Source organism: Escherichia sp. MOD1-EC7003, from assembly GCF_002965065.1.
In the GTDB taxonomy this organism is placed as follows: Bacteria; Pseudomonadota; Gammaproteobacteria; order Enterobacterales; family Enterobacteriaceae; genus Escherichia.
On sequence record NZ_PTRE01000059.1, the window covers coordinates 1 to 101311 of the forward strand.

General features: G+C 49.8%; 85 protein-coding genes, 3 tRNA genes, 18 pseudogenes and 1 other annotated feature. Of the genes and pseudogenes, 51 read left to right on the forward strand and 55 right to left on the reverse strand.

Features of this window, described 5'->3' with window-relative positions; translation table 11 throughout:
* Positions 1 to 311, reverse strand: a pseudogene (locus tag A7090_RS11055) (hypothetical protein); the annotation flags it as partial.
* 610 nt (positions 312 to 921) lie between these two features.
* Between A7090_RS11055 and mokC the strand changes: the two are divergent.
* Positions 922 to 1074 (forward strand): type I toxin-antitoxin system toxin MokC, encoded by a 153-nt coding sequence (gene mokC, locus A7090_RS11060; RefSeq protein WP_198599581.1) that lies wholly within the window; start codon positions 922 to 924, stop codon positions 1072 to 1074.
* A 104-nt stretch (positions 1075 to 1178) separates the two neighbouring features.
* Here the strand turns inward: mokC and dnaJ are convergent, their stop codons facing one another.
* Both dnaJ and dnaK read right to left on the reverse strand, forming a co-directional pair.
* Positions 1179 to 2309 (reverse strand): molecular chaperone DnaJ, encoded by a 1131-nt coding sequence (gene dnaJ / locus A7090_RS11065; protein WP_105274053.1) that lies wholly within the window; start codon positions 2307 to 2309, stop codon positions 1179 to 1181.
* 88 nt (positions 2310 to 2397) lie between these two features.
* Positions 2398 to 4314: a molecular chaperone DnaK gene (gene dnaK / locus A7090_RS11070; protein ID WP_000516135.1), complete on the reverse strand. Its 1917-nt coding sequence runs from the start codon at positions 4312 to 4314 to the stop codon at positions 2398 to 2400.
* Positions 4315 to 4690: 376 nt separating this feature from the next.
* Here dnaK and A7090_RS11075 point away from each other — a divergent pair, with 376 nt between their 5' ends.
* The 3 genes from A7090_RS11075 to satP all read left to right on the forward strand — a co-directional run bounded on the left by A7090_RS11075 (position 4691) and on the right by satP (position 6548).
* The gene (locus A7090_RS11075) at positions 4691 to 5095 is read left to right on the forward strand and encodes a DUF2541 family protein (RefSeq protein ID WP_105274054.1); all 405 of its coding nucleotides are present in this window, start codon (positions 4691 to 4693) and stop codon (positions 5093 to 5095) included.
* Positions 5096 to 5120: 25 nt separating this feature from the next.
* Entirely contained in the window at positions 5121 to 5834 is a 714-nt protein-coding gene (gene msyB / locus A7090_RS11080) for an acidic protein MsyB (RefSeq protein WP_105274055.1), read from the forward strand.
* A gap of 147 nt (positions 5835 to 5981) precedes the next feature.
* Positions 5982 to 6548 (forward strand): acetate uptake transporter, encoded by a 567-nt coding sequence (gene satP / locus A7090_RS11085; protein ID WP_105274056.1) that lies wholly within the window; start codon positions 5982 to 5984, stop codon positions 6546 to 6548.
* Between the two features lie 514 nt (positions 6549 to 7062).
* Here satP and mog read toward each other — a convergent pair.
* Positions 7063 to 7650, reverse strand: a complete 588-nt coding sequence (mog, locus tag A7090_RS11095) for a molybdopterin adenylyltransferase (protein WP_105274058.1) — start codon at positions 7648 to 7650, stop codon at positions 7063 to 7065.
* 114 nt (positions 7651 to 7764) lie between these two features.
* Positions 7765 to 8718 carry a transaldolase gene (gene tal, locus A7090_RS11100; RefSeq protein ID WP_105274059.1) on the reverse strand — a complete coding sequence of 318 codons (954 nt, stop codon included), beginning with the start codon at positions 8716 to 8718 and terminating at the stop codon, positions 7765 to 7767.
* A gap of 278 nt (positions 8719 to 8996) precedes the next feature.
* On the opposite strand from tal, the pseudogene A7090_RS11105 reads away from it, so the two are divergent.
* Together A7090_RS11105 and yaaA are read left to right on the forward strand one after the other, a co-directional pair.
* A pseudogene (locus tag A7090_RS11105) lies at positions 8997 to 10427 on the forward strand (alanine/glycine:cation symporter family protein).
* A gap of 69 nt (positions 10428 to 10496) precedes the next feature.
* Complete coding sequence (gene yaaA / locus A7090_RS11110) at positions 10497 to 11273, forward strand: peroxide stress protein YaaA (RefSeq protein WP_105274060.1); 777 nt, start codon at positions 10497 to 10499, stop codon at positions 11271 to 11273.
* A gap of 152 nt (positions 11274 to 11425) precedes the next feature.
* Here the strand turns inward: yaaA and A7090_RS11115 are convergent, their stop codons facing one another.
* From A7090_RS11115 to yjjY, 7 genes are all read right to left on the reverse strand, one after another.
* The gene (locus tag A7090_RS11115; RefSeq protein WP_105274061.1) at positions 11426 to 11719 is read right to left on the reverse strand and encodes a DUF2502 domain-containing protein; all 294 of its coding nucleotides are present in this window, start codon (positions 11717 to 11719) and stop codon (positions 11426 to 11428) included.
* Between the two features lie 213 nt (positions 11720 to 11932).
* The gene (gene thrC / locus A7090_RS11120) at positions 11933 to 13219 is read right to left on the reverse strand and encodes a threonine synthase (RefSeq protein ID WP_105274062.1); all 1287 of its coding nucleotides are present in this window, start codon (positions 13217 to 13219) and stop codon (positions 11933 to 11935) included.
* Positions 13220 to 14152 (reverse strand): homoserine kinase, encoded by a 933-nt coding sequence (gene thrB / locus A7090_RS11125; protein ID WP_105274063.1) that lies wholly within the window; start codon positions 14150 to 14152, stop codon positions 13220 to 13222.
* Position 14153: 1 nt separating this feature from the next.
* A complete protein-coding gene (gene thrA / locus A7090_RS11130; protein ID WP_105274064.1) occupies positions 14154 to 16616 on the reverse strand; it encodes a bifunctional aspartate kinase/homoserine dehydrogenase I in 2463 nt (820 codons plus the stop codon).
* Between the two features lie 26 nt (positions 16617 to 16642).
* Positions 16643 to 16762: a sequence feature (Thr leader region), on the reverse strand.
* Positions 16698 to 16763: a thr operon leader peptide gene (gene thrL / locus A7090_RS11135; RefSeq protein ID WP_001386572.1), complete on the reverse strand. Its 66-nt coding sequence runs from the start codon at positions 16761 to 16763 to the stop codon at positions 16698 to 16700. (Overlaps the previous feature by 65 nt.)
* A gap of 213 nt (positions 16764 to 16976) precedes the next feature.
* Positions 16977 to 17663, reverse strand: a complete 687-nt coding sequence (locus A7090_RS11140; RefSeq protein ID WP_105274065.1) for a tRNA/rRNA methyltransferase — start codon at positions 17661 to 17663, stop codon at positions 16977 to 16979.
* Between the two features lie 399 nt (positions 17664 to 18062).
* Entirely contained in the window at positions 18063 to 18203 is a 141-nt protein-coding gene (gene yjjY, locus A7090_RS11145) for a YjjY family protein (RefSeq protein WP_001303782.1), read from the reverse strand.
* Positions 18204 to 18298: 95 nt separating this feature from the next.
* Between yjjY and arcA the strand changes: the two genes are divergently transcribed.
* Complete coding sequence (gene arcA / locus A7090_RS11150; protein WP_001194358.1) at positions 18299 to 19015, forward strand: two-component system response regulator ArcA; 717 nt, start codon at positions 18299 to 18301, stop codon at positions 19013 to 19015.
* 740 nt (positions 19016 to 19755) lie between these two features.
* On the opposite strand, the gene creD is transcribed toward arcA, so the two are convergent.
* The 4 genes from creD to creA are packed head-to-tail and all read right to left on the reverse strand — an operon-like array spanning position 19756 to position 23765.
* Positions 19756 to 21108, reverse strand: coding sequence for a cell envelope integrity protein CreD (gene creD, locus A7090_RS11155; RefSeq protein WP_105274066.1), 1353 nt, complete (start codon positions 21106 to 21108; stop codon positions 19756 to 19758).
* A 57-nt stretch (positions 21109 to 21165) separates the two neighbouring features.
* Entirely contained in the window at positions 21166 to 22590 is a 1425-nt protein-coding gene (gene creC, locus A7090_RS11160; protein ID WP_105274067.1) for a two-component system sensor histidine kinase CreC, read from the reverse strand.
* The gene (gene creB, locus A7090_RS11165; protein WP_105274068.1) at positions 22590 to 23279 is read right to left on the reverse strand and encodes a two-component system response regulator CreB; all 690 of its coding nucleotides are present in this window, start codon (positions 23277 to 23279) and stop codon (positions 22590 to 22592) included. The genes creC and creB overlap by 1 nt, the downstream gene beginning before the upstream one ends.
* Before the next feature lie 12 nt (positions 23280 to 23291).
* Positions 23292 to 23765 carry a protein CreA gene (creA, locus tag A7090_RS11170; protein WP_105274069.1) on the reverse strand — a complete coding sequence of 158 codons (474 nt, stop codon included), beginning with the start codon at positions 23763 to 23765 and terminating at the stop codon, positions 23292 to 23294.
* Positions 23766 to 23975: 210 nt separating this feature from the next.
* Here creA and robA point away from each other — a divergent pair, with 210 nt between their 5' ends.
* Positions 23976 to 24845 carry an MDR efflux pump AcrAB transcriptional activator RobA gene (robA, locus tag A7090_RS11175; RefSeq protein ID WP_053886919.1) on the forward strand — a complete coding sequence of 290 codons (870 nt, stop codon included), beginning with the start codon at positions 23976 to 23978 and terminating at the stop codon, positions 24843 to 24845.
* On the opposite strand, the pseudogene gpmB reads toward robA, so the two are convergent.
* A pseudogene (gene gpmB, locus A7090_RS11180) lies at positions 24842 to 25489 on the reverse strand (2,3-diphosphoglycerate-dependent phosphoglycerate mutase GpmB). The gene robA and the pseudogene gpmB sit on opposite strands and share 4 nt — an antisense overlap.
* 51 nt (positions 25490 to 25540) lie before the next feature.
* Here gpmB and yjjX point away from each other — a divergent pair.
* Positions 25541 to 26062, forward strand: a complete 522-nt coding sequence (gene yjjX, locus A7090_RS11185; protein ID WP_105274131.1) for an inosine/xanthosine triphosphatase — start codon at positions 25541 to 25543, stop codon at positions 26060 to 26062.
* A gap of 1642 nt (positions 26063 to 27704) precedes the next feature.
* Here the strand turns inward: yjjX and trpR are convergent.
* Positions 27705 to 28031, reverse strand: a complete 327-nt coding sequence (trpR, locus tag A7090_RS11190; RefSeq protein WP_000068677.1) for a trp operon repressor — start codon at positions 28029 to 28031, stop codon at positions 27705 to 27707.
* An 89-nt stretch (positions 28032 to 28120) separates the two neighbouring features.
* Positions 28121 to 30058 carry a murein transglycosylase gene (gene sltY, locus A7090_RS11195; protein ID WP_105274070.1) on the reverse strand — a complete coding sequence of 646 codons (1938 nt, stop codon included), beginning with the start codon at positions 30056 to 30058 and terminating at the stop codon, positions 28121 to 28123.
* A 278-nt stretch (positions 30059 to 30336) separates the two neighbouring features.
* Here sltY and ettA point away from each other — a divergent pair, with 278 nt between their 5' ends.
* Entirely contained in the window at positions 30337 to 32004 is a 1668-nt protein-coding gene (ettA, locus tag A7090_RS11205; RefSeq protein ID WP_105274071.1) for an energy-dependent translational throttle protein EttA, read from the forward strand.
* Positions 32005 to 32059: 55 nt separating this feature from the next.
* On the opposite strand, the gene nadS is transcribed toward ettA, so the two are convergent.
* From nadS to serB, 5 genes and pseudogenes are all read right to left on the reverse strand, one after another.
* On the reverse strand, positions 32060 to 32344 hold the full coding sequence (gene nadS, locus A7090_RS11210; protein ID WP_105274072.1) for a NadS family protein: 285 nt from the start codon (positions 32342 to 32344) through the stop codon (positions 32060 to 32062).
* Position 32345: 1 nt separating this feature from the next.
* Positions 32346 to 32435, reverse strand: a pseudogene (locus A7090_RS26545) (type II toxin-antitoxin system RelE/ParE family toxin); the annotation flags it as partial.
* Between the two features lie 11 nt (positions 32436 to 32446).
* Positions 32447 to 33679 carry a multifunctional transcriptional regulator/nicotinamide-nucleotide adenylyltransferase/ribosylnicotinamide kinase NadR gene (nadR, locus tag A7090_RS11220; RefSeq protein ID WP_105274073.1) on the reverse strand — a complete coding sequence of 411 codons (1233 nt, stop codon included), beginning with the start codon at positions 33677 to 33679 and terminating at the stop codon, positions 32447 to 32449.
* A gap of 20 nt (positions 33680 to 33699) precedes the next feature.
* Positions 33700 to 35082, reverse strand: a complete 1383-nt coding sequence (gene radA / locus A7090_RS11225; RefSeq protein ID WP_105274074.1) for a DNA repair protein RadA — start codon at positions 35080 to 35082, stop codon at positions 33700 to 33702.
* A 48-nt stretch (positions 35083 to 35130) separates the two neighbouring features.
* The gene (gene serB, locus A7090_RS11230) at positions 35131 to 36099 is read right to left on the reverse strand and encodes a phosphoserine phosphatase (RefSeq protein ID WP_105274075.1); all 969 of its coding nucleotides are present in this window, start codon (positions 36097 to 36099) and stop codon (positions 35131 to 35133) included.
* 105 nt (positions 36100 to 36204) lie between these two features.
* On the opposite strand from serB, the gene A7090_RS11235 reads away from it, so the two are divergent.
* Positions 36205 to 36849, forward strand: coding sequence for a YtjB family periplasmic protein (locus A7090_RS11235; protein ID WP_105274076.1), 645 nt, complete (start codon positions 36205 to 36207; stop codon positions 36847 to 36849).
* Between the two features lie 27 nt (positions 36850 to 36876).
* On the forward strand, positions 36877 to 37893 hold the full coding sequence (gene lplA / locus A7090_RS11240; RefSeq protein ID WP_105274077.1) for a lipoate--protein ligase LplA: 1017 nt from the start codon (positions 36877 to 36879) through the stop codon (positions 37891 to 37893).
* Between the two features lie 76 nt (positions 37894 to 37969).
* On the opposite strand, the gene deoD is transcribed toward lplA, so the two are convergent.
* The 4 genes from deoD to deoC form a co-directional block, all read right to left on the reverse strand.
* Positions 37970 to 38689 carry a purine-nucleoside phosphorylase gene (deoD, locus tag A7090_RS11245; RefSeq protein WP_105274078.1) on the reverse strand — a complete coding sequence of 240 codons (720 nt, stop codon included), beginning with the start codon at positions 38687 to 38689 and terminating at the stop codon, positions 37970 to 37972.
* A gap of 56 nt (positions 38690 to 38745) precedes the next feature.
* A complete protein-coding gene (deoB, locus tag A7090_RS11250) occupies positions 38746 to 39969 on the reverse strand; it encodes a phosphopentomutase (RefSeq protein ID WP_105274079.1) in 1224 nt (407 codons plus the stop codon).
* 51 nt (positions 39970 to 40020) lie between these two features.
* Positions 40021 to 41343, reverse strand: a complete 1323-nt coding sequence (deoA, locus tag A7090_RS11255; protein WP_105274080.1) for a thymidine phosphorylase — start codon at positions 41341 to 41343, stop codon at positions 40021 to 40023.
* A gap of 125 nt (positions 41344 to 41468) precedes the next feature.
* Positions 41469 to 42248, reverse strand: coding sequence for a deoxyribose-phosphate aldolase (deoC, locus tag A7090_RS11260; protein WP_105274081.1), 780 nt, complete (start codon positions 42246 to 42248; stop codon positions 41469 to 41471).
* A 257-nt stretch (positions 42249 to 42505) separates the two neighbouring features.
* On the opposite strand from deoC, the gene A7090_RS11265 reads away from it, so the two are divergent.
* Together A7090_RS11265 and A7090_RS11270 are read left to right on the forward strand one after the other, a co-directional pair.
* On the forward strand, positions 42506 to 44056 hold the full coding sequence (locus A7090_RS11265) for a YjjI family glycine radical enzyme (protein ID WP_105274082.1): 1551 nt from the start codon (positions 42506 to 42508) through the stop codon (positions 44054 to 44056).
* A complete protein-coding gene (locus A7090_RS11270) occupies positions 44028 to 44891 on the forward strand; it encodes a YjjW family glycine radical enzyme activase (RefSeq protein ID WP_105274083.1) in 864 nt (287 codons plus the stop codon). The genes A7090_RS11265 and A7090_RS11270 overlap by 29 nt, the downstream gene beginning before the upstream one ends.
* 1117 nt (positions 44892 to 46008) lie before the next feature.
* Here the strand turns inward: A7090_RS11270 and A7090_RS11285 are convergent.
* The 8 genes from A7090_RS11285 to holD all read right to left on the reverse strand — a co-directional run bounded on the left by A7090_RS11285 (position 46009) and on the right by holD (position 52466).
* Positions 46009 to 46788 (reverse strand): metal-dependent hydrolase, encoded by a 780-nt coding sequence (locus A7090_RS11285; protein ID WP_105274086.1) that lies wholly within the window; start codon positions 46786 to 46788, stop codon positions 46009 to 46011.
* On the reverse strand, positions 46785 to 47858 hold the full coding sequence (locus A7090_RS11290) for a patatin-like phospholipase family protein (RefSeq protein WP_105274087.1): 1074 nt from the start codon (positions 47856 to 47858) through the stop codon (positions 46785 to 46787). Before A7090_RS11290 ends, A7090_RS11285 begins: the two co-directional genes overlap by 4 nt.
* A gap of 121 nt (positions 47859 to 47979) precedes the next feature.
* Positions 47980 to 48141 carry a DUF1328 domain-containing protein gene (locus A7090_RS11295; protein WP_000490275.1) on the reverse strand — a complete coding sequence of 54 codons (162 nt, stop codon included), beginning with the start codon at positions 48139 to 48141 and terminating at the stop codon, positions 47980 to 47982.
* Between the two features lie 126 nt (positions 48142 to 48267).
* Positions 48268 to 48873 carry a molecular chaperone OsmY gene (gene osmY / locus A7090_RS11300; protein WP_105274088.1) on the reverse strand — a complete coding sequence of 202 codons (606 nt, stop codon included), beginning with the start codon at positions 48871 to 48873 and terminating at the stop codon, positions 48268 to 48270.
* Between the two features lie 392 nt (positions 48874 to 49265).
* Positions 49266 to 50855 (reverse strand): peptide chain release factor 3, encoded by a 1590-nt coding sequence (prfC, locus tag A7090_RS11305; RefSeq protein ID WP_105274089.1) that lies wholly within the window; start codon positions 50853 to 50855, stop codon positions 49266 to 49268.
* A gap of 90 nt (positions 50856 to 50945) precedes the next feature.
* Complete coding sequence (gene yjjG / locus A7090_RS11310) at positions 50946 to 51623, reverse strand: pyrimidine 5'-nucleotidase (protein WP_105274090.1); 678 nt, start codon at positions 51621 to 51623, stop codon at positions 50946 to 50948.
* A 14-nt stretch (positions 51624 to 51637) separates the two neighbouring features.
* Positions 51638 to 52084: a ribosomal protein S18-alanine N-acetyltransferase gene (gene rimI, locus A7090_RS11315; RefSeq protein WP_105274091.1), complete on the reverse strand. Its 447-nt coding sequence runs from the start codon at positions 52082 to 52084 to the stop codon at positions 51638 to 51640.
* On the reverse strand, positions 52053 to 52466 hold the full coding sequence (gene holD, locus A7090_RS11320) for a DNA polymerase III subunit psi (RefSeq protein WP_105274092.1): 414 nt from the start codon (positions 52464 to 52466) through the stop codon (positions 52053 to 52055). Before holD ends, rimI begins: the two co-directional genes overlap by 32 nt.
* Positions 52467 to 52568: 102 nt before the next feature.
* Here holD and rsmC point away from each other — a divergent pair, with 102 nt between their 5' ends.
* The 4 genes from rsmC to A7090_RS11340 all read left to right on the forward strand — a co-directional run bounded on the left by rsmC (position 52569) and on the right by A7090_RS11340 (position 54111).
* Positions 52569 to 53600 (forward strand): 16S rRNA (guanine(1207)-N(2))-methyltransferase RsmC, encoded by a 1032-nt coding sequence (gene rsmC / locus A7090_RS11325; RefSeq protein ID WP_105274093.1) that lies wholly within the window; start codon positions 52569 to 52571, stop codon positions 53598 to 53600.
* A 189-nt stretch (positions 53601 to 53789) separates the two neighbouring features.
* Positions 53790 to 53876: transfer RNA gene (locus tag A7090_RS11330), tRNA-Leu, on the forward strand.
* Between the two features lie 28 nt (positions 53877 to 53904).
* Positions 53905 to 53991: transfer RNA gene (locus tag A7090_RS11335), tRNA-Leu, on the forward strand.
* A 33-nt stretch (positions 53992 to 54024) separates the two neighbouring features.
* Positions 54025 to 54111, forward strand: a tRNA-Leu gene (locus A7090_RS11340).
* A gap of 39 nt (positions 54112 to 54150) precedes the next feature.
* Here A7090_RS11340 and A7090_RS11345 read toward each other — a convergent pair.
* The gene (locus A7090_RS11345; RefSeq protein ID WP_123056948.1) at positions 54151 to 54387 is read right to left on the reverse strand and encodes a DUF1435 domain-containing protein; all 237 of its coding nucleotides are present in this window, start codon (positions 54385 to 54387) and stop codon (positions 54151 to 54153) included.
* 140 nt (positions 54388 to 54527) lie between these two features.
* Here A7090_RS11345 and fhuF point away from each other — a divergent pair, with 140 nt between their 5' ends.
* Complete coding sequence (fhuF, locus tag A7090_RS11350) at positions 54528 to 55316, forward strand: siderophore-iron reductase FhuF (protein ID WP_105274095.1); 789 nt, start codon at positions 54528 to 54530, stop codon at positions 55314 to 55316.
* Positions 55317 to 55354: 38 nt separating this feature from the next.
* Here the strand turns inward: fhuF and bglJ are convergent, their stop codons facing one another.
* Together bglJ and A7090_RS11360 are read right to left on the reverse strand one after the other, a co-directional pair.
* Positions 55355 to 56032 (reverse strand): DNA-binding transcriptional activator BglJ, encoded by a 678-nt coding sequence (gene bglJ / locus A7090_RS11355; RefSeq protein WP_105274096.1) that lies wholly within the window; start codon positions 56030 to 56032, stop codon positions 55355 to 55357.
* On the reverse strand, positions 55990 to 56715 hold the full coding sequence (locus A7090_RS11360) for a helix-turn-helix domain-containing protein (RefSeq protein WP_105274097.1): 726 nt from the start codon (positions 56713 to 56715) through the stop codon (positions 55990 to 55992). Before A7090_RS11360 ends, bglJ begins: the two co-directional genes overlap by 43 nt.
* A 618-nt stretch (positions 56716 to 57333) precedes the next feature.
* Here A7090_RS11360 and A7090_RS11370 point away from each other — a divergent pair.
* From A7090_RS11370 to opgB, 6 genes are all read left to right on the forward strand, one after another.
* Positions 57334 to 58104 carry a threonine/serine ThrE exporter family protein gene (locus A7090_RS11370; RefSeq protein ID WP_105274133.1) on the forward strand — a complete coding sequence of 257 codons (771 nt, stop codon included), beginning with the start codon at positions 57334 to 57336 and terminating at the stop codon, positions 58102 to 58104.
* Positions 58095 to 58568 (forward strand): threonine/serine exporter, encoded by a 474-nt coding sequence (locus A7090_RS11375; protein WP_105274098.1) that lies wholly within the window; start codon positions 58095 to 58097, stop codon positions 58566 to 58568. Before A7090_RS11370 ends, A7090_RS11375 begins: the two co-directional genes overlap by 10 nt.
* A gap of 107 nt (positions 58569 to 58675) precedes the next feature.
* Positions 58676 to 59215 (forward strand): primosomal protein DnaT, encoded by a 540-nt coding sequence (gene dnaT, locus A7090_RS11380; RefSeq protein WP_105274099.1) that lies wholly within the window; start codon positions 58676 to 58678, stop codon positions 59213 to 59215.
* Positions 59216 to 59217: 2 nt separating this feature from the next.
* Complete coding sequence (dnaC, locus tag A7090_RS11385; protein WP_105274100.1) at positions 59218 to 59955, forward strand: DNA replication protein DnaC; 738 nt, start codon at positions 59218 to 59220, stop codon at positions 59953 to 59955.
* 48 nt (positions 59956 to 60003) lie between these two features.
* Positions 60004 to 60498, forward strand: a complete 495-nt coding sequence (gene yjjA, locus A7090_RS11390) for a DUF2501 domain-containing protein YjjA (RefSeq protein ID WP_105274134.1) — start codon at positions 60004 to 60006, stop codon at positions 60496 to 60498.
* Between the two features lie 253 nt (positions 60499 to 60751).
* Positions 60752 to 63043, forward strand: coding sequence for a phosphatidylglycerol--membrane-oligosaccharide glycerophosphotransferase (gene opgB / locus A7090_RS11395; protein ID WP_105274101.1), 2292 nt, complete (start codon positions 60752 to 60754; stop codon positions 63041 to 63043).
* A gap of 137 nt (positions 63044 to 63180) precedes the next feature.
* Here opgB and lgoD read toward each other — a convergent pair whose 3' ends face one another.
* Complete coding sequence (lgoD, locus tag A7090_RS11400) at positions 63181 to 64203, reverse strand: L-galactonate oxidoreductase (protein WP_105274102.1); 1023 nt, start codon at positions 64201 to 64203, stop codon at positions 63181 to 63183.
* 138 nt (positions 64204 to 64341) lie between these two features.
* On the opposite strand from lgoD, the pseudogene A7090_RS11405 reads away from it, so the two are divergent.
* The 13 genes and pseudogenes from A7090_RS11405 to A7090_RS11470 all read left to right on the forward strand — a co-directional run.
* Positions 64342 to 65255: pseudogene (locus A7090_RS11405) on the forward strand (GntR family transcriptional regulator).
* A 189-nt stretch (positions 65256 to 65444) separates the two neighbouring features.
* Positions 65445 to 66449, forward strand: a complete 1005-nt coding sequence (locus A7090_RS11410; protein ID WP_105274103.1) for a C4-dicarboxylate TRAP transporter substrate-binding protein — start codon at positions 65445 to 65447, stop codon at positions 66447 to 66449.
* Positions 66450 to 66520: 71 nt separating this feature from the next.
* Positions 66521 to 67006: a TRAP transporter small permease gene (locus A7090_RS11415; RefSeq protein WP_105274104.1), complete on the forward strand. Its 486-nt coding sequence runs from the start codon at positions 66521 to 66523 to the stop codon at positions 67004 to 67006.
* Positions 66991 to 68268 carry a TRAP transporter large permease gene (locus A7090_RS11420; protein WP_105274105.1) on the forward strand — a complete coding sequence of 426 codons (1278 nt, stop codon included), beginning with the start codon at positions 66991 to 66993 and terminating at the stop codon, positions 68266 to 68268. Before A7090_RS11415 ends, A7090_RS11420 begins: the two co-directional genes overlap by 16 nt.
* Before the next feature lie 211 nt (positions 68269 to 68479).
* A pseudogene (gene hpaC / locus A7090_RS26170) lies at positions 68480 to 68593 on the forward strand (4-hydroxyphenylacetate 3-monooxygenase); the annotation flags it as partial.
* 269 nt (positions 68594 to 68862) lie between these two features.
* Positions 68863 to 71013 (forward strand): pyruvate/proton symporter BtsT, encoded by a 2151-nt coding sequence (gene btsT / locus A7090_RS11435; RefSeq protein WP_105274107.1) that lies wholly within the window; start codon positions 68863 to 68865, stop codon positions 71011 to 71013.
* A 119-nt stretch (positions 71014 to 71132) separates the two neighbouring features.
* The gene (locus tag A7090_RS11440; protein ID WP_000467859.1) at positions 71133 to 71336 is read left to right on the forward strand and encodes a YbdD/YjiX family protein; all 204 of its coding nucleotides are present in this window, start codon (positions 71133 to 71135) and stop codon (positions 71334 to 71336) included.
* Between the two features lie 10 nt (positions 71337 to 71346).
* Positions 71347 to 72309: a GTPase gene (gene yjiA, locus A7090_RS11445; RefSeq protein ID WP_105274108.1), complete on the forward strand. Its 963-nt coding sequence runs from the start codon at positions 71347 to 71349 to the stop codon at positions 72307 to 72309.
* Between the two features lie 120 nt (positions 72310 to 72429).
* Positions 72430 to 72580, forward strand: a pseudogene (locus A7090_RS11450) (IS1-like element transposase); the annotation flags it as partial.
* Positions 72580 to 72654, forward strand: a pseudogene (locus A7090_RS11455) (IS1 family transposase); the annotation flags it as partial. The pseudogenes A7090_RS11450 and A7090_RS11455, both read left to right, overlap by 1 nt.
* A 339-nt stretch (positions 72655 to 72993) precedes the next feature.
* Positions 72994 to 73648 (forward strand): annotated as a pseudogene (locus tag A7090_RS11460) (IS630 family transposase); the annotation flags it as partial.
* 55 nt (positions 73649 to 73703) lie between these two features.
* A complete protein-coding gene (locus A7090_RS11465; RefSeq protein ID WP_105274109.1) occupies positions 73704 to 74174 on the forward strand; it encodes an SMI1/KNR4 family protein in 471 nt (156 codons plus the stop codon).
* A 120-nt stretch (positions 74175 to 74294) separates the two neighbouring features.
* A pseudogene (locus A7090_RS11470) lies at positions 74295 to 74522 on the forward strand (GTP-binding protein); the annotation flags it as partial.
* A gap of 195 nt (positions 74523 to 74717) precedes the next feature.
* On the opposite strand, the pseudogene A7090_RS25780 reads toward A7090_RS11470, so the two are convergent.
* Positions 74718 to 75264: pseudogene (locus A7090_RS25780) on the reverse strand (Rpn family recombination-promoting nuclease/putative transposase); the annotation flags it as partial.
* A 162-nt stretch (positions 75265 to 75426) separates the two neighbouring features.
* On the opposite strand from A7090_RS25780, the gene A7090_RS11485 reads away from it, so the two are divergent.
* From A7090_RS11485 to A7090_RS11495, 4 genes and pseudogenes are all read left to right on the forward strand, one after another.
* The gene (locus A7090_RS11485) at positions 75427 to 76707 is read left to right on the forward strand and encodes a DUF445 domain-containing protein (protein ID WP_105274110.1); all 1281 of its coding nucleotides are present in this window, start codon (positions 75427 to 75429) and stop codon (positions 76705 to 76707) included.
* A gap of 46 nt (positions 76708 to 76753) precedes the next feature.
* Positions 76754 to 76876: pseudogene (locus tag A7090_RS26550) on the forward strand (hypothetical protein); the annotation flags it as partial.
* Between the two features lie 147 nt (positions 76877 to 77023).
* On the forward strand, positions 77024 to 77884 hold the full coding sequence (locus tag A7090_RS11490) for an SdiA-regulated domain-containing protein (protein WP_105274111.1): 861 nt from the start codon (positions 77024 to 77026) through the stop codon (positions 77882 to 77884).
* Between the two features lie 14 nt (positions 77885 to 77898).
* Positions 77899 to 78009, forward strand: a pseudogene (locus tag A7090_RS11495) (hypothetical protein); the annotation flags it as partial.
* Between the two features lie 12 nt (positions 78010 to 78021).
* Here A7090_RS11495 and A7090_RS11500 read toward each other — a convergent pair.
* Positions 78022 to 78240, reverse strand: a pseudogene (locus A7090_RS11500) (RNA 2'-phosphotransferase); the annotation flags it as partial.
* Positions 78241 to 78426: 186 nt separating this feature from the next.
* Between A7090_RS11500 and A7090_RS11505 the strand changes: the two are divergent.
* The 4 genes from A7090_RS11505 to hypT all read left to right on the forward strand — a co-directional run bounded on the left by A7090_RS11505 (position 78427) and on the right by hypT (position 81729).
* Positions 78427 to 79110, forward strand: a complete 684-nt coding sequence (locus A7090_RS11505; protein WP_105274112.1) for a nucleoside recognition domain-containing protein — start codon at positions 78427 to 78429, stop codon at positions 79108 to 79110.
* On the forward strand, positions 79107 to 79568 hold the full coding sequence (locus tag A7090_RS11510; protein WP_105274113.1) for a YjiG family protein: 462 nt from the start codon (positions 79107 to 79109) through the stop codon (positions 79566 to 79568). The genes A7090_RS11505 and A7090_RS11510 overlap by 4 nt, the downstream gene beginning before the upstream one ends.
* A gap of 12 nt (positions 79569 to 79580) precedes the next feature.
* Positions 79581 to 80753 (forward strand): beta-aspartyl-peptidase, encoded by a 1173-nt coding sequence (iadA, locus tag A7090_RS11515; protein ID WP_105274114.1) that lies wholly within the window; start codon positions 79581 to 79583, stop codon positions 80751 to 80753.
* A gap of 64 nt (positions 80754 to 80817) precedes the next feature.
* Positions 80818 to 81729 carry a hypochlorite stress DNA-binding transcriptional regulator HypT gene (gene hypT, locus A7090_RS11520; RefSeq protein ID WP_105274115.1) on the forward strand — a complete coding sequence of 304 codons (912 nt, stop codon included), beginning with the start codon at positions 80818 to 80820 and terminating at the stop codon, positions 81727 to 81729.
* Here the strand turns inward: hypT and iraD are convergent.
* The 4 genes and pseudogenes from iraD to uxuA all read right to left on the reverse strand — a co-directional run.
* Positions 81722 to 81796 (reverse strand): annotated as a pseudogene (gene iraD / locus A7090_RS11525) (anti-adapter protein IraD); the annotation flags it as partial. The gene hypT and the pseudogene iraD overlap by 8 nt on opposite strands.
* A gap of 149 nt (positions 81797 to 81945) precedes the next feature.
* A complete protein-coding gene (uxuR, locus tag A7090_RS11530) occupies positions 81946 to 82719 on the reverse strand; it encodes a Uxu operon transcriptional regulator (protein ID WP_105274116.1) in 774 nt (257 codons plus the stop codon).
* A gap of 269 nt (positions 82720 to 82988) precedes the next feature.
* The gene (locus A7090_RS11535) at positions 82989 to 84449 is read right to left on the reverse strand and encodes a fructuronate reductase (RefSeq protein WP_105274117.1); all 1461 of its coding nucleotides are present in this window, start codon (positions 84447 to 84449) and stop codon (positions 82989 to 82991) included.
* An 80-nt stretch (positions 84450 to 84529) separates the two neighbouring features.
* Positions 84530 to 85714 (reverse strand): mannonate dehydratase, encoded by a 1185-nt coding sequence (gene uxuA / locus A7090_RS11540; protein ID WP_000438570.1) that lies wholly within the window; start codon positions 85712 to 85714, stop codon positions 84530 to 84532.
* A 339-nt stretch (positions 85715 to 86053) separates the two neighbouring features.
* On the opposite strand from uxuA, the gene gntP reads away from it, so the two are divergent.
* Complete coding sequence (gntP, locus tag A7090_RS11550) at positions 86054 to 87397, forward strand: gluconate permease GntP (protein ID WP_105274119.1); 1344 nt, start codon at positions 86054 to 86056, stop codon at positions 87395 to 87397.
* An 82-nt stretch (positions 87398 to 87479) separates the two neighbouring features.
* Here gntP and A7090_RS11555 read toward each other — a convergent pair.
* The 8 genes and pseudogenes from A7090_RS11555 to A7090_RS11585 form a co-directional block, all read right to left on the reverse strand.
* Positions 87480 to 87871 (reverse strand): annotated as a pseudogene (locus tag A7090_RS11555) (fimbrial protein); the annotation flags it as partial.
* Positions 87849 to 88004 (reverse strand): annotated as a pseudogene (locus tag A7090_RS26555) (IS5/IS1182 family transposase); the annotation flags it as partial. The pseudogenes A7090_RS11555 and A7090_RS26555, both read right to left, overlap by 23 nt.
* A 461-nt stretch (positions 88005 to 88465) precedes the next feature.
* On the reverse strand, positions 88466 to 89428 hold the full coding sequence (locus A7090_RS11560; protein WP_105274120.1) for a hypothetical protein: 963 nt from the start codon (positions 89426 to 89428) through the stop codon (positions 88466 to 88468).
* Positions 89429 to 89538: 110 nt separating this feature from the next.
* Positions 89539 to 91773, reverse strand: coding sequence for a right-handed parallel beta-helix repeat-containing protein (locus tag A7090_RS11565; protein WP_105274121.1), 2235 nt, complete (start codon positions 91771 to 91773; stop codon positions 89539 to 89541).
* A 1-nt stretch (position 91774) separates the two neighbouring features.
* Entirely contained in the window at positions 91775 to 93268 is a 1494-nt protein-coding gene (locus tag A7090_RS11570) for an MFS transporter (RefSeq protein WP_105274122.1), read from the reverse strand.
* Positions 93269 to 93652: 384 nt separating this feature from the next.
* The gene (locus A7090_RS11575) at positions 93653 to 93976 is read right to left on the reverse strand and encodes a cupin domain-containing protein (protein WP_105274123.1); all 324 of its coding nucleotides are present in this window, start codon (positions 93974 to 93976) and stop codon (positions 93653 to 93655) included.
* 54 nt (positions 93977 to 94030) lie between these two features.
* The gene (locus A7090_RS11580) at positions 94031 to 94831 is read right to left on the reverse strand and encodes a gluconate 5-dehydrogenase (protein WP_105274124.1); all 801 of its coding nucleotides are present in this window, start codon (positions 94829 to 94831) and stop codon (positions 94031 to 94033) included.
* A gap of 29 nt (positions 94832 to 94860) precedes the next feature.
* Positions 94861 to 96033, reverse strand: a complete 1173-nt coding sequence (locus A7090_RS11585) for an oligogalacturonate lyase family protein (protein WP_105274125.1) — start codon at positions 96031 to 96033, stop codon at positions 94861 to 94863.
* Positions 96034 to 96264: 231 nt separating this feature from the next.
* Between A7090_RS11585 and A7090_RS11590 the strand changes: the two genes are divergently transcribed.
* The gene (locus A7090_RS11590; RefSeq protein WP_105274126.1) at positions 96265 to 96903 is read left to right on the forward strand and encodes an RpiB/LacA/LacB family sugar-phosphate isomerase; all 639 of its coding nucleotides are present in this window, start codon (positions 96265 to 96267) and stop codon (positions 96901 to 96903) included.
* A 94-nt stretch (positions 96904 to 96997) separates the two neighbouring features.
* Here A7090_RS11590 and A7090_RS11595 read toward each other — a convergent pair.
* Positions 96998 to 97218 (reverse strand): annotated as a pseudogene (locus A7090_RS11595) (transposase); the annotation flags it as partial.
* A gap of 275 nt (positions 97219 to 97493) precedes the next feature.
* Here A7090_RS11595 and A7090_RS11600 point away from each other — a divergent pair.
* From A7090_RS11600 to A7090_RS11610, 3 genes are read left to right on the forward strand one after another with little or no spacing between them, the layout of a single operon-like run.
* Positions 97494 to 99569, forward strand: a complete 2076-nt coding sequence (locus A7090_RS11600; RefSeq protein WP_105274127.1) for an McrB family protein — start codon at positions 97494 to 97496, stop codon at positions 99567 to 99569.
* Complete coding sequence (locus A7090_RS11605) at positions 99562 to 100905, forward strand: McrC family protein (protein WP_105274128.1); 1344 nt, start codon at positions 99562 to 99564, stop codon at positions 100903 to 100905. The genes A7090_RS11600 and A7090_RS11605 overlap by 8 nt, the downstream gene beginning before the upstream one ends.
* A complete protein-coding gene (locus A7090_RS11610; protein WP_105274129.1) occupies positions 100902 to 101300 on the forward strand; it encodes a hypothetical protein in 399 nt (132 codons plus the stop codon). Before A7090_RS11605 ends, A7090_RS11610 begins: the two co-directional genes overlap by 4 nt.
* Positions 101301 to 101311: the final 11 nt, after the last annotated feature.

Here is a 101311-nt window from a genome sequence, read left to right on the forward strand (position 1 = left end):
CCAAAACCTACCAGAATATGGTGTTGGTTTATTAGCGCTGATTTATGGGGATCCCTCAGCGCTACGGCATGGTTAAGCACATTACTTTCATAAAATGAGTAAAACTCGGCTTCTTTAAAATTCACACCAAAGTCCGCAGTCACTTTCCATACTTCACCACGGTGAGTGTTGACGAAGCCACTATTCCAGTCAGCATAACCTGCATTTATTGAGCCAAAGGAACCTTTATATTCTAATGAAGAATATGCAGGAAGATGATAGATAATCGTTGTCAGGGTACACGCAATTAGAAGCCATCTTTTGGCAGACATATAATGTGCTCTCCATTCATTGTTTTTATGTTTCCATCGAAATCAATACATGAGACAATTATTTTTATTAAGAACGACACAAAAAGTATATTTAAAGGCGAGTGGCAAAGCGTGATGGAGATCGCAGATTACTTTTACCCTTGGGTATGGAGGTATCGTGTTTCAAAAAGTGTGTCTATTTTAAATATCACTCATTGATTTATAGACATTTTCCTCATGAAAAGAAAACTCAATGCTGTACAAGAATATTTTGTATCTTCTATTGCTTTCTCCCGTAATAACTCACCATTCAGGTATAACTTAAATCTATTTGTTCCTAATCTCAGTTTTTGTAAATGAAAAGGCACATAAGAGTTAAAATAAACAATGAACTAAAATTTAATTACGCAGAAATGCGAGACGTCTTCAGGATTAGAATCGATAAAACAGAATGGGTTAAAGAGAGAGGTATAATAGCGGCGGGTGCTTGAGGCTGTCTGTCTCAGGCATTAGCTAAACGGCAGATAGAGAAAAGCCCCGAGTGATATTTTACAATCAACCCGAGGCCCCCTATATGCAGAACACATGTAGAGTGCCTCTTACTGACCGTAAGGTCAAGGAGAAGAGAGCAATGAAGCAGCATAAGGCGATGATTGTCGCCCTGATCGTCATCTGTATCACCGCCGTAGTGGCGGCGCTGATAACGAGAAAAGACCTCTGTGAGGTTCACATCCGAACTGGCCAGACGGAGGTTGCTGTTTTCACGGCTTACGAATCCGAGTAAGAGCAACGGCGGGGAGCGATTCCCGCCACTTTACAGGTGCTCGCATATCTTCAACGCACCCTATTTTTTGCCCATGCCTGCCTACGGGCAGGCTTTTCAGAGCATTAGCGCGTCAAATCGTCAAAAAACTTCTTCACGCCGTCAAAGAAACTCTTCGAACGCGGACTATTGTGCTCGCCAGTTGGGCCACCGAAACTTTCTTGCAGCTCTTGCAGCAGCTGTTTCTGCTTCTCGTTCAGACCTACCGGTGTTTCGACGACAACGCGGCACAGCAAATCACCCTGTGCGCCGCCGCGGACAGACTTGACGCCTTTACCGCGCATACGGAACAATTTACCGGTCTGAGTTTCACCAGGCACTTTCAGTTTGACCCGGCCATCAAGGGTCGGTACTTCGATTTCGCCACCCAGTGCCGCCATAGCGAAGTTGATCGGCACTTCGCAATACAGGTTGTTGCCTTCACGCTCGAAAATCGGGTGCTGTTTAACCTGAACCTGAACGTACAAATCGCCTGCTGGTGCGCCGTGTTCGCCCGCTTCACCTTCGCCCGCAAGACGGATGCGGTCTCCAGTGTCCACCCCTGCCGGGATTTTAACGGACAGCGTTTTGCTGCGCTCAACACGACCATGGCCATGACATTTGTTGCACGGATCTTTGATCAACGTACCACGGCCCTGACAGTGCGGACAGGTCTGCTGTACAGCGAAGAAGCCCTGGCGCATCTGCACCTGACCAGAACCATGACAGGTCGGACAGGTCTGCGGCTGCGTGCCTGGTTTTGCGCCGCTACCGTGGCAAACATCACACTCTTCCAGAGTCGGAATGCGGATCTCTTTGGTCACGCCACGTACAGCTTCTTCGAGGGTGAGCTCCATGTTATAGCGTAAATCAGCGCCACGAGCCGCACGTTGACGACCACGTCCACCGCCAAAAATATCGCCGAAAACGTCACCAAAAATATCGCTGAAGTCTGCGCCGCCGCCAAAACCGCCGCCGCCCATACCGCCTTGCTCAAACGCCGCATGACCATATTGATCGTATGCCGCACGTTTTTGCGAGTCGGTCAGAACTTCATAAGCTTCCTTGATCTCTTTAAATTTCGCCTCGGCCTCTTTGTCACCCTGGTTACGGTCCGGGTGGTATTTCATGGCCAGGCGTTTGTAGGCCTTTTTGATTTCACGCTCTTCCGCTGTTTTGGAAACGCCTAAAATCTCGTAATAATCAAGCTTCGCCATCTTTTTTGATTTGCCCCTGGATGAATGCACGGGCGGAGAGGAAAATCCTCTTCGCCCGTGTCAGTATAATTACCCGTTTATAGGGCGATTATTTTTTGTCTTTGACTTCTTCAAATTCAGCGTCGACAACATCGTCATCTTTCGCGTTGTTTGCAGAAGCATCAGCACCGGCAGTCTGCTGCTGGGCATGTTGCTGTTGGGCGATTTCCATCAGTTTCTGGGAAACCTGTGCCAGTTCTTGCATTTTCGCTTCGATAGCGGCTTTGTCTTCACCTTTCAGAGCAGTTTCCAGTGCAGTCAGCGCAGACTCGATAGCAGTTTTGTCGTCAGCCGGCAGTTTGTCGCCTGCTTCTTCAACCTGCTTACGGGTGCTGTGCAGCAGATGGTCGCCCTGGTTGCGAGTCTGTACCAGCTCTTCAAACTTACGGTCAGCTTCGGCGTTCGCTTCTGCGTCGCGTACCATTTTCTGGATTTCATCTTCGTTCAGACCAGAAGAAGCCTTGATGGTGATCTTCTGCTCTTTACCGCTGTTTTTATCTTTCGCGGAAACGTGCAGGATACCGTCAGCATCGATATCGAAGGTCACTTCGATCTGCGGCATACCGCGCGGTGCCGGGTTGATACCATCCAGGTTGAACTGACCCAGAGATTTGTTATCAGCCGCACGTTTACGTTCACCCTGCAGCACGTGGATGGTTACCGCAGACTGGTTGTCTTCAGCGGTAGAGAACACCTGGCTGTGCTTGGTCGGGATAGTGGTGTTTTTCGCGATCAGCGTCGTCATCACACCGCCCATGGTTTCGATACCCAGAGACAGCGGGGTAACGTCAAGCAGCAGTACGTCTTTTACGTCACCAGTCAGAACACCACCCTGAACAGCAGCACCGATAGCCACAGCTTCGTCCGGGTTAACGTCTTTACGCGGCTCTTTACCAAAGAACTCAGCAACTTTCTTCTGAACCATTGGCATACGCGTCTGACCACCAACGAGGATAACGTCGTCGATATCAGATACGGACAGGCCAGCGTCCTGCAGTGCAACTTTCAGCGGCTCGATGGAACGGTTTACCAGATCTTCCACCAGGCTTTCCAGTTTCGCACGCGTCACTTTAATGTTCATGTGTTTCGGACCGGTCGCGTCTGCAGTGATGTACGGCAGGTTAACGTCGGTCTGCTGAGCGGAAGAAAGCTCGATTTTCGCTTTTTCTGCCGCTTCTTTCAGGCGCTGCATTGCCAGCGGATCGTTGCGCAGGTCAATGCCCTGATCTTTCTTGAACTCTTCAACCAGGTAGTTGATCAGACGGCTGTCGAAGTCTTCTCCACCCAGGTGGGTATCACCGTTGGTTGCCAGAACTTCGAAGGTTTTTTCGCCGTCAACTTCGTCGATTTCGATAATGGAAATATCGAAAGTACCACCACCCAGGTCATAAACCGCGATAGTACGGTTGCCAGTACCTTTGTCCAGACCGTAAGCCAGCGCAGCCGCGGTCGGCTCGTTGATGATACGTTTTACTTCCAGACCAGCGATACGGCCAGCGTCTTTGGTTGCCTGACGCTGAGCATCGTTAAAGTATGCCGGTACGGTGATAACAGCTTCAGTTACCGGTTCACCCAAGTAATCTTCAGCAGTTTTCTTCATTTTTTTCAGCACTTCAGCAGAGATCTGCGGCGGTGCCATTTTCTGGCCTTTAACTTCGACCCATGCGTCGCCGTTATCAGCAGCAATAATTTTGAACGGCATGATGGAAACATCACGCTGTACTTCTTCGTCCTGGAAGCGGCGGCCAATCAGGCGTTTAATCGCAAACAGGGTATTTTGCGGGTTCGTCACTGCCTGACGTTTAGCCGGCTGACCAACCAGAGTTTCACCATCCTGGGTATAGGCAATGATAGAAGGCGTGGTGCGATCGCCTTCGGCGTTCTCCAGTACACGCGGAGTTGTGCCATCCATAATCGCTACACAAGAGTTGGTAGTACCCAGGTCGATACCAATTATTTTACCCATCTAAACGTCTCCACTATATATTCGGTCATCATGTGGTTGTAAGTCTGTAATAGGGGCGAAACGTCTGGTTTCAACTGCCCAATTTCATTTTTTTGCAGACTCACTCACTGCGGTTGACTACTAAATGGGGTCGTAACCCACGTCATCAAGGGGGAGATGCAAAAATTTTTTGTGCTTTTGCGCAGAAATTTCGCAATATGCCAGAAGAAGCCATGAAACTGACAGTAATTTTATTCATATAAAGAATGAATCACCGCCAATACATTCATCAAAAAATTGTAATAAAAATAAAAGATTACAAACCTGAATCTTCTTTTTATCAGCAGTAAACTAGTGGGTATTCATCCCCCTACCTCTCCCCACTAAGAGAATCCTTATGAAATCCGTTTTGACGATTTCCTCTAGCCTGGCGATTAGCCTGATGCTGTGCTGCACGGCGCAGGCAAACGACCATAAAATCCTCGGCGTCATTGCGATGCCGCGTAACGAAACCAACGATCTGGCGCTAAAACTTCCTGTTTGTCGCATTGTTAAACGCATACAACTCTCTGCCGACCATGGCGATTTACAGTTAAGCGGTGCATCGATTTATTTCAAAGTCGCCCGTAGCGCCAGTCAGAACCTGAATGTTCCTTCAGAAATAAAAGAAGGGCAAACCACTGACTGGATCAACATTAATAGCGATAACGACAATAAACGCTGCGTCTCAAAAATCACCTTTTCCGGTCATACGGTGAACTCATCGGATATGGCCACGCTGAAAATTATCGGCGACGACTAACACCAGAATATAGAAGCCACAAAAAATGAATGTTAATTACCTGAATGATTCAGATCTGGATTTTCTCCAGCATTGCAGTGAGGAACAGCTGGCAAATTTCGCCCGATTGCTCACCCATAATGAAAAAGGCAAAACTCGCCTCTCCAGTGCACTGATGCGCAACGAACTGTTTAAATCGATGGAAGGACATCCTGAGCAACACCGCCGCAACTGGCAGCTGATTGCCGGAGAATTACAACATTTTGGCGGCGACAGTATCGCCAACAAACTGCGCGGACACGGTAAATTGTATCGGGCTATTTTGCTCGATGTTTCAAAACGATTGAAGCTGAAAGCCGACAAAGAGATGTCTACGTTTGAAATTGAGCAACAATTATTGGAACAATTTCTGCGTAATACCTGGAAGAAAATGGACGAGGGACATAAGAAGGAGTTTCTGCAAGCGATCGATGCCAGAGTGAATGAGCTGGAAGAATTACTGCCGCTGTTGATGAAAGACAAATCATTAGCAAAAGGCGTATCGCATTTGCTTTCCAGCCAATTGACCCGCATTTTACGCACCCACGCAGCAATGAGCGTTCTTGGGCATGGTTTGCTGCGCGGCGCGGGTCTGGGAGGCCCTGTAGGCGCAGCATTAAATGGGGTTAAAGCGGTCAGCGGCAGCGCCTATCGCGTGACGATCCCAGCAGTACTGCAAATTGCCTGCCTGCGCCGGATGCTTAGCGCCACTCAGGTCTGATAACGGATAGCGGGGAAAATTTTCATTTTCCCCTAAAAAGATCATAGACACTGCCCCACTGGCTGATTATTATGCCGCGCCCTGAAAACACTACAGTTATTCAGGGAAATTATTTCACCATTCATTCAATGATGATTTTGAGGAATTATGGGCAACACTAAGTTGGCTAATCCGGCACCGCTGGGCCTGATGGGCTTCGGCATGACCACCATTCTGCTTAACCTGCACAATGTGGGTTATTTCGCTCTGGACGGTATTATTCTTGCCATGGGCATTTTCTACGGCGGCATCGCGCAAATTTTTGCCGGTCTGCTGGAGTACAAAAAAGGCAATACTTTCGGTTTAACCGCATTCACCTCTTACGGTTCTTTTTGGCTGACGCTGGTTGCGATTCTGCTGATGCCGAAATTGGGTTTGACCGATGCGCCAAATGCACAGTTCCTTGGTGTCTACCTGGGTCTGTGGGGCGTATTTACGCTGTTTATGTTCTTCGGCACGCTGAAAGGCGCACGCGTTCTGCAATTCGTTTTCTTTAGCCTGACCGTGCTGTTTGCCCTGCTGGCGATAGGTAACATTGTTGGTAACGCCGCGATCATCCACTTTGCAGGCTGGGTTGGTCTGATCTGCGGTGCCAGCGCAATCTATCTGGCGATGGGGGAAGTGCTGAACGAGCAGTTCGGTCGCACCGTTCTGCCGATTGGTGAATCCCACTAATTGTCTGGGCTTCCCCGCACGGGGGATGCGCTTTATTCATGCCGGATGCGGCGTGAACGCCTTATCCGGCCTACATCGTCATGTAAATTCAATATATTGCAGATACCACGTAGGCCTGATAAGCGTAGCGCATCAGGCGCTTTTCGTTTGTTATCAGTCTCAGCTCCCCCGCACGGGGGTGTAAATAAAGTGCGCTTTATTCATGCCGGATGCGGCGTGAACGCCTTATCCGGCCTACATCGCCATGTAAATTTAATATATTGCAGATACCGCGTAGGCCTGATAAGCGTAGCGCATCAGGCGCTTTTCGTTTGTTATCAGTCTCAGCTCCCCCGCTCAGGGGTGTAAATAAAGTGCGCTTTATTCATGCCGGATGCGGCGTGAACGCCTTATCCGGCCTACATCGTCATGTAAATTTAATATATTGCAGATACCGCGTAGGCCTGATAAGCGTAGCGCATCAGGCACTTTTCGTTTGTTATCAGTCTCAGCTCCTCCGCACGGGGAGATTTTCTTATTCGCTAATTTCTCGTCTTGCACTCTTCGGCCTGAATGCGGCAACCACTTCCGGTGCCGTTTCAACGTATGGCCCTTCCAGCAACTGAATACAGTAAGGTACGCTGGCAAAAATACCGTGTACCACAACGTTATCCTCAGCGTCTTTCACGCCTTCCAGCGTCTCTTTAATAGACTTCGGCTGACCGGGTAAGTTAAGGATCAGTGCCTGTTTGCGAATCACGCCCACCTGGCGCGAAAGGATCGCAGTTGGTACAAAATGCAGGCTAATCTGGCGCATCTGTTCACCAAAGCCCGGCATATTGCGGTCCGCTACTGCCAGCGTCGCATCCGGCGTTACGTCACGACGCGCCGGGCCAGTTCCCCCCGTGGTGAGCACCAGATGGCAACTCATTTCATCCACCAGCTCACATAACGTTTGCTCAATAATCGCCCGCTCATCGGGGATTAAGCGGGTTTCCAGTTCAAACGGCGTGGTTAGCGCCGATGTCAGCCATTCTTCCAGCGCAGGGATGCCTTTATCCTGATAAACGCCACTGGATGCGCGATCAGAAATGGAAACTAAGCCAATACGTAAAGTATTCATCAATATTTTTCCGTTTAAACAGTCTCGTTAAACAGAATGATACACTGCGAAGAGAATGACAGACAGGCTTCAGAAGAGGTAGCATGACCGACTTCCCGGTCACGCTAAGAATGATTACAGCAGATCGCCAATCATTTTTTCCAGTTTTTCCTGGTCAACAGCAAACTTACGGATACCTTCTGCCAGTTTATCTACTGCCATTGGATCCTGGTTGTGCTGCCACAGGAACTCGGACTCGGTAATACGCGCAGGACGCGCTTTCACTTCGCCGGTGTAAGACAGTTTACGTTCGATAGCCCCTTCGCTCTCAGCCAACTCTTTCAGCAGTGCCGGTGCGATGGTCAAACGGTCGCAACCTGCCAGTTCCAGAATTTCGCCGATGTTACGGAAGCTTGCGCCCATAACCACGGTTTCATAACCGTGCTCTTTGTAGTACTGGTAAATTTCAGATACAGAAACCACGCCCGGATCTTCTGCCGGAGCGAACTCTTTCTTATCGGTATTCGCTTTGTACCAGTCAAGAATACGGCCAACAAATGGCGAGATCAGGAACACGCCCGCTTCCGCACAAGCACGTGCCTGAGCGAAAGAGAACAGCAGAGTCAGGTTACAGTTGATACCTTCTTTTTCCAGCTGTTCTGCAGCACGGATCCCCTGCCAGGTAGAAGCCAGTTTGATCAGAATACGATCGTTGCTAATACCGGCATCGTTGTAGAGCTTGATCAGGCGTTTTGCTTTCGCAATTGACGCTTCGGTGTCATAGGAAAGACGCGCATCAACTTCAGTTGAGATACGGCCCGGAACCAGTTTCAGGATTTCCAGACCAATATTTACTGCCAGTTTGTCGGTCGCGTCCACGATCTGCTGCGCGCGATCGTTGCTCTGCTGTTTCGCCCAGGCGACAGCATCATCAATCAACTTACGATATTCCGGAATCTGCGCTGCGTTAAGAATGAGAGAAGGGTTGGTTGTGGCATCCTGCGGTTGATACAGCTTCATTGCCGCGATGTCCCCAGTGTCGGCCACTACGGTGGTGTACTGACGAAGGGAAGTCAATTTGTCCGTCATGATAGTATTTCTCTTTAAACAGCTTGTTAGGGGGATGTAACCGGTCTGTCTTGATGATATCACGACGCAACGTCAGCGCAACCGCCGACAAGACGGTTATCGCCAGGCGAGACTGTTTCGGATTTCTGACACTGCGTTGATATCGCCCCCCATTTTTATACAAAACCTCATGTATGCTACGCAGAAGTTATCAAGTACCTCGTAACGTATATACTTCTTAAACAATTGGTAACGTTTACACAAGAAAGTCATCGCGACCGGCAATAAGAGGGATATGCATGCCAGATTTTTTCTCCTTCATTAACAGCGTCCTTTGGGGATCGGTCATGATTTACCTGCTCTTCGGCGCAGGTTGTTGGTTCACTTTTCGCACCGGATTTGTGCAATTCCGCTACATCCACCAGTTTGGCAAAAGTCTTAAAAACAGCATTCATCCACAGCCAGGCGGTTTAACCTCATTTCAGTCATTATGTACCAGTCTTGCGGCGCGCGTGGGTAGCGGCAACCTGGCCGGTGTTGCGCTGGCAATTACCGCCGGTGGACCCGGAGCCGTCTTCTGGATGTGGATTGCCGCGTTTATCGGTATGGCGACCTCGTTTGCCGAATGCTCCCTTGCTCAACTTTATAAAGAACGTGACGTCAATGGGCAGTTTCGCGGTGGACCAGCATGGTATATGGCGCGCGGGCTGGGAATGCGCTGGATGGGCGTTATGTTCGCCCTCTTTTTGCTCATCGCCTACGGCATAATTTTCAGTGGAGTTCAGGCAAACGCCGTTGCCCACGCCCTGAGTTTTTCTTGTGATTTTCCCCCGCTAGTGACAGGCATTATTCTCGCTGTCTTTGCTCTGCTGGCAATCACTCGTGGTCTTCATGGCGTCGCCCGGATCCTGCAGTGGTTTGTCCCGTTGACAGCGTTACTTTGGGTACTGACCAGCCTGGTGATTTGCGTAATGAATATCGGGCAACTTCCCTACGTCATTTGGTCTATTTTTGAGAGTGCTTTTGGCTGGCAGGAAGCGGCAGGCGGCGCGGCGGGATATACCTTAAGCCAGGCGATTACTAACGGTTTTCAGCGCAGTATGTTTTCCAATGAGGCGGGAATGGGGTCGACGCCAAACGCGGCAGCGGCAGCGGCGTCCTGGCCTCCGCATCCGGCAGCGCAAGGCATTGTCCAGATGATTGGCATTTTTATCGACACTCTGGTCATCTGTACGGCAAGCGCCATGTTAATACTACTGGCGGGTAACGGCACAACCTACATGCCGCTGGAAGGTATTCAGCTTATCCAGAAAGCGATGCGGGTGTTAATGGGTTCCTGGGGGGCAGAGTTTGTTACCCTTGTGGTTATTCTGTTTGCCTTCAGCTCCATCGTTGCCAACTATATTTATGCCGAAAACAATCTCTTCTTTTTACGCCTGAACACCCCTAAAGCAATCTGATGTCTGCGGATCTGCACCTTCGCAACGGTCATCGGCGGCGCCTTGCTTAGTCTTCCGCTGATGTGGCAACTGGCAGATATCATCATGGCCTGCATGGCTATTACCAATTTGACCGCCATTTTACTGCTCTCGCCTGTGGTTCATACCATTGCCAGTGATTATCTACGCCAGCGTAAACTCGGCGTACGCCCGGTGTTTGATCCGTTGCGTTATCCGGATATCAGCCACCAGCTTTCTCCGAACGCGTGGGATGATGTTTCGCAGGAGTAATCACAACTATCGATCAACTCATTCCCTTTTTTTGCTAAAGTCGGCATAAATTTCCTGCAAGGACTGGATATGCTGATTCTTATTTCACCTGCGAAAACGCTTGATTACCAAAGCCCGTTGACCACTACGCGCTATACGCTGCCGGAGCTGTTAGACAACTCCCAGCAGCTGATCCATGAAGCGCGGAAACTGACGCCCCCGCAGATTAGCACGCTGATGCGCATCAGCGACAAACTGGCGGGTATCAACGCCGCGCGCTTTCATGACTGGCAGCCAAATTTCACGCCGGAGAATGCCCGCCAGGCGATTCTGGCATTTAAAGGTGATGTCTACACCGGCTTGCAGGCCGAAACCTTCAGCGAAGACGATTTCGAGTTTGCCCAACAGCATTTGCGAATGCTTTCCGGCTTATATGGCGTACTGCGCCCGCTCGATTTAATGCAGCCTTATCGTCTGGAAATGGGGATCCGTCTTGAGAATGCCCGAGGGAAAGATCTGTATCAATTCTGGGGAGATATCATCACCAACAAGCTGAACGAGGCGCTCGCAGCACAAGGTGATAATGTGGTGATTAATCTGGCGTCAGATGAGTATTTCAAATCAGTGAAGCCGAAGAAATTGAACGCCGAGATTATCAAGCCAGTGTTCCTCGATAAGAAGAACGGCAAATTTAAGATCATCAGCTTCTACGCTAAGAAAGCACGGGGTCTGATGAGTCGTTTCATTATTGAAAATCGGCTGACCAAACCAGAGCAACTGACTGGCTTTAATAGCGAAGGTTACTTCTTTGATGAAGCTTCCTCCAGCAATGGTGAGCTGGTGTTTAAACGCGACGAATTACGTTAAGTTTGTAGTCAATGCCGGATGCGGCGTGAACGCCTTACCCGGCCTACAAAAGCATGCAAATTCAACATATTGCAGAATTCACGTAGGCCTGATAAGCCGCGCCAGCGTCGCATCAGGCGCTGAATGCCGGATTGTTAACCGGCATTTGTCATTTAGCGGTGATGTTTGCCTGGACCATGACCGCCGTGATGATCATGATGAGCTTTCTTATGGTGACGCGGCGGCGGCGGTCCGTGTGGCTGCCAGCGATTGCCTCGCCATTCATAATGTTGTTTCCACCAGCCGTGGTCGCGCCAGTGACCGCCATCCCAGTAATAGCCGCGATTATCACGATCGCCTATCTGTAATTTTATTGACGGGACTAACGTAATTTCCGCAGCCTGCGCTGCCATGGGAGCGACCAGAACCAGGGAAAGTGCGAGTACGATAGATTGCATCTTTTTCACAGGTTACTCCTTTTATCATTGCCCGCTATGGGTCGATATCCGGAGATTACGCGATGAGAACGGCGGTTGTTATTCTCCGCAATCCTAATCTCTAAGTTACCGCATTTATTGAGAATTTCTCCTTTTTCCTTGTCGATTTTCTCCATATTTTCTTCATAAAAAAGCCGGGCTGCATAAATTCAAACCCGGCCTGATTAAGATAATGAATAGACGTTACTGATGATTCATCATCAATTTACGCAACGCAGCAAAATCGGCGGGCAGATTATGCGAAAGCAAGGGTAAATCAGCACGTTCTGCCAGCTCTTTTGGCAGCTCCAACGTTTCACCAAGAATCGCTTCCACGCTTTCTTTAAATTTCGCCGGATGCGCGGTGCCGAGGAACAGGCCATATTCGCCTGGATTCAACTGGTCACGCAGCGCACGATAAGCTACGGCAGCGTGCGGCTCCGAGGTATAGCCCAGCGCTTTTAACTCACGCATTGTCTGTTGGGTGGTTTCATCATCCACCGCGGCATAACCCAGCTCTTTCAGTTGCCAGATTTTGCGACGGAACAACTCTTCCACACGCGGCCAGTTGTTCGGCTGACTCACGTCCATCGCGTTGGATAACGTCGCCTGAGTCGCTTTGGGGGACCACTGACCATCATGCAGGAAACGCGGCACTGTATCGTTCACGTTGGTCGCAGCAATAAAACGTTTCACCGGCAGACCGAGTGACTTCGCCAGCAGACCCGCCGTCAAATCACCGAAGTTTCCGCTTGGCACCGAGACAACCAGCTGGTTGCGCGCTTCCTGCGGCAGTTGCGCCACAGCTTCAAAGTAGTAGCAAATCTGCGCCAGCAAACGGCTGATGTTAATCGAGTTAGCCGAGTTTAACCCCAGCGCCACTTTCAGCTCTTCATCATCAAACGCCTGCTTCACCAGCGCCTGACAGGCATCGAAATCGCCGTCGATGGCAACAGTTTCGATATTACCACCCAACGTACAGAACAGTTTTTCTTGCAGTGGACTGATTTTGCCTCGTGGATAGAGGATAACCACTTTCACATTCGGTAAACCGTAGAAAGCATGAGCCACTGCCGCTCCGGTATCGCCGGAAGTTGCAGTCAGAATGGTCACTGGCTTATCGCCCGCAATATGGGTCAGCATTTGCGCCATAAAGCGACCGCCGAAATCTTTAAATGCCAGCGTTGGTCCGTGGAACAATTCCAGACAACCAACATCGCTTTCAACATTGGCGACCGGTGCCGGGAAGGCAAACGCCGCGCGCACGCGCTCTTCCAGTATTTCCTGCGGGATCTCATCACCAATAAACGCCGAGAGGATCTTTGCACTGCGGGTGACAAAATCCAGTTTCAGCATCTCATCTATTTCAGTCAGGCTCAATTCCGGCAGATCGTGCGGAAAAAACAGTCCCTGATTTTTGCCCAACCCCTGGGTTACGGCTTGCGCAAAGCTGACCTGCTCGTTGTGATCTTTCAAATTGTAGAGTTTCATTTAGTTTTCCAGTACTCGTGCGCCCGCCGTATCCAGCTGGCAAATATGAACAAAACCTTCCTGATTTTGCAGGTAATTCTTACCCAACCAGTCGGCAACGCGCTGGGCGGTATCCGGCTTGTCACACAGAGCGAACAAGGTCGGACCGGAGCCGGAGATACCGCTTGCTACCGCGCCGATTTCCGCGACCGCCTGCCGCGCCTGTCTGAAGCCTGGCAGTAAACGTTCCCGGTAAGGTTCAGCGATAACATCTTTCATCAGCTTCGCGGCAAGCTCAGGTTGACGGGAATAGCAGGCATGGATGAAGCCCGCCAGATGTCGTCCGTGCGCAATGCAATCCTGGCGGCGATACTGCGCCGGTAGAATAGCCCGGGCTTCTGCCGTCGAGACTTTAATTCCCGGATACGCCAGCACCCACAGCCACTCATCAAACCCCGGCACTTGCTGGCTGATAATGTCGTTTTCTTCGATCATCAACTGCATACCGCCAAGAAAACACGGTGCTACGTTGTCGTAATGAATGCTGCCGGAGATACGCCCTTCCAGCTCGCCCATCAAAGCCAACAAACGCGTGTCATTAAGCGGCTTGCCGCAGTGTTCATTCATTGCCATCAGCGCCGCGACCACCGAACAGGCGCTGGAGCCTAAGCCCGAACCGATCGGCATGTTCTTTTCCAGAGTCATCGCGACTGGAATTTGCTTGCCCAGCTCCTGACAAAAACGCTCCCAGCACTGATAAACGATATTTTCCCGTGGTGCTGACGGCAGCTTATCGGCAAAGCGTCCGAGGTTGTTAAGACTGAATGTCTCTGCCGCCTCAACCGTTACGACATCTCCGAGCAATGCACCATCAACAGGTGTCACCGCCGCCCCAAGCACATCAAACCCGACGCTCATATTGGCACTGGAAGCCGGGGCATAAACTTTAACCATGTCAGACTCCTAACTTCCATGAGAGGGTACGTAGCAGATCGGCAAAGACACCGGCAGCGGTAACGTCATTACCCGCGCCATATCCGCGCAGAACCAACGGCAGCGGCTGATAATAGTGGCTATAGAAGGCCAGGGCGTTTTCACCATTTTTCACTTTGAACAGCGGATCATTACCATCCACTTCGGCAATCTTCACGCGGCAGATGCCATCTTCATCAATATTGCCAACATAGCGCAAAACTTTTCCTTCATCACGGGCCTTCGCCACGCGCGCGGCAAAGAGAGCATCGAGCTGTGACAGATTCGCCATAAAAGCTGCAACATCACCCTCTGCGTTAAACGTTGCGGGCAGCACAGGTTCAATTTCAATATCTGCCAGCTCCAGTTCACGTCCGGTTTCACGGGCGAGAATCAACAATTTACGCGCCACATCCATACCAGAAAGATCATCTCGCGGGTCAGGTTCGGTATAACCCATTTCCCGCGCCAGCGTTGTCGCCTCAGAGAAGCTCATACCTTCGTCTAACTTGCCGAAGATATAAGAAAGCGAACCAGAAAGAATGCCGGAGAACTTCATCAATTCATCACCTGCATTGAGCAGATTTTGCAGGTTCTCAATAACCGGTAATCCTGCGCCAACGTTGGTGTCATAAAGGTATTTACGCCGCGATTTTTCCGCCGCATAACGCAACTGATGGTAGTAATCCATCGACGAGGTATTGGCCTTTTTATTCGGCGTGACAACGTGGAAACCTTCGCGCAGGAAGTCAGCATACTGATCTGCCACCGCCTGACTGGAAGTGCAGTCAACAATAACCGGGTTCAGCAAATGATATTCTTTCACCAGGCGAATTAAGCGCCCGAGGTTAAACGGCTCTTTGGCTTGCGCCAGTTCTTCCTGCCAGTTTTCCAGATTAAGGCCATGTACATTGGTGAGCAGAGCCTTCGAGTTGGCAACGCCGCAGACACGTAAGTCGATATGTTTATTCTTCAGCCAGCTTTGCTGGCGTTTCAGTTGCTCCAGCAGCGCACCGCCAACGCCACCGACGCCAATCACAAACACTTCAATAACCTGATCGGTATTGAACAGCATCTGGTGGGTAACCCGCACGCCAGTGGTCGCATCATCGTTATTTACCACGACAGAGATTGAACGTTCAGAAGATCCCTGAGCAATGGCGACAATGTTGATATTAGCGCGGGCCAGCGCGGCAAAGAATTTCGCCGAGATCCCACGCAAGGTGCGCATACCATCGCCTACCACTGAGATGATAGCCAGCCGTTCAGTGACCGCCAGTGGCTCCAGTAAGCCTTCTTTTAGTTCAAGATAGAACTCCTCCTGCATTGCCCGTTCAGCTCGCACACAGTCGCTTTGAGGAACGCAGAAACTGATACTGTATTCGGAAGATGATTGCGTAATCAGCACCACTGAAATGCGGGCGCGTGACATCGCAGCAAAGACGCGCGCCGCCATGCCGACCATCCCTTTCATCCCCGGACCAGAAACGCTGAACATTGCCATGTTATTTAGATTAGAAATCCCCTTAACCGGTAATTCGTCTTCATCACGGCTGGCGCCAATGAGCGTACCTGGCGCTTGCGGATTTCCGGTATTTTTAATCAGGCAAGGGATCTGGAACTGGGCGATGGGGGTAATGGTGCGGGGGTGAAGAACTTTAGCGCCGAAGTAGGAAAGCTCCATCGCTTCCTGATAGGACATCGACTTCAACAACCTCGCATCGGGCACCTGACGCGGGTCGCAGGTATAGACCCCGTCAACGTCCGTCCAGATCTCGCAACAATCGGCGCGTAAACAGGCAGCTAACACTGCAGCGGAGTAGTCGGAACCGTTACGTCCAAGCACCACCAGTTCACCTTTTTCATTACCGGCGGTGAAGCCTGCCATCAGCACCATGTGATCAGCCGGAATGCGGCTTGCCGCAATACGGCGGGTGGACTCAGCAATATCGACGGTAGATTCGAGGTAATGACCGACTGCCAGCAGCTTTTCGACCGGATCGATTACGGTAACGTTGTGACCACGCGCTTCTAAAACTCCGGCCATAATGGCGATCGACATTTTCTCGCCACGGCAAATCAGCGCCGCGTTGATGCTATCCGGGCACTGCTCCAACAAACTAATGCCATGCAGGACATGTTTAATTTGGGCAAATTCCTGGTCGACGAAAGTTTTCAGTTGCGCCAGCGGGAATCCCGGCTGGGCGGCGGCGAGTCCTGTCAGAAGTTCGGCAAAAATACGTTCGGCATCGCTGATATTGGGAAAAGCATCCTGGCCGCTAATGGTTTTTTCAATCATCGCTACCAGGTGGTTGGTGATTTTGGCGGGGGCAGAGAGGACGGTGGCCACCTGCCCCTGCCTGGCATTGCTTTCCAGAATATCGGCAACCCGCAGAAAACGTTCTGCATTTGCCACTGATGTACCGCCGAACTTCAACACTCGCATGGTTGTTACCTCGTTACCTTTGGTCGAAAAAAAAAGCCCGCACTGTCAGGTGCGGGCTTTTTTCTGTGTTTCCTGTACGCGTCAGCCCGCACCGTTACCTGTGGTAATGGTGATGGTGGTGGTAATGGTGGTGCTAATGCGTTTCATGGATGTTGTGTACTCTGTAATTTTTATCTGTCTGTGCGCTATGCCTATATTGGTTAAAGTATTTAGTGACCTAAGTCAATAAAATTTTAATTTACTCACGGCAGGTAACTCGTTCAGAAGCTGCTGTCAGACACTCTTTTTTTAATCCACACAGAGACATATTGCCCATTGCAGTCAGAATGAAAAGCTGAAAAATACTTACTAAGGCGTTTTTTATTTGGTGATATTTTTTTCAATATCATGCAGCAAACGGTGCAACATTGCCGTGTCTCGTTGCTCTAAAAGCCCCAGGCGTTGTTGTAACCAGTCGACCAGTTTTGTGTCATCTGCCACTGCCAGGGTCGTCAGCAATGACATGACTCGTTCGCGTAAAGCTTGCAGTTGATGTTGGTCTGCCGTTGTGTCACTTTTGGCTGGTTGTTGTATTAATGTTGCTAATTGATAGCAATAGACCATCACCGCCTGCCCCAGATTGAGCGAAGGATAATCTGCCACCATCGGCACACCAGTAAGAACGTCAGCCAACGCTAACTCTTCGTTAGTCAGCCCAGAATCTTCGCGACCAAACACCAGTGCAGCATGGCTCATCCATGAAGATTTTTCCTCTAACAGCGGCACCAGTTCCACTGGCGTGGCGTAGTAATGATATTTTGCCCGACTGCGTGCAGTAGTGGCGACAGTGAAATCGACATCGTGTAACGATTCAGCCAGCGTTGGAAAAACGTTAATATTATCAATAATATCACCAGATCCATGTGCGACCCAGCGGGTAGCTGGCTCCAGGTGTGCCTGGCTATCGACAATCCGCAGCTCACTAAACCCCATCGTTTTCATTGCCCGCGCCGCTGCCCCAATATTTTCTGCTCTGGCGGGTGCGACCAGAATAATCGTTATACGCATATTGCCACTCTTCTTGACCAAATAACCGCGAACAGGGTGAACACTGTCAACTTATTACGCGGGGAGAATTTACAAACCCTTAACGTAAATCGCAGAAAAAGCCCCTCAGCTAACTTAAAAAAGGCTAAACTATTTCCTGACAATACTAACGGTTGAATTGTTAAAAAATGCTACATATCCTTCTGTTTACTTAGGATAATTTTATCAAAGATAAATCTCGACAATTGGATTCACCACGTTTATTAGTTGTATGATGCAACTAGTTGGATTATTAAAATAATGTGATGAAAGCTAACATTTAGATACAATGATTTCATCAAACTGTTAACGTGCTACAATTGAACTTGATATATGTCAACGAAGCGTAGTTTTATTGGGTGTCCGGCCCCTCTTAGCCTGTTATGTTGCTGTTAAAATGGTTAGGATGACAGCCGTTTTTGACACTGTCGGGTCCTGAGGGAAAGTACCCACGACCAAGCTAATGATGTTGTTGACGTTGATGGAAAGTGCATCAAGAACGCAATTACGTACTTTAGTCATGTTACGCCGATCATGTTAATTTGCAGCATGCATCAGGCAGGTCAGGGACTTTTGTACTTCCTGTTTCGATTTAGTTGGCAATTTAGGTAGCAAACATGCAGACCCCGCACATTCTTATCGTTGAAGACGAGTTGGTAACACGCAACACGTTGAAAAGTATTTTCGAAGCGGAAGGCTATGATGTTTTCGAAGCGACAGATGGCGCGGAAATGCATCAGATCCTCTCTGAATATGACATCAACCTGGTGATCATGGATATCAATCTGCCGGGTAAGAACGGTCTTCTGTTAGCGCGCGAACTGCGCGAGCAGGCGAATGTTGCGTTGATGTTCCTGACTGGCCGTGACAACGAAGTCGATAAAATTCTCGGCCTCGAAATCGGTGCAGATGACTACATCACCAAACCGTTCAACCCGCGTGAACTGACTATTCGTGCACGCAACCTGCTGTCTCGTACCATGAATCTGGGTACTGTCAGCGAAGAACGTCGTAGCGTTGAAAGCTACAAGTTCAATGGTTGGGAACTGGACATCAACAGCCGTTCGTTGATCGGCCCTGATGGCGAGCAGTACAAGCTGCCGCGCAGCGAGTTCCGCGCCATGCTTCACTTCTGTGAAAACCCAGGCAAAATTCAGTCCCGTGCTGAACTGCTGAAGAAAATGACAGGCCGTGAGCTGAAACCGCACGACCGAACGGTAGACGTGACGATCCGCCGTATTCGTAAACATTTCGAATCTACGCCGGATACGCCGGAAATCATCGCCACCATTCACGGTGAAGGTTATCGTTTCTGCGGTGATCTGGAAGATTAATCGGCTTTACCACCGTCAGTAAAAACGGCGCTAAAAAGCGCCGTTTCAGATTGTTGGCAACGTGCGCTTTGTTCATGCCGGATGCGGCGTGAACGCCTTATCCGGCCTACAAAACATGCAATTCAATAGATTGCAGAAATTACGTAGGCCTGATAAGCGTAGCGCATCAGGCAATTTGGCGCTTGCCATCATTCTCAGACCGAACCCTGCCTCAGACTGTTGACAACGTGCGCTTTGTTCATGCCAGATGCGGCGTGAACGCCTTATCCGGCCTACAAAAACATGCAATTTCAATAGATTGCAGAGATTACGTAGGCCTGATAAGCGTAGCGCATCAGGCAATTTGGCGTTTGCCATCATTCTCAGACCGAACCCTGCCTCAGATTGTTGACAACGTGCGCTTTGTTCATGCCGGATGCGGCGTGAACGCCTTATCCGGCCTACAAAAATATGCAATTCAATAGATCGCAGAAATTACGTAGGCCTGATAAGCGTAGCGCATCAGGCAATTTGGCGTTTGTCATCATTCTCAGACCGAACCCTGCCTCAGATTGTTGACAACGTGCGCTTTGTTCATGCCGGATGCGGCGTGAACGCCTTATCCGACCTACAAAACATGCAGTTTCAATAGATTGCAGAGATTACGTAGGCCTGATAAGCGTAGCGCATCAGGCAATTTTGCGTTTGTCATCATTCTCAAACGGCGCTAAAAAGCGCCGTTTTTTATTGCTAAATTCTCTTCATTTCCAGATACGTAACTCATCGTCCGTTATAACTTCGCTACTGGCTTTCATTTTCGGCAGTGAAAACGCATACCAGTCGATATTACGGGTCACAAACATCATACCGGCCAGCGCCACCACCAGCACACTGGTTCCCAACAACAGTGCGCTATCGGCAGAGTTGAGCAGTCCCCACATCACACCATCCAGCAACAACAGCGCGAGGGTAAACAACATGCTGTTGCGCCAGCCTTTCAATACCGCCTGCAAGTAAATACCGTTCATTAACGCCCCAATCAAACTCGCGATTATCCATGCCACGGTAAAACCGGTATGTTCAGAAAGCGCCAGCAAGAGCAAATAGAACATCACCAATGAAAGCCCCACCAGCAAATATTGCATTGGGTGTAAACGTTGCGCGGTGAGCGTTTCAAAAACAAAGAAGGCCATAAAAGTCAGCGCAATCAGCAAAATAGCGTACTTAGTCGCCCGGTCCGTTAATTGGTATTGATCGGCTGGCGTCGTCACTGCAACACTAAACGCCGGGAAGTTTTCCCAGTCGGTATCATTACCTGAAGCAAAACGCTCACCGAGATTATTAGCAAACCAGCTGCTTTGCCATTGCGCCTGAAAACCTGACTCACTGACTTCCCGTTTAGCAGGCAGAAAATCACCTAAAAAACTGGGATGCGGCCAGTTGCTGGTTAAGGTCATTTCGCTATTACGCCCGGCAGGCACCATAGAAAGATCGCCGGTACCGCTTAAATTCAGCGCCATATTCAGCTTCAGGTTCTGCTTCTGCCAGTCCCCTTCGGGTAAAGGGATATGCACGCCTTGCCCGCCTTGCTCTAACCCGGTGCCGGGTTCAATGGCCAGCGCAGTTCCGTTAACTTCAGGTGCTTTCACCACACCAATACCACGCGCATCCCCGACGCTAATCACAATAAATGGTTTGCCTAAGGTGATATTTGGCGCGTTGAGTTCGCTAAGGCGCGAAACATCGAAATCGGCTTTTAGCGTTAAATCACTGTGCCAGACCTGACCGGTATAAATCCCGATCTTGCGTTCTTCCACGTTCTGACTGCCATCAACCATCAATGACTCAGGTAACCAAAAATGGATAAAACTTCGTTTCTGCTCCACGGTTTTATCCCCTTCCTGCACCGTATAAAGCTCGGTCACAGGAATAGCGATGAGCGGCCCAACGAGTTTTTGCGACCCGCTGGTACTTTGGCGAATCGCATCTTCCACATCGCTACGGTAATCGGCACGTTCGACAATCACCTGCCGAATCAGCATTATCGGAATCAACAACAGCAATACAGCACCAAACAGGGTGGTCATTTTCCAGAACAGGGGGGATTTCAACATAGTCTTCTCCTTTGCAATGGCAGCAAGATACGAAGGCTATGTGGGAAGAATTTGAAGCTATGTGAAGTGACGGTGAAGTCGAAACGAGGCCAGCACGCCGCCTTCCGGCATATTGCGCAGCGTGACTTCGCCATTAAACAAACGAGCAACCTCACTGACGAACGCCAACCCCAGACCACTGCTTTTTTGCCCATTTGCACGCGGCAAAGAGTAAAAACGTTCAAAAATACGCGACAGGGCGTAGTCAGGAATACCACAACCGGTATCCTGCACTTGAAACGTGACGTGTTCCTGATCCACTTCGGCGCTAAGCGTTATGCGACCGCTCTCGGGGGTAAAATCAATGGCGTTATCCAGTAAATTCCCCAGAGCCTGCTCCAGTAACACCGGTTCAGCAGCAACATTAACCTCGGTAGACATAACATGCAGAGTGATATTTTTTTCTGCCAACTGCACGGTGCGCGCTTCGCTGACGCGGCGAAATAATGCCGCCACATCAATAGCCGCCAGAACGACTTCCTGACGATTCTCCAGTCTTGCCTGGCGTAATAACGTTTCAACCAGTGTCTGCATACGCGCGTTTTGCGTCAGAATGTTGTCGGTAAAACGGGCCACCACTTCTGGCGGCGGGCCTTCGCGTAAAATTTCTGCCGCGCCACGGATTGCCGCCAGCGGACTTTTTAACTCATGGGTTAACGCGTAAACATACTGCTCAATATAATTTTTCCCCTCCAGCTTCACGCGCATACTTTCCAGCGCCTGCGCGAGTTTACGCAGCTCGCTACTGCCGAGATCGGGAAGAGGAACGGGCTTATTATCAGTGACGGAATCAGCATAGCGAGTGAGCCGGGCAATGGAACGATTAATCCACCAAACCATGCCTGCGCCAATCACCAGTGCAATCCCCAACAAAATGGCGCTGGCCCATAAAATTCGCCGCTCGCTGCGTTTAATGACCGGAGCCATCGCCGCGTTCGGTTTGCCTACGCTCAAAACGCCAATAAGCCGCGAGCCGTCCATAATCGGTGCGGCGACATACATCACAGAACTTTCGGGATCGGCAGGATCTTGCAACGTGCTGCGCGCACCATACTGACCACGCAACGTTAGCCAGACGTCATTCCAGCGCGAATAATCCTGTCCGACGGCTTTATTTGTCGAATCGAATAATACTTTGCCCTGCGCATCGGTCATATAAACATGATATTCATTGCGCACTTTGTTAATGCCACCGATATTGGCGCGAAACGGGCGATGTTGTAGCAGGTTAAATGCCTGTGCCAGTCGCCCATGCGTTGGGTCACCAGAGAGCAAATCGGGACGCGCCAGCTCTGCCAGCAACGTTGCGGTGTCGATCAACGTCCCCTCCGTTACTCTTCGTACGCCCGGTTTAACTTCTTTGACAAAAATAGCCAGTACGAACCAGGCCGCCACCGCCACCAGTAAAAAATAGCCCAGCAACAACCGCATGCCGATACGCATTACAGGCCCCTCAGGCTATATCCCATGCCGCGATGAGTATGAATCGGTGAAAGATCGGGGTTGATGGCGCGCAACTTGGCACGCAGCGTTTTAACGTGGGTATCGACGGTGCGATCATAGGTGTCCTGCGCATCTTCCCACACGCTATCCATCAGTTGCTGGCGGGACCAGACGCGGCCCGGCGACTTGAGTAACGTCTTCAGCAACAAAAACTCATACCGCGTCAGCGTTAATGGCGTGTCAAACCAGCTGATCTGCGCTTCGGGTTCATTCAATTCAAAATGACCAATACGGATGACGGGAGATGGCGTCGAGAACTTCTTCACCCGACGCAGTAAGGTGCGCACCCTGGCGCACACTTCGCGCGGTGAAAACGGTTTAGCCACGTAGTCGTCAGCGCCAATTTCCAGCCCAAGCAGGCGATCGACCTCTTCACTTCGGGCCGTCAGGAACAGTACAGGTAACGCTGGATGGAGCGCCAGTAACTGGCGGCACAATTCAAAGCCGCTGATATCAGGCAAACCAACATCGAGAATCATGACATCGGGAACCTGCTGGCGAGCTTTATCCAGCACCGGCAAGCCTCGCTCAAAGACCTCGACGGCAAAGCCCTCCTGCTGCAACATGTAGACCAGTGTGTCGGCTATCCCTTGCTCGTCTTCCACTAACCAGACCGTTTCCCGTTGCATAAATCGCCTCTGTTATTGCCGCCACGGCATGACAGGCACCGCGCTAATCGCGTTTTTCGGCGAACCGTCTACAACTTTGTCGGAGTAAGCCAGATAAGCGAGCGCGTTGCGTTTAGGGTCATAAAAGCGCACGACCTGTAACGACTTAAAGACCAGCGACGTGCGTTTTTTGAATACTACCTCGCCCTGGGCTTTACCATTTTTAATTCGATCCGACAGTTCAATCGGCCCGACTTGCTGACAAGAAATGGCCGCATCGGAGGTATCTTCTGCCAGGCCCACCCCCCCTTTAATACCACCTGTTTTCGCCCGGCTCACATAACAAGTGACATTTTTCACATCGGGATCGTCAAAGGCTTCTACGATAATTTTGTGATCCGGGCCGATCATTTTAAATACAGTGTCGACCGAACCAATCTCTTCTGCATGAGCCAACGGCCCCAGCATTACCAGGCTTAAAGACAGAATCAAATGCTTGTATTTCATATTGTTACCATTTTTATCTATTACACGAGCAATTAGTTCACCACGGTAAATAACATATTGATTAAAAACAAAATTTCAATACTTTTATTTCCGTCAAGACCTAAAACATACTCTACTAAGAAAAAAACACTGAATGCTAAAACAGCAAAAAATGCTATTATCCAGTTACCTGATGTCAGGTGCTCGTTGTTGAAAGGATGAGGATATTTTATGGATCAGGCCGGCATTATTCGCGACCTTTTAATCTGGCTGGAAGGTCATCTGGATCAGCCCTTGTCGCTCGACAATGTAGCGGCGAAAGCGGGTTATTCCAAGTGGCACTTACAGAGAATGTTTAAAGATGTCACTGGCCATGCTATTGGCGCATATATTCGTGCTCGTCGTTTGTCGAAATCGGCGGTCGCACTACGCCTGACTGCGCGTCCAATTCTGGATATCGCGCTGCAATATCGCTTCGACTCTCAACAGACATTTACCCGCGCATTCAAGAAGCAGTTTGCCCAGACTCCTGCGCTTTACCGCCGTTCTCCTGAATGGAGCGCCTTTGGTATTCGCCCGCCGCTACGTCTGGGTGAATTTACCATGCCAGAGCACAAATTTGTTACCCTGGAAGATACGCCGCTGATTGGTGTTACCCAGAGCTACTCCTGTTCGCTGGAGCAAATCTCTGATTTCCGCCATGAAATGCGTTATCAATTCTGGCACGATTTTCTCGGCAACGCACCAACCATTCCACCAGTGCTCTACGGCCTGAATGAAACGCGTCCGAGTCAGGATAAAGACGACGAACAAGAGGTGTTCTATACCACCGCGTTAGCCCAGGATCAGGCAGACGGCTATGTACTGACGGGGAATCCGGTGATGTTGCAGGGCGGTGAATATGTGATGTTTACCTATGAAGGTCTGGGAACCGGCGTGCAGGAGTTTATCCTGACGGTATATGGAACGTGCATGCCAATGCTCAACCTGACGCGCCGTAAAGGTCAGGATATTGAGCGATACTACCCGGCAGAAGATGCCAAAGCGGGAGATCGCCCAATTAATCTGCGCTGTGAACTACTGATTCCGATCCGTCGTTAACGCTGCAGCTCATCTAATGCAGGGGCGTCCAGATGCGAGATGTCCCCTGCGGTTTCAACCACCCAGCCAGACGCCAGCCACAGGCTTTCCTGATAATCCACGCGCGAAATAGAACAGTTACGCAGACGTAAGCGACGCTCTGCCCATGCTGGTAAGCCGAGAATGGTGCTCACCAGGCATCCCAGTGCAATACCGTGGCTCACCAGCAGCGATCGGCTTCCCTGCGGTAAGTCCCGGCAAGATTCCAGTGCCGCATTGACGCGATCGCTAAGCTCCTGCATTGACTCGCCTTCAGGAATACGCCCGTCAACGGTGCCATTGACCAGCTGGCGACGCCAGTTTTCTTCTTCCTCAGTCAGAGAATCGATATTTCTTGTTTCCAGTACACCCATATTTAATTCACGCAGGCGAGAATCAAAGATGATGTCACAGCCGCAGGCCTAGGCGATGATTTCTGCCGTACGCCGGGTGCGCCCTAAATCACTACTGATGATATGCGTAATGCCAAGCTCTTTGGCACGGGTCGCCACCTGCATCGCCTGTTGCTCACCTTTGGCAGTCAGCGGGCTATCAGACTGGCCCTGAATACGTCGCTCGGCGTTCCACTGCGTTTCACCGTGGCGGACTAGGTATACCTGTAACATGCTTTTTTTCCGTATACTGCTGTAACGTTAATTGACTGAGTAATGCTGATTATGCACCAAGTTGTCTGTGCGACCACCAATCCCGCTAAAATTCAGGCCATTCTGCAGGCATTTAATGAGATCTTCGGCGAAGGATCCTGCCATATTGCATCGGTTGCCGTCGAGAGCGGTGTACCGGAACAGCCCTTTGGCAGTGAGGAAACGCGCGCTGGCGCACGAAATCGGGTAGCAAATGCTCGCCGTTTACATCCTGAGGCTGATTTTTGGGTGGCGATTGAAGCTGGCATTGATGGCGACAGCACTTTCAGTTGGGTGGTGATTGAAAACGCCAGCCAGCGCAGCGAGGCACGTTCGGCTACTTTGCCGTTACCTGCGGTGATTCTGGAGAAAGTACGTGAAGGCGAGGCGCTTGGCCCCGTGATGTCGCGTTATACCGGCATTGATGAAATTGGCCGTAAAGAAGGAGCCATCGGTGTGTTTACCGCCGGGAAACTCACTCGCGCCAGCGTCTATCACCAGGCGGTGATCCTGGCGCTGAGTCCGTTTCATAATGTCGTGTATCAGCCATTGTAGGCCGGATAAGGCGTTCACGCCGCATCCGGCAATCAACGCCTGATGCGACGCTGGCGCGTCTTATCAGGCCTACATACGTTTTGGTTTTGTAGGCCGGATAAGGCGTTCACGCCGCATCCGGCAACAACTGCCTGATGCGACGCTGACGCGTCTTATCAGGCCTACATACGTTTTGGTTTTGTAGGCCGGATAAGGCGTTCACGCCGCATCCGGCAATCAACGCCTGATGCGACGCTGACGCGTCTTATCAGGCCCACATCCGTTTTGGTTTTGTAGGCCGGATAAGGCGTTCACGCCGCACCCGGCAATCAACGCCTGATACGACGCTGACGCGTCTTATCAGGCCTACATACGTTTTGGTTTTGTAGGCCGGATAAGGCGTTCACGCCGCATCCGGCAACAACTGCCTGATGCGACGCTGGCGCGTCTTATCAGGCCTACATACATTTTGGTTGCGTAGGCCGGATAAGGCGTTCACGCCGCATCCGACAACAACTGCCTGATGCGACGCTGGCGCGTCTTATCAGGCCTACATACGTTTTGGTTTTGTAGGCCGGATAAGGCGTTCACGCCGCATCCGGCAATCAACGCCTGATACGACGCTGACGCGTCTTATCAGGCCTACATACGTTTTGGTTTTGTAGGCCGGATAAGGCGTTCACACCGCATCCGGCAATCAACGCCTGATGCGAGGCTGACGCGTCTTATCAGGCCCACATACATTTTGGTTGCGTAGGCCGGATAAGGCGTTCACGCCGCATCCGGCAACAACTGCCTGATGCGACGCTGACGCGTCTTATCAGGCCTACATACGTTTTGGTTTTGTAGGCCGGATAAGGCGTTCACGCCGCATCCGGCAATCAACGCCTGATGCGACGCTGACGCGTCTTATCAGGCCCACATACGTTTTGGTTTTGTAGGCCGGATAAGGCGTTCACGCCGCATCCGGCAATCAACGCCTGATGCGACGCTGACGCGTCTTATCAGGCCCACATCCGTTTTGGTTTTGTAGGCCGGATAAGGTGTTCACGCCGCATCCGGCAACAACTGCCTGATGCGACGCTGACGCGTCTTATCAGGCCCACATCCGTTTTGGTTTTGTAGGCCGGATAAGGCGTTCACGCCGCATCCGGCAACAACTGCCTGATGCGACGCTGACGCGTCTTATCAGGCCTACATCCGTTTTGGTTTCGTAGGCCGGATAAGGCGTTCACGCCGCATCCGGCAACAACTGCCTGATGCGACGCTGACGCGTCTTATCAGGCCTACATACGTTTTGGTTGCGCAGGCCGGATAAGGCGTTCACGCCGCATCCGGCAATCAACGCCTGATGCGACGCTGACGCGTCTTATCAGGCCCACATACGTTTTGGTTTTGTAGGCCGGATAAGGCGTTCACGCCGCATCCGGCAACAACTGCCTGATGCGACGCTGACGCGTCTTATCAGGATTACATACGTTTTGGTTTTGTAGGCCGGATAAGGCGTTCACGCCGCATCCGGCAATCAACGCCTGATGCGACGCTTAACGCGTCTTATCAGGCCTACATACGTTTTGGTTTTGTAGGCCGGATAAGGCGTTCACGCCGCATCCGGCAACAACTGCCTGATGCGACGCTGACGCGTCTTATCAGGCCTACAAAATTAATCGCTTTTCAGCAACACGTCTTCCAGCCACTGGCGCAGCTCGACGGGCGCGGCTTTCAGGCTGTTAGATCCACGCGTAATCGTCGCGATGCCCGCGCCGAGTTCATTTTTTAACTCACGCTGGCTCATTTCGCCACGCAACAACTCTTCGACAATACGCACGCGAGTCCCCAACGCTTCGCGCTCATCTGGCGTCAGCATCAGGTTTAACAACGGTAAATGGAGATCGTTTTGGTAGGCATTCTTAAGCAGGTCGACAAAACGTAACCACTCCTGGTGACGCTGTTCTGCCATCGCTGCTGAATAGGGTGATTGTTGGGCCATAATATGTCGCCATTGTTAGCGGGGGAAGCAAAATGCCTCCCCCGATTGTACTCGCTAAAGAGTACGATAGCATATCATAAACGTGCGGATCAGTAACGACGCCCCCATTCCGTGGCGCTCATCAACGTCGGTTTATCCCCCATGAAATAGCGGTAGTACGCGTCATAAGCCAGCACGTTCTTTACGTAACCGCGCGTCTCGGAGAACGGTATACTCTCGACAAATGCCACTGCGTCGATACGCCCGGCGCTGTTGCCAAGCCAGGTACGTACCCGCCCAGGTCCGGCGTTATACGCTGCTGAGGAGAAAATACGGTTATTGCCAAACTGCTGATAAACATATTGCAGGTAACTGGTGCCAATGTTGATGTTCGTTTCCGGATCCAGCAATTGCCCAGGACTGCTATAACCGGGAATAGAGAACATCTTCACCGTATGGGTCGCTGTACCAGGCATAATCTGCATCAGACCACTGGCGCCTACCGGCGACTTCACTTTCGGATTCCAGGCGCTCTCCTGCCGAGCAATCGCCATTGCATAGCTTTGCGGGATATCTTTGCCACTGGTGTAGCGTTTGAAAAGATCGTTGTAGGCCAGCGGGAACCGCTCCTCCAGATGATCCCACAGCTTCCCGGCGATCGTTGCCTGAACGCTAAGATCCCACCATTGGTTGTTGAAAGCATACCGCGCCAGCTGTGCCTGCTCTGTTTTTGGCTTGCTCTTCACCAGATTGGCCCACTCGCTACGCGCGGTGTTATCAAGATTCCAGTACATTAACTCGCGCACGCGCGCCATCTCTGGCCCCTGAGTCAGAGCACTGTCGACATTCTGCGGCGCTTTATCAATCTTCAGCTCATACTCTTCGCCGATGCGTTGTGCAGCAACCATCGGGTAGAAACCACGCTGTTGCATGAGTTGATGCAAAATCTCTTTCGCTTCAGCTTCACGTCCGCGTTCCAGCAGTAAATCTGCCTGCCAGTAACGCCATTCATCTTTTTCTTTCGCTTCCATCGGCAAACGCGCCAACCAGGTATTCAGGCCTCGACGATCGCCGGTGCCAAGCGCCATTCGTACGCGGCGTTCAATCAGCGACGTGGATTGCGAGCGCATAATGGCGTCATCGCGCCATTTCGCCTGCTCATCGGTGACATCGTTGCCCATCAAACGCCAGGCGACGAGATCGCGCAGCTCCTGAGTCTGATCTTCATTAAGCTGCTGCGCCTTAACAAGCGACGGGATCATCAGCCTTGCATTTTCAGCATCCTGCCGTGCCACACTGGCAAACGCCACCGCCGCCATTTGACGGGTAAAATCGGTCGCTCCGGTTGTTCGCGCGAAGGTCAGTACCGTATTAGGGGTGTTCGCCAAAGAAATAATCGCCGAGGCGATAGTCTGGTAATTGGCAGGCATCTGCCCTGCCAGCACTGTCACCAGACCTGTGTTACCCGCTTTCATCGCCAGACGGATACGCTCTAAATACGCCAGCGGCTCTTGTTTACCTGACGCGCGCCAGACGCTAAATAACTTGTCACAAGCGTTAGGCTGACTCTTGCCGGTTAGCCACAGCTCTTTCGCCCCTTGCCAGGCTTCTTCACTCTGCCCGGTGTTCCATTTCGCATAGTAGTAATTACATTGCGCTTCGGTAGTCCCTGGCTTTTCAGGGCTAAAAGCTAACAAGCCACGCCAGTCTTCGCGTCGCGCCAGTTCATTGACGAAACGAGATTGCAGCGTGCGAGCGGGAGGAAGCGTGGGGTTAGCGCGAACAAAGTTAGTGACTGTCACCGCCGGTTGATTCATCAGGTCATCGGTGATCTGGCGGTATTCCAGGTAGGGATAAAGTGGATAATCCTTCAGCCCTGGCATCATTTGTTCGACCACATCCATTTGTCGATTATCCCAGGCCTGCTTGATTTGCGCGTAACGGCTACGCTGCTCATCCAGTGAGTCGGCTCGCGCCACGCTGCTGACCGTCAGCAAACAGACACCAGCAGCCAACAACCGCCAGGTAACTTGTTTGGCTTTTTCCACAAGCGCATCCTCTCAGTGTAAATACATCAATGCAGCGTCATGCCGCGTAATAGATTTATGCTAACCAGTCATTGCCGTTTACGCCACGTTACGGACACTTTTTTACTTTTATACTCTAAATAATTCGTGTTGCAGGAAGGCGATAAGTGAGTGAGTCCCCAGGAGCTTGCAGAAGTAAGTGACTGGGGTGATCGACCGGCTGGGATTAGATAAGGAAAAAGGCTACACTTCGCCTTTGAAAACCCATCATCACGATAAACATAGAGGCGAAGTCCAACGTGGCTCAATTCGTTTATACCATGCATCGTGTCGGCAAGGTTGTTCCGCCGAAACGTCATATTTTGAAAAACATCTCACTGAGTTTCTTCCCTGGGGCAAAAATTGGTGTCCTGGGCCTGAACGGCGCGGGTAAATCTACCCTGCTGCGCATTATGGCGGGCATTGATAAAGACATCGAAGGTGAAGCGCGTCCACAGCCGGATATCAAGATTGGTTACCTGCCGCAGGAGCCGCAGCTGAACCCGGAACACACCGTGCGTGAGTCCATTGAGGAAGCGGTTTCTGAAGTGGTTAATGCCCTGAAACGTCTGGATGAAGTCTATGCGCTATACGCCGATCCGGATGCCGATTTTGACAAGCTGGCCGCTGAACAAGGCCGTCTGGAAGAGATCATTCAGGCTCACGACGGTCACAATCTGAACGTGCAGCTGGAGCGTGCGGCAGATGCGCTGCGTCTGCCGGACTGGAACGCGAAAATCGCTAACCTCTCCGGTGGTGAACGTCGTCGCGTGGCGTTGTGCCGCCTGCTGCTGGAAAAACCAGACATGCTGCTGCTCGACGAACCGACTAACCACCTGGATGCCGAATCCGTAGCGTGGCTGGAACGCTTCCTGCACGACTTCGAAGGCACCGTAGTGGCGATTACCCACGACCGTTATTTCCTCGATAACGTTGCAGGCTGGATCCTCGAACTGGACCGCGGTGAAGGTATTCCGTGGGAAGGCAACTACTCCTCCTGGCTGGAGCAGAAAGATCAGCGCCTGGCGCAGGAAGCTTCACAAGAAGCGGCGCGTCGTAAGTCGATTGAGAAAGAGCTGGAGTGGGTTCGTCAGGGGACTAAAGGCCGCCAGTCGAAAGGTAAAGCACGTCTGGCGCGCTTTGAAGAGCTGAACAGCACCGAATATCAGAAACGTAACGAAACCAACGAACTGTTTATTCCACCTGGACCGCGTCTGGGCGATAAAGTGCTGGAAGTCAGCAACCTGCGTAAATCCTACGGCGATCGCCTGCTGATTGACTCCCTGAGTTTCTCGATCCCGAAAGGGGCAATCGTCGGGATCATCGGGCCGAACGGCGCGGGTAAATCGACCCTGTTCCGTATGATCTCTGGTCAGGAACAGCCGGATAGCGGCACCATCACTTTAGGTGAAACGGTGAAACTGGCGTCTGTTGATCAGTTCCGTGACTCAATGGATAACAGCAAAACCGTCTGGGAAGAAGTTTCCGGTGGGCTGGATATCATGAAAATCGGCAACACCGAGATGCCAAGCCGCGCCTACGTTGGCCGCTTTAACTTTAAAGGGGTTGATCAGGGTAAACGTGTTGGCGAACTTTCCGGTGGTGAGCGTGGTCGTCTGCATCTGGCGAAGTTGTTGCAGGTTGGCGGCAACATGCTGCTGCTCGACGAACCGACCAACGACCTGGATATCGAAACCCTGCGTGCGCTGGAAAACGCCCTGCTGGAGTTTCCGGGCTGCGCGATGGTTATCTCGCACGACCGTTGGTTCCTCGACCGTATCGCCACGCATATTCTGGATTACCAGGATGAAGGTAAAGTTGAGTTCTTCGAAGGTAACTTTACCGAATACGAAGAGTACAAGAAACGCACGCTGGGCGCAGACGCGCTGGAGCCGAAGCGCATCAAGTACAAGCGTATTGCGAAGTAATGCGTAAAATGCCGGATGCGGTGCACCAGCATCGCATCCGGCATTAGATATCTGATTAATGCGAGGCTAGTTCCCGGAAAAAGGCAGGATTTTCTTTAATTGTGGCAAGTACTTTTGCAGCCAATCCCGTAGGATTTCTTCGCTTCGATTCCCAGCTTTTAATGGTATCCACACTGGTTCCCAGAGCTTTTGCCATCTCACTTTGTGAAACGTTGAGTTGCTCACGAATAGCTTTAACATCCGCAATTTCGTAGCGGGTCATCCGTGCTGGTTCTTTCAAACCTTGTTTAATCTCGGCAGCCTCTTCCAGAGAGGTTTTCAACTCATCAAAAAAACTCATTTTATACCTCGCCTTTGAGCAGTTTCGTCAACTTCTTTAGTTGAGCTTTTCCCGTATCTGTCAGATTATCTTTGGCATTTTTCGGATAGGAAATAAAGATGATTACCTCTGCTCCCCCATCATCTCCCGCACCAGCTCCACGCAGCGCAGGAAACGGCTGTCGTAATCGTCCTCTTCAACTCGCACAAATTCGATATTGTTCTCTTCCAGCATCTCCACCAGCAAGTTCTGGAACTCTTTGCGATCCACCGAACTACCAAGGCTGCGTAAACCATCTGCTACCCATGGGGTGTTGTTCTCCAGCAGGATCACCAGATCGAAACGGTATTCATCGATCAGCGCCTGCACGAACGGATGCTCGCGTCCTTCGTACTTTTTGCAGAACGCCTGAGTTGTCACAAAATCAGTGTCGATAAACGCCACTTTATTGGCGTATTTCACTGCAAAATCAATATATTGTGCGTGGCCCAGCGCGATTTTATCGTAGTCGGAATACTGCAATGCGATCTCATCACCGCCAAGGTGCGAAAAGACATAATCGCGGCCATATTCCCACGCACTGGTAGTATTGAAGATATTGGCAAGTTTGTTTACCAGGGTGGATTTGCCGCTCGACTCGCCACCGAGGATCGCCACAGTACGCACAAAGAACGGCTTCACTTCGGTAGGAATATATTCCCAGTAGCGGAACGGATTTTCGCGGATCTGCGCACCGCTGATACTCATAAAGGTGCGTTTCGGATCGACCAGCACCGTTTCGATCCCCAGATGTTCCATATACTGCGGCGCATCGGCTTCTTCCGAGGTGTAGATCAGATCCGGCTGAATCCCTTTTTCAGCCATAAACTTTTTGATGCCGTTGCTCCACACATCCCAGCCGTGTGGATACGGCTCCATCCCCTCTTCGTTGAAAGCCTGAATGCGAATATTTTTCTGATATTTAAAGGTTTGCAATAACCAACGCAGACGATCCGGCACCGTTGGCTGCTGCGACATGGCGCTGTCTTCAAACAACACGCGGTCACGGGTATCGTCAAAGCCCATAATGATATGCAGCTCATCAACCTGGCTACAGGCACGCTGGATAAGGTAGATATGTCCGGTATGCAGCGGGTAGAACTTACCGAATACTACACCAATGGTTTTCTTCTGCCGGGGAAACTCAAGTCCCAAAAAACGGTGCAACGCTTCCAGCTTTTGCGCGCTGGGGCTTTTAATTTTGGCATTCAATAACTGGCTTAAATACCCTTTGGTCATACCGCTGGCATCGGCCACCTGTTGTAGCGTGCAGCCCTGTTGTTTAATGGCAGTTTTCAGGTAATCAAATGACGACATATCTCCCTCCGTATCTCTCATTATAAGTCGTCGAACACGCTAAGCGCGTCGGAGAGTTTTTTAACGCCAAAAATCTGCATCCCTTCTGGCACTTTTTTCGGCACATTGGCAGCCGGCACAATCGCCCGGCGAAAACCGTGTTTCGCCGCTTCAGAAATCCGCTCCTGGCCGCTGGGCACCGGACGAATTTCCCCTGCCAGACCCACTTCACCAAACACCACCAGATCCTGCGGCAACGGTCTGTCGCGCAGGCTGGAAACCATCGCCAACAGTAACGCTAAGTCGGCGCTGGTTTCGGTGACCTTCACGCCGCCGACGACGTTCACAAACACATCCTGATCGGCCATTTGCAAACCACCGTGACGGTGCAGCACCGCCAGCAGGATCGCCAGACGGTTTTGTTCCAGTCCTACCGCCACGCGGCGTGGATTCGCCATCATCGAGTGATCGACCAGTGCCTGAATCTCGACCAACAGCGGACGCGTGCCTTCCCACACCACCATCACTGAGCTACCGGAGGTCACTTCATCGCCGCGGCTTAAAAAGATGGCAGAAGGGTTGCTGACTTCACGCAGCCCCTGTTCGGTCATCGCGAATACGCCCAGCTCATTCACCGCGCCGAAGCGGTTTTTATGGCTGCGCAAAGTGCGGAAGCGAGAATCGGCATCGCCGTCCAGAAGTACCGAACAGTCGATACAGTGTTCCAGCACTTTAGGGCCAGCCAGTGAACCATCTTTGGTTACGTGCCCAACCATGACAATCGCCACACCACGCGTTTTGGCGAAGCGCGTCAGATAAGCCGCCGTTTCACGCACCTGCGCCACGCTGCCAGGCGAAGACTGCACATCTGCCATATGCATCACCTGGATGGAGTCAATCACCATCAGCTTCGGTTGCTCTTCTTCAGCAATCAGGCAGATCTGTTCGATGCTGGTTTCCGACAACATGTTGAGATTGTTGGTCGGCAGGCCAAGGCGATGAGCGCGCATTGCCACCTGTTGCAGCGACTCTTCGCCGGTGACATACAGCGTTTTCATCTGTTGGGCCAGTTTGCACAGCGTTTGCAGTAGCAGCGTGGATTTCCCCGCGCCTGGGTTACCGCCAATCAGAATGGCGCTTCCCGGCACCACGCCGCCGCCTAATACGCGGTCGAACTCTTTGAATCCGGTGGAAAAACGCGGCAGCTCTTCAAGGCTGATATCCGACAGTTTCTGGACTTTCGCCACCCCGGCGCTACCGGCATAGCCACTAAGACGCTCGTTACGCGCCACCGTTGGCGACGCAGCAAGACGCACCTCGGTGATGGTGTTCCAGGCATGACAGGCGCTGCACTGCCCCTGCCAGCGCGGATAATCGGCCCCGCATTCATTACAAACAAAGGCGCGTTTTGGAGCTTTTGCCACGGTGTACCTCGTTAATGCTGTGCCGCCCGCAGGATGACGGGCGGGCAATTACTTCTGATTCAGGCTGCCAGAGAGGATGCAGAAAACCCCCATCAGGTCAGCGTGACGGATGGTGACTTCCGTCTTTTCATTCACTTTTGGCTTGGCATGGTAGGCAATCCCCAGACCTGCCGCTTTGATCATCGGCAGGTCGTTGGCACCATCGCCAATCGCCACAGTCTGCGCCAGCGGGATTTCATACTCCTGCGCCAGACGGGTCAGGGTTTTCGCTTTGTACTGCGCGTCTACGATGTCGCCGATCACATTGCCGGTAAATTTACCGTCCATGATCTCCAGTTCATTGGCTACCACAGCAGTCAGGCGCAGCTTGTCGCGCAGGTATTCAGCAAAGAAGGTAAAGCCGCCGGAGGCAATCGCCACTTTCCAGCCCAGCGTTTCCAGCTTCAGCACCAGTTGTGTCAAACCGGGCATCAGCGGCAGATTTTCACGCACCTGTTGCAAAATGTTCGCGTCAGCGCCTTTCAGCGTCGCCACGCGGCTACGCAGGCTGGCGGCAAAGTCAAGCTCTCCGCGCATCGCCCGTTCGGTAACTTCAGCCACCATCTCGCCCGTTCCGGCTAGTCTGGCAATTTCATCGATACATTCAATCTGGATGGCGGTGGAATCCATATCCATCACCAGCAACCCCGGCGTGCGAAGATGCGGAATTTTCCCCAGCGGCGCGACATCCAGTTTCGCTTCATGGGCCAGGCGCGTTGCCCGTGCGGTGAGTGAACCGGCCAGACGAATCACCTGATAATCTTCCACGCACCAGGCGGCAACAATCACCATCGCCGCGCCCAGTTTGCTCTGGTATTGGGTCAGACGCTGTTTATCCAGCCCACGACCATACAGCAGCCAACCGCTACGACCTGCGTGGTAATCCAGTGGCATCACTTCATCACCACTTAATGAAAGAGGCAAACCCGGCCATAAAGAGACATCTTCAGGCAGGTCGCACCAGGTAATGTTAGGCATTAAAGCTCCTGTAAAATCGTTCGAAGCAGGGAAAATAACGCATGAGGCTACCTTGTATCCATTGCTTCTGGCAACATTAAGTCTCAAATTTTCAAAGGGTGGAAGATGGCTCGCACAAAACTGAAATTCCGGCTGCATCGGGCAGTGATTGTCCTGTTCTGTCTTGCCTTGTTGGTGGCGCTGATGCAGGGGGCGTCATGGTTTAGTCAAAACCACCAGCGACAGCGTAATCCGCAGCTGGAAGAACTGGCCCGCACCCTGGCGCGTCAGGTGACGCTGAACGTTGCACCGTTGATGCGTACCGACTCACCGGATGAAAAACGTATTCAGGCGATCCTCGATCAGTTAACGGATGAAAGCCGCATCCTCGACGCGGGCGTGTATGACGAACAAGGCGATCTTATCGCCCGTTCTGGCGAAAGCGTAGAAGTACGCGACCGGTTGGCGCTCGACGGTAAAAAAGCGGGCGGCTATTTTAACAAGCAGATTGTCGAACCCATTGCCGGGAAAAACGGACCGCTTGGCTATCTGCGCCTGACGCTCGACACCCATACGCTCGCCACCGAAGCCCAACAGGTGGACAACACTACTAATATTTTACGCCTGATGCTGTTGCTCGCGCTGGCAATCGGCGTAGTGCTGACCCGCACGCTGCTACAGGGTAAACGCACCCGCTGGCAGCAATCCCCCTTCCTGTTAACCGCCAGCAAGCCAGTGCCGGAAGAGGAAGAAAGCGAGAAAAAAGAGTGACCCATTACTACAAGAAAGGAAATCGTTATGTCCACATTACGCCTGCTCATCTCTGACTCTTACGACCCGTGGTTTAACCTGGCGGTAGAGGAGTGTATTTTTCGCCAGATGCCCGCCACGCAGCGCGTTCTGTTTCTCTGGCGCAATGCCGACACCGTGGTGATTGGTCGCGCACAGAACCCGTGGAAAGAGTGTAATACCCGGCGGATGGAAGAAGATAACGTCCGCCTGGCGCGGCGCAGTAGCGGTGGCGGCGCGGTGTTTCACGATCTCGGCAATACCTGTTTTACCTTTATGGCTGGCAAGCCGGAGTACGATAAAACTATCTCCACGTCGATTGTGCTCAATGCGCTGAACGCACTCGGCGTCAGCGCCGAAGCGTCCGGACGTAACGATCTGGTGGTGAAAACCGCCGAAGGCGACCGCAAAGTCTCAGGCTCGGCCTATCGCGAAACTAAAGATCGTGGCTTCCACCACGGCACCTTGCTGCTCAATGCCGACCTCAGCCGCCTGGCAAACTATCTCAACCCGGATAAAAAGAAACTGGCGGCGAAAGGCATTACTTCAGTGCGTTCCCGCGTGACCAACCTCACCGAGTTGCTACCGGGAATTACCCATAAGCAGATTTGCGAGGCCATAACCGAGGCCTTTTTCGCCCATTATGGCGAGCGTGTAGAAGCGGAAATCATCTCACCGGACAAAATGCCAGACTTGCCGAACTTCGCCGAAACCTTTGCCCGTCAGAGTAGCTGGGAATGGAACTTCGGTCAGGCTCCGGCGTTCACGCATCTGCTGGATGAACGCTTCACCTGGGGCGGCGTGGAACTGCATTTCGACGTTGAAAAAGGCCATATCACCCGCGCCCAGGTGTTTACCGACAGCCTCAATCCCGCGCCGCTGGAAGCCCTCGCAGGAAGACTGCAAGGCTGCCTGTACCGCGCAGATATGCTGCAACAGGAGTGCGAAGCGCTGCTGGTCGACTTCCCTGAACAGGAAAAAGAGCTACGGGAGTTGTCAGCGTGGATGGCAGGGGCGGTACGGTAGTTAATTGATGAATTAAAAAGCCGGAGCAGTCTCCCGCTCCGGCTTAACACGACAACTGTTTTTCAGCGAAACCCAATTACTCTTTATCGCCCAGCAGAACGGATTCCAGTGCGATTTTGATCATGTCGTTGAAGGTGGTCTGACGCTCAGCGGCAGTGGTCTGCTCGTGAGTGCGGATGTGGTCAGACACGGTGCAGATGGCCAGGGCTTTCGCGCCAAATTCTGCAGCGACGCCGTAGATACCCGCCGCTTCCATTTCCACGCCGAGGATACCGTATTTTTCCATCACGTCGAACATTTCGCCGTCCGGAGAGTAGAACAGGTCAGCGGAGAACAGGTTACCAACGCGAGCATCAACGCCCAACGCTTTAGCTGCGTCTACCGCGTTACGCACCATGTCAAAGTCAGCAATCGCGGCAAAGTCATGATCTTTAAAACGGATGCGGTTAACTTTGGAGTCGGTGCATGCACCCATACCGATAACGACGTCGCGTAGTTTTACGTGCGGCAGAACGGCGCCACAGGAACCGACGCGGATAATTTTCTTCACGCCGAAATCGGTGATCAGTTCTTTGGTGTAGATGGAGCAGGACGGGATACCCATACCGTGACCCATTACGGAAATTTTGCGGCCTTTGTAAGTACCGGTGAAGCCCAGCATACCGCGAACGTTGTTCACTTCACGGGCATCTTCAAGGAAAGTTTCAGCAATATACTTCGCACGCAGCGGGTCGCCTGGCATCAAAACTACGTCAGCGAAATCGCCCATTTCTGCATTAATGTGTGGAGTAGCCATCGTTTTATCCTTTTTGTGACATATTAAAGGCGGAGTCACTGCTCCGCCCAAATCCATCAGAACATGGCTTTGCCATATTCCATATCAGAAGTACCAAAATATTTTGCCAGCGTCTGGCCGATATCCGCGAAGGTTTCACGGTGACCCAGTGAACCCGGTTTCACTTTCGGGCCGTAAACCAGTACCGGAATGTGCTCACGCGTGTGGTCAGTACCGGTCCAGGTCGGGTCACAACCGTGGTCAGCGGTGAGGATCAGGATGTCGTCATCGCGCAGCAGAGACATCAGCTCCGGCAGACGGCGGTCGAACAGTTCCAGACCCGCGGCATAACCGGCGACGTCGCGACGGTGGCCCCAGGAAGAGTCGAAGTCAACGAAGTTGGTGAAGACGATGGTGTTATCACCCGCTGCCTTCATCTCTTTGATGGTGGCATCAAATAGCGCATCCAGGCCAGTCGCTTTCACTTTTTTGGTGATGCCGCAGTTGGCGTAGATGTCTGCAATCTTACCGACAGAAACGACCTGGCCGTGTTTTTCATCAACCAATTTCTGCAACACGGTCGGTGCTGGCGGCTCAACGGCCAGGTCGTGACGGTTACCGGTACGCTGGAAGTTACCGGCTTTGTCGCCGATAAACGGACGAGCGATAACGCGACCAATGTTGTAGCCGCCGTTGGTCAGCTCTTCACGAGCGATTTCGCACAGTTCGTAGAGTTTATCCAGGCCAAAGGTTTCTTCGTGGCAGGCAATCTGGAACACGGAGTCAGCGGAGGTATAGAAAATCGGCTTGCCGGTTTTCATGTGCTCTTCGCCCAGTTGATCCAAAATGACCGTACCGGAAGAGTGGCAGTTACCGAGGTAGCCCGGCAGGTTAGCGCGTTCGACCAGTTTATCCAGCAGCTCTTGTGGGAAGCTGTTTTCGTGATCGGAGAAATATCCCCACTCAAACAGAACCGGAACACCGGCGATTTCCCAGTGACCAGACGGGGTATCTTTACCGGATGACATTTCGTGCGCCCATGCGTACGCGCCGATAACTTCAGCGTTGCCGTCCATTCCCGCCGGAATGAAACCGGTAGAACCTTCGTGTGCTTTCGCCAGCCCCAGACGGGTCAAATTTGGCAGATTGAGCGGGCCTTTACGACCGTTATCAGCTTCGCCTTTGGCACAAGCTTCTGCGATATGACCCAAGGTGTCAGCCCCGACGTCACCAAAGCGTTCGGCATCTTCTGTAGCGCCGATGCCGAATGAGTCCAGCACCATAATAAATGCACGTTTCATATGTTCTCCGTACTCAGTGCTTCAAATTTAAGTGATCAGATCAGTATACCGTTATTCGCTGATACGGCGATAGACAGTTGGTGTGCTTTCCGGTGCTTTATCGGCAAGTTTAATTGCCGCTTTCACCGCTTTTGCTGCTTCCTGCCAGCTGTTTTCGTCTTTCGCGTGGATAACCGCCAGCGGACGCTGACCGTCTACCTGGTCGCCCAGACGCGCCATATCAGTAAAGCCGACGCTGTAATCGATGGTGTCAGATGCCTGACGGCGACCGCCGCCCATTGTAACCACTGCCATCCCCAGTGCGCGGGTATCCATTTCACTGACAAAACCTTCGGTATCAGCATAGACGGCTTTCGTCAGCATCGCTGTCGGCAGATACTTCGCGTAGTTCTCAACGAAGTCGGTCGGGCCTTTTTGTGCTGCAACCATACGACCAAAGACTTCTGCCGCTTTACCGTTGTCCAGCACCGCCTGCAATTTCGCGCGCGCCTCGGCGTCATCTTTCGCCAGTTTGCCGGAGGTAAGCATCTCCACGCACAGCGCCATCGTGACATCAAACAGACGCGGGTTACGATATTCACCCGTCAGGAACTGCACCGCTTCACGTACTTCAAGCGCGTTACCGGCACTGGAGGCCAGCACCTGATTCATGTCGGTGAGCAGCGCGGTGGTGCGCACGCCAGCGCCGTTAGCTACGCCAACAATCGCTTCGGCAAGGGCTTCAGAGAGCTCATAGGTCGGCATAAACGCGCCGCTCCCCACTTTCACGTCCATCACTAGCGCGTCCAGACCTTCTGCCAGTTTCTTCGCCAGAATCGAGGCTGTGATCAGCGGGATGGAGTCAACAGTTGCGGTAATATCGCGGGTCGCGTAGAAACGTTTATCTGCCGGAGCCAGTGAGCTGGTCTGGCCGATAATTGCCACGCCGACGTCTTTAATGATTTCGCGAAAACGATTGTCATCCGGGAAGATGTCGAAGCCAGGGATGGATTCCAGTTTGTCGAGCGTACCGCCAGTATGACCGAGGCCACGACCGGAGATCATCGGAATATAGCCGCCGCAGGCAGCGACCATCGGCCCCAACATCAGCGAAGTCACATCGCCGACGCCACCGGTGGAGTGTTTATCAACAATCGGGCCATTCAGATGCAGGCTTTTCCAGTCGAGAACGGTTCCTGAATCTCGCATCGCCATGGTCAGCGAGACACGCTCAGGCATTGTCATATCGTGGAAGAAAATGGTCATCGCGAGGGCGGCAATCTGCCCTTCGGAGATAGTGTTGTCGCGAATGCCGTTGATAAAGAAACGAATTTCTTCATCGCTCAGCGCATGACCATCACGTTTTTTACGAATAATTTCTTGTGCGAGAAACAAGGTAACCTCCCGTGGAAAAGAGTATGAGGCGGCTTTTGCCGGATGCGTCTACGCCTTATCCGGCCTACGGGTGATACGTCTCGTAGGCCTGATAAGCGCAGCGCATCAGGCGCAAAGCATCTTACTTAGTAGCTGCTGGCGCTCTTACCGTCGCCGTGTCCCAGCGCTTTCAGCAGACTTGCCAACAGGCTGGAAGCGCCAAAGCGGTAGTGACGCGCATCTGCCCAGTCAGCACCGAACAGTTCATCGGCAATCGCGAGATACTTCTGCGCATCTTCCGCAGTACGCACGCCGCCCGCCGGTTTGAAACCAACGGTTTTTTCTACGCCCATATCGCGAATAACTTCCATCATGATGCGCGCGCTTTCCGGCGTCGCATTCACCGCCACTTTACCGGTAGAGGTTTTGATGAAGTCAGCACCCGCTTTGATAGAGATTTCAGACGCTTTACGGATCAGCGCTTCGTCTTTCAGTTCGCCGGTTTCGATGATTACTTTCAGCAGCACGTTCGCCGCAGCGCAAGCCTCTTTACAGGCTTTCACCAGATCAAGACCTACCTGCTCGTTGCCCGCCATCAGCGCACGGTACGGGAACACCACGTCAACTTCATCGGCACCGTAGGCGATTGCCGCACGGGTTTCGGCCAGCGCGATTTCGATGTCGTCGTTACCGTGTGGGAAGTTGGTTACCGTAGCGATACGGATTTCCGGGGTGCCCTGCTCTTTCAGGGTTTTGCGAGCAATCGGGATAAAGCGAGGATAGATACAGATAGCGGCGGTATTGCCAACCGGAGTTTTGGCCTGATGACACAGGGCAATCACTTTTTCGTCGGTGTCGTCGTCATTCAGGGTGGTCAGGTCCATCAATTTCAGTGCACGCAGGCTGCTTGCTTTCAGATCAGTCATTTCATTCTCCTGGCTTGTCGCCAATAAAATTCACCTTGCGAGTTTGTTAGTATTCTAACATCTACTCCGCAACACACTTCGATATACATCACAATTAAGGAAATCTAATTACAATTTTGCATCACTGTTATGCGATCTGGTTCAAATAATTCACTTTCAAATGAATGCGCCAGTGGTGGCAAACGCATCAGGATCAAAGTGAACATCACGAAACTTCTTACAATGGCGCATCACCTTCGGCATAAAAGGAAAAGAAGATGCCCACTTCTCATGAAAATGCACTGCAACAACGTTGCCAGCAAATTGTTACCAGCCCAGTGCTTAGCCCGGAGCAGAAGCGCCATTTTCTGGCGCTGGAAGCAGAAAACAATCTGCCTTACCCACAGCTTCCTGCCGAAGCCCGCCGCGCGCTGGATGAGGGGGTAATCTGCGATATGTTTGAAGGTCATGCGCCGTACAAACCACGCTATGTCTTACCCGATTACGCCCGTTTTCTGGCGAACGGTTCCGAATGGCTGGAGCTGGAAGGAGCAAAAGATCTTGATGATGCGCTCTCACTGCTGACCATTCTTTACCACCACGTACCGTCGGTCACATCGATGCCGGTCTACCTAGGGCAACTGGATGCGTTGTTGCAACCATATGTTAGAATTCTAACACAGGACGAGATCGATATTCGAATAAAACGTTTCTGGCGTTACCTCGACAGAACCCTGCCAGACGCCTTTATGCACGCCAATATTGGCCCGTCTGATTCGCCCATCACCCGAGCAATTTTACGCGCAGACGCCGAGCTAAAGCAGGTTTCACCGAACCTGACCTTTATCTACGATCCTGAAATCACCCCTGATGACCTGCTGCTGGAAGTGGCGAAAAACATCTGCGAATGTAGCAAACCGCACATCGCCAACGGTCCGGTACATGATAAAATTTTCACAAAAGGGGGCTACGGGATTGTGAGCTGTTACAACTCACTGCCGTTAGCGGGTGGTGGCAGTACGCTAGTACGCCTTAACCTGAAAGCGATTGCCGAGCGCAGTGAATCGCAGGAAGACTTCTTTACGCGCACTTTACCGCACTACTGCCAGCAGCAGATCGCCATCATCGATGCACGGTGTGAATTCCTCTATCAACAATCACACTTCTTTGAGAATAGCTTCCTGGTGAAAGAAGGGCTGATTACCCCTGAACGTTTTGTGCCAATGTTTGGCATGTACGGGCTGGCAGAGGCGGTTAACTTGCTGTGTGAAAAAGAAGGGATTGCCGCGCGCTACGGTAAAGAGGCCGCTGCAAATGAAGTGGGTTATCGCATCAGCGCACAACTGGCAGAGTTTGTCGCCAATACCCCGGTGAAATATGGCTGGCAAAATCGCGCCATGTTACACGCACAGTCGGGGATCAGTTCTGATATCGGCACCACGCCGGGCGCACGCTTGCCGTATGGCGATGAGCCAGATCCGATCACCCATCTGCAAACTGTCGCCCCGCATCATGCTTATTATTACTCCGGGATCAGCGACATTCTGACGCTCGATGAAACCATCAAACGTAATCCGCAGGCGCTGGTACAGCTTTGCCTCGGTGCCTTTAAAGCCGGTATGCGCGAATTTACCGCCAATGTCAGCGGTAACGATCTGGTTCGCGTTACCGGTTATATGGTGCGTTTGTCGGATTTAGAAAAATATCGCGCCGAAGGTTCGCGTACCAACACCACGTGGCTGGGCGAAGAGGCCGCACGTAACACTCGTATTCTGGAACGCCAGCCGCGCGTGATAAGCCATGAACAGCAGATGCGCTTTAGTCAGTAAGATTATCCCCTTCTCCTGCGTTGACGGGCCAGGCAGTCGTCTGGCTCTGTTTTTGCAGGGCTGCAATCTGCGCTGCAAAAACTGTCACAATCCGTGGACGATGGGGCGTTGTAATGATTGCGGGGAGTGCATGCCAGAGTGTCCGCATCAGGCGTTGCGGATTGTTGACGGCAAAGTGATGTGGAACGCGGCTGTCTGCGAGCAATGTGATACCTGCCTGAAGATGTGTCCGCAACATGCCACGCCGATGGCGCAATCTATGAGCGTGGACGAAGTGCTTAGCCATATCCGCAAAGCGGTGCTGTTTATCGAAGGGATAACGGTGAGCGGTGGAGAAGCCACGACCCAGCTGCCATTTGTGGTAGCGCTGTTTACTGCCATCAAAAACGATCCGCAACTGCGCCATCTCACCTGTCTGGTGGACAGTAACGGCTTGTTGAGCGAAACCGGCTGGGAAAAATTGCTCCCGGTGTGCGACGGCGCGATGCTCGATCTCAAAGCGTGGGGGAGCGCGAGCCATCAACAGCTAACCGGACGCGATAATCAGCAGATTAAGCGCAGCATTAGTCTGCTTGCCGAGTGCGGCAAGCTGGCAGAACTGCGTTTGCTGGTGATCCCAGGCCAGGTGGATTATTTGCAACATATTGAAGAACTGGCGGCGTTTATCAGGCAACTTGATGACGTTCCGGTACGGCTGAATGCGTTTCATGCCCACGGTGTGTATGGCGAGGCGCAAAGCTGGCCGAGCGCCACACCGGAAGATGTGGAACAACTGGCTGATGCGTTACGGGAGCGTGGGGTGAGCCGGTTAATATTTCCGGCGCTGTATTTGTGACATGCCGGATGCGGCCTACGGTTCGGTTTTGTAGGCCTGATAAGACGCGTCAAGCGTCGCATCAGGCATTGTGCGCCAACTGCCGGATGCGGCGTAAACGCCTTATCCGGCCTACGGTTCGGCACAGGCCTGTAGGCATGATAAGACGCGTCAGCGTCGCATCAGGCATTGTGCGCCAACCGCCGGATGCGGCGTAAACGCCTTATCCGGCCTACGGTTCGGCATAAACTTGTAGGCATGATAAGACGCGTTAAGCGTCGCATCAGGCATTGTGCGCCAACCGCCGGATGCGGCGTAAACGCCTTATCCGGCCTACGGTTCGGCACAGACTTGCAGGCATGACTAAGACGCGTCAAGCGTCGCATCAGGCATTGTGCGCCAACTGCCGGATGCGGCGTGAACGCCTTATCCGGCCTACGGTTCGGCATAAACTTGTAGGCATGATAAGACGCGTCAGCGTCGCATCAGGCATTGTGCACCAACTGCCGGATGCGGCGTAAACGCCTTATCCGGCCTACGGTTCGGCACAAGCCTGTAGGCATGATAAGACGCGTCAGCGTCGCATCAGGCATTGTGCACCAACTGCCGGATGCGGCGTAAACGCCTTATCCGGCCTACGGTTCGGCATAAACTTGTAGGCATGATAAGACGCGTTAAGCGTCGCATCAGGCATTGTGCACCAACTGCCGGATGCGGCGTGAACGCCTTATCCGGCCTACGGTTCGGCACAGGCTTGTAGGCATGATAAGACGCGTCAAGCGTCGCATCGGGCATCGGCGCACAACTGCCGGATGCGGCGTAAACGCCTTATCCGGCCTACGGTTCGGCACAGGCCTGTAGGCATGATAAGACGCGTCAGCGTCGCATCAGGCATTGTGCGCCGACTGCCGGATGCGGCGTGAACGCCTTATCCGGCCTACGGTTCGGCACAGACTTGTAGGCATGATAAGACGCGTTAAGCGTCGCATCAGGCATTGTGCGCCAACCGCCGGATGCGGCGTAAACGCCTTATCCGGCCTACGGTTCGGCACAGACTTGTAGGCATGATAAGACGCGTCAGCGTCGCATCAGGCATTGTGCACCGACTGCCGGATGCGGCGTGAACGCCTTATCCGGCCTACGACACGTTAAACAACGTATACGTGTTATTAAGCAACACTTCGGCAATCTCATCCGCTGATTCCGGGCGTAACTCGCAAAGTACGGCAAACACCCGCGCAGCCTGCTCCGGGCGGTTAGGCTGCCCCTGAAAACCGTTGAGCGGCATATCCGGCGCATCGGTTTCCAGCAACAACGATGCCAGCGGTAATTTTGCGATGACATCGCGGGTTTTACTGGCGCGTGGATAGGTGATAGTACCGCCTACGCCAATTTTGTAGCCCAGTTGCACAAACCGTTCGGCCTGTTGCAGGCTACCGGAAAAACCGTGAACCACGCCAGTGCGTGGCAAATCGTGGCGTTTAAGATGCATCGCCAGTTTGTCGTGCGTGCGCCGTGAATGAAGGATCACCGGCAGATCGTAGTGTTTCGCCAGTTTCAGTTGTTCATCAAGTAGCCACTGCTGCCTCTCAAATTGCGGATCGTCACCAAAGAGATCCAGGCCGATCTCCCCCACCGCCACCACCTTCGCCGGACGCCTTTCCAGCACCAGCTGTAGCTGATCCAACGATGCATCGTTATGTTTTTCCAACATACCAGGATGCAAACCCAATGCGGCATACAGCGGTTGATAAATTTCCGCTAACGCCTGCACGCGGGCAAAATTTTCTGCCTCTGTCGCCGGAACAATGATCTTGCCTACGCCCGCTTGTGCCGCACGTTGCAGGCTGGCCTCTTCATCGCCGCTAAACGGCGGGAAATCAAAATGGCAGTGGGTATCGATAAAACGGCAAATCAAGCCAGATCCTCATTGTTAAATGTCGGGTCGTTCGCCTGCGGTGCATCGATAACTTCGGTAACCAGCGTATCGTTGGCAACTGGCGCAGGTGGAATCACGATCGACTCCGGCGTCACTACCGGCACCAGATGGCGGCTCAGCGGCGCTTTTTCAGTTAATAGCTTACCAACCGTGGCGAGGAAATAACGCCCGCATAAACGCCCAAGTTTATAGTCTTCGCGCAGTGCCGGAAGCCGACTGCCGAGCGCGATACTATGCAATGGCTTCGGTGGATAAATTTCGAATATCCGCAGCTGGCCCGGTGGTTTCTCAATAAATTGCTGAATATCACGATAGCTGGTTTCATGATGCTGCACCAGATTGACCAGCGGCTGCAGGCTACTGTCACCCAGCCAACGTTCCATGCGTTTGAACCACTGCGGCGTATAGTACATTTGCGACGGCACGGTGCGAATCACCACCAGTGTTTTCGCCCCCTGCCTTGCAGCCTCTTTAACCGGAATCGCATCACTGATCCCGCCATCCAGGTAGTTAATGCCTTCCAGCGACACTCCGCTACGATAAAAGCCAGGTATCGCACTGGAGGCGCGAATCACATCCAGCCAGTTTTGTTTGGTTGGTAAAAAGTAATTCGGCGCATAGTCGTCCTGACGACAGGCGCACATATAAAACGATTTGCCGCTGTCAAACAACCGCGCGGCGGTATCCATTTGCAACGGCATCTGGCTTGCGGTAGCCTCCACCAGCCAGTCGAGATCGATAAGATTTCCTCCACGGACAAAACGCAATGGATCGAAAAATTCGCGTTTTGTGGTATAGCGCATGATAACTTTGCGCGCGTAACCGGGCTGATTACAAATATACGCCGAAAGGTTCTGCGCCCCGGCTGATGTGCCAAGATAAAGATCGAAAGGATTAAACTGCGCGCGCATAAACTCATCCAGCACACCAGCCGTGAAAATTCCACGCTGCCCGCCGCCTTCGCACACCAGAGCAATTCGTCCGGGCTGGAACGGCCTTAGCGACAACGGCGCAATATTACCAAGCGTTACAGGTATTCGCTGCCCCACCTCTGCCTTCCTGTTTTTATTGTGAAAGAATGACAAAGTAACGCAATTTATTATTCGCTAAAACCGCAAAAGCCAGTCCGTTGGACTGGCTTTGGATAAAATTTTCTTAATGGTCTGAAGGCTAGGGTCGTTTTCGCCCCATGAACAAACTCACCAGGAACAAAATAATCCCGACGACAAAGACAATTTTAGCTGCGCCTGCAGCTGTACCAGCCAGACCACCAAACCCAAGTGCGGCGGCGATTAACGCGATAACCAGAAATATGATGCCCCAACGAAACATAAGCGTCTCCTTTACCATAGTTAATGTCACCGCTTGATATGAGCGTGAAAATCACTCAATGCGATATTTTTAGTGTGGTGCACATCGCGCCTCCCGACAAAGTTCGGGAGGTCGAATTACGACGAATTACTTAGTTTTCAGATCATTTTTAACGCTTTTCACACCATCTACCGCTTTGGCGATACTTTCAGCACGGTCACTTTGTGCCTGAGAATCTACGGTACCGGAGAGCTGAACCACGCCATCGGTGGTTTCAACTTTCACTTTACGCGAAGGGACGATATCGTCTGCCAGCAGTTTGGCTTTGATTTCACTGGTGGTGGCAGTGTCACCCGCGTAGCCCTTCACAGAGCCTTCTTTAGCGTCGCGAACGTGTAGTTTGTCGCTAACGGACGTCACGCCTTCAACGCCTTTCGCCACTTTTACTGCCTCTTCGGCCTGGGCCTGGCTTTCAACGAAACCGCTCAGGGTCACGACTTTTTGATCGGTTTTGACAGAGATATCGGTGCTCTTGATGCTGTCATGATCCACCAGGGCCGCCTTCACTTTCGCGGTGATGGCACTGTCATCCATGAAATTACCGACTTTATTCATAGAACTATCGACTTTTTGCCCTGCGCTTTCATTGGTGCTCTGCGCGTTGTTTTCCGCGTAGGCAGAGCCGGTCGCGACGGCAGAGGTCAACATTACAGCCAGCAGAGTTTTCGAAATCTTCAGTCTTGTCATAGTCATCGATTTATTCCTGTATGTTTGCTCATAATTTGAGCCAGGCAACACGAGGTTGCATTGCTGAATAGGGAGAGACTTCACCCTCTACAGAAGTCAATGGTCGCCATCACAAAAGCGATGGGTAATGAATAACGACCATTACAGCCTCTGAATCAGTTATTAATATCGGTAGAATGACAATCGACGGCTTTAGATACTGATATCTACGCATTGAACGGTATTTAACGCCGTCAGAAATGTCATTACTTTGTTAAATATAGATCACAATTTTGAAACTGCTCGGGATATCAGCTAAAACATAAGCAAAAGTGAATGTTTTAAGAACATTCCGTAAGCGGCTAATAAGGAAGGGAAATTGACAGGGCGCAGCGGCTGCTGCGCCCTGGAGGCAAGAATTAATGCTCGCGGGTCTGGTGGAACTGAACGTCCGGGTAACGTTCCTGCGCCAGGCGCAGGTTGACCATGCTGGTGGCGATATATGCAAGGTTATCGCCGCCATCAAGCGCCAGTTGGCTTTCGTTCTTACGCTTGAACTCTTCGAATTTCTTCGCGTCGGCGCATTCTACCCAGCGGGCAGTGGCAACGTTGACTGACTCATACACGGCTTCAACGTTGTATTCGCTCTTCAGGCGCGATACCACCACATCAAACTGCAACACACCAACCGCACCAACAATCAGATCGTTGTTGGAGATCGGACGGAACACCTGCACCGCCCCCTCTTCGGAAAGCTGTACCAGCCCTTTGAGCAGCTGTTTTTGCTTCAGCGGATCTTTCAGACGGATACGACGGAACAGTTCCGGCGCAAAGTTCGGGATACCGGTGAACTTCATCATCTCACCCTGAGTAAAGGTGTCGCCGATCTGAATAGTGCCGTGGTTGTGCAGACCAAGGATGTCGCCCGGATACGCTTCTTCAACGTGCGAACGGTCGCCCGCCATAAAGGTCAACGCGTCGGAGATCACCACATCTTTTGCGGTGCGCACCTGGCGCAGCTTCATGCCTTTTTCATATTTACCAGATACCACACGCATAAACGCGACGCGGTCACGGTGTTTCGGGTCCATGTTGGCCTGAATTTTAAATACGAAGCCAGTAAATTTGTCTTCGCTCGATTCTACAGTACGGGTATCAGTCTGACGCGGCATCGGCGCAGGCGCCCACTCCACCAGGCCATCCAGCATATGATCGACACCGAAGTTACCCAGCGCAGTACCAAAGAACACTGGAGTAATTTCACCCGCAAGGAACAGTTCTTTGTCAAACTCGTTAGATGCGCCTTTCACCAGTTCCAGCTCGTCACGCAGCTGTTGTGCCAGATCTTCACCAACCGCAGCATCGAGATCCGGGTTATTCAGCCCTTTAACAATGCGGACTTCCTGAATGGTATGACCTTTACCGCTCTGATAAAGATAGGTTTCATCTTTATAAAGGTGGTAAACGCCTTTAAACAATTTACCGCAACCAATCGGCCAGGTGATTGGCGCACAACCGATTTTCAACTCATTTTCAACTTCATCGAGCAGTTCCATCGGATCGCGGATATCACGGTCAAGTTTGTTCATAAAGGTGAGGATCGGCGTATCGCGCAGACGGGTAACTTCCATCAGCTTGCGGGTACGATCTTCAACACCTTTTGCAGCGTCGATTACCATCAGGCAGCAGTCCACTGCCGTCAGGGTACGGTAGGTATCTTCCGAGAAGTCTTCGTGCCCCGGGGTGTCGAGCAGGTTTACCAGGCAGTCGTGATACGGAAACTGCATCACAGACGTGGTAATGGAGATCCCACGCTGCTTTTCCATCTCCATCCAGTCCGACTTGGCGTGCTGGTTAGAACCACGTCCTTTTACCGTACCGGCGGTCTGAATGGCCTGTCCGAACAGCAGCACCTTCTCGGTGATGGTGGTTTTACCGGCGTCCGGGTGAGAAATAATGGCAAAAGTGCGGCGCTTCGCCACCTCTTGCAAATAAGGAGACAACGTCATAATTCTTTCTTCTTGAGTAAGCGGCATTGCGCCGCGCTTGTTGAAAACGAAAAATTGCGGCTATTTTACCCATCAATGGGGGGGAGGCAATCAGTGTTTACACAGGAGCTGCTCCAGTTCGTGCAACGAAGAAACGGTCCAGGTGGGCGTGATGCCTTCTGGTTGTTCACGATGGTGCGCATTCAGCCAGCAGGTCGCAAGCCCGGCGTTAATACCACCAATGATATCGGACTCGGCAGTGTCACCAACCATCAGCACGCGTGAACGGTCAGGATTACCCGCCTGTTCCAACGCATAATCGAAAATTTCCTTATTCGGTTTGGCAACGCCAACTTCTTCGGAAATCACCAGCAAATCGAAATAATCACGCAGGCCCGTGCGTTCCAGACGCACTTGCTGCAAGGCGCTAAAACCGTTGGTGATGATGCCAATTTTAGCATTGCCACGAATGGCGTTAAGCAGAGAAACCGCCCCCGGCAAGGGCGTGCAGATTTCTGCCATCGCATTAATAAAGGCCTCGTTGAGTTTACCCGGCTCGACGTTCAGTCGTTCGGCCCAGCTCTCAAAACGCCCGTGCTGGAGCTGTAATGAAGTGATCGCGCCGTTTTGATAATCCACCCACAGAGGCTTGTTAACGGCCTGATAGTCCTGAAAATCTTCAGCGGTAAAGGTGACGCTGTAATCAAGAAACATTCGCTGCAAGCCGGTGAACGAGTCAAAGGTAAACAGCGTTTCATCGGCATCAAAGAAAATCCAGTCCCACTTCATTATTCCACCTTGTCTTACATACTGATTGGCAACGCCATAATGATGGCGTCTTCGCGACCGTCCGTGGTGGGGTAGTAGTTGCGACGAATTGTCGCCTCGTTAAAGCCTAAACTTTCGTACAGAGCAATGGCAGCAGCGTTTGAAGCACGGACTTCCAGCCATAGCGTCGCCACGCCGCGTTTTTCCAGTTCGTCGATCAAATGTTCCAGCAGCGCCCTTCCCAGTCCTTGACGCTGATAGTCGGGATCAACAGCAATATTGAACAATGTAGCTTCATCCAGCACCACTTGCGTAATCGCAAACGCCGCCATTTTGCCGTTTTGCCTCAACTGAAAGTTGAGATAGCGTTCGCCCTGGTTGCTGGCAAAGGTTTTTTCACTCCACGGAAAGGCGTGGGCGCGTTGTTCAATGTGGAAAGCCACGGGTAAATCAGTCGTTTCGAGGGAAGAAATCGTGTTCATATGTGCAAATTTGTTGCCATAACGCGGCGCGTGCCGTTGGGTTTGCCCGTAATTCGGTGAGCCCCGGTGATGCCACCTGAGCGCCTTCCAGTGATAGTTGTTCGTCAGTACCCAACCGCCAGCTGTTGCAGCGACTGCCTTGCGGCAGCATCGCGATCTTTTCTGGCGTCAGTTGCAGCACTTGATCGGGGCTGACAGTTAATGCGCGCAGAACGTCGCTCACCAGAGGATCGGTCAGGGCGGGAAGATCGTTTGCCACCATCACCAGACGAACGTGTGCCGGGATCGCAATGGCAATCTCCCCCTGCAACGCGCCAGGGCGACGCAGCGACCACTGGGTAATGCCCAGCTGCTGTAACTGCCAGTCTCGTCGGGATGTCATAGCGAATCGCTCCTGTTGTCAGGGGCGCAAATATAGCAAATTCGTCGATACCGCGCCAACATATGGCTATAATCGCCGCCAGTATCAATTGAGGAGCATTCCATGTCTGCATTTACCCCGGCAAGTGAAGTCTTGCTGCGTCACAGTGATGATTTCGAACAAAGCCGTATTCTGTTTGCCGGAGACTTACAGGATGACCTGCCCGCGCGTTTAGATACCGCGACCAGTCGTGCTCATACCCAGCAATTCCACCACTGGCAGGTGTTAAGTCGCCAGATGGGTGATAACGCCCGCTTTAGTCTGATCGCCACGGCAGATGACGTCGCAGATTGCGATACGCTGATTTACTACTGGCCGAAGAACAAACCAGAAGCCCAGTTCCAGTTGATGAATATACTTTCTCTGCTGCCGGTAGGGACGGATATTTTTGTCGTGGGCGAGAACCGCAGCGGCGTGCGCAGCGCCGAGCAAATGCTGGCAGATTATGCGCCGTTGAATAAGGTAGACAGCGCCCGTCGCTGTGGCCTCTATTTTGGTCGTCTGGAAAAGCAACCCGTGTTTGATGCCGATAAATTCTGGGGCGAATATAACGTGGATGGCCTGACGGTCAAAACGCTGCCGGGCGTGTTTAGCCGCGACGGTCTGGATGTCGGTAGCCAGTTGCTGCTCTCGACACTAACTCCGCACACCAAAGGTAAAGTGTTGGATGTCGGCTGCGGCGCGGGTGTGCTTTCGGTTGCCTTTGCGCGCCACTCACCGAAGATTCGTCTCACGTTGTGCGATGTCTCTGCGCCAGCGGTAGAAGCCAGCCGTGCAACACTTGCGGCCAACGGTATTGAAGGTGAAGTCTTTGCCAGCAACGTCTTTTCTGAGGTGAAAGGTCGTTTTGATATGATCATCTCCAACCCACCGTTCCACGATGGGATGCAAACCAGCCTGGATGCGGCGCAAACGCTGATTCGCGGTGCAGTGCGTCATCTTAACAGCGGCGGCGAGTTGCGAATTGTAGCGAACGCCTTCCTGCCTTATCCGGACGTGCTGGATGAGACATTTGGCTTCCACGAAGTTATCGCGCAAACCGGGCGTTTCAAGGTGTATCGCGCCATTATGACCCGCCAGGCGAAGAAAGGTTAAATATCTCGCCGCAAGCCTTGTCGGATGCGGCGTGAACGCCTTATCCGACCAACCAAACCTGCACGTTAGCCTCCTGATGAATATTTTTCCAGCAATTACACCTCCGTCGATAATTAACTATTGACGAAAAGCTGAAAACCACTAGAATGCGCCTCCGTGGTAGCAATTCTTTTTAAGAATTGATGGTATGCGAAGGTGGCGGAATTGGTAGACGCGCTAGCTTCAGGTGTTAGTGTCCTTACGGACGTGGGGGTTCAAGTCCCCCCCCTCGCACCAAAAACCACGTTGATATTGCTCGCACTGGGCGAAGGTGGCGGAATTGGTAGACGCGCTAGCTTCAGGTGTTAGTGTTCTTACGGACGTGGGGGTTCAAGTCCCCCCCCTCGCACCAAACGAAGCGATATCAAAAAAGTAAGATGACTGTGCGAAGGTGGCGGAATTGGTAGACGCGCTAGCTTCAGGTGTTAGTGTCCTTACGGACGTGGGGGTTCAAGTCCCCCCCCTCGCACCAATTATCTTTACTTCCTTTCTTGTCTTTTCCCCTGTTTTATCATCCATGATTCCAGTTCATTATCGTCAGCATGACGCCAGAAATAAGCGCCAGGCACGATGGTAGCAAAACGTAATGCCGTAACTGTTTGTGATACAGCATCACTGGCGTCAACACTAATCCCATCAGAATCACAATCCTCCACTGATCCGGCGATAAATCCGCATATGCCAGCCCTGCAATCAGCAATCCCGGCAGCAACACTCCCCAGCCACTGCCCAGCGTACGTTGCAACATGGTTTCATCTCTTTCATTGATAATGATAACTAATATCATATGATAATTTTTATCATTTGCAAGTCAGAGAAATCCCTTGCTATCGGGTAGACCTATCGATAGGATTAGCAATCATTATCATTTAGATTGCTATCACGATTATGGCTTATCGTTCCGCACCGCTCTTTGAAGATGTTATCTGGCGAACGCATCTCCAGCCGCAGGATACTGAGCTTGCACAAGCAGTACGTGCGACGATCGCCGAACATCGTGAACATTTGCTGGAGTTTATCCGTCTGGATGAACCCGCCCCACTAAACGCCATGACGCTGGCGCAATGGTCATCACCGAATGCGCTAAGTTCTCTACTGGCGGTCTATTCTGATCATATCTACCGTAACCAACCCTTGATGATCCGCGAGAACAAACCGCTGATCTCACTGTGGGCGCAATGGTATATCGGCCTGATGGTGCCACCATTAATGCTGGCTCTGTTAACGCAGGAAAAAGCATTAGACCTTTCCCCGGAACATTTCCACGTTGAGTTTCACGAAACCGGACGCGCCGCCTGTTTCTGGGTCGATGTGTGTGAAGATAAAAACGCAACACCACATTCGCCGCAGCAGCGAATGGAAACGTTAATCAGCCAGACGCTGGTTCCGGTAGTGCAGGCATTAGAAGCCACTAGAGAGATTAACGGTAAACTTATCTGGAGTAATACCGGTTATTTGATCAACTGGTATCTGACAGAGATGAAGCAGCTGCTCGGCGAGGCAACGGTTGAATCGCTGCGTCATGCCCTCTTTTTTGAGAAAACGCTCACTACCGGTGAAGATAATCCACTCTGGCGTACAGTGGTGCTGCGCGACGGCCTGCTGGTGCGGCGCACTTGCTGCCAGCGTTATCGCTTACCGGATGTTCAGCAATGTGGGGATTGTACGCTGAAATAGAAAACGTTGCCGGGGAAGTAAACCCGGCATTAGGCATATTAAAAAGGATGCAACACGTTACTTGTTTCGCAATGCCGCATACATAACAGAATATCTGCGGCCTCCAACAATCCTGCATCAGAACTGACGCCCAGTTTCGACATCACATTAAATTTATGCGCGCGGATCGTTTTGATATTGCGTTTAAGCTGCTCGGCAATTTGTGTCATTGAGTAGCCACGCGACATAAAGCGCAATATTTCTCTCTCCGTCGGGCTTAGCGTCCGGCTTTGGTTAATGTACCACTGATTGTTCAGTCGATCGGTCGCCTGACGCACACCATTTAATGACAAAAAAAGTTCCTGATGGAAAATTTCCAGCGTCGACGCTTTACTTAATACCCCGTCCAGCGGTGATGGCGACAGTGAACCAATCAGCCGAGCTTCAATATCATCATCCGCAATAACTAAACGCCGGGTTCGCGGAAACTTAATCGCCAGTTCGGTCAGGCAAGATAATCCCTCTCTGCGCTCACTTCTCATGGCAGAAAAAGAAAAAATGACCGCCGCAAATGAGAGCCGCGACATAGCATCCTGAAATGATTCCTGACTAGTATAGGTATGGAGCTTATAAGGGTTACTCGCAAACTTTCTGAATAAACTCTCAATACCGATACTGCTCATGACGCATTTTTCTATGAGAGCGACATTTCTCTTCTTAATTCGGCTGTGTTCCATTCTGCGGCATCTCCATAAACAGAAGGCAAGTTAAGTTCTCTTGCCCCCTGCGCGCTATTTATCCATGCATACATTTCAGCGTTGCTGTGAATTGCTAGTCGACGCATCGCACTGTTTTTTTGGGCGCTGATAGTTTTATTACTTTTCTTAAGCAATGAAGCTATCTGGTTGATACCCCATCCTTTGCCTAATAGCCGCAGCACTTTGCGTTCTGAAAGAGTGAGAATGACGGAGCGATAGCTAAAATCATGAGTTTCAATCATTACCGGAGAGGTCAACATGGCGCTGATACGCTCTGCGTGCGTATTGCCGGAACGTACGGTCTTAACCAGATTCTCAATGGGTTCAACATCGGACAATAACGTCGCCGTAGGGCACATAAGCAGTTCTACGGCCAGGGAATACCAGGAACGAGACACCATGAAAACCCAGTGAATTTCCCGATATTGTGAAATTAAAGAATAATAATGTTCACAAACAGAACGTGGATCTTCACTTTCACCGGTTAAATCAGCGATGACTAATCCGGAGCGACGTAATTGTAATAAAGTAAGGTCCTCTGCTGAGGTGCTGGATATTATTTCATATTCAGGGAAGTGAGTCCTCATGACCTCTTTTAACCCTGCTTGCATAACAGGTATTTTACTGATAACAATTCCATTTTTGCAGCATCCTGGCAACATATTTCCTCCACATCCACTGTCTAAAAATCATGATGGCTTATTCAGGACATTCATTCCTTAAATGATTCCAACAAATCAATAGACTACGCGAATAAATTATCCTTAGTATTCACTTTCATATCAGCATACTCCTGCTGCACAACAACTCCACTCCATGTGTCAGAAGGTTAGCATCAAATGATAACCTGGTGAAATAGCCTGGAGACATTTAAAATATCTAAATTAAGTTGTTAGAAATACTTAATGAAAAACAGAAATTTCATTCATTCAATTTATAATTAAATGATATCCCTTCCCACAGAATAAAAATCACGAAACCAATATTTATTCAATAAAATCTGATGGTTCTAACTTGTTAAAATTAAAAACCGCGCGCAGCCATCTATTATCCTGATTCGTAAAGGCCAAACAATTAATTCATTACAGTGATAATATTCATGCGATAGTTATTTGCGGCAAGTGATAATTCACTTTTTCATCACCGATGCTTCTTCCTATAACCAGGATTAATCAGCGCAATTTTGATCTTAACCTCCCTCAAAACAGCCATGCTTCATGATACAAATGGATTCTCATTATCTGAACAATACGCAGCGCGTCTATGACAAAGGGCGAGTTATGCAAACTGAGCAACAGCGAGCCGTAACACGGCTTTGTATCCAGTGTGGATTATTTCTTTTGCAACATGGTGCGGAAAGCGCGTTGGTTGATGAGCTTTCCTCACGACTGGGTCGGGCGTTGGGGATGGACAGCGTCGAAAGTTCTATCTCTTCAAACGCCATCGTGCTGACAACGATTAAAGATGGGCAATGCCTGACATCGACACGTAAAAATCACGATCGCGGCATTAATATGCATGTGGTGACTGAAGTCCAGCACATTGTGATTCTGGCAGAGCATCATCTGCTGGATTACAAAGGCGTCGAGAAACGATTTAGCCAAATTCAGCCATTACGTTACCCAAGATGGCTGGTAGCCTTAATGGTTGGCCTTTCTTGCGCCTGTTTCTGTAAACTCAATAACGGTGGCTGGGATGGTGCCGTCATCACCTTCTTTGCCAGTATGGCCGCGATGTATATCCGCCAGCTGTTGGCACAACGCCACCTTCATCCGCAGATCAACTTTTGCCTCACCGCTTTCGCCGCCACCACCATTTCCGGTTTGCTTTTACAGCTCCCCACTTTCAGCAATACACCCACCATTGCGATGGCCGCCAGCGTTCTGCTGCTGGTGCCGGGCTTTCCGTTGATTAATGCCGTCGCCGATATGTTTAAAGGCCACATCAATACCGGACTGGCACGCTGGGCGATCGCCAGTCTTCTGACGCTGGCGACCTGCGTCGGCGTGGTGATGGCACTGACGATTTGGGGGCTACGCGGATGGGTGTGATCGAATTTCTGTTAGCGTTGGCGCAGGATATGCTCCTCGCCGCCATTCCTGCGGTCGGCTTTGCGATGGTGTTTAACGTTCCCGTTCGGGCGTTACGCTGGTGTGCGCTGCTTGGCGCGATTGGTCATGGTTCCCGAATGATCTTAATGACCAGCGGGCTAAATATTGAGTGGTCAACTTTTATGGCCTCTATGCTGGTCGGCACCATCGGTATTCAATGGTCGCGCTGGTATCTGGCGCATCCGAAAGTATTTACCGTAGCGGCCGTTATCCCTATGTTCCCTGGTATCTCTGCTTATACCGCAATGATTTCGGCGGTGAAAATCAGCCAGTTAGGTTACAGCGAACCGTTGATGATTACCCTGTTAACCAACTTTCTTACAGCGTCATCGATTGTTGGCGCGTTATCCATCGGCCTTTCCATTCCTGGATTATGGTTGTACCGCAAGCGCCCTCGCGTATAAAATTGCCTCGCTTAAGGCACGCGGATGAGAGACAGCCACCTCTCCTCCGTGTGTTACTATAAAAGTTATCTCCCTTCTCGTTCATCGTTCCATATTTGAGAAACAGTATGTCTTCCAGAGTTTTGACCCCGGACGTCGTTGGTATTGACGCCCTGGTACAGGATCACCAAACCGTTCTGGCAAAAGCTGAAGGCGGTATGGTTGCCGTATTTGCTAACAATGCCCCGGCGTTTTATGCCATCACGCCTGCACGCCTGGCTGAACTGCTGGCGCTGGAAGAAAAGCTGGCGCGTCCGGGAAGCGATGTCGCTCTGGACGATCAACTCTATCAGGAACCACCAACCGCTCCCGTTGCTGTACCAATGGGTAAGTTCGCCATGTATCCGGAATGGCAACCCGATGCCGACTTTATCCGCCTGGCGGCGCTATGGGGCATGGCGCTAAGAGAGCCAGTGACCACCGAAGAACTGGCCTCATTCATTGCCTACTGGCAGGCAGAAGGTAAAGTCTTTCACCATGTGCAGTGGCAACAAAAACTGGCGCGCAGCCTGCAAATCGGTCGTGCCAGCAACGGTGGGCTGCCGAAACGAGATGTGAATACGGTCAGCGAACCTGACAGCCAAATTCCACCAGGATTCAGAGGGTAACGATGAAAAACGTTGGCGATCTGATGCAACGCCTGCAAAAAATGATGCCTGCCCATATCAAACCTGCATTCAAAACGGGTGAAGAACTACTGGCCTGGCAGAAAGAACAAGGGGCGCTCCGCTCTGCCGCTCTCGAACGTGAAAATCGGGCGATGAAAATGCAGCGCACTTTCAACCGCTCCGGTATTCGCCCACTGCATCAGAACTGCTCCTTTGAGAACTATCGCGTTGAGTGTGAAGGGCAGATGAATGCGTTAAGCAAAGCGCGCCAGTATGTCGAAGAGTTTGACGGCAACATCGCCAGCTTCATCTTTTCTGGCAAGCCTGGAACCGGCAAAAACCATCTGGCGGCGGCAATCTGCAACGAGCTACTGCTACGCGGTAAATCCGTATTGATTATCACCGTGGCCGATATTATGTCGGCAATGAAAGATACCTTCAGAAATAGCAGTACCAGCGAAGAACAACTGCTTAACGATCTGAGCAACGTTGATCTGCTGGTGATCGATGAGATCGGCGTGCAGACCGAATCGAAATACGAAAAAGTGATCATCAACCAGATCGTCGATCGCCGTTCTTCTTCCAAACGCCCAACCGGGATGCTGACCAACAGTAATATGGAAGAAATGACCAAGTTGCTGGGCGAACGCGTGATGGATCGTATGCGCCTGGGTAACAGTTTGTGGGTGATCTTCAACTGGGATAGCTACCGTAGTCGGGTAACGGGTAAAGAGTATTAATCGCCGTTTCTGGCGCTATACTGCGCCACAATTCCACCTTGAGTAATGATGATGAAAACTGTTAAACACCTTTTGTGCTGTGCAATTGCCGCCAGCGCATTAATTTCTACCGGGGTGCATGCTGCATCCTGGAAAGATGCGCTCTCCAGCGCCGCCAGCGAACTTGGCAACCAAAACAGCACGACACAGGAAGGCGGTTGGTCGCTCGCTTCATTAACTAACTTGCTTAGTCGCGGGAGCCAGGCCTTAAGCGCAAATAACATGAACAATGCCGCAGGCATTCTGCAATACTGCGCGAAGCAAAAGCTGGCTTCGGTAACCGATGCAGAAAACATCAAGAATCAGGTGCTGGAAAAGCTGGGCCTGAACAGTGAAGAGCAAAAAGAAGACACCAACTATCTGGACGGCATTCAGGGGTTGCTGAAAACCAAAGATGGTCAGCAACTCAATCTGGATAACATCGGAACGACTCCACTGGCAGAAAAGGTGAAAACCAAAGCCTGCGATCTGGTGTTAAAGCAGGGGCTGAACTTCATTTCCTGAACCGCGAAACGCCGCGTTTTAGCTGTTCCCCGGCTGACGCGGCTCTCCCCCGCCCTTTTCCCTGCCCCTGGACGCTTTTCCCCCTGTTACACGGGAAGCGAGCGTGATCAAAAAAGTCTTTTTATAAACTAATTCCTAACAACATCGCATTTTTTTGACACTAGAATTGCAGCAATATGGCGGCGCCATTACATTGAGCGTCTAAAAAAGCTTAAACGTTGGCTAAACGGCCCGGTTTAGTGAGGATCGCCCGTTGTCAGAACTACTCTCTTTCGCCCTTTTTCTCGCCTCTGTGCTGATTTACGCATGGAAAGCAGGACGTAACACCTGGTGGTTTGCAGCCACCTTAACGGTGCTGGGGTTATTTGTCGTTTTAAATATCACCCTGTTTGCCAGCGACTATTTTACTGGTGATGGTATTAACGACGCGGTTCTCTATACCTTAACCAACAGCCTGACCGGTGCTGGCGTCAGCAAATACATTCTGCCGGGTATCGGCATTGTGCTGGGGCTGACGGCAGTATTCGGTGCGTTGGGGTGGATCCTGCGTCGTCGTCGTCATCATCCGCACCATTTTGGTTACAGCCTGCTGGCGCTCTTACTGGCTCTGGGTTCGGTGGACGCCAGCCCGGCATTTCGTCAGATAACAGAATTGGTAAAATCCCAGTCACGCGACGGCGATCCGGACTTTGCGGCTTATTATAAAGAACCGTCGAAAACTATCCCTGACCCAAAACTCAACCTGGTATATATCTACGGCGAAAGTCTCGAGCGGACCTATTTTGATAACGAGGCTTTCCCGGATCTCACGCCTGAACTGGGCGCGTTAAAAAATGAAGGACTGGATTTCAGCCATACACAGCAGCTGCCGGGAACGGATTACACGATTGCGGGCATGGTGGCTTCTCAGTGCGGCATTCCGCTGTTTGCCCCATTTGAAGGTAACGCCTCCTCCTCTGTCTCCAGCTTCTTCCCGCAGAACATTTGTCTGGGCGATATCCTGAAAAACTCGGGTTATCAGAACTATTTCGTGCAGGGCGCAAATCTGCGTTTTGCGGGCAAAGATGTGTTCCTGAAGTCGCATGGCTTCGACCACTTATACGGCTCAGAAGAGCTGAAAAGCGTGGTAGCAGACCCGCACTATCGCAACGACTGGGGATTCTACGACGATACCGTGCTGGATGAAGCGTGGAAAAAGTTTGAAGAGCTTTCCCGCTCTGGTCAGCGATTCTCACTGTTTACCCTGACGGTCGATACCCATCACCCGGATGGTTTTATTTCGCGCACCTGTAACCGCAAAAAATATGATTTTGACGGTAAGCCAAATCAGTCATTCAGCGCAGTAAGTTGCAGCCAGGAGAACATCGCAACGTTTATCAACAAAATCAAAGCATCACCGTGGTTTAAAGATACCGTCATCGTCGTCTCTTCTGACCATTTAGCGATGAATAACACGGCGTGGAAATACCTCAATAAGCAGGAGCGCAATAACCTGTTTTTTGTCATCCGTGGCGACAAGCCGCAGCAAGAGACGCTGGCGGTGAAACGTAACACGATGGATAACGGCGCGACGGTGCTGGACATTCTCGGTGGCGATAACTATCTCGGACTTGGTCGTAGCAGTTTATCCGGGCAGTCGATGTCGGAAATCTTCCTCAATATCAAAGAGAAAACATTGGCGTGGAAGCCGGATATCATCCGCCTGTGGAAATTTCCTAAAGAGATGAAAGAGTTTACCATCGACCAGCAGAAAAACATGATTGCCTTCTCGGGTAGCCATTTCCGTTTGCCGCTGCTGTTGCGGGTTTCAGACAAACGCGTAGAACCACTGCCAGAAAGTGAATACTCAGCGCCGCTGCGTTTCCAGCTGGCCGATTTTGCTCCACGTGACAATTTCGTCTGGGTTGATCGTTGCTATAAGATGGCGCAGTTATGGGCTCCGGAACTGGCACTCTCTACCGACTGGTGTGTCTCGCAAGGGCAGCTTGGCGGTCAGCAAATTGTTCAGCATGTTGACAAAACAACCTGGAAGGGCAAAACGGCATTTAAAGATACTGTCATCGATATGGCGCGTTACAAAGGCAATGTCGAGACGCTGAAGATTGTTGATAACGATATTCGCTACAAAGCCGACAGTTTCATTTTTAATGTCGCCGGTGCGCCGGAAGAGGTGAAACAGTTTAGCGGGATTTCCCGTCCGGAGTCGTGGGGCCGCTGGTCCAACGCGCAGCTGGGCGATGAAGTAAAAATCGAGTACAAGCATCCGCTGCCGAAGAAATTTGACCTGGTGATTACCGCCAAAGCATACGGCAATAACGCCAGCCGTCCCATCCCGGTACGCGTAGGCAATGAAGAACAAACCATCGTGCTGGGCAATGAAGTGTCCACTACCACCCTACATTTCGATAACCCAACCGATGCTGACACGCTAGTAATTGTGCCACCAGAACCCGTCTCAACCAACGAAGGGAATATCCTCGGACACTCGCCGCGTAAGCTTGGTATTGGTATGGTGGAAATTAAAGTGGTGGAACGTGAAGGATAATTTCTGACTGATTTGTAGGACGGAGAAGGCGCGACCTACACGTCTTCTCCGTCCTACAACACATTATTGAGACACAGAAAAAACAGCGCCCAACACGTCCCCGGACGCTGCATGGCAACGTTAATAATCCCGCATTATCAGAAAGTAATGACGCCCTTAATTAACTCACGATTGTTAATCACATCACGCTCGTAGGTTTCTGCCAGCGTGGCGAACGGGTAGCGATGGGTCAACATCATGTCGGCAGTAATTTTCCCTTCTGCCATCAGTCGACCGACTTTAGCGAAATCTTCCGGCGTAGCGTTTCGGCTGCCCATCATCGTGGTTTCTTTTTTATGGAATTCCGGATCGGAGAACTGCAGCTCACCTTTAAACAGGCCGACAAATACCACCGTGCCGCCGTGACGAATCAAATTAACGGTATTATTCATTGCATGTTGATTACCTGTCGCGTCGATCACTTTCTGCGCCAGCGAACCACCAAACTGCGCCCGCAGCTGGTCGTCAAAATCTTCGGCTGACGGGTCCAGCACGGGCAACTCCAGACGCGTTGCCACATGTTCACGGCGCGCCGGACTGGTATCTGCCACCACCACCTGTGCGCCATCGGCTTTAGCGATTGCCGCCGCCCCCAGACCGATTGGCCCCGCCCCGACCACCAGCACCTGCTCGCCGGGAGCAATGGCTGCACGGCGCACCGCATGAGCGCTAATAGCGAAAGGTTCAATCAACGCTGCTGCCTGCGGGTCAATACCGTCTGCGGGCAAAATGTTCGTCACCGGCACGCTCAAATACTCACTAAAACCGCCATCCTGATGCACGCCAATGACTGAAATTTTTTCACAGCAATTGGTACGACCGCTTTTACACGCCGGGCATTGCTGACAAGCAACATAAGGGATCACGGCAACTTGCTGTCCATTTTTAAGATCAGCAATATTTTTACCCAGCCCAACAATCTCCCCACATATTTCATGGCCTAAAACGCGTGGATAACTAAAAAATGGTTGATTTCCACCCCAGGCATGAATATCGGTACCACAAATCCCGACAGACTTAATTTTTATTAATGCTTCATTGTCACCTGGAATAGGTATCTCGCGTTGTTTCCAGACTAATTCTTTCGGCTGCTGGCAAATTAAAACATTCATCGTAGACATGATTCGGCTCTCCATCTTTTGTTGCCTTAGATATCAATGAAAATGAAAAATGGCAGCGGAACGGAAAATCTGTTTTGTGAAAACACACGCATAAAAATGTTTTAAATCGGGTTTTAATGGACTCACAAGGAGGAAAATATGAGTCGTTCACAAAATTTACGCCACAATGTGATTAACCAGGTCATTGATGATATGGCGCGGGGTCATATCCCTTCCCCACTTCCATCGCAAAGTGCGCTGGCGGAAATGTACAACATCAGTCGCACCACAGTGCGTCATATTCTCAGCCACTTACGCGAATGCGGCGTCCTGACGCAGGTCGGAAACGACGATGTTATTGTACGTAAACCTGACCACGATGACGGTTTCGCCTGCACTACCGCTTCAATGAGTGAACAAAACAAAGTGTTTGAGCAGGCTTTTTTCACGATGATAAACCAGCGCCAGTTACGCCCTGGGGAAACGTTTTCTGAACTGCAACTGGCGCGGGTGTCAGCCCAGTGGTAGTAAGGGAATATCTTTTAAAATTTGGCCGTTATAATCTTATTCAAAGCGAAAAGCGCGGCCAATGGAGCATGAAACAGTTCGATCAATCCTACGCCGAGCAGCTGTTTGAGCTGCGTGAGATGCTCGAAACGCATTCTCTGCAACGTTTTCTCAATTTGCCAGATGGCGACATTCGCTGGCAAAAAGCTCAGGATTTGCTGGAACGCCACCGTGCACTGCGTGACAACATCAGCGATAACTACCGGATGTTCTCAGTGTTGGATCGCGACTTTCATAATCTGCTGCTCAGCGCGGCAGAAAATGTCTTTTTTGATCACTCGCTGGAAATTGTATCTGTCATTTTTCACTTTCATTATCAATGGGATGAAAGCGATCTCAAACAACGAAATATCATTGCAGTGAATGAACACATGACTATTCTCAGCGCGCTAATCTGCCGTAATGATCTGAGCGCCACGGCGGCCTTACGCCAGCATTTACAAACCGCAAGACAGTCGATGATCCACGCTATCAACACCACCTGCAAAAAAGGACGCTCGCTTTAAATACCGATTAAAAACAAAAAAGCATTACCGTAACCACAATTTTTTGAAAAAAAATATGGCGCCAGACTGAGAGCTCTTAGGCTCAACTTTAAATTCATAGAAATAAAACCATGCGAATAGTTCGTATATATTCACATAACACAACCACAAATAAATAAACTCATAAGATTAATTTCACGGAGAGCAATAATGAGTCAGACATCTAATAAAAGAAATACCCTACTGGCGCTCGCTGTTGGCTCAATAATCGCCACTTTCTCTTTCAGTCAATCTGCCGAAGCGGCAGCAGAATATACCTTAAAAGTGGCTTATGAAAATAACCCTGGAGAACCCTTTGATCAGGCAATCCGTGAATGGGCGCGTTTATTCAGTGAAAAAACGGGCGGCAAAGGAGAACTAATCCCTTACCCGAGTTCACAATTAGGGTCTAAAAAAGACGTTATCGAACAGATGAAATTGGGTAGCCCACTCATTACCCTCGCCGATGGTGCATTTTTCTCTGATTATGTACCAGATTTTGGCATCATGTTTGGCCCTTACGTTGGCAAAAACTATCAGGACATTTTCCGTCTGAATCAATCCGGTTGGTACAAAGATCTCGAAAACAAGCTCGATGCGAAGGGTCTACATATTGTGACTAAAGACTGGCTCTACGGTACACGCCATATGTTGACCACCAAAATGGTCACCAAGCCGGAAGATTTGCATGGGCTGAAAATTCGCGTACCAAATAACCGTATTCAGATTGAAGGTATGAAAGCGATGGGCGCAACGCCTACGCCGCTGCCGCTTGCAGAAGTTTATACCTCATTGAATTTAAAAGTTATTGATGGTGCGGAGAACCCGATCCCTGTTTTGTACGGGCAAAAACACTATGAAGCCGCTAAGTATCTGATCCTCACTGGTCATGTTGAGAATGTCACCAACCTGGTGATGGGCAGTAAAACCTACAAAAAACTGCCGCCTGATGTCCAGGCCGCACTGGTAAGCTCTGGCGATGAAGCCGGGAAATACCTCACCGATCTGATACAAAAAGAGGAAAAGATGCTGATTGAAAAAATGAAAGCAGAAGGCGTCACGGTAGTAGAAGTTGATCGCAATCTGTTTAAAGAGGCATCCAAATCGTTCTACGGAAAATTCCCGGAATGGACACCCGGCCTGTACGAAAAAACCCAAGAAATTATCGCCCAGTAACGTAGAAACTGCGCAACTTACCGGTTGCGCAGGCTTATTTCTCTATTGATCGTTCGCTGGAAGGAATACCTATGTTCCCATTACTCAACAAACTTAGCGACATTCTGGCAAGCCTTGCGGCTGTCAGCATTGTGCTGATAACGGTTCTCGCCGTCCTGATGCGCTGGCTGTTTAACGCGCCATTAATCTGGGGCGAAGAAGTACTGATTATCTGTTATATCTGGTTGATTATGCTGGGTGCTGCCTCTGCCATGAGCCAGCGAATGCACGTCAGTATTGATGCCTTCACCGCCATGATGCCGGAAGGTTGGCGTTTATCTGTTGCTCTTATCACCCATCTTATTGCCATCGTTTCGCTGTCGATTTTCGGCTACCTCGGCTATGAGCTGTCGCTGATCGCGGAAGATAAAATTACCCCGCTTCTCGGCATCTCGTACTTGTATATTGATTTTGCTGTACCCGTGGGTGCCGCGATGATGGTGCTCTTTTGCCTGCAACATCTCTGGCAAGATCTGCAACAATTAAAACGCAGGGAGGCCGTATGTCCGTCGCGATAGCCTGTATTGTTTTACTCTTTCTGTTCATGATTAATACGCCGATTTTTATCAGCGTGATGGTTGCGATCCTGATTTACTTCTTTATGGACGGAGATATCTCCCCCCTTATTGCTATCCAACGAATTATCGGTGCCGGAGAGAACGTCACCTTGCTGGCGATCCCATTCTTTATTTTGCTCGGCAACCTGCTTAACTACACGGGGATCACTCATCGGATGTTACGCTTCACCGAGGTGCTTTCCGGGCATTATCCTGGCGGCCTGGCGCAGTCTAACGTCTTATTGAGCACCATGATGGGTGGGCTTTCAGCGTCTAATCTTGCCGACTGTGCGATGCTGTCAAAGATGCTGGTGCCGGAGATGACTAAACTCGGCTATAGCAAAAGCTTCTCTACCGCCGTAACCGCCGCCGGATCGTTAATCACGCCGATCATTCCTCCCGGTATCGCGTTGATTATTTACGGCTTTGTGGCCGACGTGTCGATCGGCAAAATGTTCATGGCAGCGATTATTCCCGGCCTTTTATGCTGCGTTGCGCTGATGGTGACTATTTACCTGATTTCGAAAAAGCGTGGTTATATGCCAGCAAGAGATCATGGACCAACCTGCCGGGAGCTATGGGAAACGGGTAAAGGCGCCACATCAGCCCTGATATTAATTCTGGTGATTATTGGCGGCATCCGCTTTGGTATCTTTACTCCGACAGAAGCTGGTGCCATCGCAGTAGTATTTGTCATTATCATCGGCACCGTGTTCTACCGTGAAATGACGTTAAAAGACATCGGCGCATCACTACTGGAAACGGCACGCTCCACGGCGGGCGTAATGCTGATCATCATGACGTGCTCAGCGCTGGCGTGGGTACTCACCAACGAACAGATAGCCCAGGACGTTGCTGTGATGATGACCGGGTTTTCTGATAATCCGTATGTATTCCTGCTTATCGTCAATCTGGTATTACTGTTTTTGGGCATGTTTATTGAAGGTAACGCAGCGATTATCGTGCTCGTCCCCCTGCTGATGCCCACGGTACGGATGCTCGGCATTGATCCTATCCACTTTGGCGTGATGATGATCCTCAACCTGGCTATCGGTTGCCTGACGCCGCCAATGGGGACGGTAATGTTCGTTGCAACATCGATCACGGGAACAAAAATTGCGGACTTCATCCGTGAAGTCATGCCGCTGTTCTTAGCGCTGGTAATTGTACTGTTAATGATCACCTTTATTCCGGCGCTGACGACATTTTTACCTGCGCTGTAATCAACAAAAGGCGGGATCACCACCCGCTTTCTCTCCTGCGATATATACAGTTAACAGCGTTGAAGCGGTTTTTGTTGCTGCAAACTTACATCTTTGTGAGGGCCACACTCTATAGCGGCAGTTTATGGTACAACGTATCAATCTTCTTCGAATCCGTGCTATTCCCATGGCTTATAGCATCGATATCATCTCCTGCATTACCGAACGATTTATGGTGTATCTGGTGGAGATTAAAAACATCATCCTCAGTGCAGAAGGTCACGGACTTATCTACTTTAAACGCCATTTCCATCCAGTGATGCTGGAAATGAAAACTGCGATTTAAGCGCCAGCTCCTTCACGTATCCATCGAAGGGGTATTTTTATTGTGATCTCAATCACATATCCACCCAACGAATAATTCTTGCCCAACCGCTCACCGCCATTCCTGACCGCTTACGTCCCTAATATAACCACTCAGTTATTTACCTTACTTTACGCGCGCGTAACTCTGGCAACATCATTGCAGGATAGCGGTCAATTTACCTCCTCAAACGCAACGCAAACCTAGAACGGCTTCGGCCAACTATTAATCAATACATGCCAGGTTTTACTATGGATACTAAAAAGATATTCAAGCACATACCCTGGGTGATTCTCGGAATCATCGGTGCATTCTGCCTCGCGGTAGTTGCATTACGTCGGGGGGAGCACGTCAGTGCCCTGTGGATCGTGGTCGCCTCTGTATCGGTGTATCTGGTGGCTTATCGCTACTACAGTCTGTACATCGCCCAGAAGGTGATGAAACTCGACCCCACGCGCGCGACGCCTGCGGTTATTAACAACGACGGTCTGAACTATGTTCCGACCAACCGTTACGTGTTGTTTGGTCACCACTTCGCCGCTATCGCCGGTGCTGGTCCGCTGGTTGGTCCGGTGCTCGCCGCGCAGATGGGCTACCTGCCTGGCACGCTGTGGCTGCTGGCGGGGGTCGTGCTGGCCGGTGCGGTACAGGACTTTATGGTGCTGTTTATCTCCTCTCGCCGTAACGGCGCATCTCTCGGTGAGATGATCAAAGAAGAGATGGGGCCAGTACCAGGAACTATCGCGCTGTTTGGCTGTTTCTTAATCATGATAATCATCCTTGCCGTACTGGCGCTGATTGTGGTTAAAGCCCTGGCCGAAAGCCCGTGGGGTGTCTTCACTGTTTGCTCAACCGTACCGATTGCGCTGTTTATGGGTATCTACATGCGCTTTATCCGTCCGGGGCGTGTGGGTGAAGTCTCTGTTATTGGTATCGTGCTGCTGGTTGCCTCTATCTACTTCGGTGGCGTAATTGCTCACGATCCGTACTGGGGTCCGGCACTGACCTTTAAAGACACCACCATTACCTTCGCGCTGATTGGCTATGCGTTTGTTTCCGCACTGCTGCCAGTGTGGCTGATCCTCGCCCCGCGCGACTATCTGGCGACCTTCCTGAAAATCGGCGTTATCGTCGGCCTGGCGCTGGGTATCGTCGTACTGAACCCGGAACTGAAAATGCCTGCGATGACCCAGTACATCGACGGTACTGGCCCGCTGTGGAAAGGCGCTCTGTTCCCGTTCCTGTTCATCACCATCGCCTGTGGTGCGGTATCTGGCTTCCACGCTCTGATCTCTTCCGGTACAACGCCGAAACTGCTGGCTAACGAAACCGACGCGCGTTTCATTGGCTACGGCGCAATGCTGATGGAGTCCTTCGTGGCGATTATGGCGCTGGTTGCTGCGTCCATCATCGAACCGGGTCTTTACTTCGCGATGAACACCCCGCCTGCTGGCCTCGGCATCACCATGCCTAACCTGCATGAAATGGGTGGCGAGAACGCGCCGATCATCATGGCGCAGCTGAAAGACGTTACCGCACACGCGGCAGCGACCGTCAGCTCCTGGGGCTTCGTGATTTCGCCAGAGCAGATCCTGCAAACCGCGAAAGACATTGGTGAGCCTTCTGTCCTGAACCGTGCAGGTGGTGCGCCGACACTGGCGGTAGGTATCGCTCACGTGTTCCACAAAGTGCTGCCGATGGCTGACATGGGCTTCTGGTATCACTTCGGTATTCTGTTCGAAGCCCTGTTCATCCTGACCGCGCTGGATGCGGGTACTCGTTCTGGCCGCTTTATGCTGCAAGACCTGCTGGGTAACTTCATCCCGTTCCTGAAAAAAACCGACTCCCTGGTTGCCGGTATCATCGGTACTGCGGGCTGTGTGGGTCTGTGGGGCTACCTGCTGTATCAGGGTGTGGTTGACCCGCTGGGCGGCGTTAAGAGCCTGTGGCCGCTGTTCGGTATCTCCAACCAGATGCTGGCAGCCGTGGCGCTGGTACTGGGCACCGTTGTGCTGATTAAGATGAAGCGCACCCAATACATCTGGGTAACTGTTGTTCCGGCTGTATGGCTGCTTATCTGCACCACCTGGGCGCTGGGCCTGAAACTGTTCAGCAGCAATCCGCAGATGGAAGGCTTCTTCTACATGGCAAGCCAGTACAAAGAGAAGATTGCTAACGGTACTGACCTGACGGCGCAGCAGATTGCCAACATGAACCACATCGTTGTGAACAACTACACCAACGCAGGTCTGAGTATTCTGTTCCTGATTGTGGTGTACAGCATCATCTTCTACGGTTTCAAAACCTGGCTGAAGGTGCGTAACAGCGACAAACGTACTGACAAAGAAACACCGTATGTTCCAATCCCGGAAGGCGGCGTGAAGATCTCTTCGCACCACTAACCGGTTGCCTTATCCGGCTTACAAAATGTCTACCGTAGGCCGGATAAGGCGTTTACGCCGCATCCGGCAAATCCCCGGCCCGGAGACCTTCCGGGCTTTACGCATATCTGGAAGGCAAAATGTTTGGTAACTTAGGACAGGCAAAAAAATATCTCGGCCAGGCGGCGAAGATGTTGATTGGCATTCCAGACTACGACAACTACGTCGAGCATATGAAGACCAACCATCCCGACAAGCCGTACATGAGCTATGAAGAATTCTTCCGCGAACGCCAGAACGCGCGCTACGGCGGCGATGGTAAAGGCGGTATGCGCTGTTGTTAATGGAGAGAGCATGAACCCGATTGCAGTTACCCTACTCACCGGTTTTTTAGGCGCGGGCAAAACCACTCTGCTGCGCCATATTCTTAATGAACAGCACGGCTACAAGATTGCCGTGATTGAAAACGAATTCGGCGAAGTCTCCGTTGATGATCAATTAATTGGCGATCGCGCCACGCAGATCAAAACGCTGACCAACGGCTGCATCTGCTGTTCGCGCTCCAATGAGCTGGAGGACGCGCTACTCGACCTGCTGGATAATCTCGATAAGGGCAATATTCAGTTTGACCGTCTGGTGATTGAATGCACCGGCATGGCCGATCCCGGCCCGATTATTCAGACCTTTTTCTCCCATGAGATTTTATGCCAGCGTTACCTGCTGGACGGGGTGATTGCGCTGGTAGATGCAGTACATGCCGATGAGCAGATGAACCAGTTCACCATCGCCCAGTCACAAGTCGGCTACGCCGACCGTATTCTGCTGACCAAAACCGACGTCGCAGGCGAAGCAGAAAAACTGCGTGAACGCCTGACGCGCATCAATGCCCGTGCGCCGGTCTACACCGTCACCCACGGCGATATCGACCTGGGCCTGCTCTTCAACACCAACGGTTTTATGCTGGAAGAAAACGTCGTCAGCACCAAACCGCGTTTCCACTTTATCGCGGATAAACAAAACGATATTTCGTCGATTGTGGTGGAACTGGATTACCCGGTAGATATCAGCGAAGTTTCCCGGGTGATGGAAAACCTGCTGCTGGAGTCGGCTGATAAACTGCTGCGTTACAAAGGGATGCTATGGATTGACGGCGAACCTAACCGCCTGTTGTTCCAGGGCGTCCAGCGCCTCTACAGCGCCGACTGGGACCGCCCATGGGGCGATGAAAAACCGCATAGCACGATGGTGTTTATCGGGATTCAGCTGCCGGAGGAAGAGATTCGGGCGGCGTTTGCGGGGTTGAGGAAGTCATCGTGAAAGGTTGAGTGTATGCTCCATTTAGCAGTGAGGGGGAAACAGAACGACGTGCTCCCCTCCGCTAAGTTTTATTGCGCGTGAATACCTGAATTTGGCAAAAAATTGCCGCGTTTGGCGTCAGACCATGCAAGGACGCTCAAAATCGGTATTAACACCGTCATTCGGACGTTAAAAACTCGCGCCAAAGCGAATAACATCCTCTCCGGTCGCTCATGCAGATGTGGCCCTTATCTGCGAACTTGATGAGCAATGGAGCTTTGTCGGCAGTAAGTTGACGTAAAATGCCCTTTTTGTGAGCAGACCGAATCCGTTAAAAAACATGGTCAGGGTAAAACCGGGCATCAAACTGATTGAGGTCGGCCTCGGTTTTAAGACCTTTAGCCAGTTCAGTCGCAAGGGCTTTGAGTTTATTTTCGTCCATAATTTGCCTGTCTCCGGTGTTGGAGTGAACATATCAAAAACAGGCAGATACACAATTTAAACTACAGTCTCGAAACTGGGGGGGCTGAACTTATATCAGTATGTGCCGAATCCGCTGGCGTGGATCGACCCGCTTGGATTAAGAAAATCATGTGCAGGTTTTTCAAGTGCTGATGATGCTGCGAGGTCTACTCTAAGTAAATATAACCCGATGTCTATACCCGTAATCATTGAAAGTGCTTGATTTTTCAGCAACAGGAGATCATGCTGTCCAACATGAAAATATTCATCTCTGACCAACAAAAAGCTGAACTTGAGCGCCTTCATGATTCCAGTCGTGACGGGCGAGTCAGAGATCGTATTAAAGCCATTCTTCTGGCCTCCGAAGGCTGGAGTTCGGCTATGATTGCTCAGGCTTTACGCCTGCATCAGACGACCGTTGATCACCATATCAGCGAGTTTCTGAATAAAGGAAAACTGAAACCCGAAAACGGCGGCTCAGACAGCAAACTCAGTGCTGAACAAACGGCCTTTTTAATCAGCCAGTTATCCGATAATTTATTTCACCATACCCGCGATGTTATTGCGTTTGTCGCCCGGACATGGAACATCATTTTCAGCGTGCCGGGAATGAACAAGTGGCTGCATCGTAACGGCTTCACCTACAAAAAACCGTCAGGCGTCCCCCATACGAAACAAAGGCAATTAATTGAATATTATAACAACTGTGGGTGATGAACCGGTTCTCTTTATTGATGGAGTCCATCCGACTCAGGCCACTAAAATCAGCTATGGCTGGATACGCAAAGGCCAGAAAAAGTCAGTAAAAACAACAGGCAGCCGCACACGCCTGAATATCATGGGGGCGCTGGATCTGAAAGCCCCGGAACACCCGTTAATTTGCGAATATAAAACGATTATGGAAACGTAATTACTGGAAAACTCGCGCATTGGACTTTCTGGAGAATTGAGTTATGAATGACGAATTGTTCTTGAAAATTGAGCAGGCGATCGCTGAAAGTGGTGAAGTTCACTATGATAGCGGTCCAGCATCAGATCAGTTGATTAGTGCATATGAATTATCTTTAGGCACTAGTTTCCCTGAGTCTTATAAAATTTTCCTCAAGAAATATGGGACATTGATGTTTAATGGCCTTTCCTTTTATGGAATATCAAAACAAGGTTTATCTGCTGATTCAGCACCTGATGTAAGGTTTGTGACAATAGAAGCAAGAAAATTAGGGGATATAGATAATAACATGATAAAAATCTTATCATCAGGTTATGGCCCTTCATTTTCTATAGATACATCTACTATTGGCGAGGCCGGAGAACCTGTAATTGTAGAAACAGAGTTATCATTTAAAAGAGAACGGAATAAAAACATTGTCGCTAATAATTTCGCAGAATTTTTATTACAAGAAATATCAGAATCTTTAGAGTAATAAATTGGTCATTAAATGGCACAGCCACACGGCAGCGGGGCAGTATGCCGGGAGGGAGAGCGACAGCGGCAACCGGATGTGCTGGGCAGGGTGAATGAGTTTGTGTATGACGCGGCGGGAAACCGGCTGCGGGAGTCGGCTGATAAACTGCTGCGTTACAAAGGGATGCTATGGATTGACGGCGAACCTAACCGCCTGTTGTTCCAGGGCGTCCAGCGCCTCTACAGCGCCGACTGGGACCGCCCGTGGGGCGATGAAAAACCGCATAGCACGATGGTGTTTATCGGGATTCAGCTGCCGGAGGAAGAGATTCGGGCGGCGTTTGCGGAGTTGAGGAAGTCATCGTGAAAGGTTGAGAGGTGTAGGCCTGATAAGCGTAGCGCATCAGGCAGCTTTGCGTTTGTCATCAGTTTCTGATTAGTACTCGCTCCATGAATCGCGCTCACGTTCAGGCAAGGGCTGCCCTAATGCCTGTATTTGCTCTGCAATCGTCATTATTGGCTCCCTGTATTGTGGCATTCGACTGGTAAGTTCACTGATAAGCCCCATCAGATTGCGCTGGCGAATATGCTTTTGGAGCAACTCCAGCAGGGCGACTCTGCGATGCTGCACAATCTCGTCGCCCGGCACGACAGTGATATCCACCAGCGGGAACGCGGCGGTATAAAGCTTCCGTGCGGTAGTCGGGTCGGTAAATTCGTCCAGCCAGCACAGGGACCAGGATAAGGACTGCGGCTACCGTGATAAAACAGCATCGGGATGACCAGCGCGGTTGGCGTTTATCATGCTCTATATGGCGCTGTATCACCGCCATGGAATAGCGCATCAACCAAAACGCCATATGAATATCCTCGCGGCTCTGATGTTCAATCACCACATAAATATAGCCATCGCCTTCGCGGGTCTTTACCGACCATAAAATATCGGAGTGTAGCGCCCGCAATTTTTCATCGACAAAGCTGGTGGATTCCAGTTTTAAGGTATCGAGATCGCACAGTTCACGTAAATCTTTGGGTAAGTGGATCTCCATAAAATCCCGCGCGGTATCAGGGGGCGTGAGAAAGGATTTAAATAATGCGTCATGCGGCATACTGGTCGTGAAGTTTGTCTTGGCGATCCGTCACCTGTTGATAAGATGGCCCGACTTTAGCGACTAACAAAACCATTCTCACCCGGCAATTTCCCGTTCCCCGTGATTTTAATGCCGATGTCAGTCTGGCTCCGGCTGCCGTCAGGCTCTATTCTTAACCTTATGAATAAACTCATTGAACTTAGACGCGCCAAAATGTTGGCGCTCTCTTTGCTGCTTATCGCCGCCGCTACCTTTGTCGTTACGCTGTTTTTACCACCTAATTTTTGGGTGAGCGGCGTGAAGGCGATTGCCGAAGCGGCGATGGTCGGCGCACTGGCAGACTGGTTTGCGGTGGTGGCGTTGTTTCGCCGCGTACCGATTCCGATCATTTCTCGCCATACGGCGATTATCCCGCGTAATAAGGACCGGATTGGCGAAAATCTCGGCCAGTTCGTGCAGGAAAAATTTCTCGACACCCAATCGCTGGTGGCGTTGATTCGACGTTATGAACCGGCGTTGTTAATCGGCAACTGGTTTAGTCAGCCAGAAAACGCCCGCCGCGTTGGTCAGCATCTGTTGCAGATCATGAGCGGTTTTCTTGAACTGACCGATGATGCGCGTATTCAGCGCCTACTTAAGCGCGCAGTCCATCGGGCGATTGATAAGGTCGATCTTTCCGGCACCAGTGCGTTGATGCTGGAGAGTATGACCAAAAACGATCGTCATCAGGTGCTGCTCGATACGCTGATCGCACAGTTGCTCGCCCTTCTCCAACGCGATAAATCGCGCAAGTTTATTGCCCAGCAAATTGTTCGCTGGCTGGAGAGCGAGCATCCGCTGAAAGCCAAAATTTTGCCCACTGAATGGCTGGGCGAACATAGCGCGGAGTTGGTTTCTGACGCGGTGAATTCTTTGCTTGATGATATTAATCGCGATCGTGCGCATCAGATCCGTCATGCGTTTGATCGCGCCACCTTTGCCCTGATCGACAAGCTGAAAAACGATCCGGAAATGGCGGCGCGAGCCGATGCCGTAAAAAGCTATCTGAAAGAAGATGAAGCCTTTAACCGCTATCTCAGTGAATTGTGGGGGGATTTGCGGGAATGGCTGAAAGCGGATATCAACAGCGAAGATTCTCGCGTGAAAGAACGTATCGCGCGGGCGGGGCAATGGTTTGGTGAAACGTTAATTGCCGATGACGCCTTACGCGCGTCATTAAATGGTCACCTGGAACAGGCTGCGCACCGCGTCGCGCCAGAGTTTTCCGCATTCCTGACGCGTCACATCAGCGATACGGTAAAAAGCTGGGACGCGCGAGACATGTCACGGCAAATCGAGTTAAATATCGGCAAAGATTTACAGTTTATCCGTGTCAACGGTACGCTGGTCGGCGGTTGTATTGGGCTAATTTTGTATCTGTTATCACAAATCCCGACCTTGTTACTCCTCGCCAATTTTTAAAGAACGGTGGTGAGGCATTGCCCCCGATTCCACAGCCACCAAAGGCCAGGCATTTGCTCGTATGTTGGAAACTCACCGGGGAATACCAGTACATACTCAGCCTGATGCACAATTCGCTGGCGCTATTGGCGCAGCGGTAATTGGTCAACGGCATAGAACACGGACATGATTACAGGTCAGACTGAATCGATTTATTGCCAACAGGATGGCAGCTGGAAATTCATTGCACATTACGATCCGGCCCCACGTTAAGGATTCATTAAGATCACTACGTATACTGTTCGATATCTTATTGATTTTCACGGATGGAAATGCCATGGCAAAAAGTTTTTCGTTAAGTAAACGCGTCACCGCTATTATTATTCTTTTTGCCATTGTGGCAGCGAGTGCTTTCTTCGTGCAATCTTGCGCCCGTAAAAGCAGTTCTCCCGCAGGATTTCAAAACTACCACGTTACGATTGATGGCAAAGAGATTACAGGCGTGTCCAGGAATATCTCTTCACTGACCTGGTCTGCGCAGAGCAATACCTTGTTTAGCACTATCAACAAACCTGCAACTATCGTTGAAATGACAACCGATGGCGACCTGATCCGTACCATTCCGCTCGATTTCGTAAAGGATCTCGAAACAATCGAATATATTGGCGATAATAAATTTGTCATCAGTGACGAACGTGATTACGCCATTTATGTGATTTCACTTAACGCTGGCTCGGAAGTGAGCATCCTCAAAAAAATAAAAATCCCGCTGCAGGAAACACCTACCAACAGTGGCTTTGAAGGGCTGGCTTATTCATCTCAGGACCATACCTTCTGGTTTTTTAAAGAGAAAAATCCGATAGAGATCTACAAAGTAACCGGACTGTTGCGTAGCGATGAGTTATATATCAGCAAGGATAAAGCGTTACAGCGTCAGTTTACTTTAGACGATGTTTCTGGCGCGGAATTTAACCCACAGAAAAATACGTTATTGGTGTTGTCTCATGAATCACGCGCACTCCAGGAAGTTACCGTGACAGGAGACGTGATCGGCGAAATGTCGTTAACCAAAGGCAAGTATGGCCTTTCACATAACATTAAGCAGGCTGAAGGGATAGCGATGGACGCAAGTGGCAACATCTATATCGTTGGCGAACCCAATCTTTTTTATCGCTTTACGTCGACAAAATCACAATAACAGTCTGGCTGGCAGAAGGCGCGTCGGCGCTTGCCAGTGCCACGCTCTGCGGCGCGGCGGCGTTGTTCATTGCCGCGCTGATCGGCGCAGTGCAATTATTTAAGCGGCAAGTGGTTGCTTCATAAAGGCTGTTTCTCTCACCACTCAAGAAACTCAACCGCAACCGTTGATGTCAGCCAGACCCCGTTTTCCGCTTGCCAGAAAGGGATGCCTCGTGTTGCCATTTCCTCGGCTTTGACAGTTAAGATAACCGGCGATCCGTGTCTTGCTCCCACTTTGCGTGCCGTTACTTCATCAGCAGAGAGATGCACGTAATGACGCTCTCCTGCAATCAGCCCTTGTTTTTTTATCTCGTCTTTCTGCAACTCGATCCTGCGCAGAACATTTTCCACACAGCGTAATTTTTCCGCTATGCAAAAAACGCATAGCCAGAAACATACTTGCATTTTCCCCATACCCACATGACTGATAAGGTTTTTCAGCACCAGGAATTTTCCTGGCTCAAGCAACACACAAAACACAAAAAAACAATGGGGATTGTTATGACACAACAAGGGGATGCTGTAGCCGGGCAGCTGGCAGCAGAAAAAGTGGGCATTAAAGGGTATCTGGCCTTTTTTCTCACCATTATCTTTTTTTCCGGTGTTTTTTCCGGGACAGACAGTTGGTGGCGCGTTTTTGATTTTTCCGTTCTGAACGGATCGTTTGGACAACTACCCGGTGCGAACGGAGCCACCACCTCGTTTCGCGGAGCGGGTGGCGCAGGAGCCAAAGATGGCTTTCTCTTCGCGCTGGAACTGGCACCGTCAGTGATTCTCTCGCTGGGGATTATCTCGATTACCGATGGTCTTGGTGGACTACGCGCCGCGCAGCAATTAATGACGCCCGTGCTAAAACCCTTGTTGGGCATTCCAGGCATCTGTTCACTGGCGCTAATCGCTAACCTGCAAAACACCGATGCCGCCGCCGGTATGACCAAAGAGCTGGCACAGGAAGGTGAGATTACCGAACGCGATAAAGTGATTTTCGCCGCATATCAAACCAGCGGTAGCGCCATCATTACCAACTACTTCTCTTCCGGCGTCGCGGTATTTGCCTTTCTGGGCACGTCCGTGATCGTACCTTTAGCCGTCATCCTGGTGTTTAAATTTGTCGGTGCCAATATTTTGCGCGTCTGGCTTAACTTCGAAGAACGTCGCAACTCAACGCAAGGAGCACAAGCATGACCACTCAGGTCCGCAAAAACGTCATGGATATGTTTATCGATGGCGCACGCCGTGGCTTTACTATCGCCACGACCAACCTGCTGCCAAACGTGGTGATGGCGTTTGTCATCATTCAGGCGCTGAAAATTACCGGTTTGCTCGACTGGGTGGGACATATCTGTGAACCAGTCATGGCGCTGTGGGGATTGCCCGGCGAAGCGGCAACCGTCCTTTTAGCCTCATTGATGAGTATGGGCGGCGCAGTCGGTGTTGCGGCCAGCCTGGCCATCGCAGGCTCATTAACCGGCCACGATGTCACTGTTTTACTGCCCGCGATGTATTTAATGGGTAACCCGGTGCAAAATGTCGGTCGCTGCCTGGGGACAGCCGAAGTGAATGCCAAATATTACCCGCACATCATTACGGTCTGCGTAATTAACGCATTGCTGTCGATCTGGGTGATGCAGCTTATTGTTTAACAAGGAGTTACCATGATTGATTATTCCGCAGCCGGTTTTACCCTGCTGCAGGGAGCGCATTTGTATGCGCCGGAAGATCGGGGAATTTGCGATGTCCTCGTCGCTAACGGCAAAATTATCGCCGTTGCCAGCAATATCCCTTCTGACATTGTACCGGACTGCACGGTTGTCGATCTTAGTGGGCAGATCCTCTGCCCAGGTTTTATTGATCAACACGTCCATTTGATTGGCGGTGGCGGCGAAGCTGGACCTACCACACGTACACCGGAAGTGGCGTTAAGTCGCCTGACGGAAGCGGGCGTCACGTCAGTGGTTGGTCTGCTGGGCACCGACTCTATCTCTCGCCACCCGGAATCCCTGCTCGCCAAGACCCGTGCGCTCAATGAGGAAGGCATTAGCGCCTGGATGCTGACCGGCGCTTATCATGTGCCTTCCCGCACCATTACGGATTCCGTGGAAAAAGACGTGGCGATTATCGATCGCGTGATTGGCGTGAAATGCGCCATCTCAGATCACCGTTCTGCCGCCCCGGACGTTTATCAGCTGGCCAATATGGCGGCAGAATCCCGCGTTGGCGGTTTGCTCGGCGGTAAACCTGGCATCACCGTATTCCACATGGGCGACAGCAAAAAGGCGTTACAGCCTATCTATGATCTTCTGGAAAACTGCGATGTGCCGATCAGCAAGCTACTGCCGACCCACGTTAACCGCAACATACCTTTGTTTGAGCAAGCGCTGGAGTTTGCACGCAAAGGCGGCACCATCGACATCACCAGCAGCATCGATGAACCGGTCGCCCCTGCCGAAGGTATTGCCCGCGCCGTTCAAGCGGGTATTCCGCTGGCTCGCGTCACCCTCAGCTCCGACGGCAACGGTAGCCAGCCGTTCTTCGATGACGAAGGGAATTTAACCCACATCGGCGTTGCAGGTTTTGAAACGTTGCTGGAAACGGTACAGGTGCTGGTCAAAGACTATCATTTCAGTATCAGCGATGCCCTGCGCCCGCTCACCAGTAGCGTAGCTGGTTTCCTTAACCTGACCGGGAAAGGCGAAATTCTGCCAGGCAAGGACGCAGACTTGCTGGTCATGACGCCAGAACTGCACATTGGACAGGTATACGCTCACGGTAAACTGATGGTCAAAGATGGCAAAGCCTGCGTGAAAGGAACGTTTGAAACGGCATAAACGGTTGTCAGCCGCCCAAATGGACGTAGAATGCCCGCAAGGGCGGCTGACAGAGTAAAACGTAATGGATGACTGTGGTGCTGTTTTGCATAATATTGAAACCAAATGGCTTTATGATTTTCTGACCCTGGAAAAATGCCGCAACTTTTCCCAGGCAGCAGTCAGTCGCAACGTATCACAACCGGCATTCAGCCGCCGCATCCGCGCACTGGAACAGGCGATTGGCGTTGAATTATTTAACCGCCGGGTGACACCGCTGCAACTCTCGGAACAAGGGAAAATCTTCCATTCGCAGATCCGCCATCTATTGCAACAACTAGAAAGCAACCTCGCAGAGCTGCGTGGCGGCAGCGATTATGCACAACGTAAAATCAAGATAGCCGCTGCACACTCTCTTTCCCTCGGTCTGTTACCGTCCATTATCAGCCAGATGCCGCCGCTATTTACCTGGGCGATTGAAGCTATTGATGTCGATGAAGCGGTTGATAAACTGCGTGAAGGGCAAAGCGACTGTATTTTTTCCTTTCACGACGAAGATTTGCTGGAAGCGCCGTTTGACCACATTCGCTTATTTGAATCTCAATTGTTCCCCGTCTGCGCCAGTAACGAACACGAAGAAGCGCTTTTTAACCTCGCGCTGTCACACTTTCCGCTGCTTAATTACAGCCGTAACTCCTACATGGGGCGATTGATTAATCGCACCCTGACGCGCCACAGTGAGTTAAGTTTCAGCACCTTTTTTGTCTCGTCGATGAGCGAACTTTTAAAGCAGGTTACCCTCGACGGCGGTGGGATTGCCTGGCTACCGGAGTACGCCATCCAACAAGAAATTCACAGCGGGCAGCTCATTGTGCTGAATCGGGACGAACTGGTGATCCCGATTCAGGCCTACGCATACCGAATGAATACCCGCATGAATCCAGTAGCCAAACGCTTCTGGCGTGAGCTGCGCGAGCTGGAGATTAGGCTTAGCTGAAATTTTCCGGCGTCGCACTACGCCAACCGCCATTATCCCAGACCAGCTCAAACGTCAGCGCTTCATCGAACAGATTTAAACGCACATATGATATTTATAAATAATATATCGCCAGCAATCATTTGACTTCGCAAAGTTTATTATTAAGGTTATGAACTATTTCTGATGTAGAAGATTGGGTGCAAAGCGGTTCAACTTTGCACCAGAAATGAGGGATCAGGCGTCGACTTTATCCAGCGGCCATGAATCAAACAGATAGCCGTCAAAATAAATATCGTCAACGTTCGAGAATTCCAGCAAACGTTGCTTAACGTTTTCCAGATGCTGCCACATAGCCAGCTTCGCCGCGCGGGCATCTTTTTTGATTAACGCGGCGAGGATCTGTTTGTGATCGCCCAACCACTCTTTGCGATACAGGCTGTCATCGAGATGGCTGTGCAACTGGATCCACATCGGATTGTTTTCACGCCACTGCCAGGACTGCCGGAACAGTTCCACCAGCATGCTATTATGCGTCGCTTCGGCAATGGCGAGATGGAACTGCATGTCACCGCTTTCGCTGCTGCCCGGCGCGCTGGAAGCCAGTTCACGCTCTTCCAGTTGTAATGCCTGGCGCATTTTGACGATATCTTCGCGGGTAGCCTGCAAAGCGGCAAATTCCGCTATGTTACTTTCCAGCAACTGCCGCGCCTGTAACAGCTCAAAAGGACCGGCATCGTTGCAGACGTTGGCATCTGCACTATCGGCAATGTGGCTGGTTGAACTGTCCAGAACATATATACCCGCCCCCCGGCGCACTTCCACCAGCCCTTTGATCTCCAGCATGATCAGCGCCTCACGTACCACCGTACGCGTGACATCGAGCATTTCTGCGATTTCACGCTCCGGCGGCAGCCGTTCACCAGGATTGTACGGCGTCTTTATGATCAGATCGCGGATCATCGCCCCGACTTCCTGGTAAGGTCTTTGCGCAGAGGTGGCAGATTTCATAATGTTGTGTCCGTTAGGTGCGATTTATCAAATTATTGCTGGATGCGGCGTGAACGCCTTATCCGGCCTGCAAAGAGTGCGTATTTAATAAGTTGTGATTGATACCCAAGCCCGATAAGCACGTGCATCAGCCGATCTTACGTTGATCGTTAATGACAAACTATACCATTAGCACTGGAAGTTGGCACGTCCGGGTGGGCAAAAAAACAAAAACTGGTCAACCAAATATTAGTTTGATTGACCAGTAAGTCTGTAGGGTAATCAGTTAGTTACAGCGCTGCCACACACTCGCGCGCACCGCGCTCGCACAGCTGCTGATATGCTGCCGTCACCGCGCCAACAAAGTCCGCATTTTGCGGCAGATCATCGGCAAAGATACCGCTCAGGCCCAGCAACGCTTTCACGCGGTCTGCGCCCTGATACTGCGAGTTGATCTTCTGGAACTCTGCCAGCATCGGGTCGACCACATCAATGGCATTACCCTGCTCATCCACGCCCTGGGTGTAACGCATCCAGCCAGCCACGCCCAGCGCCAGGTGACGCCAGCTACCACCATTTTGCAGGTGCAGACGCACCGGGTCCAGCAGGCGCTGTGGTAACTTCTGGCTACCGTCCATCGCAATCTGCCAGGTACGGTGACGCAGAGACGGGTTGCTGAAACGCTCGATCAGCAGCGTCGCATAGGCGTTCAGGTCAGTCCCTTCCGGCATCGACAGCGTTGGCGCTTGTTCCTGCATCATCAGGGCAAAGGCCGCTTTGCGATAATCCGGGTTAGTCATGGTGTCAGCAATGGTTTCATAGCCGCCGAGGTAACCGAGGTACGCCAGGAAAGAGTGGCTGCCGTTCAGCATACGCAGTTTCATCATTTCGAACGGCACAACGTCTGCGACGAACTGTGCGCCCACTTTATCCCAGTCCGGGCGACCATTAACGAAGTTATCTTCAATGACCCACTGACGGAACGGTTCGCAGGCAATGGCGCACGGGTCGTAAACACCCAGCTGGTCAGCAATTTCCTGCAAAGTTTCTGGCGTCGCCGCCGGAACGATGCGGTCAACCATGGTGCACGGGAAAGTCACGTTTTCTTCAATCCATGCCGCCAGCTGCGGATCGCGTGCCTGAGCCAGTCCCAGTACTGCGACCTTCGCCACATGACCGTTTTCACGCACGTTGTCGCAGGACATTACGGTAAACGCTTTCAGACCTTTTTCACGACGCAGGCGCAGGGCTTCAACGATGTAACCAATCGCGGACTTCGGCGCAGTCGGGTTTTCCAGATCGTGCTTGATCAGCGGGTTATTGAGATCCAGCTGACCGCTCGCCGCATCGGCGCAGTAACCTTTTTCCGTGACCGTCAGGGAGACAATCGCCGTCTGCGGACGCGCCATCGCGCTGAGAATACCTTCGCAACCGTCGATTTCCGGGTGCAGAGCTTCTTTCATCGAACCGATAATTTTCAGCTCGGTGCTTTCTGCGCCTTTTTCTGCCACGGTGTACAGCAGCTGCTGTTTTTTCAGGTTTTCGATCAGCACGCGGTCGTTGCCTGGCATCAGGTTAACTTCGCAGATCCCCCAGTCGCTGTCAGTGCTTTCCAGCAGGTGATGGGTATAAAGCGCCTGGTGCGCGCGGTGAAACGCTCCGCAACCGAGATGCACAATGCGTGATTCCAGACGAGAATGATCCCATGACGGGCGGGCAACCGGCAGATTGCTGTCAACAATAGTAGTCATCGTAAACTCCAGAATCCGTCTTCAGAGAGCGACGGCAAGGAAGAAGGAACCGACACGGCGCGCAGCCATGCCGGTGGATATTAACGGCTAAAGAAAGCGCGCTGGATCGCCAGCTCGACACCGCGAACTTCGGCCAGGCCTTTCAGACGACCAATTGCGGAGTAACCTGGGTTAGTTTTCTTCTTCAGGTCGTCCAGCATCTGATGACCGTGGTCCGGACGCATCGGGATCAGGTCTTCTTTGCCTTCCGCTTTACGACGGTGTTCTTCTTCAACAATCGCTTTCACCACTTCATACATATCAACGTCACCGTTCAGGTGCGCCGCTTCGTGGAAGGTTTTCGGGTTATCTTCACGCATGGTGGAACGCAGATGGGTGAAGTAAATACGCGGACCAAACTGCTTGATCATATCAACCAAATCGTTGTCAGCGCGCACACCGTAGGAACCGGTGCACATGGTGAAACCGTTCGCCATGCTGTTTACGGTATCAACCATCCACTGCATATCTTCAATGGTGGAAACAATGCGCGGCAGGCCGAGGATCGGGCGCGGCGGATCGTCCGGGTGAACAGCCATACGGACGCCAACTTCTTCGGCAACCGGGATAATGGCTTTCAGGAAGACAGCAAAGTTTTCGCGCAGTTTGGCTTTGTCGATATCTTTGTACAACTCCAGATGCTTACGGAACTGGTCGAGGGTGTACCCTTCTTCCGCACCCGGCAGGCCAGCAATAATGTTACGGGTCAGACGCGCTTTGTCTTCGTCGCTCATGGTGGCGAAGCGTTCAGCTGCCTGAGCAATTTCTTCTTCGGTGTAATCCGCTTCGGCGCCAGGGCGCTTCAGGATGTGCAGTTCGAATGCCGCGAATTCGATCTGGTCGAAGCGCAGGGCTTTGGAGCCGTCCGGCAGCACGTATTCGAGGTCAGTACGGGTCCAGTCGAGCACCGGCATGAAGTTATAGCACACGGTGCGAATGCCGCACTGCGCCAGGTTGCGCAGAGTCTGCTGATAGTTAGCGATCCACTGCTCATAGTTGCCGGTATGGGTTTTGATATCTTCGTGAATTGGCACGCTTTCTACGACAGACCACACCAGGCCTGCGTCTTCAACGATCGCCTTGCGTTTGAGGATCTCTTCTACGGACCATACTTCGCCGTTCGGGATATGGTGCAGCGCGGTAACCACGCCAGTTGCGCCCGCCTGACGGACATCAGCTAAAGAAACCGGATCGTTTGGGCCGTACCAGCGCCAGGTCTGTTCCATGATTTTTCCTCTTTCACATAGTGGGTTCCACAGCAAAGAGACGCGGAACCCCGGAGTTGTTTAGGTATCCGGATGAACAACCAGAGCGCAGCCGTGGCGTTGCATCGGATGAGATGACGTATAAGTTCTACCTTTTGGTAAGACATGTCAACCCAAATTCTAAAATTGGTTAACCACATCACAAGAATTTCACTCTCCTGGTCGTTGCTGCAAATTGCAGCAAAGGGTAATCGATGGTTATTGATTAGAGTGTGTGACATTCATCTCAACAATGGTTGACCAATTAACATAATATGTCGACCAAAATAACAACAGTTCAACCAGGTAAGGTAAAACGTTATGCATGTGCTTAACATTCTTTGGGTGGTCTTCGGTATCGGCCTGATGCTGGTACTGAATTTGAAGTTCAAAATCAATTCAATGGTGGCGTTGTTGGTGGCGGCGCTGTCCGTCGGGATGCTGGCAGGCATGGACTTGATGTCGCTGCTGCACACCATGAAAGCGGGATTCGGCAACACGCTGGGGGAACTGGCAATCATCGTGGTGTTCGGTGCAGTCATCGGTAAATTGATGGTCGACTCCGGCGCGGCGCACCAGATAGCGCATACGCTGTTGGCACGTCTCGGCCTGCGCTATGTAAAGCTGTCAGTGATTATCATCGGTCTGATTTTCGGTCTGGCAATGTTCTATGAAGTGGCCTTTATCATGCTGGCACCGCTGGTGATCGTGATTGCCGCCGAAGCTAAAATCCCGTTCCTGAAACTGGCGATCCCGGCAGTAGCCGCTGCCACCACCGCACATTCACTATTCCCACCGCAGCCCGGCCCGGTCGCGCTGGTGAACGCTTATGGCGCGGATATGGGGATGGTTTATATCTATGGCGTACTGGTGACGATCCCGGGTGTAATCTGCGCAGGTCTGATCCTGCCGAGGTTCCTCGGTAATCTTGAGCGCCCAACGCCATCATTCCTGAAAGCAGATCAACCGGTAGATATGAATAATCTGCCCTCTTTCGGCATTTCGATTCTGGTGCCGCTGATCCCGGCGATCATTATGATCGCCACCACTATAGCCAATATCTGGTTGGTAAAAGATACCCCTGCGTGGGAAGTGGTTAACTTTATTGGTTCCTCGCCTATTGCAATGTTTATTGCGATGGTGGTTGCATTCGTACTCTTTGGCACCGCGCGTGGTCATGACATGCAGTGGGTGATGAACGCGTTTGAAAGCGCGGTGAAAAGCATTGCCATGGTGATTCTGATCATCGGTGCGGGTGGCGTGCTGAAGCAAACCATCATCGACACCGGCATTGGCGACACCATCGGCATGTTGATGTCACACGGCAATATCTCGCCCTACATCATGGCATGGCTGATCACCGTACTGATTCGTCTGGCAACTGGTCAGGGTGTCGTTTCGGCTATGACCGCCGCCGGGATTATCAGTGCTGCAATCCTCGACCCAGCAACCGGCCAGCTGGTTGGCGTGAATCCGGCACTGCTGGTGCTGGCGACAGCAGCGGGTTCTAACACCCTTACCCACATTAACGATGCATCTTTCTGGTTGTTTAAAGGTTATTTTGACCTGTCAGTAAAAGACACGTTGAAAACCTGGGGGCTGCTGGAGCTGGTCAACTCCGTGGTTGGGCTGATTATTGTGTTGATTATTAGCATGGTAGCGTAAAAGAACACCAGAGCCTGCCATTGGCAGGCTCAGTTCGGATTGTCGGCAAAGTGCGCCTTTGTAGGTCTGATAGCGTAGCTCATCAGGCAATATTGCGTACCAGCATTAACAATGCCCTGTGATTTCTGTATTGATAAACAAAAGCCACGCCAATAATTGACTGCACGTTCCCTGCAGTCACCTGCCTCCGGTAGGTGCGTAATTTACGGTTAATCCCAGACTTACCGCCGAAGTCCCTACTGTCCCTAACGATACCGTGTTATTCGCTGGAATAATCGTACCGTTGCGCGTCAACTGTACGCCGACGCCCTGTGCTGGCGAAAACGATGCGGTATTGGTGAGAATCGAATTGCCCGCATCTGCAATTGTGCCTGAAAGGTAATACCCCTGGTTTTGGCTTTTCGCACAGTAAACAGTAAGAGGAATCGGCACCGAACCAGGATAGTCCGGCAGAGTAACGGTGAGGCCTTCCGCATGCTGAAGGCGGGAATGTGTCATACCACGACTTAATCGCTCCGTCATCCAGCCAGAAAGCCATGGAGCCACAGTTGATTAGAGCGTTGTTATCGGTGTGCCAGTTGGTGATTCTGAACTTCTGCTTTGCCACGGGACTGCCTGCGTTGTCAGGGAGTGCGTGATCTGATCCTTCAACTCAGTAATAGTTCGAGTTATTCAACAAAGTCCACATGGCGATGAATGCAGTCATAACAGGAACACTATCTCTGGCTTATATAGTTATACCCGTTAACAAGGGATCTTTTGTTAAATTATCCTACAACAAAAAATGAAATAGAATTGTTATTATGCTGCATCTTATCGATACAAAGGAACCATCATCTCTAATGGTATAATGAAGCACCTGCTATAGGTGCCTCATTAATAATATTATCTCTCGCTCACAAATATGTGCCTGATGTTACACTGCCTGAACTAAACTGAAATGATAATTCTATACCTGATAGTGATATATGAAGGCTGGCCGCTGTAACACCTCCCATAAATAAATTATATTCATCATAAGACTTCTGTAACTAATTCATATGGGAACATCTTTATATTTATATGGCATTAAAATGTTTTACTTATACCAAGCTTGTAGAACATGCGATTTTTGTCTTCAGAATGTTCTCCATAATAGTTTTCAACGTTAGTTGTTTGTCTGTATATTTCGCCTACCAGTTTCACTGTAGGGAAAACTTTATAGGAAAAGCTTGCTCCAGTTCGAACTTCTCTATTATTTTTCGATAACCCATTATTACTTGTGCTTTCGATGTTCTTTTCTCTATAAGAGAGATCGTATCTTATGAATGGGTTCAAAATAAAATCATCTGTAACGTTAAAGTCATAACCACCTCGCAATTGCCAGCGATCATATCTTGAAGAATGTTGATTATACTTTCTTTCATTATAGACTGACACCCAGAGTGTATTATCATTATTGAATTTATATCTAGCCCCCAGAATCTGAAGTTCCTGATAATAATCGCTGTTGTAATGTTTCGAACCTAACTTACCTTTTACATAACTGTTATCTTGTCTCGACTCTTGTTGTGTTTTAAAGAACACAGGAGCAATAAAACCATTCACATATAGACTTAACTGGTCATTGATTTTATAAGTCATATTAGGAAAAAAACGTAGTTCTAATTTCCACTTATCCTGCTTTTTAGGATTATCGTAGTTTACATCCCATGATTCATAACGGAAACCTGCGGAAGGAGAAAAAGAATATGCTCCCATATTCAGGGTATAACCTTTAAGATAGAATTCTATACGATCACGATTAGTTTTAAATTTATCCTCAGGTGTTTTTTTATGTTTTTTCCCATACTGATCCTGATACATATAGGTGAGTGACACATTCAAAGCAGAATCAGCAACAGGATTGAAATTGCTCTTAATATACGGCATGAAGACATCTGCAGAGCGATAAGCATAATTATATTGCTCATTTTCAAAACCTAATTCTACAGTTGCAGCAATTACGTTGCCAGAGAATAACGTTAATATAAAGATCGTTTTCTTCAACATTAAAAATCCCATAACAAAATTTTTATATTTTTGTTAATAAAGACATATTACTACCAGTGTCCGTTCTGGAATAACCTGCTTCCGGTCGGCAGCAGGTTAATGACCATTGTTTAATTCAATTTATGAACGATGTTAAGAAAAAAATCAGGATAGATAATATTTCCACTATCATCTCGTGAGAAAAATAAATCTTTTGGTGCTGGTCCTATTTCATGTGAAACAAGCACTTTATAATTCACACTGTTAACAGTGGATCCCAGGAAGTCTTTTATTTTATTTTCCCAATCATCTCTGATTGAATAATTACTATCAAAAAGGATAGATGATGGGAATTTATATGGATTAGTTCTTAATATATAATTATAACGAGCATTGTTCATCGCTATATTATTTCTGATTATCAATGATCCAGTATTGAAATTATCAGTAAAGCCATCCATATTATTATTAATGGCAATGGAATTAATGACTTTGTGGTCTACTGGTTGACCTTCACCACCTAATTTAAAGCCATTGCCAATACTCCCTTTTAGGATATCCGCTTTACTGTACGGCAAGCCATTTTCATAGGCTACAGAATTCTCAATAGTGACAGATTCATTTGGACCGTCTTCAATTTTGTTAAACAAATCCCAACCATCATCTGCATTATTATGTGCAATGCATCCGCGGAAAATGTTTCCCGGTCCAACGCCTAATTTTGCTGCAAAGCCATCGGCATTAATTCCGGATAAATCAAGATTGTTATATGAATCTGAGTTCAAAACTAAGTTATGAGCTGGCCAAAGAAGACGATTTTTATCCTTCGCTGAAATAGAAATCCCCGTATCATCATTATTTCTGGCTATTACATGCTCAATAATATTATAGCTACCGGATATTCGTAGATATGCTGGTTTATTATTTCCATTATCCACATTGCCGTCAAAAACCACGGATTTTAGATGCCAGTAACTTGCATCCAGATTGAATGTATTGTTTATAAAAGTAGCTTTATGTGGATTAATGGCAGACATTGTTTTATACTTGCCAGGTACTCCACTTAACTCTCGATCTAACGTAATTCCCTGATATTGACCATCGTTAAGATATATATTGCCGCCAGGTGCAACAAACTGTACGGCTGTCTGTAAATCTACTGGGTCGCTTTTGCTGCCCCTGGCATCTTGTCGACAAGCACTACATACGTAAATCTCATAAGGATCGATTAGGTTTGATTTGACCAGCTCTATGCGTACAATTTTTTTTGATATCTTTCCATCAACGTTATAGTTGACAGTAAAGTCATTATATTTTTTTCGCAAAGTAACAGGAAACTGTACCAGTTCACCCGCTTGCACCTGCTTAGTTTGCTTCTCATTATCAAGACTGACCATTCCGGCCTGGTTGGCAAAAAATTGCAGAGTTGTCGAGTTGCTTACAACGGATTGGGGTGAAGCAAGAAAAAGTTCAGGGGCGTAGTGCCGGCCTCCAGTGAATTGATGTGGAGTTAATTTCTCGTAATCAACCCGTGGTTTGCCAGGTTTAAATGATGCATTTTTCACCCTTAGTTTCGCATTTCGTGCGGCAAAAAAACCAACTGCTAAACTCTGATTATCCAGTTGATTCATAAAGCCTGAATAATCAGAAAACTGCCATGACTGGTTTTCTTTACGATCGGTATCAAAAGCGGTCAGGATGAATTTCCCTGGTAGTCGCTCGATCGTCATATGAATATTTCTTTTTTGCGTAAAGTTTATATTCTCGATAATCGGCCGTTTCTTAATTGTAATACCTTCATTACCCCATGTTTTTATTACTCCCTCACGAACAATAGAAGTAATCTGTACTAAGTTATCATTCTTTTTATTCTGAGTAATAAAGGCATTCATCAATATATTAGAGGCTTGTGGATATTCTTCTGTTCCTGCTGACTGAGGTTCCTGTCGCTGAGGACCAATAATATCTCTGACAAATAATCCCGCTCCCTCTTGAGCTGCTGGTGATTTGCCATTCACCTCTGGACCAATCTGTTCTAATGTCAAATCAGCCTCCAGTCGGAATGTCTGAGTAACAGGAACAGTAGTATAAAAGACGGTCATGCCATCATGAGAGTTAGCGATTTTTCCCCCACGACTTTCAATAAAAAAATCTGTTGGCAAAGTGTAAAATTTTCCTGCTTCAAGAAAATTATTGCTTCCCGCAATCCATGCATTATTCCGTCCAATCTTGGCTGGATCTATCAGCGATGAAAAGTTGAGATCCGTCGACTGACCAAACGCCGCCACCTGCCAGTTCTGAGCAAAAACGGGAGTACAAATCAAATTCAGAAAAAGAGCAGACAGTAATAGTGTGTGCTTATTCATCCTAGAATACCTCTGCTTTGTTTTCAAATTTAAAGCCAACATTGTTATTACCGAAGCACTGATCATATTCATAACCAGTCAGTTGCTTAACAAGTATGCGAATTTCCGGTGTCGCATCTTCTTTTCTACCACCTTGTTTCAGACGCTCTAATTCTTTAGTTATTTCGGCATGAGATGCTTTATCTAATTTCATTTTTATAGAGAAATAGATACCTATTAACGCCATACCAGCTACACCAAATATCATGACGCCATTAATTGCATTTACTGCACTGGCTGGTTGATGGTGAATACCTGACTCAAAACCAAACAGACTGAGGACAACCCCCAGACAGAATACTACAGTGGCTCTCATTAACTTACCGGCCATAACCATTGCACCAGCATAAAGACCTTCACGACGACGACCGGTTAAGACTTCATCAACATCGGCAAGGAATACATATACACTCCACGGAATGTAATATACCCCTCCTGTCCCCAGACCAAACCAGATAGTGATGCCAATAATGAGCCAGGTCAGATGCGGAATATTGAGATAGTACACACCGACATAACCAATCACTGAAGAGACAACAATTAAGATAGCAATGATGAATGGGCGTTTAAATCCTCGTTTAGCACACCACATCATAAAAAATGCTGTAGAGAAGAACTGACAAATACTGCTTAATGAGTTCATCTCAGAAACAAATGTTCTCGGTTGTTCAAGGTTGAAAACAATAAAATAGGTAAATGTCGCAGTAAATAGCCATTCAGCGCCGAAACCAAATAGATACATACCAAGATGGGTTCTGAAGGTTTTTAGTTTAAAGGTTGAGAAAAGATCGGTAAATAGCTTATTAAAGCCCTCCATAAAACCATGCGTTGATTCATCAACTACATCATCAGCTGGGCGTTCCCAACTGTTGAAATAGAGCATTATCAATGAAGTGACCATAATAATAGCATAAGTTAAACCGGTCAGGAAAAATGGAGTAGCTGAATCTTTATTGAAGAAGTAAAAATAGATACCTGGAATAGCTGCTGCTAAAAAATTAGCTACTTTACCAAACATAGCTTTAGAACCTGTCAAATAGGTTCTTTGATTAAAATCCTTAGTCATTTCAACAGGTAAGGTATTATATGGTATCATAATCATAGTATATACCACTTCAAAAATGATATAGGTAGAAAGATAATACCAAAAACTCATCCCATTAACCCAAAGCAAAGGATAAATAATCATACATGGAATGGAAATTAATATGAAGAAGCGACGACGACCAAAGCGACGACCGAGTTTTGTCTGATAAAAATTATCTGTAATAAATCCCATTAGTGGATTCAAAATGACATCCAGATAAGTCGCAATAGAAAATATCACCGTCGCCTGAAAAACTGTCAATCCACAAAATGTGGTATAGAAATAAAGTAACCATGCCCCACTAATAGCCAGAGCTCCACTACCGATAAGATTCCCACTACCATATGAAAAACGAGTGATGGCTTTTATTCTTCTGTTTTATTCTGTCATTTATGATACCTCTTCCACAATAAAAATACACTTCCATCTTCTGAAAAAGATGGAGCATATTATTGAAGTAGCATTACATCGTTATTTAAAAAATATATTTATGAGGTTTAACTATATATGTTATTCCTGAATTGTTTAAATTAATCATAATGGTACAACAATATTTTTAGTCGATTTTATCGAGTTTGATTAAATATCCAGAGACTCAGATTTTATTGTTTTTAAAACTGCCACTCAAAAAATAATACTTTCTGATTAAACCTGTCTATAGCAGAGGAAAAGAAATGGATTATTAGCCAACAGATATCAATATGTAGCGCATAAAATGCGCTACCATTTTAGTCCATATTACTGGCCAGGTATTTACTTTAAAAAATCCTGACGTTGAGGTGTAAATATATCAAGCAAAACGCCTTCTTCTAAACATTTACACCCGTGCACAATGTTGGGCTTCTTATATAAAGTATCACCCGTTTTTACCGTATGCACTTCATCGCCAATGGTAAATTCAAAAACACCTGACAAGATATATGTCAACTGTTCATGTTGGTGGTGATGTAAAGAGCCGACAGCATTCTTAGAGAAATGGACCTCTACTGCCATCATATTGCCACCATGAGCCAGGACTTTTCTTTTGACCCCGTTGCCTAAATCTTCTATTCCTATATCCTCATTAAATACAAACATCACCACCTCTCTGAAAATATTTAAAGTAGTACATACATTTATGATTGAATCCAACTAAGGCTGTTTGCCGATATAGGCCAGAATGCCACCATCGACATATAAAATATGACCATTGATAAAGTTTGAAGCATCCGATGCTAAAAATATAGCCGCACCAGCAAGATCATCTGGTTTACCCCAGCGTCCAGCTGGCGTTTTTGATATAATAAACTGATCAAATGGATGGTGGCTGCCATCTGGTTGAATTTCACGTAACGGTGCTGTTTGAGGTGTGGCAATGTAGCCAGGTCCAATACCATTACACTGAATATTTTTTGCACCAAACTCAGAACAGATATTTTTAGTCAGCATTTTTAAGCCGCCTTTTGCCGAAGCGTAGCCTACAACGGTTTCGCGGCCTAACTCGCTCATCATGGAACAAATATTAATGATCTTGCCATGTCCTTTTTTAATCATTGAAGGCAATACAGCCTTAGCCATAATGAACTGACCTGTCAGATCAATATCTATTATTTTACGATAATCAGCAGCCGTAGTTTCTAGCATAGGTTTACGCTGAATAATCCCAGCATTATTTACCAGAATATCAATAATGCCTACATCACTCTCTATTTTTTTGATATTTTCTTTCACGGATTGCTCATCCGTAATATCAAATAAATAACCATGTGCGTTGATGTTGTTCTCTTTATATGCTGCCAGGCCTTTTTTAATATTCTCTTCTACTACATCGTTAAAAATGATTGTTGCACCAGCATTACTTAGTGCTTTAGCGATCTCAAAACCAATACCATATGATGCTCCAGTGACTAAAGCATTTTTACCTTTAAGAGAGAACATATCGATGAAATCCATAAAAACTCCAGTAGTGAAAAATTTGCCCATTATTGCTGATTTAAGATTTCCTCAGGGATTTTAGCCATATACAGCGCTGGTTCACCTTCGGCATCGCAAGAATATAAAACATACTTATTATCTGGAGAAAATGATGGATGCGGATGCGTTACCTGCCTGTCGCCATTCTGTACCCTCCAGGAACTATTATGTTTCACCAATTTATATATTTTTTTATTTTTACTGTTAAGAATATAAATCCAGGGGTCATTTTCAATTTTATAACTACAGGTATCTTTCACATCAACCGGACTACCAGCACCATCACCAACATAGAGAATACCATTATGGTTACTCATTAAATGGGAACATGCCGGCATTTCCATCACTAATGAATCTTCATCAGTATCAGGGTTATATTTGCGAATATAACGCTGTTGCTGTCCTTTCATATAGGAAACATAAGCCAGTGCAGATCCATCAGGGATCCAGAACTCGTGTGTGCAACTTTCACCAGGTTGGTGCTCATGCACTTTACGCTCATTTGTCCCATCACGGTTAATCAACCACATTCTGGCATCCACCAGGTCATGGGGCCCTTCGTGGCAAAAGGCGATAGTATCGTTATTATTCGGACGAAAAATTGGATGCCCTAACCAGGTATTATGATCCAATATCACCTTAGCGTTTCCAGTTGCCAGATCAATCGTAATTAAACGGCATCGTGGATTCTTATGATAAAATTCCAGAAATATTTTCCAGTCGCTTAGTGGGGTCCAGTCAGTTTTACTGATTTCGATTCCGACAATTTCTGTACAATCAGTATTAGCAACCCATGTGCCATACCCCACCCAATTATCCGGTACAGTGTATATGGTGGCTTCTTCTAGCGTGGTCAAATCAACACGCTGCAAATTTTTTTCATTCTTCACATAAAAAAGATAATTATCATCAGGGGACAGAAAGCCACCAAAGGTATTATCTCCTGCGCCTTCAGTGAGTTGTTTCGCTGTCTGAGTTTCCAAATCCATAAGGTAATAATTCCGGTTACAATCAAACTCAGCAGCGAAAATCAATTTTTTACCATCATTTGTAAAACACTTTTGATAAAAATAATTACGATGGCAAAGAATATCTGTTGGCGTTAATCGAATAACTTCGTTATTCGAGTCACTATCGTAGAAAGATTCAAACTTCAGTTTTTTAATATCACCCTTAGCCATATAATCTTATCCTTTATAAGAATAAAAATACTTCATAAGCTCGTTTTATTAGCAGCAATAATAGCGTTCAACAGTACAACAAACCGTGATCGAGAGCACACAACAAGAAAAATGAAATGGCGTTTTGATTTTTTGAATACAGTGTTGCACATCCCATTTGCAATGTATTATTATATTGTTCATGTTGTTATGCCATGAAGCTTAACAGTCTGATTTTAAAGAGGAGTTTGTATGAAAATCGCATTGATGAATGAATTTAGCCAGGCATCTAAAAACGCAATAATTTTTAATGAGTTAGTTACAGCAACCGCACATCAAGGCCATACTATTTTCAACGTAGGAATGTGCGATGATAATGATCATCGTCTAACTTACGTTCATCTCGGCATTATTGCGGCGATCTTGTTAAACAGCAAATCTGTTGATTTCGTTATTACCGGCTGTGGTACAGGACAGGGAGCCTTGATGGCACTGAACACATTCCCGGGAGTTACTTGTGGTTATTGCATCGAACCAACAGATGCCTACTTATTTGCACAGGTAAATAATGGGAATGCACTGGCCTTGCCATTTGCAAAAGGTTTTGGCTGGGGAGCAGAATTAAACATGCGCTATATTTTTGAAAAAGCATTTGATGGCGAAAAAGGATTAGGCTATCCAGCAGAACGTCGCGAATCACAAAATGCGAATGCCATTATCCTTAGTAATATGAAAGAAGCAGTTAGTAAGCCACTCATGGATGCTCTTCAGGCCATCGATCCGGCGTTGCTCAAACAAGCACTTGGCGGAGAAAAATTCCAGGAGTGCTTCTTTAACAATAGTAAAGATAAAGAATTGGTTAATTACGTAAAAAATTTATTAGGTAGATGAGTCATAATGAGAAGTCATACATAATAAATATGGCTTCTCTTTTATCTCCACAATTTGTCTAAAATATCGACATTATATAATCTGAGTATAAACTTACCGCTGTGATGGCAAGGTCAGAATAGCGCTGAGGTCTTCCACGTGCTGAAAGCGAGAATGTGTCATACCACGACTTAATCGCTCCGTCATCCAGCCAGAAAGCCATGGAACCACGGTTGATTAGAGCATTGTTATCGGTGCGCCAGTTGGTGATTCTGAACTTCTGCTTTGCCACGGGACTGCCTGCGTTGTCAGGGAGTGCGTGATCTGATCCTTCAACTCAGTAATAGTTCGAGTTATTCAACAAAGCCGTAGTCCCCATGCTCCGCTGATAGCAAAATCACTTCTGCATGAAAGAAATACAAGCAGCGCGACTGAAGATGAATGTGCCAAAAATCCATTCGAGAGCACAAAATCATTTTATGAAAAATATGTACTGTACATTCAAAATCTTACTTATTGTGCTTGGCTACAATAGTATACCTGGTAATATAGATTATAAAACACCAGACTAGCAGCCTGGTAAGTAATGTAATAGTAGAGGAAATATCACGATGGTTCTTGTAGATAGCGTCGAAGCAGGCAAGCTGACGATTAGTGAATTAATTGATGCCCTGGCGAAAGATAAAAATTACTCAGCTTCCAAGTGGGCTCAGCGATACCGTGAATTTACGACCTTGCTACAACAAACCTCAACTTTTTCTGAGCCTGAAACGGATGATTTAGTTAAGAGGCTCTGGTATGAACGTGATAATGGTATCGCCAGTATTCGTCAGGGTGTTCCATCATTAGCAGAATATCAGCAAAGCCTCCCATTGCTTAGAGAACTCACCGAACGTATTCGTCTGCAACCGAATGAAGCTACCTACCAATACGTAAGCAGTGCGCTGCAGCAGGCCAAAGAGTCCGGACAGCTTAAGCGCATATATTGGAGTTTAAGAAATCGTGTTTTTGCCGCGTTCTCGCCAGAAAACTACACCAGTACTGTGGATGAGAATGCTTTTAATAAAGCAGCAGAATTCCTAAATCAACACTTCCATCTCGGTTTGGTACTGACCGGAAATTGGTTACAGAAAAACTATGAATTGAAACAAGCCATACACGCCCAATCTCCTAACACAGATCCTTATTACGTGAATATGGCCATCTGGCATCTCTATGAATTGCTCCGTGAACGCGATAATGAACAAAAGCAGGAGAAAATAGCTGGCACTACATCCGTAACCAGCAGTAAGCCCGTCGAGAACAAGACCATTCCACATTCACCAACTAACGTGATCTTCTTTGGCCCCCTAGGCACTGGCAAGACCTTCACGTTGCAGCAAAAAATGAAAGAGTACACTTCTCATGCAGTTCCTGCTGATCGTGATGCCTGGCTGGATTCTCGCCTTGAATCGTTGAACTGGATGCAGGTTATAACGCTGGTGCTGCTCGATCTTGGAAAACGAGCCAAAGTTCGCCAAATGACGGAACACGAGTGGTTCCAACGCAAAGCGCTGCTAAATGGCCGTAGTAGCAACTTTTCTCAAACTGCCTGGGCGACGTTACAATCCTTCACCATTCCAGGATCAACTACTGTTGCGTACAAAGGTCGTCGTGAACCTGCGATCTTCGACAAAACTGCTGATAGTGAATGGTTTTTGGTCGAATCCCAGTTAGAGCAAGTGGATGAGCTACTTGCTCTTTACGCAGAATTAAAACAAGGCCCAAAATCTGCCGAAGCCATCCAGCGTTTTGCGGTGGTTACGTTTCACCAATCTTACGGCTATGAAGAATTTATTGAAGGTATCCGCGCTCGCTCTGATGAGAGTGGCAATATCTCTTATCCCATTGAGCCGGGTATTTTTATGCGCCTTTGCCAACGTGCTAATGCCGATCCAGCACATCGCTACGCCATTTTCATTGATGAGATCAATCGCGGAAACATATCCAAGATCTTTGGTGAACTAATCTCACTCATTGAAGTCGACAAGCGTGCGGGTATGTCCAATGCAATGAGCTTGCAACTGTCTTATAGCGGTGATCACTTTAGCGTACCTGCCAATGTCGACATCATCGGAGCCATGAATACAGCAGACCGTTCTTTAGCTCTGATGGACACGGCTTTGCGCCGTCGCTTTGACTTTGTCGAAATGATGCCAGATCTTTCTTTACTGAGTGGAGCTAAGGTGAAAGGCATAGAGCTTGAGTCGTTGTTAGAAAAACTCAATAGCCGCATCGAAGCGCTTTACGATCGTGAACATACGCTGGGGCATGCATTCTTTATGCCAGTAAAAAATGCAATTGATGCCGGTGATGAAGAAGCTGCGTTTAAACAATTGAAGATCGCATTCCAGAAAAAGATCATTCCCCTGTTGCAGGAATACTTTTTCGATGACTGGAACAAGATCAGGCTAGTGCTGGCAGACAACCAGAAACAAGACGACAGCCTGCAATTCGTGATTAAGAAAACCGACGATCTCAACACGCTTTTTGGTAACAACCATGGTTTACAACGCCATGATCAGCAATCGACAGCTTACGAGCTCGAAGCATTTGATCAAGAGGTCTGGAATATGCCACAGGCTTATCGTTCAATTTATCAGCCACAGCAGACCATTTCTGGTGAGCAGGCCGTAAACCATGGGTGAAGTTATCTCAGTTTTTGAATATGACCTGCTGGGAAGTGAAAAAGCGGCTTCAGTTGGCGCAAAGTTGGTGCCTCAACAGGTCTTTGATTATTTAGAAACACTTAGCCTAACAAGTGAGCAAGGAAGCCAGTTTCTCAAACTCACCTCTCGTTCAGGTTTCAAATTGCTGCAGGTGCAAAACTACGCGGGGATGCTTTCTACACCTCACGGTTTGCAGCTTGAGATACTGCCCAAGATTGGTAAAAACCTCACGGCTGCGAGTGCGCGAGAAACATTCATTACGATGCTAAGTCACCTGCCTGGGTTTCGACACATTCAAACCCAGCAGGCCACCCTTCAGGCACAACGCATGCCTTTGCTCGAGATTTTTATCAGCCAATTTTTGCAAAGCGTCAGCCAATTGCTTAAACAAGGTTTACGCTCCGACTATGTGAGCGAGCAAGGTAATCTGGCTTTTATGAAGGGCAAGCTGATGCTTTCTGCACAGCTGCGACATAACGCGGTGAATCGCCATAAGTTTTGTGTCGATTATGATGACTACATGCCTGATTGTGCAGCCAATCGGCTCTTACACTCCGCGCTAGATAAGCTTCTTAGTCTAAAGCTGTCATCAGAGAATCAACGCTGGCTTTACGAACTGCGCTTTGCGTTTGACGGTATTCCACTTAGCCGGGATATTGAACGTGATATAAACAACTTACGCCTCGAGCGTGGTATGGCTCATTACAACGAGCCAATGGCATGGGCGCAATTGATCCTGAGGGGAATGAGCCCGAGTGCTTTGCAGGGAAACACCAAAGCGATATCACTTTTGTTCCCTATGGAAGCGGTATTTGAATCCTTTGTGGCACAGACCCTACCCTACGAATTACCTTCTCACCTCAAAGTTTTACCTCAAGCAGCAACTTATTCTTTGGTAAAGCATGGACTTAAAGATTGCTTTAAGCTTCGCCCCGACTTGCTGATTCAATCACACAAACCAGTTCAAACCAAAATGGTGATGGATACAAAATGGAAGCTGGTGAACAGCAGCCAGCAGACAAAATCACTCTATGGACTGGCACAAGCTGACTTCTATCAAATGTTTGCTTACGGACAAAAATATCTTGATGGGAGTGGCGAAATGTATCTGATTTACCCTGCGCATGATGACTTTAGCCAACCGATACCGCAGCATTTTGCTTTTTCAGAGACTTTAAAATTATGGGTTGTGCCATACCGGATAATGGCAAAACGCGGTGAGAGGATGATGTGGCCGAATGACGTGTCCTGTACAATGAGCCCCAAACTGGATTGGATGGCTGCTTCAGTATCCTATAGTGGAGGCATGAGATGACCCATGAATACCAGCGACAAAGCCTGGAACAACTAATTACTCAGCAAACAGCAACTCCCAGAAGCGCCGCCGTTGTATTTAATGAGAACCAAACCCTCTGGCAAACACTTGGCTTTAGCCAGTCTCAAGTTTCGCTATGGCTTGCCTCATTGCCTCAAAGTAATCATCTAAAAGGGCCCACAACGGCAACGTACCAGGTTATACCTGATATCGCGGCACATTTGGTATCATTGTTGCATCAAGCTGGTGGGCGCATGCCCCTTGCACAAGTACTGAAAAAGCTCCCTGCTGGTATTACGACCAGTGAACAGCAGATACGCAAACTGGCACAGAAGCACGCGCAGATTGAACCGCCCCGGGAATCCTGGAGACTAAACTCCCTGAGAAAGAGGTAAACAGGATGACT

Bases quoted from the DNA above. Each gene is read 5' to 3' on its own strand.
- mokC (WP_198599581.1), top strand. From the start codon at position 922: ATGAAGCAGCATAAGGCGATGATTGTCGCCCTGATCGTCATCTGTATC.
- dnaJ (WP_105274053.1), bottom strand. From the start codon at position 2,309: ATGGCGAAGCTTGATTATTACGAGATTTTAGGCGTTTCCAAAACAGCG.
- dnaK (WP_000516135.1), bottom strand. From the start codon at position 4,314: ATGGGTAAAATAATTGGTATCGACCTGGGTACTACCAACTCTTGTGTA.
- A7090_RS11075 (WP_105274054.1), top strand. From the start codon at position 4,691: ATGAAATCCGTTTTGACGATTTCCTCTAGCCTGGCGATTAGCCTGATG.
- msyB (WP_105274055.1), top strand. From the start codon at position 5,121: ATGAATGTTAATTACCTGAATGATTCAGATCTGGATTTTCTCCAGCAT.
- satP (WP_105274056.1), top strand. From the start codon at position 5,982: ATGGGCAACACTAAGTTGGCTAATCCGGCACCGCTGGGCCTGATGGGC.
- mog (WP_105274058.1), bottom strand. From the start codon at position 7,650: ATGAATACTTTACGTATTGGCTTAGTTTCCATTTCTGATCGCGCATCC.
- tal (WP_105274059.1), bottom strand. From the start codon at position 8,718: ATGACGGACAAATTGACTTCCCTTCGTCAGTACACCACCGTAGTGGCC.
- yaaA (WP_105274060.1), top strand. From the start codon at position 10,497: ATGCTGATTCTTATTTCACCTGCGAAAACGCTTGATTACCAAAGCCCG.
- thrC (WP_105274062.1), bottom strand. From the start codon at position 13,219: ATGAAACTCTACAATTTGAAAGATCACAACGAGCAGGTCAGCTTTGCG.
- thrB (WP_105274063.1), bottom strand. From the start codon at position 14,152: ATGGTTAAAGTTTATGCCCCGGCTTCCAGTGCCAATATGAGCGTCGGG.
- thrA (WP_105274064.1), bottom strand. From the start codon at position 16,616: ATGCGAGTGTTGAAGTTCGGCGGTACATCAGTGGCAAATGCAGAACGT.
- A7090_RS11140 (WP_105274065.1), bottom strand. From the start codon at position 17,663: ATGCGTATAACGATTATTCTGGTCGCACCCGCCAGAGCAGAAAATATT.
- yjjY (WP_001303782.1), bottom strand. From the start codon at position 18,203: ATGACTAAAGTACGTAATTGCGTTCTTGATGCACTTTCCATCAACGTC.
- arcA (WP_001194358.1), top strand. From the start codon at position 18,299: ATGCAGACCCCGCACATTCTTATCGTTGAAGACGAGTTGGTAACACGC.
- creD (WP_105274066.1), bottom strand. From the start codon at position 21,108: ATGTTGAAATCCCCCCTGTTCTGGAAAATGACCACCCTGTTTGGTGCT.
- creC (WP_105274067.1), bottom strand. From the start codon at position 22,590: ATGCGTATCGGCATGCGGTTGTTGCTGGGCTATTTTTTACTGGTGGCG.
- creB (WP_105274068.1), bottom strand. From the start codon at position 23,279: ATGCAACGGGAAACGGTCTGGTTAGTGGAAGACGAGCAAGGGATAGCC.
- creA (WP_105274069.1), bottom strand. From the start codon at position 23,765: ATGAAATACAAGCATTTGATTCTGTCTTTAAGCCTGGTAATGCTGGGG.
- robA (WP_053886919.1), top strand. From the start codon at position 23,976: ATGGATCAGGCCGGCATTATTCGCGACCTTTTAATCTGGCTGGAAGGT.
- yjjX (WP_105274131.1), top strand. From the start codon at position 25,541: ATGCACCAAGTTGTCTGTGCGACCACCAATCCCGCTAAAATTCAGGCC.
- trpR (WP_000068677.1), bottom strand. From the start codon at position 28,031: ATGGCCCAACAATCACCCTATTCAGCAGCGATGGCAGAACAGCGTCAC.
- nadS (WP_105274072.1), bottom strand. From the start codon at position 32,344: ATGAGTTTTTTTGATGAGTTGAAAACCTCTCTGGAAGAGGCTGCCGAG.
- nadR (WP_105274073.1), bottom strand. From the start codon at position 33,679: ATGTCGTCATTTGATTACCTGAAAACTGCCATTAAACAACAGGGCTGC.
- serB (WP_105274075.1), bottom strand. From the start codon at position 36,099: ATGCCTAACATTACCTGGTGCGACCTGCCTGAAGATGTCTCTTTATGG.
- A7090_RS11235 (WP_105274076.1), top strand. From the start codon at position 36,205: ATGGCTCGCACAAAACTGAAATTCCGGCTGCATCGGGCAGTGATTGTC.
- lplA (WP_105274077.1), top strand. From the start codon at position 36,877: ATGTCCACATTACGCCTGCTCATCTCTGACTCTTACGACCCGTGGTTT.
- deoD (WP_105274078.1), bottom strand. From the start codon at position 38,689: ATGGCTACTCCACACATTAATGCAGAAATGGGCGATTTCGCTGACGTA.
- deoB (WP_105274079.1), bottom strand. From the start codon at position 39,969: ATGAAACGTGCATTTATTATGGTGCTGGACTCATTCGGCATCGGCGCT.
- deoC (WP_105274081.1), bottom strand. From the start codon at position 42,248: ATGACTGATCTGAAAGCAAGCAGCCTGCGTGCACTGAAATTGATGGAC.
- A7090_RS11265 (WP_105274082.1), top strand. From the start codon at position 42,506: ATGCCCACTTCTCATGAAAATGCACTGCAACAACGTTGCCAGCAAATT.
- A7090_RS11270 (WP_105274083.1), top strand. From the start codon at position 44,028: ATGAACAGCAGATGCGCTTTAGTCAGTAAGATTATCCCCTTCTCCTGC.
- A7090_RS11295 (WP_000490275.1), bottom strand. From the start codon at position 48,141: ATGTTTCGTTGGGGCATCATATTTCTGGTTATCGCGTTAATCGCCGCC.
- osmY (WP_105274088.1), bottom strand. From the start codon at position 48,873: ATGACTATGACAAGACTGAAGATTTCGAAAACTCTGCTGGCTGTAATG.
- prfC (WP_105274089.1), bottom strand. From the start codon at position 50,855: ATGACGTTGTCTCCTTATTTGCAAGAGGTGGCGAAGCGCCGCACTTTT.
- yjjG (WP_105274090.1), bottom strand. From the start codon at position 51,623: ATGAAGTGGGACTGGATTTTCTTTGATGCCGATGAAACGCTGTTTACC.
- rimI (WP_105274091.1), bottom strand. From the start codon at position 52,084: ATGAACACGATTTCTTCCCTCGAAACGACTGATTTACCCGTGGCTTTC.
- holD (WP_105274092.1), bottom strand. From the start codon at position 52,466: ATGACATCCCGACGAGACTGGCAGTTACAGCAGCTGGGCATTACCCAG.
- rsmC (WP_105274093.1), top strand. From the start codon at position 52,569: ATGTCTGCATTTACCCCGGCAAGTGAAGTCTTGCTGCGTCACAGTGAT.
- A7090_RS11345 (WP_123056948.1), bottom strand. From the start codon at position 54,387: ATGTTGCAACGTACGCTGGGCAGTGGCTGGGGAGTGTTGCTGCCGGGA.
- fhuF (WP_105274095.1), top strand. From the start codon at position 54,528: ATGGCTTATCGTTCCGCACCGCTCTTTGAAGATGTTATCTGGCGAACG.
- bglJ (WP_105274096.1), bottom strand. From the start codon at position 56,032: ATGGAACACAGCCGAATTAAGAAGAGAAATGTCGCTCTCATAGAAAAA.
- A7090_RS11360 (WP_105274097.1), bottom strand. From the start codon at position 56,715: ATGTTGCCAGGATGCTGCAAAAATGGAATTGTTATCAGTAAAATACCT.
- A7090_RS11370 (WP_105274133.1), top strand. From the start codon at position 57,334: ATGCAAACTGAGCAACAGCGAGCCGTAACACGGCTTTGTATCCAGTGT.
- A7090_RS11375 (WP_105274098.1), top strand. From the start codon at position 58,095: ATGGGTGTGATCGAATTTCTGTTAGCGTTGGCGCAGGATATGCTCCTC.
- dnaT (WP_105274099.1), top strand. From the start codon at position 58,676: ATGTCTTCCAGAGTTTTGACCCCGGACGTCGTTGGTATTGACGCCCTG.
- dnaC (WP_105274100.1), top strand. From the start codon at position 59,218: ATGAAAAACGTTGGCGATCTGATGCAACGCCTGCAAAAAATGATGCCT.
- yjjA (WP_105274134.1), top strand. From the start codon at position 60,004: ATGATGAAAACTGTTAAACACCTTTTGTGCTGTGCAATTGCCGCCAGC.
- lgoD (WP_105274102.1), bottom strand. From the start codon at position 64,203: ATGTCTACGATGAATGTTTTAATTTGCCAGCAGCCGAAAGAATTAGTC.
- A7090_RS11410 (WP_105274103.1), top strand. From the start codon at position 65,445: ATGAGTCAGACATCTAATAAAAGAAATACCCTACTGGCGCTCGCTGTT.
- A7090_RS11415 (WP_105274104.1), top strand. From the start codon at position 66,521: ATGTTCCCATTACTCAACAAACTTAGCGACATTCTGGCAAGCCTTGCG.
- A7090_RS11420 (WP_105274105.1), top strand. From the start codon at position 66,991: ATGTCCGTCGCGATAGCCTGTATTGTTTTACTCTTTCTGTTCATGATT.
- btsT (WP_105274107.1), top strand. From the start codon at position 68,863: ATGGATACTAAAAAGATATTCAAGCACATACCCTGGGTGATTCTCGGA.
- A7090_RS11440 (WP_000467859.1), top strand. From the start codon at position 71,133: ATGTTTGGTAACTTAGGACAGGCAAAAAAATATCTCGGCCAGGCGGCG.
- yjiA (WP_105274108.1), top strand. From the start codon at position 71,347: ATGAACCCGATTGCAGTTACCCTACTCACCGGTTTTTTAGGCGCGGGC.
- A7090_RS11465 (WP_105274109.1), top strand. From the start codon at position 73,704: ATGAATGACGAATTGTTCTTGAAAATTGAGCAGGCGATCGCTGAAAGT.
- A7090_RS11485 (WP_105274110.1), top strand. From the start codon at position 75,427: ATGAATAAACTCATTGAACTTAGACGCGCCAAAATGTTGGCGCTCTCT.
- A7090_RS11490 (WP_105274111.1), top strand. From the start codon at position 77,024: ATGGCAAAAAGTTTTTCGTTAAGTAAACGCGTCACCGCTATTATTATT.
- A7090_RS11505 (WP_105274112.1), top strand. From the start codon at position 78,427: ATGACACAACAAGGGGATGCTGTAGCCGGGCAGCTGGCAGCAGAAAAA.
- A7090_RS11510 (WP_105274113.1), top strand. From the start codon at position 79,107: ATGACCACTCAGGTCCGCAAAAACGTCATGGATATGTTTATCGATGGC.
- iadA (WP_105274114.1), top strand. From the start codon at position 79,581: ATGATTGATTATTCCGCAGCCGGTTTTACCCTGCTGCAGGGAGCGCAT.
- hypT (WP_105274115.1), top strand. From the start codon at position 80,818: ATGGATGACTGTGGTGCTGTTTTGCATAATATTGAAACCAAATGGCTT.
- uxuR (WP_105274116.1), bottom strand. From the start codon at position 82,719: ATGAAATCTGCCACCTCTGCGCAAAGACCTTACCAGGAAGTCGGGGCG.
- A7090_RS11535 (WP_105274117.1), bottom strand. From the start codon at position 84,449: ATGACTACTATTGTTGACAGCAATCTGCCGGTTGCCCGCCCGTCATGG.
- uxuA (WP_000438570.1), bottom strand. From the start codon at position 85,714: ATGGAACAGACCTGGCGCTGGTACGGCCCAAACGATCCGGTTTCTTTA.
- gntP (WP_105274119.1), top strand. From the start codon at position 86,054: ATGCATGTGCTTAACATTCTTTGGGTGGTCTTCGGTATCGGCCTGATG.
- A7090_RS11560 (WP_105274120.1), bottom strand. From the start codon at position 89,428: ATGTTGAAGAAAACGATCTTTATATTAACGTTATTCTCTGGCAACGTA.
- A7090_RS11565 (WP_105274121.1), bottom strand. From the start codon at position 91,773: ATGAATAAGCACACACTATTACTGTCTGCTCTTTTTCTGAATTTGATT.
- A7090_RS11575 (WP_105274123.1), bottom strand. From the start codon at position 93,976: ATGTTTGTATTTAATGAGGATATAGGAATAGAAGATTTAGGCAACGGG.
- A7090_RS11580 (WP_105274124.1), bottom strand. From the start codon at position 94,831: ATGGATTTCATCGATATGTTCTCTCTTAAAGGTAAAAATGCTTTAGTC.
- A7090_RS11585 (WP_105274125.1), bottom strand. From the start codon at position 96,033: ATGGCTAAGGGTGATATTAAAAAACTGAAGTTTGAATCTTTCTACGAT.
- A7090_RS11590 (WP_105274126.1), top strand. From the start codon at position 96,265: ATGAAAATCGCATTGATGAATGAATTTAGCCAGGCATCTAAAAACGCA.
- A7090_RS11600 (WP_105274127.1), top strand. From the start codon at position 97,494: ATGGTTCTTGTAGATAGCGTCGAAGCAGGCAAGCTGACGATTAGTGAA.
- A7090_RS11605 (WP_105274128.1), top strand. From the start codon at position 99,562: ATGGGTGAAGTTATCTCAGTTTTTGAATATGACCTGCTGGGAAGTGAA.
- A7090_RS11610 (WP_105274129.1), top strand. From the start codon at position 100,902: ATGACCCATGAATACCAGCGACAAAGCCTGGAACAACTAATTACTCAG.